Below are 109,581 nucleotides of genomic sequence, written 5' to 3'. Positions count from 1 at the left end.
TTTCAATATGAAGATAATAACCTGCATTTCCTGAATTCCGTCCACCTTTAACCAAAAAGCCACCGAAATTTTGCTTAAAAGGTGCTTTGTCTTTTGAAAACCGAACATCCCGATAAATCCGAAACATGCATTTTTTGGCATCCAGATTTTTAATATCCGGATCGAACGCCCCAACTTTCGGAATCAAATATTCAACCACTTTCAGCATGTCATCAAAAGCTGAATTGTACAATTGTTTATGCTGAGTAAACCATTCGCGATTATTATTTGCTTCAAGTTCGGCAAGAAATTCAAAAATATTTTGCTTAATCATCCATTTAATTTTTGATTCATTGTAAAAATAAAAAAATCCCGGCTAACAACACTCTGCTTCATTGAAATGCGAATAAAATATTTTAAATAAATGCGACAAAAACAGCCTTTTAGTATTAAATACCAAAGCCTATTAAATGAAATTGAAGATTTTCACCATCGTATTTGTTATTCTGTTTAATTGCCCTGTTAATATAATTCGTGCCGGAATATTTGATGAAGTTTCCTGTGCCCGCTCAACGGCCTTAGGTTTTACGAGTATTTGTATGACCGATTTTTGGTCGGCCATCAATAACCAGGCAGGGTTGGCATCGATAAACAGAATAAACACGGGCCTGTTTGTCGAAAACAAATTCATGATAAAATCATTGAGCACTAAATCCATTGCTCTCGCATTACCCTTCCCCAACGGAACCTTGGGCCTATCATTGTTCCAATTTGGCGAAACTGAATTTAACGAAACCCATATTGGAATTTCTTATGGAATGAAATTAAGTGAAAAATTATCTGCTGGACTACAACTTTTTCACTATGCGATTAATCAAAATTATGAACTTGGGCGGGCAGGAGTTTATAGTTTTCAGGGAGGTTTTATATATGAGCATGATAAAAACCTTCGAATCGCATTTCATTTCTTAAATCCTCAATTTATCTCAAACAACCTTGATAAGCTTGAGTTAGCAGGAATCACTAAACTTGGTTTGAGTTATCATCTCTCCGGCACGCTTGAAGGATTTTTGGAAGTTCAAAGTCATACAAAATTCGGGAATGGAATTAATTCCGGAATTGAATATCTCAATGCAGATAAGTTTGCTTTACGTATTGGTTATTCTTCATTCAATGAAAAAATTACATTCGGAATTGGGTTGAAATTAAAAAATCTAATGCTCGATTTTTCATCATCCATGCATAATGCACTCGGATACAGTCCGCAATTATCAATAACTTATGAGTTCTGAAGATGAAAACATGCTGGTTATTACTGGGGTTCACCATATTTTTAATTAACACGGTTCAACCACAAGATGAGAAGGTTAGGCAGATAATTGAGAAAAAATTGGAATCTATGCTCGAAAATGCAGAAGAAAGCATAGAAACGTCAGAACTATTTGAACAATTGCTTGACCTTAGCAATAACCCAATCAATATTAACAGTTCCGATATTCAGCGTCTGCTCCAACTCAATTTGTTGAACGATCAGCAATATTACAGCATTTTGAATTATCGAAAATTGGTTGGAGAAATTCAATCTGTTCAGGAAATCCAATTTCTCGATGGCTTCGACAAGGAGATTCTTACCTCAATTGAACCTTTTATTTATGCGGGAGAAGAAACTTCAGCAAAACTAAATATTGGCAAAATATTGTTAAATACACATCATCAAATGTTTATCCGCTACGATCGAATTGTCCAACCTAAGCAGGGTTACAAAAGTGTTGACGATATTGAATTTTCACTACATCCTAATAACAGTTATTTAGGGACCCCGTCAAAAATATATACAAAATATAAGATACATAGTGGTGATTTATTTAGTGCAGGATTTGTGATCGAAAAGGATCCCGGAGAAGTCCTTCTCAAAAACAATTATCCCATTTCCCATAATCTACTATTAAAAAAAATACCATTGATTGATTTTTGTAGCTTTCACATGAGTGCCTCCAATATTGGGTTGATCAAAAAAATCGTGGTAGGTGATTATCATTTGCAATTCGGGCAAGGCCTGACCTTGTGGTCGAATTTCGCCTTCAACAAATCCTCTGAAGTTGGTTCGGTAAAACGAAACGCAAGTGGTATTATCCCGAGTACTTCTACCATCGAGAATAATTTTTTCCGCGGAATAGCCCTTACCCTGGCGAAAGGGAAAACCAACTTTCACTTATTCTATTCAAATAAAAACAGGGATGCCAATGTCTATGACACGGATGATAGCGGTCAAATTTTATCTGTCACCTCCTTACAAAACACAGGATTACATCGTACTGTTAACGAATTAAATGACCGGAATATATTAAATGAACAAATAATGGGAATCCGGCTTTCTTACAATTTTAGCACCCTTCAACTAAGTTCAACTGCTTATTTTTCAACATGGGATGCAACTTTAATTGCTTCCGATCAACTTTATAAAAAGTATGATTTTTCGGGGAAAAATAATAATTGCATTGGTTTGGATTACAAATGGTTTATAAAAAACACTTCTTTTTATGGTGAATTTTCGATGAGCAAAAATAAAGGGATTGCTTATCTGACTGGCATGGACTTTCATCCGGATTCATATTCAAACATCAGCCTTTTATATAGAAACTATGAAGACAAGTATCAAAATTTATATTCCAATGCTTTTGCGGAAGGTACATTATCAAAAAATGAAAAAGGACTATATTTAGGGTTCGATAATTGGTTTCTCCCCAAATGGCAGATTCGGTTATATGCTGATGTTTTTCAATTTCCCTGGCTTAAAAGTGGAGTAAACGCGCCTTCCAAAGGAACGGATTATTTCATTCAACTAAACCATACTTTTTCCGAAAGCATGCAATTATACTTGAGATATAAACACAAAAACAAACAGGTAAATTCGTCGAACGAATACTGGTTCAATGAATTGGTTAATGAAATCAAAGAAAGTTTAAGGCTGGATTTCACTTACAAACTTAACGATGAATTTGGTTTAAAAAGCAGGTTTGAATGGGCTAATTACAAAAATACATCTAAGAAAAACGAAAATGGCTTGTTAATTTTCCAACAAGCTGAATATTCATCAACCCGCAGCCCGGTTGGATTGGTTTTCAGATATACAAATTTTAATACCGATGGGTTTGAGTCAAGAATTTACACTTATGAAAATGATGTTTTATATGCTTTCAGTATCCCTTCCTTTTACGACAAGGGCAATCATTTTTATCTTTTGCTGAGTTATAAAATGAGCAAGCATTTAAGTTGTTGGTTAAAGTTTGCACACACCTATTTTAACAAAAAAGAATGTATCGGTTCGGGAAGTGAAAAAATTGACGGGTCAACCAAATCAGAAGTAAAAATTCAATTCAGAATTCAACTATAAGTAAAAATGGGTTAATAAACCAAATTCCGGAGTCAGCATTCTGATCCGGTTTTAGTTTACATATTTTAGAATAACAAGGATTAAAGTAACGCTTCTAATTTGTTGGCGATAACTTGCTTTGGAACGGCTCCAACTTGTTTATCAACAATTTCTCCATTTTTAAAGAAAAGAATTGTTGGAATATTTCTGATCCCAAATTTGGCTGAAACGCCGGGATTATTATCAACATCAACTTTTCCAACAACGGCTTTGCCTTCATATTCTTTACTAATTTCTTCAACGATTGGGCCAACCATTCTACATGGTCCGCACCAAACTGCCCAAAAATCTATGATAACAGGTTTGTTAGATTTCAATACAATTTCTTCAAAATTCGCATCTGTAATTTCTAATGCCATAATTCAAATTTTTAATATAAATGATTCACAAAATTACAATTTATTTAAAAGGGGGGCTGATTTTTTTAATTTAATTTATAATTAAACCCATCATCAAGTTCCAATGCTTTTAAGAAACCGGAGGCATCAACCTTTGCACTTTTTGCCTTTAATTCTATCGTTTTATTCTCATCCCGATCAAACAGTTTAATCCGTATTGGAATATTTCCCTTATGCTTAACAATAAGAGATTTCAGTTTTGCTATAATATCTTTATCAACTTTGGCACTATCAAGTAAAACCGTAATCTCGCGCGTGTTATTTTGCATGGCTTCTGCCAGCAAACTAACACTTGTAATTTTTATTTCCAGATGATTCTCGAGGTTGTACCGGTTTTGAATTCTGGCTTTAATCAATAAATAATTTCCTTCAACCAAAAAATGCCTGTATTTCAAATAATCCTCCGAAAACAATGCCATTTGAAAGGTATCTTCAAAATCTTCTAATTGAAAAGTTCCAAAAGGTTGTCCACTCTTAGTAAATCGGGAAGTTGCAGAAGTAACCATTCCTGCAAGGGTAACATTTCGATTTTTAAACGATTTCAGATTTTCCAATAAGTCGCCAATCGTTACATCACAAAAATGTTTGATTTCATTTTTATAATCATCTAATGGATGACCCGACATATAAAAACCCGTTACTTCCCTTTCATGTTTCAACTGCTGAATTTTACTCCAAGGTTCACATTCGGGCAACTCTATAGCCGGAACTCTAATTTCATCCGCATCACCAAATAAAGAGGCTTGTGCAGAGTTTTGCCTCTCCTGAATAGCAGCGCAATGTTTAATAATTTTTTCAAGGAAAATACTGTCATCCGAATTTTGACGATAGAAAAATTGCGCCCGATGCGAACTATTAAAACAGTCAAAAGCACCTGACATCGCCAGTGCTTCAAAACTTCTTTTGTTCACGGCCCTTAAATTTACACGGGTAGCAAAATCCACAATATCTTTGAACGGGCCATTCAGCTTTCGCTCTTCGATGAGTGCAGTAACTGCAGCTTCACCAACTCCTTTAACGGCAGCCATTCCGAACCTTATTTCATTATTTTTATTAACGATGAACCTCAATTTACTTTCATTCACATCTGGTCCGGCAACCGGAATCCCCTGACGCTTGCATTCGTCAATAAAAAAGGTGATTTTTTTGATATCACTTAAATTGTGAGTGAGCACTGCTGCCATGTATTCGGCAGGATAATGGGCTTTGAGATAAGCAGTTTGATAAGCAATAATTGAATAGGCGGCTGAGTGGGACCTGTTAAAACCATATTCGGCGAAACGTGCCATCATTTTAAAAACTTCAGTGGCAGTTCCGGTATCAATCCCTTTATCTTCAGCACCTTTCACAAAATCAACTTCTTGCAATTCCATCACATCTGTCTGTTTCTTACCCATTGCCCTTCTGAGTATATCCGCTCTACCTAAGCTATATCCTCCCATGATTTGGGCAGTCTGCATGATTTGCTCCTGATAAACCATGATTCCATGAGTCGGTTTCAAAATTTCTTCGAGCCAGGGATGTGGGTATTCAACCACTTCTTTTCCGTGCTTTCGTTGAATATAAACAGGAATATAGCTCATCGGACCCGGACGATACAAGGCATTCATCGCAATCAAATCCTCAATGGTTGTGGGCTTAAGATCTTTCAGGTAAGTCCGCATACCTTCCGATTCAAACTGAAAGGTCCCAATTGTATCGCCACGCTGATAGAGTTCAAATGTTTTTGTATCCTCAAGGGGTATTTTATTGATATCGATGATAATGCCCTTGCCTTCTTCAATATTTCTTAACGCATCCTTGATGACAGATAAGGTTTTTAAACCCAGAAAGTCCATTTTGAGCATGCCAACAGTTTCGACCAATTTGCCTTCGTACTGGGTTACGTTGAGCGCTGAATCCTTGGCATTACTTAAAGGTACATGATTGATTAAGTCATCCGGTCCGATTATTACACCACAGGCATGAGTTCCGGTGTGTCTTGCCGATCCTTCAAGGGTTTGTGCAAAACTTAAGGTTTTCCGTGAGAGTTCATCTCCATTTAGTTTTATATCAGCTAACTCCTTTACCTCTTTGAAAGCCTGTTTTAGGGTAATCCCCGGTCTTTCCGGAACAAGTTTTGCAATCCTGTCGGCTTCAGCCAGAGGGAGTTTTAAAACCCTTGCTACATCACGTATCGCAAGCTTAGCTGCCATGGTACCAAAAGTGACAATTTGAGCTACTCGATTGGTGCCATATTTTTTGACTACATAATTTAATACCGCCTCACGACCTTCATCATCGAAATCAATATCAATATCAGGCATTGAAATCCGGTCAGGATTTAGAAATCGCTCAAAAAGCAAATTGTATTTTATAGGATCTATATTTGTAATTCCGGTACAATATGCTACTGCCGAACCTGCAGCGGAACCCCTACCCGGGCCTACAACAACCCCCATTTCCCTGGCTTTGGCAATAAAATCCTGCACAATCAGAAAATAGCCTGGAAATTTCATTTCCTTAATTACACTGAGTTCAAAATCAAGGCGCTTCGTAACTTCTTCATTTAAATCAGGGTACATTTCTTTTGCACCCTCATAAGTGAGATATCTTAAATAATCATCTTCTGTTTCAAATCCTTCGGGTAAAGGAAAATGAGGCAATAAAATATTTTTGGTTGTTATTTCGTAATCCTCAATTTTATCAACTATTTCACGGGTATTGGACAATGCCTCAGGAACATCTTTGAAGAGTTCAGCCATTTCATTGGGCGTTTTCAGGTACTCGTTTCCTGTATAATGCATACCTGTCACATCATCCAAATCTTTACCTGTATTTAAACAGATTAAAATTCGGTGGGCATCAAAATCATCCTTATCTACAAAATGAACATCGTTTGTGGCTATTACCTTTCTGTTAAATTTCTTGGCAAGTTCCAGAAGACGCTGATTTACTCTTTTTTGCTCTTCATGTCCATGATCTTGTAATTCCAAGTAAAAATCATCTCCAAAAATATCAATGAAATATTTCATTACAGCATCTACCTGTGCTTCATCATTATTCAATATTGCTTGAGGTAATTCACCTCCCAAACAGGCCGTTGAAGCAATGATCCCTTCAGAATAAAGTGCCAGAATCTCTTTATCAATTCGGGGAGTATAATAAAAGCCTTGAATATAACCCAACGAAACCAACCTAGTTAGGTTCTTATATCCTTGAAGGTTTTTTGCCAATAAAATCAGATGGTAGCCGGAGCGATCCGGTGTACCATGTTTATCGTATCGGCTTTCCTTGGCTACATATACTTCACAACCAATGATGGGTTTTATTTTATGCTGTCTGGCCTCTTTCATAAACTTTAACACGCCAAACATATTACCATGATCGGTAATTGCAATGGAATCCATCCCGGTTTCTTTCACTTTGGCAATCAAACTGCTTATTTTCGCAGCTCCATCTAAAATAGAATACTGGGTATGTACGTGTAAATGAGTGAAATCAGGCATAAAACAACAACAATTATTCGAATGAAAGATAGTCAATTAGGACTTGTAAAATTAGCCAAAAAGTTAGGTAAAAATCCCAATGTTAATAAAATGTGTAAAGTTTAAATGATTGAATCCGGAAGCTATTGAGGCTTAATGGAAAGGAAAAACTATTTTTGCTGTATGAAAACAACGAGCTTACTTCTGGCAGAGAAAATACACGATCAGCTTTATCCTGAAAACGAAATTAAGTACAAATCAAATGATTTTGCATTGATTTTGGACAATATCAGCCTTAAAAACCCAGATATTTCAAAGTTTTTGCGCAATTATCAAAGTACTGAACAACAAATTTCATTTTTTAAAAAAGATAAAGAAATGCTCATCAAATTTCCGGATATCTGGAAAATCCAACTCAATTTGGAAGAAAATAAGTTAAAAGAAATAAAACAAAGATTGATAGAATTTGGAACAGAAAACAAGCTTGAGATGGCTGCTATCTTCAATTCTATAGATAAAGAGACCAATAAGCTAACAGATCTGTTTAAGTAATAATAAACTAAAAACTATTAAAGCTTTTATTTTTCAAAAAATAATCGGATATTTGCAGCCATTTTTAAAAAACATTATATCTCATTTAAAATTAAAGATTTATGCCAGCAAAGATTAGATTACAACGATACGGAAAGAAAGGAATGCCTTTCTATCACATCGTTATCGCGGATGGTCGTGCACCACGGGACGGAAAATACATTGAAAGAATTGGCACCTACAATCCTATTAAACAACCAGCTGATATCAGTATTGATATCGATCAGGCAGTAGCTTGGTTAAATAAAGGCGCTCAGCCAACTGACACTGTCAGGGCTATTTTATCCTACACAGGGGTTCTTTACAAGAATCACTTGATGAAAGGTGTAACAAAAGGCGCATTGACCGAAGAACAAGCAGAAGCAAAATTTCAAATTTGGCTGAAAGAAAAAGAAGCTAAAGTTGAAGGGAAGCTAAAAGAAACCCAATCGTTAAGCAAAGACGAACTTAAAGTCCGTCACGAAGCTGAAGTGAAAATTAAAGAAGAAAGAGCTGCCGAGGTAGCAAAGAAAAGAGCTGCTGAAATAGCTGCATCCCGACCTGCTAAAATTGAAGAAGAAGCACCGGAGGTAATTGAAGAAGTAGTAGAAACAGTTGTTGAAGAACCTAAAGCTGAAGTAGTAAAAGAAACTCCTGCAGTTGCAGAAGTTGTTGAACCGATAGCGGAAGTTGTTGAACCTGCAACGGAAGCTGTTGTCGAAGAACCTTTAGCTGAAGAAGCAAAAGAAGAATCGGAAGAAACAAAAGCAGAATAAACACTGTTAAATTTCAGAATGGGCCGGATGTAAACATTCGGCCTTTTTTTTTGTACTTTTAAACCAAAAAAAATGGATATAAGTAATCATTATTATTTAGGATATATTGTAAAAACAATTGGGAATAAGGGCATACTTCGAATTCAACTCGACACAGACAATCCAAGCTATTATAAAAATTTAAAAGAAATAGGTGTTGCGATTAAAGATCAATTGGTTAATTATCCAATAGAAGAAATTGTAATTACAGACAATAAAGCCAATGTTGCATTTAAAAATATTGACAACACAGATGTTGCCAAATTGCTCCAAGGTTGTTCGCTTTATCTTCCGCTTAGCAGTTTGCCTAAACTTAAAGGCAATAAATTCTATTTTCATGAGGTTACAGGATATGAAGTTTACGATAAAGTACACGGTTTTGTAGGGATAGTAGAAACGGTGCTTGACCAGACATACCAAGCTATTCTGCAGATTACTTTTGACGATGAGGAGATACTGATCCCCATTACTGACGAGATTATCATAGATGTGGACCGAGAAAAAAAACGTATTGATATTGAAGCACCGGATGGGTTGATAGACATTTATTTGTAATTGTCAGTTTGTGTTGATTCAGTTGTAATACAATGGTTATACAATAGTAATACAATGGTAATATGATTGTAATACGATTGTAATACATTGAAATACAATGGAAATACAATTGTTGATTTACTGTAACTACTGAGCTTCTGAGCCTTTAAACATCTGAACACTTGAACACCTGAACACATAAACACATCGATAATGTCTTTCCAATTCAAACAATTCAGTATTGAAGATGATCAGTCGACCATGAAAGTGGGAACTGATGCCGTTTTATTGGGAGCTTGGACCGAAATTAAGGATGCAAATAATATTTTAGAAATTGGGACAGGCTCTGGGGTTATCTCGCTCATGCTTGCCCAACGATCAAAAGCCCAAATTCAAGCCATTGATATCGACAAAAATTCAGTCGATCAAGCCAATTATAATTTTCAGAAATCAAAGTGGGCAGATCAAATCATGGCAAAACATTATTCACTCAATGATTTTTGCAAATCAGAATCTAAGAAATACGATTTAATTGTGAGTAACCCCCCTTTTTTTATTGACTCATTAAAGTCTCCATACAAAAATAAAACACGTTCAAAACATACCGGCGAACTCAGTTATGAAGAACTGGCTCATGGCATTGCAAATTTATTGACACCAAAAGGAAAAGCGTGTATAATTCTACCTTATACAGAGAGTAAACACTTTAAAGACATAGCCTTAATTGAAAATATCTACCTAAACAAACAATTAAAGATAAGGCCAAAAGCTACAAAAGAGGTCAATCGTGTTTTGATGGAATTTAGTTTTTATAAATCCAAACTTGAAGAAATGGAAATTTATCTTCGAGAAGAAAACAATGAATTTTCAGAGGCTTATCATTATTTATGTAAGAATTATTATTTGAGCTGATGGTCCTATTTTTCGGTACAACTGTTTTTGTTAAAACAAATTTTTATAATTTGTCAAAAAATCCTAGCCATGAAAACACACATTAAATTTATTCCTTATTTATTCATTTTGGTTCTGCTAATCTCTTGTTCCGGTCCAAGCGAAAAAACATTGACCATCGCTCTTTCTAAAACCAACAAAAATTGTTACACTTGGATTGCTTCTGCTGATTCCACAGCCCAAGTCGTTGAATTGTACACTCGTTCATTGGATGAAGCATTAGCCAAACTGGATAGCTGTGATGCATTAATCATCACAGGAGGATCTGACATTTACCCGGGCCTGTATGGAAAGGAATCGGACACTGCCCGCTGTGGCCAAATTGATTTTAGACGAGATACCCTTGAGCTTGCATTAATTAAAAAAGCGTTGGAGATGGGAATGCCTATTTTGGGCATTTGTCGTGGCCAACAAATGATCAATGTGGCCATGGGTGGTAGTTTAATAATCGATATCCCGACCGATGTTGACACCATTGTCAACCACAGCCAAAGAAAAGGTCTTCATGGAGTTACTATTGAACCCGGCACTAAATTGGCATGGACTACGAACGTAACGAGTGGAAATGTTACTACCGCCCACCATCAAGCTATCGACCAACTGGGAGAATCATTAAGGGTCTCTGCAAGATCTACACTAGATGGAATCATTGAAGGTATTGAATGGGAAGAACCTGAAGGGAAATCTTTTTTAATGGGTGTTCAATGGCATCCTGAACGCGACATGCAAGGTGATCCACTTTCATGGAATTTATTAGAATTATTACTCTATGAAGCACACCGTTTTCAAGAGAAAGATCTGGATTAGCTATTCTTCAAGCTTTTGAACTATTAGCATAAAGAAGTGAATGATCAATCCTTTTCATTCGCATACCATAACATTAGGAGCAAATGGATTGAGAAAATCCACTATCTAAATCTGCATTGGAATATTTTATGATGCAGATAAAAGCTTTTAAATCAGATTTACGTTATTAATGAGTTTTGATTAAGTAAACAGCCAATCTAGTAAACCAACCTTATCATTTTGTGAACTCATACTTGTATCATTTGAAAGATAATACGATTCTTTACTGGTACAGCAAAAAAGTTGCAAGGTTTGTCCCTCGATTCTCTTAAAATAATATACAAGAAAACCTTTACTATAAATTTCATAATTCATCCCACGATTGTCTAAAGACTTCATTTCTAATTGCAAAATCTCGCTTTCGTTCACATAAGAATCAACCTCGAACTTAGGCCCAAACCTGTTTACGCTATTCATAATTTTTTAATTTATGAAGCCTGTCAATAAAATTGTAAAACCTTGCTAGAAATTTTACTTTCTATCGTGCATTTTGACTTCTATGATTAATAACTCCAGTTATCATCAAAAATATGGGAAGACTTTTAAAAAAATTTAGGCAAATCACCTAAATTAAAGTAGGTAACACACTTAAAGTAAAATTTTAAAATTGCCTGGGATAGTTTATTTGAGTTCATGGTTTACATACCCATTTAATATGGGGATATATATTCCTTATCTGTAAGGAAGTAATACGCAACATATATTAGCTTATATAAATTTGGGAAAACACTTGCATTATGAACGTATGTTCATTACTTTTGTATAATAATTCAATTCTCAACAACCATGACCAGACCAAAAAGCAATCGAATTGTGCATGAACCACCCCTCTTTTCTGCCTTTAAACCGGTTGGAATCAGAGGAATGTCTTCAGAACAAATTTCACTGAGCCTTGATGAATTTGAAGCACTAAGACTTGCTGACCAACTTGGTTTATCACATGCTGACGCATCAGATGAAATGGAAATTTCCAGATCAACGTTTACACGCTTAATTGAACAAGCCAGAAAAAAAGCAGCTGAATTTCTAGTCCAAGGAAGATTTTTGGTAATTGAAGGAGGAAATGTTCATTTTCGAAAGAACATTATCCATTGCCAAGATTGTGGCCATATGTTCAATATGGATTTCAGTGAAACAATCACTGAATGCCCTGCATGTCATTCGAAAAACTTATTAAACCTGGCCGGTGGGTTTGGACATGGTCGTTGTTGTTCTAACAAAAACTTTAAAAAAGGAGGTAATTATGCCACGAGGTGACAAAACAGGACCTGCAGGAACGGGTCCAATGACTGGGCGACAATTAGGTTATTGCCGCGGGAATGAAGCACCGGGATTTACAAACCAAGGATTTGGTTTTGGTGGAGGATTCAGGAGAAATAAGGGATTCGGCCGTAACTTCAGAGAAGGATACAGAGCAGGAAACCGGAGATATTATCAGGAAGACATTCCGAATATATCTAATAATACTTTGCTCGAAAATGAAATCAAAATTTTAAAAGAACAATTGTTGAATATTGAGGATCAGCTATCTCAATTAAATAAAAAAAGCTAAAGTCGAGGCAGGCCGAAAGAGGTCTACCTTAATAAATTTAAACACCAATTATTATGATTAATTCAGAAGAACATAAAAATAATGGCATTAGCTCAGGAAAAGGCCTGGGCAAAGGTGGAGGACGCGGACGTAACAAAGGAGGAGGCTTTGGAACCGGGGGCTTTTGTATCTGCGCCAAATGTGGAACAAAAATCCCACATCAGCAAGACATAAAATGCACAACCTTAAAATGCCCAAATTGCGATAAAACAATGATCAGAGAGGAATTACTAAATCCATAACAAATCACCTAAAAACAAAAAGAATGAAAAGAAAATTTGCAATTCCAACATTAAATGGCCAATTGACAGCACATTTTGGCCACTGCGAAAAATTTGCAATTGTTGAAGTAGAAAACAATACCATTATCGATGAGCATATATTGACTCCTCCTGTACATCAACCCGGTGTGTATCCAAAATTTCTAGCTGATCAGGGAGTAAACGTAATTATCGCAGGAGGAATGGGGCAGCAAGCCCAGACGCTTTTTGCACAAAATAATATTGAAGTTCACATGGGCGTTCTGGATGGTTCTCCAAAACAATTGGTTGAAAATCTTTTAAATAACCAACTTAAAACCGGTGATAATCTTTGTGATCATTAATTGATGAAAAAAATTGAGTTCAGTCAGATAGGGGTTATTAATACACCATTCAAGGAACAAAAAGACATCCCTATCCAGGCTTCTTTTGGAAAAACAATCGAGGCTTCATGTAAGATTTTTGAAGAATATTCCGCTGGTTTAAAAGACCTGGATGGTTTTAGTCATGCCATTTTGATTTATTATTTTCATCAATGCAAGGAAGTAAAAATGATCGCAAAACCCTATCTTGAAGACAAAGAACATGGCATATTTGCGATTAGAAGCCCCTATCGGCCCAACAAAATTGGATTCTCGATTGTTAAAATCAAAAAAACAGATAATGACATGATATTTTTCACCGGAGTTGATATACTCGATGGCACTCCCCTGCTCGACATTAAACCTTATGTAAAGTATTTTGACCATCAGGACAATACCAAATCGGGATGGATTGAAAAACATTTTAAAGAGGGTAACATCCCGGATCAAACCATACTCAAAAATAAATGAAAATAGCAATTGCCAGTGGGAAAGGAGGAACAGGTAAGACAACTTTATCTGTTAATTTGGCTCATTATCTGGCCAAAGAGGAGAAGATAGTCTTGGTTGATCTGGATGTTGAGGAACCCAATTCAGGTTTGTTCATTGATGCTAATTTAATCCATCAGGAACATAAATATAAAATGCATCCTGCTTGGGTCGAAGATAAATGCACCTTATGTGGGCTTTGTCAGCAAGTTTGCAATTTCCACGCGATTATACAGTTGGGACCTCAAATAATGGTATTCCCTGAATTATGTCATGCATGTTATGCCTGTTCTGAACTTTGCCCGGTAAATGCTTTACCCATGCAAAAACAGAAAATGGGTGAACTTAAACATTTTCAAAAAGAAGAATTGACTTTTATCGAAAGCAGGCTGGATATTGGGCAGGAACAAGCAGTTCCACTCATTTCGCAAACTCAGAAATATGTTGATCGGCATTTTGAAAAAGAGATCCTAAAAATATATGACTCACCTCCCGGAACTTCCTGCCCTGTGATTGAAGCAACTAAAGATGCCGATTTTATTATTCTTGTAACAGAACCAACCCCATTTGGCTTTCATGATTTAAAACTGGCAATTGATACGATGGAAGAACTTGAAAAAGATTTTGTGGTCGTCATCAACCGTGATGGAATAGGGAATAGTGAGGTAGTAAATTATTGCAAAACAGAATCTATTCCCGTAATAGCAAGAATCCCAAATGACAGGCGCATTGCAGAACTTTATTCTCGAGGAGAACTCATTTACGAAAAACATCCTGTATTTAAACAAGAACTTGAAAGCATTAAACAATTCATCCATAATTACAGAAATGGAGGTTTATCTTGAAAGAAATTGTAATTATTTCAGGAAAAGGGGGAACCGGCAAAACTTCCATTACTGCATCTTTTGCTTATCTAGGGGGTAAAGATGTTGTTGTTGCCGATTGCGATGTGGATGCCGCGGATCTGCATCTGCTGATGAATCCGGATTTTGCAAATAAAGAAGATTTTTATAGTGGTGAATTGGCAAAAATAAATCAGGCTAAGTGTACTTTCTGCGGAGCATGCGCGGAAATTTGTCGGTTCGAAGCCATTTCCTTAAAAAATGATCAATATTCTATTGATCAATTAAATTGTGAAGGGTGTGGCTATTGCGCCCGAATTTGCCCGGCTCAAGCTATTACAAATGAAACACTGAATGTAGGAAAATGTTATATCTCCACAACAAAAACCGGAAGTAAAATGGTCCACGCCCGACTTGGGATTGGAGCCGACAACTCAGGGAAATTGGTGGCCAAAGTAAAAAATGAAGCCAAGCGTATTGCCACCATGACAAACAAAGCTTTTGTAATAGTTGATGGCTCTCCTGGACTTGGTTGTCCGGTTGTTTCCTCTTTATCGGGGGCAAATTTTGTGGTAATGGTAACAGAGTCAAGCATCTCTGGCTTACATGATTTAAAACGGGTTTATGAATTAGTAAAAAAATTCAAGATCAAAGCAGGTTGCATCATTAATAAATCTGACATTAATCCGAAAATCAGTCTTGAAATCTCGGCTTTTTTAAACAAGGAAAATATTTTTCATCTGACCAATTTACCGTATAATGAAAACTTCACAAAAGCCATGACAATTGGACAAACCATTGTTGAATACGATCACGAGGAATTAAGTATCCAACTTACAAATTGTTGGAATAAAGTTAAAGAATTAGCAAATCAATAATAGATAAAAAACAACCATGAAAATAGCATTTACAACTAAAGGTACAGCATGGGATTCACAAATGGATCCTCGTTTTGGCCGAACAGAATTCATCTTTGTTTATGATGAAGAAACGAAAGAAATTACACACTTCGATAATCGATCGATAGAAAATGAGGCACATGGGGCCGGTCCAAAAACCTCACAAAAATTATTTGAACTGGGTGCCAACATCCTCATAACAGGCAATGGGCCTGGTGGAAACGCGGCCACAGTTCTAGAAAAAGCAGGCATCATAATTTATATTGGTGCAGGTGACATGACAATAAAAGAAGCATTTAACGCATATAATAATAATGTTTTAGCAAGATTATAGGCATGAAAGAATTTGATGTTATCATTATCGGTGCAGGACCTGCCGGGATTATAACCGGTGTTACGGCAAAAGGACAATACCCGGATAAATCCATGTTAATGTTTAAAGAAGAAGAGAAAGGGTTGGTTCCTTGTGGAATTCCTTATGTTTTTTACAGGCTTGATGATGTTGAAAAAAATGTAATGGGTCCAAAACCATTCATTGATTTGGGAGGAGAAGTTGTAAAAGGCACCGTTAACAATGTTGATTTGAATACAAAAACAGTCACTACAAAAACAGGAAATGAATATCGTTTTAAAAAACTGGTTTTTGCAACAGGATCGATAGCCGTAATCCCAAGCTTTATTGAAGGAAATAACCTTGAAAATGTTTTTTACATAAAAAAAAGTTATGAATACATTAAAGAAATCCTTGAAAAACTAAGATCAAAAAAAAATATCGTTGTAATTGGAGGGGGATTTATCGGGGCCGAAGTAACAGAGCAGCTTTCAATGCATCCTGAAAAACAAGTTACTATCATTGAAAGTGAAGCTAATTGTTTTTCTAAAGCCTTTTCAAAAGAGTTAAGTCAAATTGCTACAGATGCGCTTAAACAAACCAGGGCTAATGTTTTAACCTCAAGACAAGTCGATAAAATAATTGGCACGGATGGAATTGCCACATCCGTTATTTTGAATAACGGGGAAGAAATAAAATGCGACGCCGTAATTATGGCCATCGGCTATAAGCCAAATACCGATTTGGCAAAAAATGCAGGACTTGAAATAAATGAAGCAGGGGCAATTATTGTTGATCATTACGAACGCACCAAAATTAAAGATATATGTGCCGTTGGAGATTGTTCGCAAACCATTGGGTTTTTAACTGGTAGAATTGACAATATCATGCTGGCATCAACTGCAACTGCTGAAGCCCGCGTATTGGGCCATAACCTGTTCGGTATTAAAATCAGGAAATCCTTTACGGGAACCCTGGCTGTATTTTCAACCGAAATAAACGGGATTGCCATGGCCTCAGCGGGAGTTAATGACAGCAATGCAGAAGAAGGGAATATTCAATACATCAGCTCAAAATTCAGTGATTTTGACATGCACCCCGGAACCTTTGAAAACACTTCACCATTAACATTGAAACTCTATGCCTCGCCTCACGATGGTTCAATCATTGGTGGTGAGGTATGGGGAGGAAAATCTTCAGGTGAAATCATTAATACCATCAGTTTGGCAATTCAAAAAGGAGTAACAGTATATGAACTAATTTCGTTTCAAATTGGATCACATCCATTATTAACACCAGCCCCTACAAAAACGATCTTGATTAAAGCAGCAGAAAAAATCATCAACGAAATTGAAAAAAAAACGGTGAACAAATAAAATAGACAAAAATTATTTAAAGATGAAGCTAACAGTCTTAACTGAGAATACTGCATCTGGTAATTTTCTTGCAGAACATGGGTTATCCTATTTTATAGAACATTGTAATACCATAATATTATTTGATACCGGCCATTCAGATGTTTTTCTAAAGAATGCCGAAAAACTTGATATTGATTTGGATAATGTTGAAAATGTGGTATTAAGTCATGGGCACTGGGACCATGGAGATGGATTAAGTTACCTGAAAAATAAAAACCTGATTTGTCATCCTTATGCTTTTATCAAACGTTACAGAAAACTAGATCATCAATATATCGGTTTAAGTTTGTGCTATTCTGAATTAAACAAAAAGTTCAAATTGATCAATACCCGAAAGCCATACTATATTACAGACAATCTGATATTTTTGGGGGAAGTTCCACGAATTAATTCCTTTGAATCAGAGAAAACCCCTTTTATTGATGAGCATAAGATTGATGATTTTGTACCTGATGATTCGGCTTTGGTAGTTATTCAGGAGAACGAATTAATAGTTGTATCAGGTTGTGCGCATTCAGGCATATGCAACATCATCGATTATGCAAAAGAAGTAACCGGAATTGATAAGGTTGTTGCAGTGATCGGCGGATTTCACCTTAATGTGATTGATGAACAAACAAAGCAAACCATACAGTATTTCAAGAAACAAAAAATAAAACATATTTATCCTTCACACTGCACAGGGCTGCCTGCTTTAACAGCTTTTTACAATGTATTTAAGATAAAACAACTAAAGACGGGCATGGTAATTAATCTCTAACAAAAACGATGAAAACATATCTTGAGTGCATACCCTGTTTTATGTCGCAAGCAATGAGAGCAGGTAAATTTATTACTAAAGACGAAAGCCTGATCAAAGAGATACTCGATAAAGTTGGATGCGCAATAAAAGGATTTTCTTTAGATCAAACCCCACCTGAAATGGGTATGATTGTTTATCAGGAAATTAAAAACATAACGGGTATAAGCGATCCATATAAAAAAATTAAAAAAGCAAATATCAACGAAGCACTCGCTTTATACCCGGAATTAAAAAGGTTGGTTTGGGAATCAAAAAACCCATTATTGACCGCGATCAGAATTGCCATTGCAGGCAATGTGATTGATTTGGGCGTTAACAAAACTTTTAATATCAAGGAAGATCTAAAGCAAATATTACAACAGGATTTTGCCATTCTGGATTTTGACAAATTTGTCGCCAAACTCGACAGGGCCGATTCTGTTCTTTATCTTGGTGATAATGCAGGCGAATCCGTTTTCGATAAAATTTTAATTGAAGAATTGGGCAAGCCTGTCACATTTGTAGTTCGGGAAATCCCAATCATTAATGATGTTACCTATGAAGATGCAATTGCTTCAGGATTGCATGAAGTTGCTGAAATTATCTCATCGGGGAGTACAGCTCCGGTAACCCTACTCAAAATATGTAATGCCGATTTCTTAAACCGTTTCGACAAAGCTGAATTTATTATAAGCAAAGGTCAGGGAAATTTCGAAAGTTTATCAGATAGTAAGCGTCCGATTTTCTTTTTATTAAAAGCAAAATGCCCGGTCATTGCCAAAGAACTAAATATTAAAGAAAACGAAATAACATTAAAATCAATAAACTAATTAAAAACAATTTTTACATTATGAAAACAAAAAATATGGGATTCAATTCTAAATTGATCCATGCAGGAGATTATCAGGATGAATTTGGAAGTGCTGTTACTCCCATTTATCAAACTTCAACTTTTTCATTCAGAAATGCACAACATGGTGCCGATTTATTTGCAGGAAAAGAAAAAGGGTTCATCTATACCCGTATCGGAAATCCTACCATTGGTGTATTGGAAGATAAAATTGCAGAACTCGAAAACGGATACCGTGGAATTGCTTTATCATCAGGCATGGCGGCAGTTTCAACGGTGTACATGAGTATTTTGGCCCAAGGCGATCACATGATCAGCACAGGTGCTGTTTATGGCCCCAGCAGGGGCGTAATGGAAACTCACTTTTCAAAATTTGGGGTCGAGTATTCCTATATTGATACTTCCGACATAGAGCTTCTTAAGAAGACAATCAAACCAAAAACAAAATTAATCTATCTTGAAACCCCGGCCAACCCAACTATTCAGCTTACCGACATTAAAAAAGTTTCAGAAATTGCACATCAGCACAATATCCTTGTTTGCGTTGACAATACTTTTTGCAGCCCATATCTTCAAAAGCCTTTGAACTTAGGTGCTGACATCGTACTTCACTCACTTACTAAATTTATTAACGGTCACGCTGATATCGTAGGAGGTATCATTGTTGCCAAAGATGAAAAGCTTTATAACACTATCCGTAAAGCGATGATCTACATGGGCGGAAACATGGATCCGCATCAGGCATTTATGGTTATCAGGGGGGTGAAAACTTTATCCTTACGAATTGACCGAGCCCAGGCAAGTGCGATGAAAATAGCTGAATTTCTTGAAAATCATCCAAAAGTTGAATGGATTAAATACCCGGGATTAAAATCATTTCCCCAACATGAATTAGCCAAAGAACAAATGAGTGGCTTTGGGAGCATGATCAGTTTTGGGCTGAAAGGAGGATATAAAGCCGGCTCCACGTTAATGGACAATGTTCACCTTGCAACCTTGGCAGTTTCTCTGGGTGGAGTAGAAACATTGATTCAACATCCAGCTTCAATGACCCACGCAGGGGTATCAAAAGCTGATAAACTCGCGGCCCACATCACTGACGGTTTAGTCAGATACTCCGTTGGAATTGAAGATGTGGAAGATTTAATAGATGACTTGAAACATGCTTTGGATCAAATAAAATGATTAAGATTAACTGAGTATAAAATGAAATAGCAATAATTACATTGTCGAAACAAAATACCTATGATTATTTATGGACATGCTATCTGAACCAATTAAAGAAATCAAAAATAAACAGGTGAAAAAAGCAAAAGTAAATCTTGTAATCGATGCCGTTATGCTCGTTGCCATGATGGCCATTCTGGGTATCGGGTTCCTGGTAAAGTATATATTGCTTACCGGTCAGGAAAAATGGGATAAATTGGGTGAAAATTATGAACTTACCCTCTTTAGTCTGGATCGTCATGCATGGAGCCAGATTCATTTCATACTCGGAATTGTTTTGATCGGATTATTAATCCTACATATTATCCTTCATTGGAAAATTATGATCAAAATATATGAAACTTTAATTAAAAAAAAGGCATTAAGAATATTTTGTACATCAGCTTTATTAGTCATTTCAATTATACTGGCCATCTTCCCATTTTTTTTAAATGCCGATCTTGGAGCTCCGGTAACCAGATATCAGAATCGAGAAGTTAACATGGTCAAAGAAATAAATAATGAGATTAAGCTTGGCGACATTCACGAACCAACAGTGGATAAACCTCAAATCGCAACTCAACACAAACATGACATTCATGAGGAACTCCCTTCAAATATTCAGGTGACCGGAAGCATGACACTTATTGAAGTTTCAAGAAAATATCAGGTACCTGTTGATCACTTAAAAAACGCCCTTAGTATTCCGGTTTCCACATCAAACCAAGAAAAACTGGGTCAATTGCGTCGAGTAATTGGATTTAGAATGAGTATGGTTGAGGAAATTATTTATAACTATCAAAAAGAAAACACGAATGGAAAAAACAACTAAAATTGGAATTGTTATTTGCAACCGTTATAAGAGTTGTGCCGGCGGCAAATGCTTCAAATCATTGAAAAACCGTGAAGGTGCTTTCAGCATTTACGAAAAAAATGAGAATGTTGAAATTGTTGGATATACTTCTTGTGGAGGATGTCCGGGTGGAAACATTGAATACACTCCGGAAGAAATGGTAAAAAATGGCGTTGATGTTATCCATTTAGCAACCGGAATGGTTGTGGGATATCCTCCTTGCAATAATATTAACCACTTTAGAAAATTCATTACTGAGAAATATGGTGTGAAAGTAGTTGTGGGAACACATCCAATTCCACAAAAATATTACATAACCCATCAGGAACTCGGTACCTGGAATTCTGAAAAATGGAAGGAATTAATAGCCCCTACTTTAGCTGATGAAGAAACCAGAATAGCTTATAATTAAGAATACGAATTATGTACAAATATCTTTTTGGGCCGGTACCCTCCAGGCGACTTGGAATGTCGCTTGGAGTGGACCTAGTGCCACATAAAGTCTGTTCGCTGGATTGTGTTTATTGCGAATGCGGGGCCACAACAAAACTCACAACCGAACGTACAGAATATATCCTTTATGATAAAGTTGTGAAGGAATTTGATCACTATTTCCTAAACAACCCCGATCCTGATTATATCACTTTTTCAGGCTCGGGTGAACCTACGCTTAATTCGCGCATCGGTGATGTATTAAGATATATTAAAGGTAAAAAATCCGAAATTCCACTTGCAGTTTTAACGAATGGATCCTTTCTATACCAGAAACAGGTAAGACTGGAACTGTTGAAAGCTGACCTAGTGCTTCCTTCTCTTGATGCCGCCTCCTTAAATTCTTTCAAAAAGATTAACCGTCCAAACCAATTACTGGATATTAGTCAATATATTGATGGCCTTGAACAATTCAGAAATGAATTTAATGGACAGATCTGGCTTGAAACATTTATCATCCCAGGTTATAATGACAGTCAGGAAGATTTGAAACTTTTAAAAGATGCTTATATCAGGATCAGACCCGACCGTATCCAACTGAATACCCTGGATCGACCCGGTGCAATTTCAAATATCCGATCGGCAACCAAACAGGAATTGCAAAAAATAGTGGATTTTCTCAAACCGCTTCAAGTTGAGATCATTGCCGCATCCGTTCAAAGAAAAAATATTGCATCATATCGCGACGATATCGAATCAACCATACTTGAAACCATTTTCAGGCGGCCTTGTACTTTAGCAGATTTAAATAAAATCCTGGGCATTCACATAAACGAACTCAACAAATATCTTGATGTTTTAGAAGCAGATCATAAAGTTGAGGCCATTCGACAGGATCGGGGAATATTTTATCAAATTAAAAATAAAGAGGATTAGTCAATAATCATTGATAATTGAATTCGCTTGCGTGCAATGTCAACTTCCATTACTTTAACATCTACTTTTTGGTTGAGCTTTACAACTTCGTTTGGATCTTTCACAAATCGTTCAGCCAGTTTACTAATATGGACCAATCCATCCTGGTGAACCCCAATTTCGACAAATGCACCGAAAGCCGTAATGTTGGTAACGACGCCGGGCAATGTCATTCCAACATTTAAATCCTAAAATGATATTGATGAAGGAAGAAGGCCAGGAGCAACAATACTTGTCATCGTCAAAACAGGCCCAACAACGCTTTTTTTGAAGTTTTCATCATACTAAAAAAGTTTTATAAAACTAATTTCATAAAACTTTCAGCAATCACATATCAATATTACGTTACAGAAGGTTTTACCAACCATTTTTTAGTAATATGCCTCTTTGAACTATATCACGATTTTTAGTCCAAAGAAAAATGTTCGTGGTAACGCTGGTCCATAAATGTATCCTGAATCTCTAAATTCGCCTTTGTCGAAATCGCTTTGATAGCTGTTGATAATATTTTTGACACCTCCATTTAGTTGTAACTTGGCACTACTATTAAGTTCAAAATCATACGAAAATTTTAAATTTAAATCATAAAAATTAGGGGTTATATTTTCTATATCTTCTGTTACATATCCTTTAAAATGCTGAACTAACATACTTCCCGTATATGTACCCGACAAAGAAATATTTAATTTTTTGATAGCCTGATAAGTAACAGTTAAATAGCCATAATTATTGGGTGAGCGAAACATTTTTTTCTGAGGAGTTAAATTGTCGTTATTACTCCATTGCTGATTTTCTTTGTATTCACTTTTTTGAAAAGTAACTCCAAATTGAAGTTGAAGGTTTATTGATGGAACAACTTTGCCTTCTATGTTTATTCCTTGGACTATAGCTCCTGAACCATTTCTGCGCTCAAGCATCATGTTTCCCTCATCATCCGTTCCAATTTCCTCTAATACAAACACATTATCCAAATTGGTATAAAATCCTTCTATCAGGAAATTGGTTTGAAGTTGACCAAAAGTTTTGTATAAGTCCAGAGAAGCACTATAACTTTGCGACTTTTCAGTTTTTAAATTGGAAGCTAGACGAATGAGAGCAACATTGCCACCAACTGCCGTTACATGCAAATCTTCATCAAAAGCCTGTGGTGCCCTGAACCCATTTGAATAACTTACCCTTAGATTCATAAATTGAGTTGGGTTATAACGAAAATTTAAGCGGGGACTTATTATTGGGTCCTTAATTAAATTATGTTTATCAAATCTACTGCCTAGAAGAATACTGATTTTTTCATTTTTCCATTCATTTTGTAAAAAAGCGCTTTTTGTATTAACCGCCTGATCAATAATTCGATCATAGCCCAACATTTTATCAACCATTTCATTGGTGCTATATTCCGTCCCCATGGTTAGTTGGGCAGGCATAAAAAGTAGTGTATCTATTGAATAGGTATATTGCAGTCCTGCGACAAATGTTTTATCATTAGTATTTCCATAGGCATTTAAATCCTTTTGTGCTCCATAATAACTTTTACGGTCAATTTTTTGTGCAGATGAATAAATATTAATTCGGTGTTTATTATTTTTAGAAAAGACGTCATATTTTATGCCTCCTGTATTAATATTATGTTCAATTTGTTCGGCGATATCGGCTTCGTGTGGTGGCTGATCAAAATTATTACCACCTCTACGAAACTCTCCCAAATTATGATATTCAATAGTCAATATACTATAATTGCTAGTCCTGTAATAACCTCTAAATCCAACATTTTTTATATTGATTTTCCCAATTTCTGTAAAGCCATCGCCATCATAATCAAACGGGCTTCTCTGTCGTGTTGAGCCGAAAACCATTACACCGGTCCGAAAGTCATCCGAAACGACTGATGCGTTTAAGGATGTATTGATGTCGGCTTTTTTACCATAAATCAGCCTTGTGGTATTCGATAGTGTTATGGAATTACTTGTCGGTTCTTTCGTAATAATGTTTATTGTGCCTGCAATTGCATTTGAACCAAAAATAGCTGAACCACCACGAACAACTTCAACCCTTTCTATCATATTTGTTGGTATTTGTTCGATACCATAAACTCCTGCCAGAGAGCTAAAAATTGGACGACTATCAATTAATATTTGTGTATAAGGTCCGTCTAAGCCATTAATGCGAACTTGTTGAAAACCGCAATTCTGACAATTGGTTTCAACTCTTAATCCGGGTTGGAAATTTAATCCTTCAGCAAGGCCAACAGAATTTGTGATTTCAAAAATTTTAGGAGTTATAACATTCACAATGGATGAAGCTTCTTTACGGTTGATTTCGTTACGATTTGCTGAAACCACGACACTTTCCAGCAATATTTTGTCTTCCTCCATTTCGAAATTAACCTCTTGGCTTTTACCTTGTACAAGTATAAGTTCACGCTCATTTGTTTTATATCCGATCCCTGATACTATTAACGTAAAATTTCCAACAGGAAGGTTTTTAAAGTAATAATGTCCTGTTGCATCGGTGACTGTACCAATGGTGGTCCCTTTTATCACCAAATTAATAAAAGGGATATGTTCTTTACTTATTTTATCAATAACATGTCCATTTATATTTGCATCAGTATTTTTTTGGGTGAACCCTGCTATTGAATAAGATAGCAGAATTATGAAAACCCAGATATTTTTTTTCATTGATTTTTTCCTTTTTAATATTTCACAGTGTGATTACTTAGCAATTAGTTTTCTAACTGCATCAAAAAATGTTAATTGTAAATATTCAAAGGAGGTGCTCTTAACCCATTAGAGGAAATATAGAAGCATATGGATAAATTCTCCTCATTCTTTTGAAGAATGTATTTTTTTAATACAGCTATTAAAACTCCCATTGAAAAAGACAGGAATGAAACAAGAGTTATAAGAATCGATAAGACTTGAATAAGCAAAAACCCATTAGCTGTATGCTGATGTTTTACTGGATTTTTTTCAGTACCATTGCTGAAAGGGTGAGAGTGAACAATGGTTACACCATTTTGAATATGGGTGTGTGTAAATAATGTAATACTAGCGTAATAACCTATAAATAGGACAAAGAAGAAATATTTAAAAAATAGGATCGACTTTATTTTCATTTCTTTCATTATACCAATTGAGAATCATCATGATTAAGTCCAATTAATACCCAGAGATTTTCAGCATCCAAAATTACAATAATTTCAGTACTGATATTCCATATTAAAAAGAATCAGACAAAACAAAGGAATTTATCTTTATTATATTAAGAAATGTCGATAAGAATTTTGATTAATATCAATCAATCATGGATAAAGCGATCCTCTTTCGAGCAATGTCAACCTCCATTACCTTAACCTCTACTTTTTGGTTGAGTTTTACAATCTCGTTGGGATCTTTTACAAAGCGATCAGCCAGTTTACTGATGTGCACCAATCCATCCTGGTGAACCCCAATGTCGACAAATGCACCGAAAGCCGTAATGTTGGTAACGACGCCGGGCAATGTCATTCCTACATTCAAATCCTCGATTGAATGTACCCCTGAAGCAAATTCAAATAAGTCAAATTTTTGACGAGGATCGCGACCTGGTCTTCCTAACTCACTCATAATGTCCTCAAGGGTAGGAATCCCGACTTCATCGGTAACGAAATCCTGCAAATTAACTTTCTTTCGAATCTCTTCGTTCTCCATCAACTCTTCTAAAGTACAACCCAATTTCTTGCACATTAATTTAACGATCCCATAACTTTCAGGGTGCACGGCACTTTTATCCAATGGGTTTTCGGCATCACGAATTCTTAAAAAACCGGCAGCCTGAACAAATGCTTTCTGTCCGAATCGGGATACTTTTAATAATTCTTTTCTTGATTTGAAAGCTCCATTTTCTTTTCTGTATTCAATAATACTTTTCGCCAGTCCCGGCCCTAAACCGGAAACGTGTGAGAGCAATTCCTCACTGGCTGTATTCAGTTCTACCCCGACTGAGTTAACACAACTCTCCACTACGTCGGTTAACGATTTATTCAATTCGCTTTGATTGACATCATGCTGATATTGCCCCACTCCTATTGATTTAGGATCTATTTTCACCAATTCAGCCAACGGATCCTTGAGTCGACGGCCAATTGAAACAGCACCCCTCACGGTTACATCATATTCGGGGAACTCTTTTCTTGCAACAGCCGAAGCTGAATAAACGGATGCCCCGTTTTCATTAACCATCACAGAAACCAGTTTACGGTCGAAGTGAACCCTTCGTATCAGGTCCTCGGTTTCACGCCCTGCAGTTCCATTACCAATGGCAATAGCCTCAATTTTATAAGCATTTACCAGACTGGCAATTTTATGCATCGCCTGATTTTTTTCATTTTGAGGAGGATGTGGGTAAATCGTTTCATTATGGACCAAATTTCCGAGTTGATCGAGGCAAACTACTTTGCAGCCGGTTCGAAACCCCGGATCAATGGCCAACACGCTTTTTTGTCCCATTGGAGGGGCAAGCAATAATTGTCTTAAGTTCTCAGCAAAAACTTTAATGGCACCTATATCAGCCTGTTCTTTAACCTGATTCCTAATTTCAGTTTCCATCGAGGGTGCCAGCAAACGCTTATAACTATCTTGCATTGCCAAATTCACTTGTAAGGCTGATTCGCTATTATTTTTTATAAAAATGCGTTTCAATAATTCAAAAGCCACCTCCTCATCTGCAACTAATTTTAATTTTAAAAGTTTTTCATTTTCTCCACGAAACATTGCAAGTACCCTATGTGAAGGTGCTTCCATGATTTTTTCATTACTATCAAAATAATTTTGATATTTCGCGGCAGCTTCTTCTTTTCCTTTTGCAACTTTCGAACTGATGATGGCCGTTTTCTGAAATAAACCACGGATTCTCTTTCTGGCAGTCTGATCTTCATTGACCCATTCGGCAATAATATCCCTCGCCCCGGCCAAAGCATCTTCCAGTGAATTCACTTCTTTTTCTTCATCAATAAATGCTTCCGCTTTTAAAGTCAAGTCGATAAAATCTTGTTGCAATATCAATTGTGCCAGTGGCTCTAATCCCTTTTCTATGGCTATGCTCGCTCTCGTTTTGCGCTTTTGTTTGTAAGGTAAGTACAAGTCTTCAAGCTCAGCCATGGTTTCTGCCTGCTCAATTTGCAACCTTAACTCGTCACTGAGTTTGCCCTGTTCTTCAATTGAAACCAGAATGGCATCCCTTCGTTTATCCAATTCAAGCAATTGTTGTTCCCGATCACGAATGTTGGCAATTTGAACCTCATCAAGTGTTCCTGTTCTCTCTTTTCTATATCTCGCAATAAATGGGATGGTTGCTCCCTCTGCGAGTAAGGATAAAGTTGCTGAAACTTGCTTTTCTGTAATTCCAAGCTCTTTTGAAATTTTGGCCGTATATTTTTCAGTCATCATATTTTTGATTCAAGTGGCAAAAATATTGTTTTTTTGCAAGATAAATGCACTACAATAAAAAGCAATTCATTGCGTCTAAAAAGGAAAACCACTTTTTATAGGAGAGGTCGTTGATAAAAGAAGTTAATATTCGTAAGTTCAAAAAAGATTTTACTAAATTCGACGTTATTACTTTTTAAAGATAATTATGAGGCCGATTATAATAATTCTAATTTTGTTTTTATCAATTCCCTGTTTCTCACAAAAAAGTGCTTTCGAAAATATTGCCCCTATTATTAACAAAATACCAAAATCTAAATCAACAGCTACCGAATCTGTTGCCAACTATATCAGATCTGAATTTAAACATCCGGAGGATCAATTAAAAGGGGCCTTTTATTGGATAGCCACAAATATTGACTATGCTGTTGAAGATTTAAACAGGGATTTACTATATGAATCCAATCAAGCACTTATCAATGATGCCCTGCGAAAAAAGCGTGGTGTTTGCCAGGCGTTTGCAGAAATTTTTAGCGAGTTGGCAATAAAATTAGGTTTTGATTCTTATGTAATTTCCGGCTACTCCCGTCAAAATGAACAGGTGATTACCTCATCAGGACATGCCTGGAACGCAGTCAAAATAAAAGAGAATTGGTATCTTTTTGACCCAACATGGGCTGCGGGATACTTTCAAGTCAAGAGTTCTAATTCAAAACTTAACAAATCGAATTACGTTAAGAAATTTTCACCCGAATATTATAAAGTTAAGCCTTCTGAATTTATTAAAACACACATGCCTTTTGATCCTATCTGGCAATTATCGGAAAATTTAATCAGTTACCGAGATTTTGATCAAAGTCGTTTTGATAAAGTTACGGAGGAGCTATCCAACTATAAAGATTTAATTGGAAAATTACCCTATATAACAGAAATAAATAGATTGCAAAACTCTATTAAAAGAATCCAATTACTTGGCCGTGGAAACAATTTGATTCAGAATCAGCTTGAATTCCTATCCCGCAATCTTCAAATCCATCTTGATAATTTGGAAGGGGATAAATTTAACCAGGCCTTGGAAATTGAGCTCAGTGCAATAGAATTATACAATACCTATGTAAATGAATTTAATAAATCAACGAGGAAAAAGAATAAGGCAGAGCTTACCAAGATTTTAGATCGTTCATATAAATTAGCAACAGAAGCAAAGCATGAATTCGATGCGATTGACACAAAAAACAAGACACTGCAATTAAACCTTAAAATCAGAAAAAGCGAACTTGCAGAATTGTTTGAAAAGATAGCCCATGAAAAAGATTATTTAAAAAACATTTAGAATAATATTTTTGGATTCCCTCTTATAAAAAATGTCATCTTGAAGAAACATATCGAATGAAAAATCTTTCGAACTCCATTAAATTTTACAATATTTGTAATGACAATAATTTAAAAATATCATGAAAAAAATTACACTTTTCGTATTCATAATAATCCCCTTTTTTCTTTCAGCTAAAGAATATAAAATACAAGGAAACATCAAAAATTATAATTCTGCTCAGGTTTTTCTGAGCAGTGTTTATGGAGATAAACTTGATATTCTGGATTCGACCCTGACTGATCGCGACGGGAATTTTCAATTTTTATTTAGTCAGGATCAACCCAATGGAATGTACCGATTGTTTTTTGCAAACAATAAAAAACTGGACCTGCTTTTCAATTATGAAAATATAATTTTTGAAAGTAATGTGAGTGACCCGATTAACTCCATTGTTGTTAAAGAATCAGTTGAGAATAAAACTTATTATAAATACCTCCTGCGCAAAAATTACGATCAGTATCGACTGGAATTACTGCAACCGGTTCTGATGTATTATCCAAAAACCGATGTTTTTTTTAAAACAATTTCATCAGAATTCAATAGTATTCAGAAAGGATTGTCGGAGTTCACGCGTGATCTGCTTTACCTAAATAAAGATACTTATGCCGCCGCATTAATTGCCATGGAACAAAAGCCACTTCTACTCCCCGATCTCAATCCCGAACAGCAGCAAATGTATTTAAGGGAACATTATTTCGAATCTGTAAAATTTGATAATGAATCCTTACTTAGAAGCAACGTGATCACCTCCACGATTTTATCCTATCTTTCACTTTATCAGAACCAAAATTTAAGCAAAGATCAATTAGAGGATGAATTTATCAAAGCAGTCAATATTATACTTTCCCATTCCAAATCAAATATTGAAATTCATAATTTTGTGATTGATTACCTGATCAACGGATTTGAGAATTATGGCTTTAATAAAGTGATTAATCATATGGCTGATTGGTTATCAAATCCTGAAAATTGCGATATGCCAGAAGATTCAAATTCGCTGAAAGAAAGGCTGAATACCATTAAAAAATTAGCACCGGGGAATCAGGCACCGAATATAATTGAGACTGATTTGGCAGGAAATACCATTAATTTAAATGAAATAAAATCGAAATTCACCCTTGTTGTTTTTTGGGCAAGCTGGTGCCCTCATTGTAAAAATTTACTAACTGAATTAGATCGTTTTTATCATAGTCAAAAAGACAAGTTAGCCATGGTAAGCATTTCAATTGATACTTCAAAAACAGATATGAACACTTATCTGAAAACATTAAAGCCTGAATGGAAAACCATTGCTGATTTTAAAGGTTGGGATGGCAAAACAGCGATTGATTATGGAATACATTCTACTCCTTCTATGTTTTTATTAGATGAAAAGAAAAAGATTTTAGGGAAAGCCGAATCGATTTTCGAACTTCAACAGCTGATGAAATGAAATAAGTAGGAAATTATTTCACTAATATTTGAACAATTCGGATTTTACCAGCCGGAAGCCAAAACATCAATGATGTGAATCATTTTAATGGGCAAATTATTCTTTTTGGCATAACTCTCCTGATTCATCAAACATGACAAATCGGTAGAAACAATATACTCAGCTCCGGCATCAATGGCATTTAACACTTTTTGCTCCGCCATGGCAGAAGAGATGGCTTCATTTTTTAATGCTAACATGCCCCCTGCACCACAACAAACTTCACGATCTTTCATTTCGATCAGCTCCAACCCTTTTACATTTTGCAATAACTGACGGGCTTCATTATTTGCACCAAGCCCTCTTAAGGATGAACAGGATTCGTGATAGGTAACTTTTGCATTAAACTCTGCGCCCACATCGGTTACGTTTAAAACTTTTACCAAAAATTCGGTAAACTCATACACATTTTTTTGAATCTGTCGATATTCATTATGCAAAGCACTGTTATAAAACAGTTCGCCATAATTGTTGCGTACCATGCTAACACAAGAAGCAGTTGGGCTTACAATAGGCCTGTTATTTGGAAAATCAAGAATAAATTTATCCCCGATTTCTTTGGCTTCGTCCCAAAATCCGGCATTAAATGCGGTCTGCCCACAACAGGTTTGCTCTTGATTATAATGCACTGCAATATCTAATTTTTCAAGAATCTTGATCATGTTAAAACCTGTTTGAGGATAAAATTGATCAACAATACATGGAATAAAAATATCAACTATCATAATCTTTACAGCGCTAATTTTTACAAAAATATATAAAATAATGATCTAGAAACGATCAATTTTAAAGCCCACTGATTCTAAATCGTTCCAGAATCCGGGATAGGATTTTTTAACCACATCAGGATCTTCCATAATCATTTTATTAGTGAGTAGGCAAAGCGGCGCCAACGACATCGCCATGCGGTGATCATCATAGGTGTTAAAAACATGGTTTACCTGAAAACTAACATTTTCCGAACGTTTAACGAGGCTCCATAATGTCGGATTTTCCTCAACGATTGAGAAACCAAAAACACTTATTTCATTGTTAAGACTCGCAATTCGATCCGTTTCTTTAATTCTCAGGCTTTGTAAACCCTTTAAAGAACCTTCGATACCCAATCCCACGCAAGTTACTATAACGGCCTGCGCCAAATCAGGGCAATCAATAAAGTCGTATTCGAAGTAACTAACTTTTCTATTTTGTTTTTTCAGTTTCAAACCTTCTAACGTAAATTCCGAACTTACACCCAGCAGATCAAAAATTTCCGGTAATACACGATCACCTTGCATACTTTCTTTTTTTAAATCAGGTATAAGTATGTCAACCTTATCACATAAAGCCGCCATTTCGTACCAATATGATGCTGCGGACCAATCGGGGCCAACAGTAAATACATTTTTAACATAGGTTTGATGCTCAATTTTTATAAGTCGATCGGAATAATCAACCCTAACTCCGAAATGCTCCATAATTTTAATGGTCATTTGAACATAAGGCCGTGATATCAAATTCCCTACTAATCTTATTTCTAATCCATTATTCAATAAGGGGGCTATCAATAACAAAGCAGTGATATATTGGCTACTAATACCTGAATCAAGATTTAATTGACCGCCCGTTAATTTTTTTCCGTTAATTAATAAAGGTGGATAACCTTTGTTGTGAGTATAAGAAATATCAGCATCAATTTGATTTAAAGCCAGAACCAATTTTTCAATCGGTCGTTCCTGCATTCTTTCGCTTCCGGTAAGAAACCATTTTCCTGAGCGTATCGCGAGGTAAGCAGTTAGAAAACGATAGACCGTGCCGGCATTTTTGGCATCAACAACCATAGGGATGCCTGAAAACCCGCAAGTTTCAATATACCTCAAACATTTATTTAATATTTGTGTATCCTCGGCATCCGATAAATTCCGGATCAAAATCCCTTCCTGACACAATGCTTTAATCATTAAAGCACGGTTACTTTCACTTTTTGAGGCAGGTAATTCAATACACCCAATCAGTGATTTTTTGGCTTTGCTTAAAACAATCTGATTCATTAGTAAGTAGTATTGATGTAGTCGATATAGAACTCCAAGGCTTTTCTGATTTCCTTCGTATCAATAAACTGATCAGTTACGCCTTCCCCAATTTTTCGAATTAAAGTAAAATTTATTTGGTTGTCAGTATTTTTTTTATCCTGAATCATCAGTGAAATAATATCATCGATACTTTTAGGATCTATATCGTATGCATGATAATGGTTGAATAGATATTCGAGGATTTGATCAAATTCGGCCTGACTGAGTGAAAGTTTTTTAAGTGAAATATAGGATTCACATATCATTCCAAGTGCAATTGCCTCTCCATGCAAAAGAGGATCCTCATCGTATTTTAATGAAAATGTTTCGATGGCATGGCCAATGGTATGTCCAAAATTCAACAACTTTCTATCACCTTGTTCGAAAGGATCCCTTAAAACAATATCAGTTTTGACTTTAACTGATTCATTGAGGAAGTGATCCCAATTCATAATTTGTAATACATTCTTATCCAATAAAACCTGCCATAAGTCTTTATTTGCGATCAATGCACTTTTAATAATTTCTGCTAATCCTGAATAGACATGACGAATGGGTAATGTTTTAAAAAAATCAGCATTAATAATTACAGCTGTAGGTGTTGTGAAAATTCCAATTTGATTTTTGAACATTTTAAAATCAACTCCGGTTTTTCCGCCAATTGCGGCATCTGAGGCACCCAATACAGTGGTAGGAATATTTAGAAAATTAATTCCGCGCTTATAGGTTGCAGCTACAAATCCGCCAATATCAGTTAATACTCCTCCACCTAAATTAATAAGCAAAGAATTACGATTAGCCTGATAAATTAATAGCTTCTCCCAAATAAATTCGCAGGTTTTAATAGTTTTATTGGCTTCACCACTTTTAATTTCTATCAAAATAATTTTAAAATTATTTAATATAGGTTGTATTAAGGGTAAACAAAACTCCCTCGTATTTTCATCGATAAGTACGAAAATTTTCTGATTTTGAAAAGAACGAAGAATTTCCTTAAAATTTTGAAAATCCATATCATCAATATGGATCGGATGCATTTTTAATTGGCTCACTTTTGCTGATTTTATATTACAAAAGTATGAATAAAAAAACTAGGGATTAAGGTGCAACTGAATTTTTAACCAAATGCTGCCATAAGTAAATCGAGATCCTGATAAGGCAGGTTAAAGTTCTTGCCCACCTGTTTATTGGTCACGATTCCATTGAGCAAATATATTCCTTTACAAAAGCCATAATCTTGCATGAGATATTTTTCCAAACCTCCCGCCTCGCCAATTTTCAACAAAATCGGTGTAAAGAAATTACTGAAAGCAAAAGAAGCAGTGTGAGGTACGATCGAAGCGATATTTGGCACACAATAATGCGTAACTCCATGTTTTTTAAAAACAGGATTCAGATGATTTGTTATTTCCGATGTTTCAACACAACCACCTTGATCGATGCTCACATCGATAATGATTGATCCTGATTTCATTCTTTGTACCATTTCTTCGCTAATCACAAATGGAGCCCTGCCATTTGCAGAATGCATGGCAGCAATAACAACGTCGGCTGTTTGCAAAGCAGATTCTAATAATTTTGGTTGTAATACTGAAGTAAACAATCGTTGATTTAAATTTCGTTGAATACGTTCAAGTTTATAAATTGACCGATCAAAAACTTTCACAAATGCACCCATTCCTAAAGCAGTTCTCACTGCATTTTCGGCAACAGTTCCGGCACCAATTATAACAATTTCAGTCGGACGAATTCCAGGAAAACCTCCAAGCATTTCGCCCTTTCCATATTCAGGGTTGCTTAAATAATCAGCCGCTAATAAAATGGAGGCATTGCCAACTATTTCGCTCATAGAGCGGGTTACAGGATATGCTCCCGATTTATCTTTAATGTTTTCAAAAGCAATAGCCGTTACCTTTTTACTGATCAAGGATTTGAAATAAGGTTGGCTTTGATTGCTAAGATGAAGTGCTGAAAAGATAACTTGTCTGTCTTTTACAATGTCTGTTTCTTTTATGGTTAAAGGAGCAACTTTAAGGATTATATCTGCTGCGTATACTTCTCTGGCACGCTCAACAATGTCTGCTCCTGCCTCAGCGTAATTATGATTACTAAAACGTGCAGATACTGCAGCATCTTTTTCCACAATAACGCGATGACCATTTTCAACTAACATCTTCACCGCTTCCGGGGCCAAACAAATTCTACTTTCTGTTTTGGATATTTCCTTAGGCAACCCAATTATCAAACTTGCACTTTCACTTTGAATTTCAAGTTTTTCTTCTTGAGGCATCAGATTTTCGGAATGAGAAAATTTATAGAACCCACTTTGCTCAGCACTCATTTTACTTTTTCTTAACGTGAATACTTCTGGATCTATCGTCCAGATTTTGAATGGTAACATATACGATATTCTCCGGTAAAAGTTTTTCTATCTTTTCCGGCCATTCCATCAGGCAATAGTTACCGCTATACAAGTAGTCTTCGTAGCCGATATCCATTACCTCTTCAATATTGTTAATCCGATAAAAATCGAAATGATAGATGGGCCCGACTTTATTGGAATGATATTCGTTAATGATGGCAAAAGTCGGGCTTACAACTTCATTCAAAACTTCCAGATTCTTGCATAAAACTTTGATGAAAGTTGTTTTACCGGCACCCATGCTTCCTTCGAATGCAAAAATTCGATCCTTAGGAAATAACTCCAGCATTTTTTCGGCAATACCCTGAAGATCATCGAGTGTACGACATATAAACAATTGCTCCATCTTACTTTACAATTAAAGTTATAAACGGGATGAGCAACTCTTCAATTGAAATCCCACCATGCTGAAACGTATTTTTATAAAAATTTGCATAATAATTATACTTATTCGGATAAGCAAAAAAATCATTTTTCTTGCAAAAGGCAAAACTTGAACTCATATTTGATCTGGGTAAAAATCCTTTCTCCGGATCTTTCATTTCAAAAACATCCTTTGATTCAAAATTAAGATTTCTGCCATTTTTATACCTTAAATTTTTATTAGTTTCCCTATCTCCAACTATTTTAACCGCATTATTAACCTTTACTGAACCATGATCAGTGGTTATCACTAGTTTAACTTTTTGAGTTGATAGATATTTGATCACATCGAATAGTGTAGAATATTTAAACCACGTTACCATCAATGATCTGTAGGCAGGTTCATCATCGGCCAACTCTCTGATAATTTCCATATCAGTTCGGGCATGCGAAAGCATATCAACGAAATTATAAACGATGGTGTTCAATTTATTATTCATCAAATTTGGCAAATTATCAACTAATTTTCTTCCGGCAGTCAGGTTTAATATTTTATGATAGGAATATCTCACATTTTTCCGGTACCTCTTTAGTTGCTCACCTAATAATTCTCCTTCAAATTGATTTTTAGTTCCTTCATCCTCTTCTCTGGTCCAATATTTTGGGTACTTCTTCTCAATATCAATCGGCATCAGTCCGGCAAAAATTGCATTTCTGGCATATTGCGTTGTCGAAGGCAAAATACTGTAATAAATTTCGTCCTTTTCCACCCTGAAAAACTCTTCAATCAAGGGTTGAATGGCCTTCCATTGATCGTACCTTAAATTATCGATAAGTAATAAAAATACAGGATCTTCTTCATCTAACAATGGTAAAAGTTTTTCCTTAAACAAGGTGTGCGATAGTACTGGTCGACCAGGCGATTTTGCCTGAATCCAATCTAGATAATTCTGCTCAATAAAGCGCGTAAATCCCTGATTGGCTTCATCTTTTTGCATTTTTAACACTTCCATGATCCCGTCATCCTTTGATTTTTCAAGTTCCAATTCCCAACGGGTCAATTTTTTATAAACATCAACCCACTGATCAAAATCAAGATTATTATTAATTTCCACCCCAATATCACGGAACTCTTTTTGATATGAATGAGTTGATTTCTCGCTTATTAATTTTCGATGATCCAGATTTTTTTTAAGTGACAGTAAGATTTGATTTGGGTTTACGGGCTTGATAAGATAATCAGAAATTTGAGATCCGATGGCATCATCCATGATTGACTCTTCTTCACTTTTTGTAATCATGACCACTGGAAGGCCCGGGTAAATACCTTTTATCGCACTCAGGGTTTCAAGACCCGATAATCCGGGCATATTTTCATCTAAAAAAATGATGTCGAATACTTCTTCGTTGATCATGTCCAAAGCCTCATCTCCATTGTTCGAAACAGACACCACATATCCCTTCTGTTCTAAAAACAGGATCTGTGATCTCAACAAATCAATCTCATCATCAACCCAAAGTATCTTTACTTTATTCATAAACCAACGGCGTTTCAATTAATTCAGAACCCGAATAAATTTGATGGTTGCAAAATAAATTGTAATATTGAATAAGGAATACAACCAATGCACTGAATCACAAATGTAACCCAAATTTAAAGATAAAAGTGAATTTACACAGCCCGAACAAGAGAAAAATATTCAACGATCCGGTTTATGGATTTATCAGCATCCCTCATGATTTGATTTTTGACCTGATCGAACATCCTTATTTTCAGCGACTGAGAAGAATACGCCAATTAGGTCTCACTCATTTAATTTATCCGGGCGCATTGCATACCCGCTTTCATCATTCGATCGGGGCGATGCATTTGACCTGTCAGGCAATTGCTGTTTTAAAGGAGAAGGGTCATCAAATCAGCGCAGAAGAGGAAATTGGTGTTAAAATTGCCATATTATTGCATGATATTGGGCATGGCCCTTATTCTCATACTCTTGAGCATTCGCTTGTCGAGAAATTGCATCACGAAGAAATTTCAGAAATTTATATGAATCTTTTGAACAAGGAATTCAAAGGTCAGCTTGAGCTTGGGATTCGTATTTTTAAAAATACTTATCCAAAAAAATACCTGCATCAGCTTGTATCGAGCCAACTTGATATGGATCGTTTGGATTACCTTAAGCGAGATAGCTTTTTTACCGGAGTAGCCGAAGGCAACATCAATGCCGACCGCATCATAAAAATGCTTCAACTCGTTGATGATGAATTGGTAATTGAGGCTAAAGGTATTTATTCTGTCGAAAAATTTATCATCGCACGTCGATTGATGTATTGGCAGGTTTATTTGCATAAAACTGTGCTGGCTGCCGAACATATTTTGATGCGTATTTTGAAACGTGCAAAATTTTTAACAGAAGAAGGGGAAGTTCTTTTTGCTACTTCATCCTTAAGTACTTTTCTGAAAAATAATTTTGACAAGAATCGATTCAGTGAGGATTCAACAGCAATATCAGCCTATTCTCAACTTGATGATTTTGATATCATGGCATCAATTAAAGAATGGACAAAACACAAAGATCCGATTCTTTCGTACCTAAGTCATTGTATTGTGAACCGAAACTTATTTGGCATCGAAATTCAAGATAAGGAATTCAAGTATGAGAAAATTCAAAAAATAAAAGAGCTTGTTAAACATCAATTTCAACTAAATGATGAAGAATGCGAATACTTTGTAATAACAGATAGTACAAGTAACTCAGCCTATAATTTGAAAGCCGGGCAGATCAATATATTATTCAAAAACGGAGACATAAAGGATATTGTGACTGCCTCAGATTTATTAAATAAATCAATGCTTTCGCAACCGATAACCAAATATTTTCTGTGTTATCCAAAAAATTTGATGCCGAATAAAGACTGAAACCTTACTTTTGTAAATATTTTATATAAAATCAGATGGAATTTACCGCAAAGCAAATAGCTGAAATACTGAACGGCAAAGTTGAAGGAAACCCTGATGTGGTTGTTGAAAAGCTAGCTAAAATAGAAGAAGGTGAAGTTGGGGCCATTAGTTTTCTGGCAAATCCAAAATACACACATTTCATTTATCAAACCAAAGCATCAATCGTTATTGTTAATAACGATTTCAGGGCCGAAAAAGAAATTAAAACAACTCTGATTAGGGTAGAAGATGCATATATGGCATTTGCCAAATTACTGGAAGCCTATAATAAGATTAAATTGAATAAAACGGGAATTTCAACTTTGGCGTCCATATCAAAATCCGTTATTTATGGTGACAATTGTTATATTGGTGATTTCGTATGCTTAGGCGATAATGTTGAAATAGGTGATAATGTTAAAATATACCCTCATTCTTATATTGGCGATAATGTATCAATTGGGGATAATACGACCATTTTCCCAGGTGTTAAAATCTATTCCGACAATATCATAGGTGCTGATTGCACAATACATGGAGGAGTAGTAATTGGTGCGGATGGGTTTGGTTTTGCGCCCTCATCGGATAACAATTATAATAAAATAGCCCAGATTGGAAATGTAATTATTGAAAACAATGTTGAAATTGGGTCCAATACAACCATCGACCGTGCCACTTTGGGAAGTACGATTATCCGTAAAGGAGTAAAACTTGATAATCTTATTCAGATCGGGCACAATGTAGAAATTGGTGAAAATACAGTTATTGCAGCACAATCCGGCGTTTCCGGTTCGACAAAAATTGGAAAAAACTGCATGATTGGAGGACAAGTTGGTATCATTGGACATTTATTTATTGCTGATGGTGTAAAAATAGCCGCCCAATCAGGTGTTGCCGGAGATATCAAACAAGAAAATTCCATAGTCCAAGGCTCACCATCCTTTGATATCAGCACTTATAGAAAATCTTACATTCATTTCAGAAAACTATCTCAAATTGTGGAAAGAATAAATAATTTAGAAAAGAAAAATAACGTATCCTAAATTATCGCTAATTATTGCTTCTTCTATTGCGAATTTATAAAATTTGTTACTTTTGCGGTGGAATTCTATTTACACACATAAATCTTTTTATGCCTGATAAACAAAGAACTATAAAAAAGGCTACTACGGTATCTGGAACAGGCTTGCATACAGGGTTGAATGCTACCCTGACTTTCAAGCCTGCTCCTGCAAATTTTGGGTTCAAATTTCAACGAATTGATTTGCCCGGTTCACCAATTATACATGCAAATATCGATCAGGTTGTTGATACTGCTCGAGGAACAACTCTTGAAGAAAACAATGCAAAAATCTATACCATTGAGCATGTTTTAGCTGCCCTTACAGGATTAAGGATCGATAATGTACTTATTGAACTTGATAAAGATGAAATTCCAATTATGGATGGCAGTTCAAAATATTTTGTTGAAGCATTATTAGAAGCCGGAATTGTTGAGCAGGATGCAAACCGGGAATACATTGTCATTGAAAAAGAGATTATCTATAAAAATGAACCCAGTAAAATAGAAATGATTGCATTACCTGACGATCATTATAATATAGAGGTAGAAATTGATTATGAAACCGAAGTCCTTGGAAAACAATTCGCACAATTAAAAGATATTTCTGAGTTTCAAACAGAATTTTCGCCTTGCAGAACCTTTGTTTTTCTGCACGAATTAGAATTTTTATTAAATAACAATTTGATTAAAGGTGGCGATCTGAGCAATGCAATTGTTTATGTGAACCGTCAGGTATCGCAAGAAGAACTTGACAGACTAGCCGAGTTATTCAATAAACCCAAAGTAAAAGTGAAGCAAGAAGGTATTTTAAACAATCTTGACCTTCACTTTAAAAATGAATCTGCCCGACACAAACTATTAGATGTTATTGGCGACCTAAGTTTGTTAGGAAAACCAATTAAAGGAAAAATACTTGCTAAGCGACCCGGACATTACTCAAACGTCCAGTTTGCCAAACTAATCAAAGAACAATTAAGTAATCAGAAAAAAATGAATACAAAGCCTCCTTTTGATTTAACCAAAAAACCGGTTTATGATGTGGTTCAAATTCAACAGATTTTACCGCATCGTCCACCATTTTTATTCGTAGATAAAGTGATTGACATGAATGAATCACAGGTGGTAGGAGTTAAAAATATAACCATGAACGAATCATTTTTCGTTGGTCATTTTCCGGGCGAACCGGTTCTTCCCGGAGTTATTCAGGTTGAAGCCATGGCTCAAACAGGCGGCATTCTGGCATTAAGTCAGGTTAAAGATCCTGAGAACTACAAAACTTATTTTTTAAAAATTGACAATGTAAAATATCGGCACAAAGTAATCCCTGGCGATACCATGGTATTTTCCTTGGAACTTATTTCTCCTATCAGAAGAGGAATTTGTCACATGAGAGGCATTGCATATGTTGGTGAAACCATCGTTATGGAAGCGGAGATGATGGCTCTATTATCAAAAAACGAAGATCAAACTAAATCCTGATAAAATGAATCAACCCTTAGCATATGTTCATCCACAGGCCAGAATAGCCAAAAACGTTGTGATTGAACCTTTTGTTAATATTGAAAAAAATGTAGAAATTGACGAAGGTACCTGGATAGGCTCAAATGTAACAATTATGGAAGGTGCTCGCATTGGGAAAAATTGCAAAATTTTTCCCGGGGCCGTAATATCTGCCATTCCTCAAGATTTAAAATTCAGAGGAGAAGAAACCACTGTAAAAATTGGCGATAATTGCATTATTCGAGAATTCGTAACCATTAACCGTGGAACCAAAGCCAATTTCGAAACTGTAGTTGGTAACAATTGTTTGCTGATGGCATATGTTCATGTGGCGCATGATTGTATAATAGGGAATAACGTAATTCTTGCAAATGCCGCTACTCTTGCAGGGCATATCAGAATTGATGATTGGGCAATAGTTGGAGGGTTGGCAGCAGTTCATCAGTTTGTACAAATCGGGGCCCATTCTATGGTTTCAGGCGGAGGTATGGTTCGTAAAGATGTTCCTCCTTATACAAAAGGTGCCCGGGAACCTTTATCATATGTAGGCGTTAACTCGATCGGATTAAGACGAAGGGGATTTACAAATGATCAAATTAATGCTATTCAGGAAATCTATCGAATTATTTATTTAAGAGGAAGAAATGTATCTCAGGCAGTTTCAGTGATTGAAGCAGATGTGCCTGTTACACCTGAAAGAGACGAGATCCTTACTTTCATAGCCCGCTCAACAAGGGGAATTATGAAAGGATATACCAGACAACCTAAAAACGATCAATAAAATATAAATATGGCTTCAACAGCAGATTTTAAAAACGGCTTATGCATTGAATTCAACGGTGAACTTTTCACCATTGTTGAGTTCCAACATGTAAAACCTGGTAAAGGCCCTGCCTTTGTTCGCACCAAACTCAAGAACCTTAAAACAGGGAAAGTAATTCCCAACACTTTCACTGCCGGTGTTAAAATTAATACTCAACGAGTCGAAAGAAGGCCTCATCAATTTCTTTATAAAGAAGGGGAAACTTATCATTTTATGAATTCCGAAACTTTTGAACAAACTTTTTTCAATTCCGAAATTATTAGTGCTCCGCAATTTCTGAAAGAAGGCGATAGTGTAGAAATATTATATCATGCAGAAACGGAAACTCCACTTTCATGTGACATGCCAGCCTACGTAGATTTAAAAGTTACTTATACCGAACCCGGCGACCGTGGAAATACTGCTACAAATACTTTTAAAGATGCAACCGTTGAAACCGGTGCAATAGTTAAGGTTCCACTTTTTATTAATACCGGAGAAAGAATAAAAGTTGATACCCGGTCTGGTGAGTATTCTGAGCGCGTAAAATAAGCTGCCATGAAATTTGAAACCCTACTGACTTTAAAACAGCTAGCTGAATTAATTCATGCAGAATTTATTGGCAATCCTGATTTTAAGATAACCGGTATGAATGAAATTCATATGGTTGAACCCGGTGATTTGACGTTTGTTGATCATCCAAAATATTACGCAAAAGCTTTAAATTCTGCGGCTACCACAATTCTCATCAATAAAAGAGTTGATTGCCCTGAAGGAAAGGCACTTCTAATTTCAGATGATCCTTTCAGGGATTATGTTGGACTAGCTATTAAATTCAGGCCATTTATCGCATGTGATAAAAATATTAGTGACAGTGCTGAAATAGGAATAGGAACGCAAATCCAGCCCAATACTTTTATCGGTAATCATGTTAAGATTGGAAAAAATTGCATCATCCATTCAAATGTGAGTATTTATGATCATTCTGTTATTGGAGATGATGTAATTATCCATTCCAATACGGTTATAGGTGCCGATGCCTATTATTTCCAAAAGAGGAAAGATGGCTTTCATAAAATGGAATCCTGTGGAAGAGTCATTATCGGGAATAAAGTAGAAATTGGAGCTCTTTGTTCAATCGACAAAGGAGTTTCGGGCGATACCATTATTTCGGATGGGACCAAAATGGATAACCATTGCCAAGTTGGCCATGATACTTATATCGGCAAAAATTGTTTAATTGGCTCACAGGCAGCAATAGCAGGCGTTACCAGAATTGAAGACGATGTTATTTTATGGGGTAAAGTGGCGATTAACAAGGACCTTATTATTGGAAAAGGGGCTGTGGTATTAGCTACGTCGGCTGTCAGTAAATCACTGGAAGGTGGTAAAACTTATTTTGGAGTTCCGGCAATTGAAGCTCGTCAGGCATGGAGAGAATTAGCTGCAATAAGAAGATTACCGGATATTCTGGAGAATCTATAATATTCAGTTCAATTATTCTTAGCTTCATTTCGAATGAAAATTTAAATAAAGGGACGACATCCTTAAAAGGATGTCGTCCCTTTATTTTCAGGATCAATTGGGCATTTCTTTGTATGAAAAACATCCATAGCCACAATCATCGCCATAAAACCCCAAACAGGAATTGATGCTTTATCCGTATCTAAAAAATTATTAACCAACCCGTGGGTGAAATAGCTAATTAGAGCCAGTAATGATGCGAGGCTCAGCATTTTCATTTCTGAATTTTTTGCGTTTTTATATACCTTAAGCCCTGTAACCATTACCATTGCAACGATCGTAATCATCAGTAAAGCACCAAATAATCCCATTTCGGCTATAGGTCCCAGATATTCACTATGTGCATTTCCTTTATCTCCGGCATTCGTACTAATTATGGTTTTTTCATGATTATATTGCATCGGTGCATAAACAAATTGATAAGTCCCTGGGCCCCACCCCAGCAATGGCCGTTCTTTAAAAAGGCGAATTGCAGCCTGCCATCGGTTGATGCGTTCTAAGTTGGAAGCATCGGATGAAATATTATAGATTGACCGTACATGTTCAATATAATTTTCAGATGACTCGTTGGTATTCTTTTCTAAACGATGAATAATTTCATTTTGAAAAATATAGAGGCTAGCCATTGAAACTATTGCAATTAAAGCGATCCACTTAAATTTGATCTTTAAAACAATGGGCAAACCACATATAAGGGCAACCAATAAACTAAGCCATGCCGCCCTGCTAAATGATAAAAAAAGTGCTATGATGAAAATTACGCCAATTATCAGCGACACTATGCGAATCGCTTTTGAATATTCCTTAAATCTAAAAAAACTAAAAACAACGGGAACAAAAAATGCAAGCATGGCACCATACGCTGTATGATCGTTATAAAAGGGAGTCATCACCCAATGTCCCGCTTCCTCCGAAAATCCAAATTTTGAGTGTTTGATTATGGTATAAAAAACAACCATCAAAAATGAGATAACATAAAAAAAAGAAAATCGGCGAAGGTTCTTTTGATTTTGAAAAACCTGAATCAACACAAAATAAAAAGGGAGTATAAACCAGAGCTTTAAAATAAGAAATTTAAAAGAAACCAATGGAATTTCGCTGGTAATCGAAGTAATAAATATCCAAAAAAGATACAAAATGATAACAAGCGATAGTGGATGCTTTAAGATTCGCTTATCATAATCCACATTTAAGATTAATCGCAAAATAAAAAGCAAACTAACCCCTGCCAATAAAGGCTCCGTGGGAACAGCTAATCCAAAACTGCCTCCACCCATTGTTACACCAACCGACAACGGCGTTAACAAAGTAATCAGGAGTAAAATGGCATCGAGAGAAATAAAATACAAAACCACTACTATAATAGCCAGAGGCAGAAACAAGAACCAATAAATTTCTTCGATTATAAAAAAAAGATTGATCCCTATAAATGCAATACTGAGCAATAAAACCAGAAGGTTTTGATATTTTTTATTTACGATCATTTAACAATTTTCTCTCTGATTTTTGTCAGGTTTTCGAAAAAAAAGATCAAAAGAATGGAGAAGAATAAAGCAGAGGCAGTTATTGCAATTACAAGGACGGAACGCAGAGGATAGGATTTTCTTTCTGCTACAAAAGCCTCACTAATTACAAAGGATTGTGGCAATAATTTGGATGCATCCATTTTTGCCTCCTGATATTTTTCTTTGATTACACTCAATCGTTGTTGTTCGTAATTCAATTTATCGCGTAACGAAACATATGGACCACCATATTTTGCCAATACTTCTAATCGTCCTTCCAATCGTTTAACCGCCGCTTGATTTCCCTCCCCGAGTTCGATTGCCAGTTGCTGGTTAATCATTTCGGCTTGTGATTCATAATCATGAACTCCCATTTTCCTTAAAATGGTCATTGAATCTTCCATGAGTTGAAATTCCTGTTGTAAGTTGTTGTATTCCTCTTCAATAATCTTCAGGCCTTCAATCGCTCTTAGCCTTTGAATATTTGTTTTTACCGTATCAAGCAATTTAATGATATCATTTGCCATTTCTGCTGCCAGAACAGGATCACGATCCAGCACTTGAATTTGCACAGCCATGTATTCGGTTCTGCTAAACCTGAATTTCTTCTTAAATTCATTATACAGTTTTGTTTTTGCAAAACGCATGGTTGTATCAATTTTATAATGATTAAGGAGTTTGAATTTATTGACTACATGGTCTCTGATCAAACTTGAATTAAGCAATTGCATGAGTTGTTCCGATTCCACTTCATCACCAAATCTCAAATTATCCCGACCTTGCTTATCACCTAACAATGCTCCGGAAATAGAACCGGAATTAACCGGATAGATGATGGCCGAAGATTTAAACAAGGGGTTAATAAACAGAGGGGATGTAAAGAAAATGGAGCTTACGATCGCCAAAATAAAAATAATGATTAGGAGCTTTCTTTTTTGATACAAACGAATTAATATTTCGGTTGAATTAAGCAGTGGCTCGTTTGAATTTGTTTGATTCATCTTTTAGTTTTTTTTATTCTTCTCAAATTTATGAAAATTCAATCAGTATATTGTATGAAGTTTACAGGCTTATTCAAATCACATACCTGATGAGTTAAGTTAAACATTATTTCACTCGAGGGTCGGTTTTCAGAATGGCGATAAACGAACTAACATTTAGCAATCTAAGTAAATATGCAAACAACAAAGAAATCAGCATCACGCATGAATAGTTGATCAATGAATTCATAGGAGAAATTTTCGAAACAAAATTCAGCAGCCACACAAGTAAAATAAAGCTAAACAACTGACTTAGATAACGATAGTTAATTCTAAATGCAAACCGCTTTTGAACACCGATTATCATTGCAAAGGCGGTTATTGTTTGAGCACCCAAACTGGCGTAAGCTGCACCAACGGCTTCGAGCGAAGGGATAAGCAAGATATTTGTAGCAAGATTTATCAAGACTCCCACCAACGCAACTTTTATCATGAAACGTAAATCGCCCAAGGCGGTCAATAAAGTTCCAAAGATATAACTGGAACACACCGCCACAAAACTAAACATTAAGATTCCAAAAATGCTACCTGATTGTAAGATCCTTTGATTGAAATCGCCCAGCATTTCATCCCCATGCTGCGAATAAAGCAATTTCATGATTTCGTCGCGATAGAAGTAAGAACTCATCGCCAAAATTATTGCAAACGTAAAAATGATGGTAAAAGATAATTTGACCAACTTTTCGACCGACTCTTTTTTCTTGATCATGCGCGCAAAAATGGGAAGTAAAATCACACCAAAAAGCAGTGCGATATTATTTCCCGCATCAAATAAGCGATAGGCCTGGGCGAAAACTCCGGATTGAAATTCGCCTTTTGTACCTGATAAAATACGTTCCAACATCACCGAATCAACCCGGTTATAAATTCCCATCAGAAATAACATTAACGCAAATGGCAGGCTCTTTTTTATAACCATGATCAAAAACAATCCATTCCAGTTTGGTTTCTGAAACCCAGATTTCCGGATAACAATTATTAAGGCCACAACAAGCGTAATGAGATAAGCAATTGTCTGAGAATAGATCAGCCATTCAATTTGAAAAGGAGAATTGAGGATATTTCCCCAGATCAAAAGACTACAGATAAGAATCATTAAGAAACGATCAAGAACTGAAATAATACTGTCTGTTTTAAACAATAAAAGTCCTGAAATATTCGAACGGAGATACAAAATGAAAGACAATAAAGCCTGGTTAATCCCAACCCACAATAAAAAATAAAGCTGTTTTGAATCATAACCGATAAATATACCCGCCAATAAAACCACGATCCCATAAAGCGATATCAGTAATACCTTCAGAACAATAATTCCTGAAAAATGTTTCTTTAAAAGTTGTTTATTTTGGGCAATATTACGGTTATTAAAACTCGTAATCCCGAAATCTAGAATGATATTAAAAAGCAGCGAAAAATTAAAAACGGCGAAATAAAAACCATAGCTCTCCGAGCCAACAATATTCTGTATACTTCTATCAATTCCCAGTAACCAAAAAGGCTTAATCAGAAAATTAAGAGCTAATAAAAAAATAATATTTGTCACAAATTTACGCTGCATCTATGTTGATTATATTGGGTAAAAGACCTTTACGCCACTTTGATTTTTATTCAAATATTAATCTGAAAAAACCATATTTTTGTAATACAAACTAAGGTAGTAAAATATCACATTCAACCGATTTAAATATTACTAACAGCCAATAAAATCCAAATTGAAAATTGCGGTAAATACCAGATTATTAGTAAGAAATAAGCTTGACGGAATTGGATATTTTATTTTTGAGAGCTTGCAAATTATTACCCGCAATCATCCGGAACATGAATTCTATTTCTTTTTTGATCGCGATTTCGATGAAGATTTTATTTTTAGCGATAACGTAACCCCTATCATTATCGGGCCTCAGGCAAGGCACCCGTTTTTGTATTTCATTTGGTTTGAATTATCAATTCCTTCACTGCTAAATAGATTAAAAATTGATCTGTTTCTTTCGCCTGACGGTTATTTATCTTTACGATCAAAAATACCCTCAATTGCAATTTTTCATGATCTGAACTTTGAACATCACCCTCAGGATTATCCTTATCTGGAAAGAAAATACTACCGATTTTTCTTCCCGAGATTTGCTAAAAAAGCTAACAGGATTGCAACAGTTTCAGAATATTCAAAAAATGACATCATCGAAAAATATCATATCAAAAAAGAAAAAATTGATGTGGTTTATTGTGCTGCCCGACCTATTTTTCAACCAATTAAACCAGCCGAAAAAGAAGAAGTAAAACAAATTTTCAGTGAAGGGAATGATTTTTTTATTTATGTTGGGTCAATCCAGCCCAGAAAAAATTTATCGGTTTTAATAAAAGCATTCGATTTATATAAGGAAAAAACATCCTCCAAAGATAAATTGTTATTTGTCGGAGCCCTAAAATGGAATTCATCCGAACTCAGGGATGCCTATAAAAGCTCAGCATACAAGCAGGATATTCATTTTACGGGAAGACTGGACAGCAACGATTTAGCCAAAGTCACTGCTTCGGCAAAAGCATTAATGTTAATATCAAAATTAGAAGGTTTTGGAATTCCCATTCTGGAAGCCTATTTTTGCGATGTTCCTGTAATAACTTCAAATGTGACCTCAATGCCGGAGATTGCTGGTGATGGAGCTTTATTGGTAAATCCAGAATCCATTGAATCTGTTGCCAAGGCGATGATTGAAATGGATAGAGATATTTTACTGAGAGACAAATTGATTAAGAATGCCCAAATTCAACGTCGAAAATTCAGCTGGCAAAAAACAGCAGATTTAATGTGGGACGGCATTGAAAAAACAGTGAATACTTAAAATATAATTGTGCAAGATTAAAGTCAGACATAGTTAAATATCCAAGGCAAGCCGTTTAGGATTATTCTAATTTTCTTGTGTCTTGATAGTTGAGTCTTGGATCTAAACTCGAACAAATGAAAGTACTAATTTTAGGATCAGGAGGCCGTGAACATGCATTTGCATGGAAAATTAAGCAGAGTCCCAAACTCACAAAATTATTTATTGCCCCGGGAAATGCCGGAACAGCATCACTCGGTACCAATGTCCCAATAGATGTTAATGACTTTGATTCTTTAAAAAAATACGTTCTTGAACAACAAATAAGTATGGTAGTTGTAGGACCTGAGGTCCCTTTGGTTGCAGGCATTGCTGATTATTTTTCGAATGACCCTTTATTGAAAAACATAGCAGTGATAGGCCCCAAAAAAAGTGCTGCACTTCTTGAAGGAAGTAAAGATTTTGCCAAAAGCTTTATGTACAAACACAATATTCCAACTGCAGCTTACCAAACCTTCGGGCGATATGAATTAGCACAAGGAATAAAATTCCTGGAAACCCTGAAGCCTCCCTATGTTTTAAAAGCAGACGGACTTGCAGCCGGCAAAGGAGTAATTATTTCGAGCAATTTGGAAGAGGCTAAAACCGAACTTACAGCCATGTTGAATGATGCAAAATTTGGAGAAGCTTCGGCACAGGTTGTAATTGAAGAATTTTTAGATGGGATTGAACTTTCTGTTTTTGTTTTAACTGATGGGAAATCCTATAAAATTTTACCCGAAGCCAAAGATTATAAAAGAATTGGGGAAGGAGATACGGGATTAAATACAGGTGGAATGGGTTCTATTTCACCCGTACCGTTTGCTGATGATGCTTTCATGCGTAAAATTGAAGAACGAATTATTAAACCAACCGTAAACGGGTTAATCAGCGACGGGCTCAAATACTCTGGTTTTATTTTCTTTGGTTTGATCAAGGTTAATGAAGAACCTGTGGTTATCGAATACAATGTCAGGATGGGCGATCCTGAAGCAGAATCAGTAATTCCCAGGATCAAGAGTGATTTGTTGGAACTTTTTATTGGCATAGCTGATGAAAACCTGGAAGAAAAAACCTTTGAAATTGTAGAAAAACATGCGGCTGCCATCATGCAGGTAGCCGCAGGCTACCCCGAATCGTATCCCAAAGGTGATGAGATTACCGGACTTGAAACCGTTACAGATAGCCTCATTTTTCATGCGGGAACCAGATTTGATGATCACAAGGCTGTATTAACAAATGGAGGTCGCGTGTTGGCAATTACCTCTTTCGGGAAGTCGATGGAAGAAGCTTTAGCTTTATCTTATAAAAATGCTGAAAAAATTAAATTCAAAGGCAATTATTACAGGAAGGATTTAGGAAAAGATTTACTTAAATTTATTAAAAAATAATACGGCTATTTTATGCTTATCCGGTTTTTCAAAAATAATTCATTTATTCAGTTTCTGGGATTATTAATCCTAGGAACCGGACTATGGAAGGCTGTATTTATGAATCCTCCCCCCATTGCTGAAACTTCTTTCACGAGTCCATTTTATAATTTAGCAGTTACCATTACAGGAAATCATTTAATTCTAATTATAGTTTCCTTTCTCATCCTTTTTATCCAAGCTATTTATCTGAATCAGATATTGATTAAACATGAATTAATCAACAGAAATACTTTTCTCACGGCCTTTGTATATATCGTGTTGATGAGTCATTCGCTGGCATTGCAGCACCTTTACCCTTCACTGATCGCCAGTATTTTCATATTGATAGCTTTTGATGCCCTGTTAGATATTGAATTGAAGGCAGAATTTTATCGTTTAAGTTTTAAGGCCGGGTTCAATATTGGATTGGCATCTTTGTTTTATTTCCCTTCAGCAGTTCTTTTAGTATTTATTTGGACAGTTTTATTTATATACCGTATCCCAAATTGGAGGACTTGGTTTATCCCTATTATTGGAATACTAACTCCTTACCTCTTTCTATTCACTTACTATTTTTGGAATGATAATGCCTTAGAATACCTGCTTCATTATCAAAACTATTTTACTAATATGAAATTGAAATTTGAGAGTGCAGGAAGAGATGAAAGTATTGTCATAACCATACTTGCCTTTTTTATGGCCCTCTCATTATTAAGAATTATGGGTAGGATAAATGATAAGAAAATTGTGATTCGAAAAAAGATCAGTATCATGTTCAATCTGTTTTTTATGGGAATCATAATTTTGTTTGTTAACAATGGCATTATCAGTGATTCGGGAACAATTTATATACCGGTTGCTATTTTCTTATCCATCTTTTTTTCTGATCTCCGAAAATTATTCTGGACCGACCTTATTTTTTCTTTAACCGTATTCTTCATCATTTACATGCATTTTCAGGTTTAGTGATGCTAAAGCTTAGATATTCAGATAATAAACTGGAAGCCGGTTGCGATGAAGCCGGAAGAGGATGCCTGGCCGGACCTGTATTTGCGGCAGCGGTAATTCTACCTGAAACTTTTGTCAATGACCAGTTAAACGATTCCAAACAAATTAAAGAGAAAGATCGTTATTTGCTTCGAAAAATAATTGAAACTGAAGCAATAGCCTGGGCCGTTGGGATTGTTGATAATGAAGAAATAGATCGGATTAACATTTTGAATGCATCCTTTCTGGCGATGCATAGGGCCATAGATCAGTTGAATCAAATACCCGAACTTTTATTGATTGATGGAAATCGTTTTAAAACTTACAAAAGCATTGAACATGTCTGCATCATCAAGGGAGATGGGAAATACGCTTCAATAGCTGCAGCCTCAATTCTTGCCAAGACTTACCGTGATGATTATATGAAGGTATTGTCTTTAAAATTTCCTCAGTACCTTTGGGAACAGAACAAGGCATATCCAACAAAAGCTCATCGTGCAGCCATTCAGGAATATGGCATTTGTCAACATCACCGAAAAAGCTTTAAACTTTTTGATCCGCTTTCTTTGGATTTTTAATTAACATCCTTTTGTTGATTATAATAAATACGCTAAATGCAGAGTTATGTATTTAATATTAATTTTGAAATGAATCCGTGAAATTCATTATGTTAATTCAAAAAAAAAGTCTGGCGAACATCCTGATGATTGCTTTAATCATCACAATCACCGGACTTTTATTTTTCTTCTATGAAAAAATAAATGAAGAGAAATACGATGTATTGGATGCCGTTCCGGAATCCTCATCCATATTCATCCGATTCGGCACATTTGATCAATTATATCACAGCATTAACGAAAATAACATCTGGTGCAATATACTTACCCTTCCGGGTTTCAGTGAATTCAAAGAACAAATTATAAAATTTGATTCTCTATTGCACCTGAAAACAGAGAGCAAAAGCTCAACTGAGGTGCAAAATGCCATCATTTCCATTCATTCGAACAACAATAATATTGACCTTTTACTCGTGTCTAAATTAGATGGCACTTTAAGTAGAAAAACGCTCAGAACGATTTTTGAACGAATATATGGTGAAAATTACACCACGCTTATAAGTAATGTAAATGGGCACCAGCTTAATAAACTTGTTTTTAACCAATATACAGGATCGTTTACTTATGCAATTGAAGGTGGCTTGTTTATCGGAAGCCCGAATGCAAATCTGGTACTTGAATCATTAGAAAATTTACAATCTGATCAAAGTTTCGGGCATAATTCAACATTTTTGGAAGTAGAAAAAACGGCTGGTAAAAGGGTCGAAGCCAACATCTTCGTAAATTACAAACAACTTCCCTCCCTTCTTGGTCAAATAGCAAATGAACGATACGGCATAACTTCACCGACAGATACCATAAACCCAAATTCAACGGAAAGCAGTAACGCACCAAAGGATTTTGTCGGTTTAAATTTGCTTTCAAATATGGCCGGTTGGTCGGAGCTTGATTTGATGATAAAAAAGGATGAATTTTTCTTGAGTGGTTATACAAGCACTAACGACTCCTCATCGGATTATATTAATCTATACAAAAATCAAAACGAACAGCCATTTGAAATGGCAGAAATTATTCCAAGAACGGCAACTGTTTTTCAGCATTTTGGGATTGGGAATTTCGAAAAATATTTTACCGATTATCAGAATTTATTGGCCAAAAATGAACGTGTTGATCTTTTCAATCAAATGGTTTATCGGCTGAACATATCGTTGAAAACGAATCTTCAAAACGCATTTGTTCCACATGTGGGCCCAACTTTTGCATTTGTCTCTGTTGCAACCCGTAATTTAAATTATGAAGAAAATTGCTATGCAATTATCAAAATGAAGAATGCTGTGGCAGCTCAATTATACTTAGAACAGATCTCAAAAAACAAAGATGGTAGCGGTTTAGTAAAAAAATATCGTGATCACAATCTTTATCATCTCAATATAGAAGGATTCGTCCCACTGGTTTTTGGAGAACCGTTCAGCAGTATTCAGGCATTTCATTACACATTTATAGAAGATTATCTGATTATTGCAAATTCTACCTCAGCACTTGAAAAGTACATTAATTTATACATGAGCGGACATCCCCTTAGTTTAGATCCGGCTTATATTTCATTTGCGGATAATATGGCTGAAAAATCTAATTTTTATTTCTATTTCAATATTAAAAAAGGGTTAAACCTACTGGAGCGTTTCATAAATAAAAATCTATACGATTTCATCATTCAAAATATTTCAACATTTAAAAACTATCAGGCATTAGGATTGCAGTATTCGTCGCAGGAAAACGGACTTTTCACCAATTTATATCTTAATTATGATGCTAACGTACCGATACAAAATGATTGGGCATGGCAAACCAAACTCGACGACAATATTGTTGAAAGACCTTTTTTGCTCAGAAACCATCAGGATCAATATTTGTACACTTTAGTAGCAGATGCCGGTAATCAGATTTATCTGGTTGATCATGAAGGAAATATTTTATGGAAACATAAAATTGATGGTCAGATAATGGGCGAAGTACATGTAGTTGATTTTTTTAAAGACGGGAAACTTCAATATTTATTTAACACAAAAACCAGTATCCATTTGTTGGATATTTTAGGAAATAAAGTGGGTTCATACCCGATCAAATTAAAAGTCAGAGCAGAAAATGGAATTTCCGTTTTTGATTATTCCAATAATCGTGATTACCGGATCATTTATGCTGGTACGGATCAGAATATTTACAATTACACCCTTGATGGAAAGGAAGTAGATGGATGGAACCGTGCAGAAACAGACAGGGAGGTTCAGGGCAGGATTCAGCATTTGGTTGCCAATAATAGGGATTATATTTTATTGGCAGATTTGAACGGCAACACCCGGATACTTAACAGGCAGGGCAGTGATCGGATTATACTGAAGAGTCAGTTTAGTAAAGCTGAAAACTCGGAATACTATGTTAACTCAACAAATAACAAAGGCTTGTTTGTGACAACCGATAGAACCGGAAAGCTTATTTATATCAGTTCAAAAGGTAATATTTCATCTGTTGATTTTGGCAGTTTTTCCGAAAATCACTTTTTCCTTTACGAGGATTTTGATCAAGACGAAAACAATGACTTTATTTATATTGACAAAGATAAACTTAGCGTTTTTGATCGTCTGAAAAAAGAGATCTTCAGCTACGAATTTTCTGGCGAAATTTCTATACCACCAACCATTTATAAAGCTTCGGATGGAACCATTGTTCTGTGTGTATTTTCAAATACAGAAAATAAGGTTTACCTTTTCGATAAAGACGGGCTCATCGAATCAAACCAAAGAAACAATGATGGTCCTGTGTTTTCAATTGGCGACCTTTTGAATAATGTATCCATTAATTTGCTTGTCGGTGATGATCATATTTTATATAATTTCCTTATTAGATAGTTGTTAGCGTGTTTCATTGTTTTATTGTTTCATTGTTTTCATTGTTCGATTGTTTCATTGTTAAATGCTAAAAACTACAACCGTATTGCTATTGTATTACAATGTATTACCATTGTAAGTCCCAGTCCAGTGGATCATGGATAAAATATAAAAATAAGAAGCCAAGCGTCATTCCTGACTGCCGCATAGCGGGGGGAATAGTAAACTAAAAACTGTCAACATATTATACGCGCAACGCAAAAATTTATAGGAAAAGCTATGCCGTAAACCATTGTTCGATTAATGAAAATTTCTTAGCTTTACATGAAATCGCTCTTAAAGGAAAATCTTATGAAAAAATTAAATTTAATTTTGTTTGCATTAATTATTATTTCAATGCCTTTTTTAAGTTGTAAAAAGGTGTTGGAGGCAGCATTTTATGGCGAACCTGTTCCAAAAGAAACTCAAATAAAAATAGGTGAAAATTGGTGGATGCAATATAACTTAAGCCGAACAAGATTTCGAAATGGAGATCTAATAGGCGAAGCAAGAACAAACGAAGAATGGCTTAAAGCAGGTGAAGAAGGTAAACCTGCTTGGTGTTATTATCAAAATGAATCGGATAATGATCAAAAATACGGTAAGTTATATAATTGGTACGCGGTAAATGATTCAAGGGGTTTAGCTCCCGATGGATGGCATATACCAAGCGATGCTGAATGGACAGCGCTTGAAAATTTTCTTGGCGGTGCTCAGGTTGCAGGTACAAAAATGAAAAGCACAAGCGGTTGGAAAAGAAATGATATGAATACTAATGAAAGTGGTTTTACAGGTATGCCGGGAGGAAGGCGTTCATCCGACGGTTCTTTTGTAAATGAAGGAGAGGGCGGTTATTGGTGGAGCGCCACAGAAAACGGCAGCAACGCATGGTTCCGAATGTTGAGTTTTAGCAATACATTTGTTTACAGGAGTAGCACTGGTAAAAATCGTGGTTTATCGGTACGCTGTATAAGAGATTAATTATTTTAAGCGGCGTGAAAAATTTGTATACCGGTAATGTTTTGCGGCAAACGCCAAAGATAGAAGCGGTTTTTACGGAATTTACCCAACGAAAAGCAATCTTGCACAAAACAATAGACCGCGTTAAATTTTAAAATACAAAAATATTTTTGCTTTTTAACAGACCGCAAGTTATTTTGAAAGTGAATTTTTTTGGACTTTGAATAAATAACTGAAATTTATCAGACATAATACTGCCTGACATGTCTGTAAGCACTTTAATATTCAGTCAATTATTTTTTGCGCAACTATAGACCTGCCCGGCTTTTCAAAGACGCATAAAATTTTTTAAAGTTAACTTCCCCTGCTGGGCGGGAGTGTTAATACCTAAACACTTAAACACGCAAACACGCAAACACGTTAATACGTTAACACATTTAACTTTTCCCTAACTTGCTTTAACAATTTTTAACATCCAAACCAAATTCATGTTTAATATATTTGCAAGGTCATAAATAATTAACATAAAAATGATGGAAACCGATATCAGAGAATTAAACGAAAAGATACAGAAGGAAAGTGCTTTTGTTGATTTAATCAATCTTGAAATGCACAAAGTGATTGTTGGGCAAAAAAACATGGTAGAACGCCTGATGATTGGTCTTTTGGCCAATGGTCATATTTTACTTGAAGGAGTTCCCGGATTGGCAAAAACTTTGGCCATAAATTCATTGGCAAATGTGATCGATGCAAAATTCAGCAGGATTCAATTCACTCCTGATTTGCTGCCTGCCGACCTTTTAGGAACCATGATTTATAGTCAGAAAAAGGAAGAATTTGTAGTTCGAAAAGGGCCCATATTTGCAAACTTTATCCTTGCCGATGAAATCAACCGATCGCCCGCGAAAGTTCAAAGTGCACTTTTGGAAGCGATGCAGGAACGTCAGGTTACCATTGGTGATCACACGTTTAAACTCGAAGAACCCTTTTTGGTAATGGCCACTCAAAACCCGATTGAGCAGGAAGGAACCTATCCACTTCCCGAGGCACAGGTCGACCGTTTTATGCTCAAAGTGGTGATTAATTATCCTACAAAAGAAGAGGAGAAAACTATTCTGCGTCAAAACATTACAAATGTTTTTCGGACGACGAATAAAATCCTTAAATCAGTCGATATTAAAAATGCCAGAGATGTAGTGAGGCAAGTTTATTTGGATGATAAAATTGAAACATACATTACCGACATCGTGTTTGCAACCCGTTATCCTGCTGAACATAATTTAAAAAAGTTTGAGAATTTGATTTCATACGGCGCATCTCCACGTGCAAGTATAAACCTTGCCTTGGCATCAAAAGCATATGCTTTCCTTAAAAGACGAGGATATGTTTTACCTGAAGATGTCAGGGCGATAGCACATGATGTATTACGTCACCGAATCGGTTTGACCTACGAGGCCGAAGCAGAAAACATCACAACCGAAGAAATCATCAATGAGATTTTAAATACGATTGAAGTACCATAGAGAGTGATGAGTTATAAGTGATGAGTTATGAGTGAAAAGAAAGGCGCAATAATTAAACAAAGTTTCGAATTCGCAATCACCATTATTAATCTTTATAAATCATTGATTAATGATAAAAAAGAATTTGTGATGAGTAAGCAATTACTGAGAAGTGGAACTGCGGTTGGCGCCTTAGCCAGGGAAGCTCAAAATGCTGAAAGCAAAGCCGATTTTATTCATAAACTAGCCATAGCTCAAAAAGAATGTGACGAATCTATCTATTGGTTGGAATTACTTAAAGAAACAGGATTTATTGGCACAAACGAATTTGATGAAATAAACACAAATGCAAGCGCATTACTAAAAATGATTAGAAGTGCGATAATGACAACAAAAGCAAACCTATAACTTATAATTTATAACTAATAACTCATAATTCATAACTCATAACTAAATAAGACTTGGAGACGACTGAAATTTTTAAAAAAGTACGTAAGATAGAGATCAAGACACGTGGCTTGTCGAACCAGATATTTTCCGGACAGTACCACAGTGTTTTCAAGGGTCGGGGTATGGCTTTTAGTGAAGTCAGGGAGTACCAGTATGGGGATGATATCCGGAGCATCGACTGGAACGTAACCGCTCGTTTCGATCATCCTTATGTAAAAGTATTTGACGAGGAACGTGAGCTTACGGTAATGCTGCTTATTGATGTCAGCGGTTCGAATGAATTTGGCACCAATCAGAATTTAAAAGAAGATCAGATTACTGAAATTGCTGCTGTTTTGGCATTTTCGGCCATTCAGAATAACGACAAGGTTGGGGTTATATTTTTCAGTAATAAGATTGAAAAATTCATTCCACCAAAAAAAGGAACTTCACATATATTGCGCATTATTCGCGAATTAATTGATTTCAAACCTGAAAACCGTGAAACCGATATAGCAGTTGCTTTAGGTTATTTCACAAATGTGATTAAAAAACGATGTACCGCTTTTTTAATTTCCGATTTTATTGATACCGGATTTGAAGATGCATTGAAAATTGCCAATCGTAAACATGATTTAATCGCTTTAAAAATTTCCGACAGAAGAGAATATGATTTGCCCAACGTAGGGATGGTCAAGATTAAGAATGCCGAAACCGGAAGAATGACCTGGGTGGATACTTCGTTTGCAGCATTAAGAGACGCTTATAGCAAAACAGTAAGAAAGAATGAATTACTGCAGGATGAAATTTTTAAAAAGTGTGGGGTTGATGTCGCAAAAATTAAAACAGGTGAAGATTATGTAAGGCCCCTTACGGCTTTATTTAAAAAAAGAGGAGCAAGAAGATAAAGATGCAAAAAAGAATAGCACTATTTTTATTTTTATTCAGCCTTTCTGTTCTCAGATTAGGGGCTCAGGAATTGCGCCCGATCATTTCAACCGAAAGAGATTCTATCTTGATTGGAGATCAGATTAATTTAAAAATACAGGTTTCGATCGATCCTAATACTAAAGTCGCATGGCCACGGTTTGAAGAATTTTTAATGCCAAAGGTTGAAATTCTGAATCGTTCGAACATCGATAGTTTATGGAATAACGAAAATGAATTAAAACTCGAACAAAACCTTACGATTACTTCTTTTGATACCGGATATTATCAAATTCCGGGAATGGAGTTCACTTATCAAAATCCCGGTGATGAAGCCTTTTTGAAAAGTTTAAGCAACAGCTTGGATTTGTATGTTGTGACATTGGCTGTTGATACCACTAAAGCCATCATGCCTATTAAAGGGCCAATTGGCGCACCGATTACCTGGCGTGAAATTGCTCCCTGGTTGATTTTAGGCATTATAATTATCGGGATGGTCATATTTTTGATCTACTATTTCAAACGAAAAGGTAAAAAAGAACCTGTTTTTAAAATAAAGCCGAAGCCTAAAATTCCCGCTCACATTATTGCATTGAACGAGCTTGAACAACTGAAGACAAAAAAATTATGGCAGGAAGGAAAATTCAAACAATATTATACTGAACTGATCGATATTATTCGGGTCTATCTTGAAGACCAATTTGGGATCGAGGCTATGGAAATGACTTCAGAGGAAATTAATCAGATCGTTGCCAAAGAAAAACTGATTGATAAAGATCTTAAGAAAAAACTGGCTGATGCACTTAGCATTTCTGATTTGGTAAAGTTTGCGAAAGAAAAGCCTTACGCCGGGATCAACGATAGCAACCTTGAAAACTTAAAGGCTTTTGTCGATCAAACCTCAAAAATACAACCGATCACCGTTGAATTAAATGCTGAGAAAGAAAGGGAAGAAATTGTTTTATTGAAGGAGAAAAATAAAAACGAAAATAGCTTATAAAAATGTTGAGAAATATTGAATTTGCAAATCCTGAATACTTTTATCTGCTGCTGGTAGTTCCTTTACTAGTGGTTTGGTTCTGGTTCAATCAAAAAAAATCGCATGCCGATTTGCAATTTCCATCAACTTCAATATTTGAAACACACCGAAAGAGTCTTAAAAACTATTTGTTTTACAGCTTACCGGTTTTAAGGATATTGGCAATTGCATTTTTAATTATTGCATTGGCACGACCACAATCAAGCAGCAGCAGCCAAAATGTTTCAATAGAAGGTATTGACATGGTGATGGCATTGGACGTTTCAGGAAGTATGTTGGCACAAGATTTGAAACCCGATCGACTGGAAGCTGCAAAAAAGGTTGCTTCTGATTTTTTTGATGGGCGACCGGATGACCGAATCGGATTGGTAATTTTCAGCGGTGAAACTTTTACTCAATGTCCGCTTACAACAGATCATTCAGTAATTAAAAATCTTTTTAAAGACATTAAAAGCGGAATGATTGAAGACGGAACTGCCATAGGTGATGGCTTGGCAACCGCAGTAAATCGATTGAAGGAAAGTGAAGCAATCAGTAAAGTTATCATTTTGTTAACTGATGGAGTAAACAATGCCGGGTCTGTTGATCCACTCTCGGCTGCAGAGATTGCAAAACTATATGGGATCAGGATTTACACTATTGGCGTGGGAACGATTGGTATGGCTCCTTATCCGGTCCAAACTCCTTACGGGATACAATATCAGGATGTAGAAGTTAAGATTGACGAGGAGCTGTTACAAAAGGTTACTGCCTTGACTGATGGTAAGTATTTCAGGGCAACTAGTAACGAAAAACTTGTAGCGATTTATGCTGAAATAGATCAATTGGAAAAATCAAAAATTGATGTCACCGAGTTTAGAAGGAAAACGGAAGAGTTTTTTCCCTTGGCCCTAATTGCGTTTTTACTGTTCTCGCTTGAAATTTTATTAAAGAAAACTGTTTTTAGAACAATACCATAAGATAGAAAAATGATCAGGTTTGAAAATATAACATTTTTATATGCATTTTTGATGATTCCGATATTTATCATTTTATACATGATGATGAGTTATTGGAAAAGAAAAGCCATTGCCCGCATGGGTGATGTAAATCTTATTGCAAAGCTGATGCCCCAGCGGTCGGCAAGCCGACCACTCATTAAATTTTTATTCATTTTATTCGCTTTAGGATCATTGGTGATTGCCATAGCCAATCCGCAAATTGGTTCCAAGGTTGAAAAAGCCGAACGTAAAGGGATTGATATCATGATTGCGCTGGATGTTTCAAACAGTATGTTGGCACAAGATATCAAACCAAATCGTTTACAGGCATCAAAGCAGGCCATTTCAAATTTAATCGACAAACTAAAAGGCGACCGAATTGGTATTATTGTGTTTGCCGGTCATGCGTACACGCAACTTCCAATTACATCCGACTATGCAGCAGCTAAAATGTTCCTTTCGTCAATAAGTCCTGATATTATGCCCGTTCAAGGTACAGCAATCGGTGAAGCCGTGGCACTGGCAATCAAATCATTTTCAGAAAATAATCATAATAAAGCCATTGTGATTATCTCGGATGGAGAAAATCATGAAGGAGATGCTTTGGACGAAACGAAAAATGCGGTGGAGGCAGGAATTACTGTTTACACCATTGGTATGGGATTACCTGAAGGAGGCCCGATTCCGAATTATACCAATGGTGAAATCTCCGGATACAAAAAAGACAATGAGGATAATATAATTACCACAAGGCTTAATGAAACAATGTTGCAACAAATTGCTGCAGCCGGACATGGTTATTATGTTCGGGCAAATAATTCACAAGCCGGACTTGATAAAATATTTGAAGAAATTGACAAGCTTGAAAAATCGGAATTTGAAACACAATCATTTTCGGATTACGAAGATCGCTTTCAATATTTTATCGTAATAACATTATTCTTATTAGTTTTTGAATTCATCATTGTTGAAAGAAAAAGCAAATGGGCAGATCGAATTAAACTATTTGAGTAAAATTAAGACAAAAATGTAAAATGTAGATTTTCCAATGTAGAATGCAGAAAAAATAAAAGACTTTTAAATTTTAAATTGAACATACTACATTCAAAATTTTAAAATAATAAATGATGAAACAATTTACTATCATAATCTTTTTAATATGTTCGACACTAGCAGGCTTTTCTCAAAATGAAGTCAAGCTCATTCGAAAGGGAAACAGTCAATTTAAAAAAGGCGATTTTAAAGAGGCAGAAATCAATTACAGAAAATCTTTGGAAATAAATAATAATTCCTTCAAAGGAGAGTTTAATTTGGGTGATGCACTTTATTCACAAAAAAATTACGATGAATCGGCCCAGGTATTTGACCGTATCAGAGAGAAGATAACTGATAATGGCCAAAAATCTGAAGTTTACCATAACCTTGGGAATTCGTTATTAGAATCGGACAAATACAAAGAAAGTATTGAGGCCTATAAACATGCATTAAGAAATAACCCGAATGACATGGACACCAAATATAATTTGGAATATGCCAAACAAAAACTAAAGGAGGAAGAAGAGAAGAAACAAGATCAGCAAGATAACAAGGACCAGGACAAGAATAAAGATAAGGATCAACCGAAAGAAGATCAAAAACAGGATCAGGATCAAAAAGACAAGCAGGACCAACAAGATCAGAAACAAGATCAAAAAGATGAAAATAATCAGCAACCTCAATCAAAACAGATCTCAAAAAAAGATGCAGAGCGTATGTTGGAAGCTTTGAAAGATAAGGAAAAGAAAACCTTAGAAAAGCTTAAAAAAGAACAGGCAAAAAATTCTAAGGCGATAAAAATTGAAAAGGATTGGTAGTAATATAAATTCTTAATTTTGCAAAGATAAAAAGCACGATGAAAAGAAGACTGTCACTTATTTTATTTGTTTTAATGATGAATCTGGGAAGCTATTCTCAGGTTACTTTTGAGGCAAGTGGGCAAACCAATGTTGCCGTTGGTGAACAGTTTATGATTCGGTTTATCGCAAATCAGCAAGGGACAAATTTCATTGGACCCTATTTTAAAGGACTAAGCGTATTATCCGGACCCAATATCTCAACAAATTCATCATATTCAAACATTAATGGTAAGATGTCTCAATCGATGTCTATCATATATACTTACTACTTAAGGGCAGATAAGGAAGGGGATTTTACCATTCCGCCTGCAAAAATCACGATTGATGGCAAAGATTATGAGACCAAAGAATTAACGGTACACGTTAGTAAACAACCCGCACAAAACAATACAGGTGCTCCGAAAAATCAAGGTTCTGATGAGCAAGAAGGACTTTCTCAAATAAATGAAAATGATTTGTTTATTAGGGCTACGGTTGATAAGAAAAACCCTTACTTGGGTGAACAGGTCATCCTGACTTATAAAATTTATACGAAGGTTCCCATTGCCCAAATAGGAATTAATAAATTATCGAGTTTTCAAGGGTTCTGGTCGAAAAATCTTTTGAATCCACAAGAAGAATTCAGGCAAGCAAACGAAACCATAAATGGCGTTGAATATGTTACTGCCGAACTACGGAAGTTTGCTTTGTTTCCTCAAAAATCAGGAAACCTGACCATTGATGCAATGGAATTGGAATGCATTGCACAAATCAGGCAGGCAAATAAAAGAAGAAGTGCAAATTCATTATTGGACAGTTTTTTTGATGACCCATTCTTTGGAGGTACCCAAAATATTAAAAAGATTCTTTTATCAAATCCAATAAACATGGAAGTAAAACAACTTCCGGCTACTAATAAACCTATTGATTTCTCCGGTGCAGTTGGATCATTTTCTTTGAGTGGAAATATAAATAGCAATCAGGTTAAAACCAATGATGCAATTACATTTAAATTAACCATTTCAGGGAAAGGCAATATTGAATTAATCGACCGCTTAAACGTTAAATACCCTTCCGATTTTGAAGTATACGAACCCAAGATAACAAACAATCTAAACACAAGTTTAACCGATGGTGTTTCGGGTTCGCGTACTTTTGAATATCTGCTGATCCCCAGAAATCCGGGAGATTTTGTCATCGAACCGGTAACATTATCTTATTTTGATGTTCAAAAACAAGCTTATCAGGTTCTACAAACCCCTACCTTCAATATAAAGGTTGAAAAGGGAGCCGATTATAAATCGGGTGTGGTTGCCAGTGGGTTGAGTCAAGAGGCCATTAAATACATCGGAACAGATATCCTACATATCAAAACAGGAAAGTTTTTACTGAGCAAAATCAATTATTATTTTTTCAGCACTTTTGCTTTTGTACTTTGGCTCATTATTCCATTTGTTTTATTTTTGGCTTTTATCCTGATCTGGAAAAAGCAATCGAAAAAATTCAGTAACCAGTCGCTTATGCGGCATAAACGTGCAACAAAAGTTGCGCGCAGAAGCTTAAAAAATGCACAAGCCTACTTGGGTACAAATAATATAGGAGAATTCTACAATGAGATTTCGCAAGCATTATGGGGTTATATAAGTGATAAGTTCAGCATCCCAAAATCCGAACTTTCAAAAGATACGGTTGAAGAAAAATTTCAAACAAGAAAAGTGAAAGAAAAAACAACCAAACAATTTATTGAAACATTGGACAATTGCGATTTTGCTCGATTTGCGCCAGGTGATCCGGCTTCAACAATGGAAAAAATCTACAATGAAGCCTTAGAAATAATAAGTAAAATTGAAGGAGAATTAAAATAGACGAATATGAAACGATTGCTGGTCATATTATTTATTTTTGGATTTACCCTGATTGGGTTCTCCCAAACCGATAATGATGCTTTACTTATTAAGGCCGAACAACAATATAATGAAGGATTATATCACGAAGCCATCATCAGCTACAACTTAATTCTGGAAACCGGTTTTGAATCGGCTGAAATTTATTACAATAAAGGAAATTCGTACTTCAAATTAAATGATCTACCATCAGCCATTCTGTTCTACGAAAAGGCGAAAAAGCTCAAGCCCAACGATGAGGATATTCAATACAATTTAAATGTAGCAAATAGTAGAATTATAGATAATATTGAGAACGTTCCTGAGATTTTTCTAAAAACATGGTGGAATAATTTTTACAATATGTTTTCGGCAAATGGATGGGCCAGAATAAGTATTGGTTTATTCATAATCTTTTTATTTTTCAGCACCATTTATTTTCTTTCAGGTATCCGTTTTATTAAGAAATTATTTTTTACTATTGGCGCGATAAGCCTGTTTATAACACTATTTTCTTTTGCACTTTCTTATCAAAAATATCACTACTCTGTAGCTCAAAAAGAGGCGATCATATTTCAACAAACGGTAACTGTTAAAAGTTCGCCTAATAAAAACAGTGTTGATTTATTTGTGATACATGAAGGAACCAAAATTTATATTTCTGATGAACTGGACAGCTGGTACGAAATCAGAATTGCAAACGGAAGTGTAGGTTGGTTGCCAAAATCATCTACACAAATTATTTAGCAACCAACCTGTTTCAAATTTATTCGTGAAACTCAGATTTCAAAAACGTAGTGAATTGAAATCTGTAAGATGAACGAATCCCGATAGCGCAGCGTATCGGGATAAATGAGTTTAACCTGCCTGCGCAGGCAGGTACTCCGATGCTTGCATCGTCAATAAAAAGAATTTCCAAATTGATACCTCGACAGCTTGCTGCGAGGTAGTTCATTTTATTCCAAGTTTGGTTTTAATTGCTGTTGGAACTGCATCTTTATGCACCATAAAAGCAACTGTTCTAAGTCTTACGAAAGAATCAGACATGTATAAATATCCATCAAATCCACGAGCAGTACCATGCGAATTTTTTGTTAGAAAATATTTGGCACCATTTTGATCTTTAGCTACACCAGTCAAGTGCATTAAGTGATCATCCGTTGTTTGATACACATAAAATGCCTGATCTCTTTCTTTTTGATCTATTGGCCTTTGTTTGTGTAATTGCTTTAGAAAATCAAGAATGGGTCCATTTGCTTCGCTGTGTTCATCAGTTGGAACAATGGCAGCTCCGGCAGTAGTTGAACAATATTTATCGCTTACATCACCGTCCCATGCAACAGTATAGCCTTTTTCCAAAGAATTATACATGATATTCATAAAATCATCGAGTGGTACATTATAATATAACCCATTCGACCAGTTATCAGGAATTTCAACATTTACTTTTTCCCACATTGGATATACGCTATAGGAAGTAAATTCAATATAATCATCAGGATTAATCCCCAGCTCCGCTGCAAAAGATTTTGGAGTATATGTTTTCCCTTTGTAATCGAACGAAGTAGGATCATCGCCTAAATAAGCGTCTAATATTCCACCCAAAGCTTTTTCCCAAACAGGAGTAATGGTACCTGTTTTTCGAGCCATTACTACATCTGTAAAAGCTTTTACTAAAGCATCCAATTCGCCATGGTTATGTGTATTATATCCCAATTGGAAGCCGGGATAAACCTCATCGGGTACAATGCCAAATTCGCGCCAGGTATCTATAACATCATGTGCCTGTCCGCCTTGAGCCAGGTTATTCAAACCGTGGTATCTTAAGTAAGTTTTTGCTTTTCGGGGGTAAGTGTGGCGCACTATGTACATTTCTGAAAGATCAAAATCGCCTTTGCCCATTCTTAGTAATTCGGATTCAAGGAATGAGGTTGTAGCAAAATTCCAACAGGTACCTGTCCTGTCCTGACTCTTTACTTTTGTTGCTTTAAGCTGAATAAGGTTTTCGAACTTAATCAAATTTGTAGATTCTTTTTTCTGATCCTTACTTTGAGCACTAAGCGGAATGCTCATTACCAATGATAATGTAAGTAGGATAAATACTTTTTGGATTTTCATAGTTTTATGGTTGATTTAAAATTGAACTAAATATTCCTAACAAATATAAGAACTTTGAATAGAAAAATTTAAGCACATAAGGGATTTCTACGAATAGCTGATTATAAACGATGAAACACAAATATTAAGGGAAGATAACAAAACACTTTAGCGCTTAAGAGTCTTGTATTGAGAGTAATCGCCATAAGCAGGGCATTTTTGAGCAGTTTTACACGACGAAAAGCAAATAGAGGTAAAAACCAAGAGCAGGATTATTATTATATTTTTCTTCATGAGTCGGTGATTTTGGGTAAAAAAGCTCTTCAATGATCTCGAACAGTTCAATACGAATTTTTTTGAATAAAGTTTAGTTTGGTTTACTTTGTACAGAATTAATCATAAAATTAGAAACTAAATTTACAATTAATAACAAAGCATTCGTAAATTTATTGTTTAAATTTTACTAAGTTTATTGTTTAATGGAAAAAATCCAACCTCAAATAGAAAGTAGCTGGCAAATTAAGTTAAATGAAGAATTTAACGCTACATATTTTTATGACCTGAAGCAGTTCTTACTTGAGGAAAAAAAGCAATATGCTATTTACCCACCCGGAAATCAAATATTCACCGCTTTCAATTTGACTCCGTTCGATCAAGTTAAAGTGGTAATTATAGGTCAGGATCCTTACCATGGAAAAGGACAGGCACATGGCTTGTGTTTTTCGGTGGCGAGAGGAATAAAGAAGCCACCATCTCTTGTTAATATTTTTAAAGAAATTCGTGATGATTTGGGATTTGAAATTCCGGAACATGGAAATCTTGAAAGTTGGGCCACCCAAGGTGTTTTATTATTGAATGCCACTCTGACCGTAAGGGATGGTCAGGCAGGATCGCATCAAAATAAGGGCTGGGAAATATTCACAGATGCTGTGATCAAGAAACTTTCGGAAGATAAAGAAAACCTGATTTTTTTGCTTTGGGGAAATTTTGCCATTGCAAAAAAAGCACTGATCGATATTGGCAAACACCATATTTTAACTGCCCCGCATCCTTCACCATTTTCTGTCTATCGCGGGTTTTTCGGATGTAAACACTTTTCAGGGGCAAACGAGATACTTAAAAATTGTGGAAACAAACCAATTAATTGGCAAATAATTTAAGATTCACACTTAATAAAAAAAGGGATGTCGATATTCTCAATGCAAAATGAAGATGGCAAAGAAGCACAATTCTTTGATCTCCTGATCAAGAAAAGAGTTTATTATGGCCTTATTTATTCTATAATTTCTATTCCCATTGCTGCCCTGTATTTTGTTTTTGTAGTTGGTGGTTTGTTAGTTGGATTTGCCCTTCTTCCAATTTGGGTTGGAGTACCATTTTTGAATACACACTTTCGCATAATCTGGGTTTTATCAAAATTTGAAGAAAAGACATTTGAAAAGTATTCCGGAATTTTATTGCCAAAAATTTCTCCTTTCATACCAAGCAATAGATCTTCCTACCATAAGTTTATAGGTTACATGGGAAACAAAAGAACATGGATAAGGATCGGTTATTTTTCAATGAAGTTTTTTTGGCGAATTATTTTTGCGATACCCGGTCTTTTTCTCTTGACACTAAGCAGCCTTTTAATTTACACTCCGATTAATTCTGTATTTGGTCACATTGATATTTACTCATTTTACCAAACAGATTCATTTATTGAAGTAATTTTAATATTCTTTGTCTGCATTATAATTTGGGTGAGTATCCTTCATCTAATTAATTACCTATTTACAATTTCCGCACATATATTGAAGTTTTTTTTCTGTCGATAAAGAAATCTTACCACCTCGCAAATTTTATTTAAAATTGAATAAAAAATAAATTTTACTATATTGCACGCCTAAATTTAAAAAACCCAATTTATGAAGAAGCGTATATTGATGATTTCTTGCCTAATCTTAGCAACCTCATTTGCTTTCTCAGGCGGAATAGTAACAAACTACAATCAAAGTGCAGCATACATACGTATGTTTGCCAGAGATGCAACTACCGAAATCGATGCTGTATTTTACAATCCGGCAGGATTAACCAAACTACGCGATGGATGGCATTTTTCATTCTCCGGTCAGAATTTAACTCAAACACGTACCGTAAACAGTACATTCCCCTATCTGAATGGAGCAGATTTCGAAGGTGAAGCTAAAGTTCCTATTTTCCCTTCATTCTACACAGCTTACAAAAAAGGGAAATTCGCATTCTCTTTCGGATTTAACCCTGTTGGCGGTGGTGGAACAGCTACTTATAATAGCGGACTTCCAACCATGGAAATACCTTTTTCAACTTTGGTACCTAAATTAGGCACACTTGGTGTAACAGGATATTCGGCGAATATGATGTTCAAAGGTTATTCGGTTAATTTTGGCTTTCAAGCAGGGGTTAGTTATGAAATAAATGAAAATGTCTCTGTTTTCGGGGGTTTACGCTATGTGATGGCTTCAACTACCTATGAAGGCTTTGTAAGAGATGTTAAAGTGACCACTGCTGCAGGTTCAGTTCGAGCTGATGATTTCATGAACGGAGTAGCTGCTCAAGCAACAGCTGGTGCTGCACAAGCAACCGGCGCAGGAAATAATATGAATGGTATTTTCGCACTTGGAATTCCTAGTAGCTTGACTTTTGCACAGGCTGTAGCTGTTGGATTACCTGCATCAACAAGCCAACAATTGCAAGGTGCATTGTTAGCATTCGGATTTACAAGTCAGCAAATTGCTGCTATGACTTTGGCACAAGCACAAGGAAGTTTCTATAGTGCAGCTACAGCACTAACAGGACAAGCTGCTCAACTTACTGCCAGTGCAGTATTAATGGCCGATCAGGTTGCAGATGTAAAACAAACCGGAACCGGGGTTACACCAATTTTAGGAGCCAATCTGAGTTTTATGGAAAATGATTTAAATATTGGTATTAAATATGAATTTCAGACCAATATTGAAGTAACAAACGAAACCGCTGCAGGAAAAGGATTTACTATTGGCTTAACCGAAACCGGTACCAAAATAGAAATGTTCCCTGATGGGGGCGTAACAAATGCTGATATGCCAGCTTTATTGTCGATTGGGTTTGAATATAAGCTAAGCGATCCTTTGAAATTCGCTGCCGGATATCATACTTACTTTGATGGAAAAGCCGGATGGGCAGGAACAGGAAATTCTTCCAAAATAGATAAAAATTCTATTGAATTTGCTGCAGGTTTGGAGTATAAAATTTCCGACAAACTACTTATTAGCGGTGGTTATTTAAGAACTACAACCGGAGCTAACGCACTTTATATGTCTGATATCACTCACACAATGTCCAGTAATTCAGGTAGTATTGGTGGTGCTTACAATGTGAGCGAAGCCTTAAGAATTAATTTCGGCATTGCTTATACAAAATATGTTACAGCAACATACGATAAAACTTACAATTTGAGTGGTACAAATGTTTCTTATAAAGAAAGCTATAGCCGTGATAATTTAACTATCGCCCTTGGAATTGATTTCTCGGTTTTCAAATAAACACAACTAACATGATGAAAAGACCGCATTGTTTTACTTTGCGGTTTTTTTTTCTGATTCAATCAATGTTTGACTAAATTTGAATTGATTAATTTTACATCCTCCACACTAAACATTTAGATATGAGAAATTTCTTTTCCTTACTATTTTTTCTATCCTGCTCTCTTATTCAAGCTCAGGGAATAAGCAAACCCAATTTTGCTTTTGCCAGTCATCCGATGGTTGTGGATGAAATTAGTTTTACGCCAAATCAGATGATTATCAAACTGACCATTGAAAATCAGATAAGTGGCGGAAATTTCTGCGTTGATAAAAATATTTACATAAAGGATGCTTTAACAAATACAAAACTCCAATTATCGTATAGTGAAAATATTCCGGTTTGCCCGGAAGTCTATGATTTCAAATGGGTAGGCGAAAAATTAAGTTTTATACTGTTCTTTCCAAAGCCAACAGCGAATTTGAGATACATTGATATTGTAGAAGTTTGCAGTGAAAATTGCTTTACCATCAAGGGGATCATCCTTGATGCTGAAATGAATAAAAATATTGACCTCGCTTTCGAGCAGTTCGCAAAGAAAGATTATAAATCGAGTAAGATAACGATGTTAGAAATAATAAATGAGCATCCCGATTACAACTATGGCTTTTTACACCTAAATCTTATTCAGGTTTTATGGGTGTTGGAAGAATTTGATACGGCCCGCGAACACTATCAAATTATCCAAAATTCAAATTTTGCTGACAAGCCATTTGTTCTTGATCAATTGAATAAATTAAAAATATTTAACTAATAAATCAACCTAGATTTTAAACTAAAGATTTGCATGAGAAAACTCGTATTTGCAACCAATAATCTGCATAAACTGTCCGAAGTAAGGAACATTATTGGGTCACAATTTGAAATTATTTGTTTGCGAGATATAGGTTACAATGAAGATATTCCGGAAACAGCTTCAACACTCGAAGGCAATGCTTCATTAAAATCAAGGACGGTTTACGAAAAATTTGGGATCGATTGTTTTGCTGATGATACCGGCCTGGAGGTGGAGGTACTGAATGGTCGGCCCGGGGTTTATTCAGCGCGTTATGCCGGAATCGAGAATGATGCTAATAAAAATATTGCAAAGCTATTGCATGAATTAAGTTCCGCGACAAACAGAAAAGCAAAATTCAGAACGGTTATTTCACTTATATTGAATGGTAGTGAGTATTTTTTTGAAGGAATTGTCGAAGGTGAAATAATCAGCGAAAAAAGAGGCCACGAAGGTTTTGGATACGATCCGGTTTTTATTCCGCACGGATATAAAAAAAGTTTTGCTGAATTGTCTGCAAAAGAAAAAAACACCGTCAGCCATCGAGCGAGGGCTACTCAAAAACTTTCCGAATTCTTATTCAAAGTTTAATTTTATTAAACAATTGCTTGATTTAGTTCAATTCACCAATGCATCCTCAATCAACATTTCAAATAGGCGCTTCAATGAAATTCCCATTTCTTTGGCTTGCTGAGGAACGATACTTGCTTCCGACATCCCGGGAACTGTATTTACTTCTAGAAAAAAGATTGCCTCGTCGTTAAAAATATAATCAAATCTTACAACTCCTCTACAATTTAGTTTCTGGTATAATTCTGAAGACAAGGCCTTACATTCAATTTCAACCTCAACAGGAATCTGTGCAGGGGTAATTTCATCCGACATTCCTTTGGTATATTTGGCTTCGTAATCAAAAAACTCCTTCTTACTAATGATTTCTGTTAATGGGAAAATCATCATTTGACCCTTGTATTTAAATGCTCCGCAGCAAATTTCCCTTCCACGGATAAATTCCTCAATTAAAACTTCATCATCCGCGGTAAAAGCTAAATCAACGGCAGTTTCCAATCCTGAAACATCACTCACTTTTGAGGTGGCAACACTCGATCCTCCATTGGCCGGTTTTACAAATACGGGAAATGAAACTTCAGTGCTTACAGCTTTTAAATTGAAAGGTTGGCTCTTGATCAGGTGAATTGATTTGGCAACATTAGTGCCATATGAAGCAACAACCCGGTTGCAGTATGCCTTATTAAATGTAAGTGCCGATACTGCAAGTCCACATGAGGTATAAGGAATATTCAACAAATCGAAATAACCTTGAATGATCCCATTTTCTCCGGGAGTACCATGAATCATATTAAAAACCACATCAAAACTAATCTTGACCTCATCTAACAATAAACTAAAATCGGATTTATCAATATCAATTGATACACTTTCTTCATCCAGATAATACCAGTGCTGACCGGTAATAATGATCAAATACGGATTAAACTTTTGCTTACTGAGGTGTTTATACACCACATTGGCGCTGTTTATCGAAACTTCATACTCTCCTGAATCACCTCCTGCGATAATGGCTACATTTTTCTTTATCATCTGATATCTTGTTTTGCGATGTACGTTTGATTAGCGATTGTTTTTTTATCTTTGCATAAATGCAATATTCTTTTGTGCTAATGGATTAATAGTAATCTAAAAAGTGCATTGCAAAAATAATCACTTAGTGAATATTAAATATACGAAAAATGAAATTCTTTTATTTCTTGACGCAAAAGAAATTTTATGTACATCTGGGCATTGCAATAATCTCAACTTTTTTGCTCCTACTGCTTGTATTTCAGTTTCTGAAAAGCTATTCTTATTATGGGGAAGCTATTACAGTTCCTGACTTCACAGGTTATAGCATCGATAAGCTCGATGGTATTAACGACCTAAATAATTTTACATTTATTGTTACCGATTCTGTATTCGAACCCGATAGAGAAAGTGGAACGGTTATCGCACAAAATCCTTTGGCTCAATCCAAAGTAAAACGGAACCGTAAAATCTATGTTACGGTTGTTGCTAAAACAGCAGAAATGGTCCGCATGCCGAATTTGGTTGATTTATCTTTACGACAGGCTTTGGTAAGAATTGAAATGGCCGGACTTAATATTAATTATCTTCATTATATTCCTGATTTTGCTCAGGATGCTGTCCTAGCTCAAATGTATAATGGAGATACGATTTATGCTGACTCACTAATTCAAATAAATTCGAAAATTGATCTTGTGCTTGGAAAAGGATATTATCCGAGAAAGCTACTCGTTCCCTTTCTGATCGGATTAACAAAAGCTGAAGCCGAAAAGAAAATTTTTGAAGCTTCATTCAACTTAGGAGAAGAAACCTATCTGGAAGATGAGGATCCGGCTACGATGAGGGTCTATTCACAAGCGCCAACCTGGAACACGAATGAATTATTGAACCATGGTGATTTTATAAATCTTTGGTATCGATCCACTGTTAAATTTGATTTTAAAAATTATATCGAGTACTTAACTATTGATACTTTGGCTATCGATTCGGTTTTGATAGATCCCCTTGTTGATACTATTTATTAAAATTATTTTATGCTAGAAGATCAGGATTTACAAGAAGAATCAGGTGACCTTTATGAACACCATCATATAAAGGTTGACAAAGGGCAAACGCCAATACGCATCGACAAATTTCTGATGGACAGGCTCATGAATGCATCAAGGAATAAAATCCAGAATGCTGCAAGAGCCGGTAATATTCTTGTAAACGGGGTAGAGATCAAACCAAATTACAAAACAAAACCTGAAGATGAAATTTCAATTGTAATGGCCTTTCCGCCACGTGATGTTGAAATTATCCCTCAAAATATCCCGTTGGACATTATTTATGAAGATGATGACCTATTGCTGATTAACAAACAGGCAGGGATGGTTGTTCACCCGGGTCACGGAAATTATGACGGAACATTGGTCAATGCTTTAACCTATTATTTGCGCGAATTATCTCCAACAAAAAATCCTGAAGCCCACCCCTACCTTGTGCATAGGATAGATAAAAACACGAGTGGGATCTTACTTGTTGCCAAAAATGAAATAGCACAAACAAAGATTGCAAAAGGCTTTTTTGATCACACCATCCAACGAAAGTATCAGGCATTAATTTGGGGTACTCCAAAAGAAGAATCAGGAACCATCACGGGCCATATTGGAAGAAGCTTGAAAAACAGATTAGTCATGACTATTTTCCCTGATGGGGATTATGGGAAAGATGCAACTACTCATTATAAAACACTCAAGAGTTTTGGCTATGTAAGCTTGGTTGAGTGTCAGCTTGAAACAGGTCGTACGCACCAGATTAGGGCACATTTCAAATACATCGGCCATCCATTATTTAATGATGCAACCTATGGCGGCGACCTCATTTTGAAAGGAACAACGTTTACGAAATACAAACAGTTTATTCAAAATTGTTTCAAAATATTACCACGACAGGCATTACATGCCAAATACCTTGGTTTTATTCATCCAACAACTCATAAGTTCATTGAATTTGATTCAGAATTACCCGAAGATATGCAACTAGCAATATCAAAGTGGGAACAGTATGCTAATCAGGGAATGACTGAAATGGAATAAAAAATGGTAAATAAAGAAAATTCTTAAAGTTGACTATCCTCGCGGCAAGCCACGAGGAATTGTTTGATTAAATCCTGGAGCAAGTTCTGAATCCTAATTCTGGTTCAAGCCACGAGGAACTAAACTACACCCTTCTTGTCCGCCGAAGCGAATAGCATAGCCGGATTAAAAAATGGCAATCTTTTGCATCTTACTAAAATCCTTGGTCTGAATTTTTAAAAAGTAAAATCCTGCGCGAAACCGTGAGATGTCCAAAACTGTTCTTTTAATCGCATTTTCAGAATAATATGTTTCTACTTCCCTGCCTGATTCATCATAGAGCGTAAATTCAACTTGTGCAACCGGAGATGTTCCTAAATAAACATTAATTTGATAACTTGCAGGTACCGGCGATACAATGGGAACTACTTTTATAGCTTTTGTCAAACTATCGACCTGTGAATTATTTCTAATTACAAGTTTAACATCGTATGTGCCGATATTCGGATAAACTATATTTTGAGGATGTTGCTCATTCGAAGTCGATGGAACTGCCCCTTCAAATGACCAATTCCACTCACTGATATTCCCTATCGAAAGATCCGTGAAATTAAGAGATTGACCCACAGGAACGGCTATCGTATCGGCTCGAAATAAGGGAATAAAAAACTCCTGATTATAATCCAATCCACTAATACTGCTTATCCCGGTCTCATCCGGATCAAGCCATGATTTTAACTGATTGGTTGAATCGGTGGCAAAATGATCCCAACTATGAGCAAACTTTCCGAAATAATCAGGTGCAGTCAGATTTGAGCAACTTGCCCCTCCACCTGTCAATGCTCCGATAACCAAACCTTGGGCATTAAATAACGGAGCTCCGGACGATCCCCCTTCGGTAACACCATGTCCATTCGTTGTTTGAACCCATTTTACTTGCCAAAATGAACCGCTTAAATCTGCTGCATCTCCTTCATAAGTAGTCGATACCAACTGTTGGGTATAAGTAGATATTTTCTTAACGTCTCCCCATGGCTGATGGATAGATACTCCCGAAGGACTTGATTGATCGATATTGCTCCATCCATTAAAATATGGATTAAATGAAAGAGGTACTTCCTGATCTAATTTCAGTAATTTAAAATCCGAGCCTTGGCTTAAGGCAACTTTAGCTAGTAACCGTCCTCCATTGATGGTATTGGATTCGGGTTCCTGAGAGGAGTTTTCACAATTTGCCGCCTCATAATTAAAATAAAAAATCCAATTATGATAGTCAGCTTCGTTAGCACCCGGACCACAATGTTCTGCAGTATAAAAATAGGGTGTATAATCTCTTCTGACATTATTCAACAAAGTACCGGTGCACCAGCTCATTGAATTTCTAACTTTCACCATAACTCGTGCAACTCCTTGCTTTTGTTTTCGCCAATTATCACCTTCCACACAGTTTATATTTACTTCGCAAGGGTCGGAATCGCCAAAATCTTTTAGTTTATTATCGTTAAATCCTGAATATTGATAAACATGACCAATCTCACCAATCGTAAAACCGGCCTTTTCTTTTACCCTTTTTGATTGAATAAATTCAATTGTAATTTGATCTCCTTTTACTAATTCTGTTGAAAAAATACCTGTTTCAGAATTATTATCGGAAGTATAAGCACCTAATACCATCGATTTGTCTTCATTGTAAATATATAATTCACAACGATGAGGCAGATAAAAATTAGTAAAATAAACATTCAATGCTTCTGCACCTTTTGAATTCAAGCTGAGTCTCCATATTTTGTCACCATTAGGCAAGTCAGACCATACACCCGAATTGTCCATATTTATCTCAGTATTAATTGTATACCCGATTTCTAATGGAGTTGCATCTGCTTTATTATAATTGTTATCATTTGCAATTGCAGGTTTATCTGATTTTTTCAACTCAATTAATGGAACTTGAGTAGATAAATTATTATGGAAAAAGCTTGGTGGATTTCCTTTCCTGCTTATCTGGCCAAAAGAATTAAGCTGAATAAATATCAAGAAAATTATTGTGAGAAGAGAAAATCTTTGCATAATAGAAAAGAGCTTAAACAGATTTTTATTAGTAAACAAAGATAATATTCTTAAGCAATCAGTCATAAAAAAAGTATTGGAATAGTTTGTTCTGTGCATTCTAAATTCAGAGATAAAATCGTATATTTGAAGATCATCAAAGAAAAGTTATTGTTCATGAGTTAAACAAAAAATCCTAAGAAGTTCAGTTAAAGCCAAATGGATGAGTATAAGAAAAATTGGTTTATCAACTTTTTTGAATGATTGTTTTATGATAGCAATAAGTTTTTAAATTATTAACTATAAATCTATTTTACTCCCATGGCTTCAGCATACAAAACAATAAAATTCAATTCCGGTTTTCGTTGGACAGTTTACCTATCAATTTCAGTAATAATCCTAACATCATGTAGTTTTGAACCTCCTATTAAATCTCCAAAAAACATTATTTTGATGATTGGTGATGGCATGGGAACTACTCAACTTTATTCTGCATATATTGCAAATAAAGGGCATTTAAGTGTTGAACGATGTAATTATTCAGGATTCGCTCTCACCCATTGTGCTGATGCATTGATCACTGATTCGGGTGCTGCCGGAACTGCTATTGCAACAGGGTTCAAAACAAATCTTATGATGATTGGGATGACACCCGATAGTCTGCCTCGAACATCAATTTTAAAATATGCCGAACAAAATAACCTTGCCACCGGAATGGTAGTTGCCTGTGACGTGACCCATGCCACTCCAGCAGCATTTATTGCAAATAATCTACTCAGATATAATTATGAAGAAATTGCACTTGATTATCTTAAAACAGATATCGATGTATTTATTGGTGGTGGCTTAGATCGTTTTATTAATCGGAAAGACAGTTTAAATCTTGTTGACAGCCTTCTGGCTAGAAATTATCAGGTAATTTATTCACCGGATTCAATAAATTCTGCCTCCGGCGATAAGATTGCATGCCTTCTTTATGATAAGCATCCACCTAAATTTGATAACGGGCGGGGCGATTTATTAAGAATCGGCAGTTTGAAAGCGATAGAGGTTCTGAAAAAAAATAAGAACGGATTTTTTATGATGATAGAAGGTTCTCAAATTGATTGGGCTGCCCATGACAATCAAAATGATACGATGGTTAGCGAAGTATTGGATTTTGATCGAACGATTAATGCCATGCTCGATTTTGCCGATATTGACGGTGAAACTTTGGTAATAATTACTGCAGATCATGAAACCGGCGGTTATGCAATTATGGATGGGGATATCAAAGAAGGAATTGTAAAAGGCGCTTTTACTCATGATGATCATACAGGAGTAATGGTTCCTGTGTTTGCTTACGGCCCTGGAGCTGAGGCATTCACCGGAATTATGGATAATACCGATATTTTCAAAAAAATAGCCCGGGCATTTAAATTTGTACTTAATTAATAAACTCAAAAAGATGATTGTCGTTACTGGTGCAGCAGGTTTTATTGGAAGTTGTCTTGTCGGCAAAATGAACACAAAAGGATTTGGCAATATCACTATTGTCGATGATTTTTCTGATCCTCAGAAAAACCTAAACCTAAAATCAAAACCTTATCGCCAACAAGTTCACCGTGATAAATTTATTATGTGGTTAAAAGATAATCACAGTTCGGTTGATCATATTTTCCATATCGGTGCACGTACGGATACAACAGAATTCAATGTGGAAATTTTTAACAAATTAAACCTGAATTACAGTAAAGATATTTGGAATGCTTGCACTGAGTATCAGATTCCTTTAACCTATGCATCATCGGCTGCTACATACGGAATGGGTGAATTTGGCTATATTGATGATCATGAAATGATAAAAAAGCTGAAACCTTTAAATCCATACGGCAAATCAAAAAATGAATTCGACAAATGGGTTTTACAACAGGAGAACACCCCTCCTTTCTGGGCCGGGTTTAAATTTTTTAATGTTTACGGGCCAAACGAATATCATAAGGATCGCATGGCCTCGGTTATTCTTCATGCTTATCGTCAAATTAAGGAAAATAAAAAAGTAAAATTATTCAGGTCGCACAATCCTGGATATAAAGATGGGATGCAATTGCGTGATTTTGTTTACATAAAAGATGTGCTCAATGTCTTATGCTTTTCGATGAAAGAACAAAAAGGTTCAGGAATTTATAATTTAGGAACCGGTATGGCCCGGTCGTTTTTTGATTTGGCGACCGCAACTTTCAAAGCATTAAATCTCGAGCCCGACATTAGTTTTATTGATACACCAATAGACATCAGAGATAAATACCAATATTTTACACAAGCCAATATCAAAAAATTGCGTGCTTCCGGATTTAATCAATCTTTCTATACCTTAGAAGCCGGAATCACAGAATATGTTCAAGGTTATCTTGCGCGAAACAGCTATTACTAAATTGGTTTATCTGAATTAAGTTTTCCCTTCAAATCCAAGAGATACCCTTTTATTTTTTCTAAAGATTTAACCACTTCAACATTCTTTGCAGTATCTTCCGGATTTTCTTTCAATTTATCTTTAGCTCCCTGAAGCGTAAATCCTCTTTCCTTAACCAAATGATAAATTACATGAAAATTATCGACATCGGTTGGGGTAAATAAACGGTTTCCCTTTTTATTTTTCTTTGGCTTGATAATCTCGAATTCTTTTTCCCAGAATCTTATTAAAGAAACATTGACATTAAACATCTTGGCCACTTCGCCAATGGTATAGTAAAGCTTTTCAACTTTTTGATATTTAGCAGGCAACATTTCTAGTTTGAAAAATTAACAATCTATGTTTAAGATAATACTTGATTATCACGTGAGGCAAGTTCAAGTATTCTTTCAAATTCTTCAGGAGTAAAATCATTATAGAAGAAGTTAACCGGATTAATTTTTATTCCGTCTTTTATCACTTCATAATGCACATGGGGTGCTTGCGATAAACCGGTACTTCCCACATAACCTATAATTTGACCACGTTTTACTTTATCCTTGCGTTTAACCGCAAATTCATACATGTGGCCAAATAAGGTCTGATAACCATATCCATGATCAATAATTACAGTGTTACCATAACTTCCTTGTCTACCGGTAAAATTAACTTCACCATCAGCTGTTGCATAGATAGGAGTACCTCTGGGTGCCGAAATATCGATCCCGGTGTGCATTCTTCGAAATTTAAGGATTGGGTGAAACCTCATCCCAAATCCGGAAATAATCTGACCCTTATTCTTATTTATTGGTTGAATCGCCGGAATGTGCAACATCATTTCTTCTTTGTTTTTTGCAAGATCGAATAATTCATCGAATGATTTTGACTGCACATATATCTGACTTGTAAGACGATCTAATTTCTTTGTCGTTTCAATTATAGTGCTTGAATTCCGATATCCGTCAAGCTTTGCATATCTGTCAACACCGCCAAATCCCGCCTTTCGAACTGAATTCGGAATAGGTTCAGCCTCTAATATTACCCTATAAATATTATCATCTCGATCTTGCATATCTTCTATCACGTCTGTCATTTGTGCAATACGATCATCCAGAATTTTATACTGTAACTTAAATTGCTCTATTTCTCTACTCTGAGCTCTTTCTTTTGGGGATTCAAAGAAATTATATGCCAGAACAATTACAATTACTGCAAATAAACCACCTGTGGCCATATAAGATAACAACTTAGTCGCCATACCTTTAGGTGTAAGTTTTACCCTTTCGTACGACAAGGTTTTCGGATTGTATTTATATTTGGCTTTGAACATTTTTCTGTTTAACGAGCAATCTCTTATTTTGTTAGAATAAAACAGGCAACTGTGCAAAATTAATTAAATAAACTAAATTTGCAATCTGTTAAAAGATAATAGTTAACAAGCAAATGTTAAAAAATGTTATAATAGGATGAACTCAAATCAGGTTAGACAGGCATTTTTAGATTTTTTTGAGCAAAAAAGTCATCAGATCGTTGAATCAGCACCGATGGTGATTAAAAATGATCCTACATTAATGTTTACCAATGCAGGGATGAACCAATTCAAGGATATTTTTCTAGGACATTCAGCCATAATAAATAAACGTATTGCGGATACCCAAAAATGTCTGCGTGTTTCCGGAAAACACAATGATCTGGAAGAAGTTGGACGCGACACCTATCATCATACTATGTTTGAGATGTTGGGTAATTGGTCGTTTGGAGATTATTTCAAAAAAGAAGCTATTGCCTGGGCCTGGGAACTACTGACAGAAGTATATAAAATACCTGCTGAAAATCTTTATATTACGGTTTTTGGAGGAGACGATAAAGATAAACTTACGCAAGACGATGAAGCCCTAAATTTTTGGAAGGAAATTGTTCCTGAGAATCGCATATTATTTGGATCAAAAAAAGATAATTTCTGGGAAATGGGCGACTCCGGACCTTGCGGACCTTGCTCTGAAATCCATATTGACATACGCAACAAGTCAGAAAAAGAAAAAATATCCGGCGATCAATTAGTTAATAAAGACCATCCCTTGGTGATAGAAATTTGGAATTTGGTATTTATCGAATTCAACCGTAAAGCTAATGGAGAGCTGGTTTCATTACCTGCCAAACATGTTGATACAGGAATGGGATTTGAAAGATTGAGTATGGTTTTACAGGGAGTTCAATCAAATTATGACACGGATATATTTCAACCCATTATTCAAGAAATCGCCCATTTATCAAATAAAAAATATGGGGCAAATCAAGAAGTTGATATAGCTATGAGGGTTATAGCCGATCATTTAAGAGCGGTAAGTTTTGCTATTTCAGATGGACAATTGCCATCGAATACTGGCGCAGGATATGTAATTCGAAGAATTCTCAGAAGAGGAATCAGGTATGGATATACCTTTTTAGGATTTGATGAACCATTTATTAATGATCTGGTTCCAATCCTGGTAAAACAAATGGGACATGTATTTCCAAATCTTGAGGCTCAGCAGGAATTAGTAAGAAAAGTTATTGCAGAAGAAGAACTTTCATTTTTAAGAACACTGGCTCAGGGAGTGAAGAGATTTGAACAATATTTACTAAACCATGAGAATAAAACCATTGATGGCAATTTCGCTTTTGAACTCTTTGACACATTTGGATTCCCCATTGATTTAACCCAACTCATGGCCACCGAGGAAGGATGGAAAGTTGATATGATCGGATTTGAAGAAAGGCTTCTTGAACAGAAAGACCGTTCAAGAAAAGCTGCAGCCGTAAATACTGATGACTGGATAATATTAAATGAACAAGAGAACGAAACAGAATTTTTAGGTTATACCGAACTTACTGCCGATGCGAGAATCATAAAATATCGAAAGGTTGAGGCAAAGAATAAAAAATATTTTGAAGTAGTATTAAACAGAACTCCATTTTATGCTGAATCAGGAGGGCAGGTAGGTGATAAAGGGCAATTTTATTTTAATGACAAAAATGTTGAAGTCTTTGATACCAAAAAGGACAATAACCTCACCATACATCTAACAAATGAATTCTTAATTCCGGATGATACAATTGTAAAAGCGGCTGTTGTTAAAGCCGATCGTCAACTAACGGCAAACAATCATAGTGCCACTCATTTAATGCATGCAGCACTTCGTCATGTTTTGGGAACACATGTTGAACAAAAAGGATCTTTAGTTGAACCTCAAAGATTAAGATTTGACTTCTCCCATTTCTCAAAATTAAGCGAGGAAGAATTATCAGGGATAGAAGAGATTGTTAATGCAAAAATAAGAGAAAATATTCCGATTGAAATTTTTAATGACTTACCTATTGCCGAAGCAAAAACAATGGGTGCCATGGCATTATTTGGCGAAAAATATGGCGACAATGTCCGCGTAATCCGCTTTGATAAAAATTTCTCAACCGAATTATGTGGAGGAATTCACGTAGCCAATACCGGTCAAATTGGTTTGTTTAAAATAATATCAGAAGGGGCAATTGCCGCAGGTGTCAGAAGAATTGAAGCAATAACAGCAAATGTGGCCTTAGCCTACTATCAGGAAAAAGAAAAAACACTCGATAACATCAGTGCATTACTCAAGCATCCTAAGGATCTGTTCAAGGCCATCCAGAAACTAATTGAACAGAATCAACAATTATTGAAACAGGTTGAAAGTTTTAATAAAGGCAAAGCGGCTTTAATATTAGAAGAACTCAAAAAAGGGGCAATTGAAATATCCGGAATAAATCTTATCTCAAAGAAGGTTGATCTTGATATGGAAAGCATTCGGGATCTGTCTTTTTCATTGAATAAAGAAATCGACAGAATGGTATTATTATTAGCAAGTGAAAATAATGGGAAAGCAAACCTTAGTTTGATGATCTCGGAAAAACTTATCACAGAGAAAGGACTTGACGCCTCAAAAATGATTAGGGAAATTGCTAAGGAAATTAAAGGTGGTGGAGGTGGACAGTCTCATCTGGCTACTGCGGGGGGTTCTGATATAAATGGGATTGACAAAGCACTAGCTAAAATAACATCTCTCTTATAACCAATTATATAGGAAGTCATTTCTTGTATCAATTCTTTTAGTGTTCACTCTGTTAACTATTTATGTTGATAAAATTTGCATTATATTGCAATAAAGATATAGGTTTAGACTTTTTTTTTTATAAATTTACTTGTACATAACAATAATTTCTCTCATAGATTATTGTCATCTCATTAAACGTCAAAAACGAATCAAATGAAGAAAACACTGATCATTCTTTTCATCATCATATTTCCTTTTGCTTCGCTAATATCACAGCCTGCGGCTGGTACTGAAATTAATTTTTCCGTAATCAGCGGCGTTCAATCAATCCTTGATAACGTTATTGGATGGTCATTGCAAGACAATGGCAAATGGACCAGTTTAAAAAACAAAATCCCTTATGCTGATTTCAAAACCAATAAAAGACCTACACCAAGAGAAAAATTAGGAAGTGAAAACTTTGAGCAGATACAATTAAAAAAAGTATTGATCGACAAAAAACAATATAATGTACTCATACTGATATACGATGATGGAGATTATGAATTTCCGATCCTTCAAGAAGGATGGCGCTCATTCAAGTCAGTTGAGTTTTTCGTTTTTAAAGCTGAAAACCTGATTAAAGTATTACCACGAGATGTTCCATTTAATAATGCTTACGCTGTAGACATGGGAGTTTTTTGTGCAGATAGGATCCATGATTACGATCCTGACATTCTTGATAACAGAATTGTTGCCAGAATACAAGCTACTCAAAATCAAACAAGTTATAATGCGGCAAATCTTATTTTTGCCGTAAAACCTATCCAGGAAAAGGGAAAAGAAGTTGTGCATTTTAAAATAATCAGATCTTTCTCAAAACAATCACTTAATGCATGGTATCTTGATCCAAATAATGCTCCGAATTTGTTTGATGTATCCTATTATGAAGCGAAGTATTACCAGTTTAAGCAATTTATAAGAGATTCTGAAGTTTATAATATCGAAACAAAAACTACCAATGCTAAAGATTATAATAGTTTTTATAGTTGGGGGTTTTTAAAATATCAGGCAGGTAATTATGATGAAGCCATTGTAGATTTCGACAAAGCTATTGAATCAGAGTCTGACACTGCCTTTTCGATGATTTATTCGTATCGGGGAATAGCTAAAACAAAATTAGGTGATTTTGGAAGCGCGATTGAAGACTTTGATAAAGCCATCGATTTACAACCAACAAATATAATGCACTATTCAAATTGGGTTAAAAATTATTATAATCGAGGAGTAGCTCGGTTTTATATTAATGATTTAACCGGAGCATGTACTGATTGGGAAAAAGCTTTCGATTTAGGATTTGGAGCCGCTCTTGAAAGTCTTGGGAAATATTGTAAATAATTATTATGGAAAAAAGATTGATTAAAATATTATTTCTGAGTGGATTATTCATTAGTATCTTCCTTTGCCCTGTTTCTACAAAAGGACAGTCTTATATTGAAGACAATAATCATTTTTTTAATAATCTAAATCTGAATGTGAACGTCGGACCAACTCTATTCTATGGCGATGTTCATTCGAAGTCTCCTTTCCAAGAAGATTGGAAGATGGGATTTGGACTTGGTTTCAGGAAACAGTTTTCTCCAATTTTCAGTGTAGGGCTTCAATTTTTAAGCACAAAGATTCATGGAACAGTTATTAATTGGCCTAATGGAGATCCTGCAAATCTCAAATTTGATGCTGATCTTACAGAATTTAATCTATATACAACTTTTAATTTCAGTAATGCTTTATTCGGGTTTAGACCCGATCGTGCAATAAACGTCTATGCATTAGCTGGCTTTGGAATTACAAACTGGATGACTACTTTAAGAAATACTACAGACGATAGTGTGATTGAACAATATGGGGTATCTCCAGACGGAGGTAATGCATGGACACCTTCAACTGTATTTCCTGTTGGATTGGGCGTTAACATTACCTTAAGCCCTAATATTGGCCTAAATCTAGAATCGGTTTATCACATAACAAATTCAGATAACTTAGATGCCTATACTGAAGGTAATGGTGCAAATGATCCTTTTTTATATACTTCATTAGGATTGTCATTTAAACTTTTCGGATCAAATCGTAATTTTTCTTCAGGATCCTCATCTAATGCCAGCAATTTTGAAAAGGATTTAGAGAAACAACGTAAGTATCAACAAAGAGTTATTGATAAAGAACAAAATAGACAGCAAAGGGAAGAAGCAGATCAAGCTCGAAAAAAACAAATTGATTCTAATAAAAAAGGCTGGGGAAGAAGAAGTGTATCCGCCAACTTACCAAAAGTTGCTGAATATGACCCCCAAAATAGTTTTAGGGATCAAAAAACCACTAATGCTAAGGATATAAATTCAAACATTAGAGAAGAAGTTCCTCCTCCAAGCGAAATTATTACCATCGATGAAGGTAAACATTTTATAACAGGTGTTAAAAAACCGAATCTAATGGCGGGTGGCGTGAATCAAGGTATTGTAGCTGAAAATGTTAATTCAAATACGCTGAGTACTGAAATAATTCAAATTCCACAAACCGGTATTTTTTATACAGTGCAAATCATGGCTTCACAAAAGCCTGCTACCAATATTCCAGATTTACGCGTGAAGTATTATATAAGTAAACAAATTTTTGTTTCAACTCAAAATGGAGTTTATCGTTATTCGGCTGGTTATTTTGAACTATACGACGATGCTGTGGCTTATAGCAAGCAACTAAAGGGAAATGGACTCGCTGATGCATTCGTTGCCATTTATCAAAATGGAAACCGCATACTTTATCGTCCCAAATAAAGCTTATTTCAAAAAAAAATTATAAAACGCAATCATATTTAATAGCATGATTGAGTTTTATTTTTGGATAAATAATCCACATTTAATAGTTCATATTTAAAATATACTACCCTTAAACTGTTATTAAATTAGCTTATTTTTATTCAATATAGGGAAATAAAAACTTGAGTTATCAGATTATATAAGTCGATATTGTTGAGTTAAAAATTATTTATATCATAAATATTATAATTTCAGTAAATAAGAGTTCCTAGAATTGGTTTATTTAAATTTCAGTGGTTGGGCGATAAATAGTAATTTTGAACGTTTAAGATAAAACAGCTTTTATAGTGATCTGCACTGAAGGTTTTTTTCACATGAAATTGATAGGTGTAGTTTAATTTTAAAAATAAATGAATACAAGATATATATTTTATCTAATATGCTTTTTTATTTTTGTAATTAGCACCAAAGTTTCTTCCCAAGAAAGTTTGCCTGATTGGAAAAATCCTCAAATTTTTGAGTTAAATAAGCTTGAACCAAGGGCTCATTTTTTCCCATACGAATCACAAGAATTAGCAGTCGCCAATAATAAATCAGCTTCAAAATGGTTTAAATCGCTCAATGGAAATTGGAAATTTAAATGGTCGGAAAACCCAAGCCAAAGGCCATCTGAATTTTACAAGCCCTATTTTGATTTTAGTTCCTGGCAAAATATTGTGGTACCGGAAAGTTGGAAACTCCAAGGATTCAGATCCTTAAATGGTCCACCTGAGAATATAGCGAATCAAGATTCTACTTATATTCCTGAAGATCATTATCCGCTTGGCTCTTATCTAAAAACATTCGTTTTACCAAATGATTGGCTTAATAGGAGGATTTATATCTATTTTGGATCTGTCCGTTCGGCATTTTATATTTGGTTAAATGGCGAAAAAGTTGGATACAGTCAAGGGTCAAAGCTTCCTGCTGAATTTGAGATCACAAAGTATCTAAAAGCCGGAGAAAATATTATTGCTTTGGAGGTTTACCAATGGAGCGATGGGTCATTACTTGAGGATCGGGATTTATGGCAATATAGTGGGATTGATCGTGAAGTTTATATTTATGCCAGACCAAATCTTCAAATTCAGGATTTTTTTGCTACAGCTGATTTTACCGACAATTATAAAGATGGGGTTTTAAATATTGAAATTGACGCTAATAATTTGAATTATCGCAAGGAAACATTGAATTTGGAAATTTACTTGCAAAGAGGACGCAAATTTTATTCAAAAAAACACAAATTCATGCTTGAAGGTAAGCGGAAATTGGATTATCAATTTCTGGTTCCTGAAGCTACCCATTGGTCTGCCGAAAATCCTGCTCTTTTTTCATTAATTATTAATTTGAAAGATGCCCTCGGAAACATTCAGGAAAGTATTTCAACATATATCGGATTTAGAAAAATTGAAATTAAAAATGGTCAGCTTAACCTAAATGGAAAAGCTATTTACTTAAAAGGAATTAACCGCCATGAACACAATCCTGATTATAACAACAGCCGCGAATCCATGCTAAAAGATATTGAATTATTAAAGAAGGCAAATATCAATGCCGTTCGAAATAGTGATTATCCCAATGATCCGCTCTGGTATGAATTGTGCGATGAGTATGGTTTATATGTGATTGACGAGGCCAATATTGAATTGGATGAGTTGATCATCGATCCTTCGAATGCGACGAATCAAAAACTTAAGAAGGCACATTTAGACAGAACTATCCGAATGGTTGAACGTGATAAAAATTTTACAAGTATAATTATCTGGTCGCTTGTTAATAAAGCCGGAGGAGCAAACAATTTTTTAAATAATTTTTCATGGATTAAACTCAGGGATAAATCACGGCCTGTTCAAAATGAGCAACTTGGCAAGAATTCATTCGCTGATATTGCAGCACCTATCAATCCTTCCATTGATGAGATCATTAAACATGCAACAGAAAACCCAAGTCAACCACTGATCATTTCTGAATACATTAACTCAACTGAGAACAAAATTGAACAGATGAGAAATTACTGGACGGCTATTAATAAACACAAAACACTACAAGGAGGGTTTATTGAGAGTTGGGAAGATAATAATACAGGAATCGTATATGGTAATCGAAGTTTAAAACCGGCTTATGCAGAAGTTAAAAAAGGTTATCAGAATATAGAAATTCTGGGATTTGACCCAAGAACGGGCCAAATAAGGCTTAAGAACAATTATTCGTTTACTGATTTAAGTGATTTTCTAATTTCATGGAACATAAAATCGGAAGGTAAAATTATTTTATATGGAAATATAGCCAAAGAATCAATTCCGGCACAATCCAGTAAATTGATCAGATTAGAAATGTCATCGCTAAAGTTAAAACCAGGACAGGAATATATCCTGAACGTCACCCTTAGTACACGCGAAAAAAGTGGATTAATCCCATCAGGTTTTGAAATGGTTCAGGTACAATTAAATTTTCCGAATTAGATTTTCCACAAAATATAACGCTAATAAGTTTAGATTGATTTAAAAATAAGAGCACGATTCACTTTTCGAATCGTGCTCTTTTAATTAAGTTTACGGCTTTAATTAAGCCTTATTCGCATATTTAAAATCTTTTCCAAGATATCTTGCCTGATCACCAAGCAACTCTTCGATACGTAGCAATTGATTGTATTTCGCGATACGGTCGGAACGACTTGCTGATCCTGTTTTAATTTGTCCTGTATTTAAAGCCACAGCAAGGTCGGCAATCGTTGTATCTTCAGTTTCACCTGAACGATGACTTATAACGGCTGTATACCCATTTTTATGAGCCATATTCACCGCATCGATTGTTTCTGTAAGAGTCCCAATTTGATTGACTTTAATTAAAATTGAATTGGCCGTACCCGAATCAATCCCTTGTTTTAAACGATTTGTATTTGTAACAAACAAATCGTCGCCTACCAATTGGATTTTCTTTCCTAGTTTTTCGGTCATCAGTTTCCATCCGGCCCAATCATCTTCAGCCATCCCATCTTCAATCGAAATAATTGGATACTTTTCTACCCAACTACTCCAAAAATCAACCATTTGAGCTGGTGTTAATTTTTCACCGGTCGACCATTTTAAGTGATACACATTTTCTTCAGGAATAAAATATTCTGACGAAGCAGGGTCCAGTGCCAGGTAAATATCCTTTCCTGCTACATAACCAGCATTTTTTATTGCCTCTAAGATCACAGTAACCGCTTCTTCATTCGATTTAAGATTTGGTGCAAATCCACCCTCATCACCAACATTGGTTGAATATCCGGCCTTTTTCAAAACAGCTTTGAGGTTATGGAATACTTCGGTACCCATCCGCAAAGCATCACTAAATGAAGCAGCCCCAACCGGCATAATCATAAATTCCTGAAAATCGATGCTATTGTCGGCATGCGATCCGCCGTTCAGAATATTCATCATTGGAATTGGCAAAGTGTTGGCATTTACCCCCCCAACATATCTGTATAAATACTGACTGGTTTCCTGTGCGGCAGCATGAGCTACAGCGAGTGAAACGCCCAAAATGGCATTAGCTCCAAGGTGACTCTTGTTTGGAGTTCCATCAAGCTCTATCATGCGTTTATCAATCTCATTTTGATCGGTAACATAATAACCCTGAAGTTCGTCATTGATTGTTGTATTTACATTTTGGATGGCTTGTAAAACGCCTTTCCCCATATAAACACCTTTGTCGTTATCACGCAGCTCAACGGCCTCATGTATTCCTGTTGAAGCCCCAGATGGAACTGCAGCACGGCCAATAACACCTGAATCGGTATAAACATCAACTTCGACTGTTGGATTTCCTCTGGAATCCAAAATCTGTCTTGCGATAATCTTAATAATTTGACTCATAATTTTGATTAGAAATAAGATCAAAATTAGCCAATTAAATGGTATAAAAAAAGGATAAAGCAAGATACTTTATCCTTTTAATATTATCTAAAATCGTAATTATTTTTGCTCTTCTTCTGCTGATTCCTCAGCTTCTTCAGCCTTAGGTTCTTCAATGGTATCCTCGGCCGGTGTTTCTGCAATTTCTTGAGAAACTGAAACTTCTTCCTTAACCTCTTTAACAGTATCTACAACTTCTGCTTCAACAACATTAGCTGCCGCTAAACTTGGAGTTGCTGATTTCTTTCCACCTCTTCTTCTTGTTGAAGCTTTAGCTTTTGGAGCTTTTTCAACTAACAAGTTTTCATTATAGTCAACTAATTCGATGTAGCACATTTCTGCATTATCACCAAGTCGGTTGCCTGTTTTAAGAATTCGGGTATATCCGCCCGGTCGATCAGCAATTTTTACTGCAACTTCCCTGAACAATTCAGTTACCGCTTCTTTACTTTGTAAATAGCTAAATACAGTTCTTCTAGAATGAGTTGAATCGTCCTTTGATTTTGTGATTAAAGGTTCAACATAACCCCTAAGTGCCTTAGCCTTTGCCAGAGTTGTCCTGATTCGTTTGTGCATGATTAAAGAAGCAGCCATATTGGCCAACATTGCTTTTCTATGCGCACTCTTTCTGCTTAAGTGGTTGAATTTCTTTCCGTGTCTCATTTCTATTATTCCTTATCTAATTTATATTTTGCTGTATTCATCCCAAATTCGAGATTTTTAACTTTTACAAGTTCTTCAAGCTCAGTCAAAGATTTTTTGCCAAAATTCCTGAATTTTAAGAGGTCATTTTTGTTAAATGAAACCAAATCGCCCAAGGTATCAACGTCGGCAGCTTTCAAACAATTCAGTGCGCGAACTGATAGATCTAAATCAACAAGTTTGGTTTTTAATAACTGACGGATATGCAATGAATTTTCATCAAATTCTTCAGTTACTGTTTTCTCTTCTGTATCTAAAGTGATTTTCTCATCGGAGAATAACATGAAATGATGAATAAGTATTTTGGCAGCTTCTTTTAATGCTTCTTTAGGATGAATTGATCCATCTGTGGTAAGCTCCAAAATAAGCTTTTCATAGTCGGTTTTCTGTTCAACCCTAAAATCTTCAACTCTGTAATTTACGTTAACAATTGGTGTGTGAATCGAATCAATAAAAATAGTATCGATTGGTGTGTTCACCTTTTTGTTTTCGTCGGCAGGAATATAACCACGTCCTTTTTCAATTGTTAAATTAATTGAAACTTTAATAGAAGGATCCATATGGCAAATTTCTACTTCAGGGTTTAATACCTGAAAAACAGATAAAAATTTGTTAATGTCACCAGCTTTAAACGAGTCCTGATCACCGATAACAACATGAACCTCTTCGGAGGTTTCAGTTTCGATTTGGCGTTTAAAACGTATTTTTTTTAAATTGAGGATGATTTCAGAAACATCTTCCACAACACCTTTCACCGTTGAAAATTCCTGAACAACGCCTTCAATTTTGATAGAAGTGATTGCATAACCTTCAAGGGAAGACAGCAATATCCTTCTTAATGCATTACCAATTGTTATACCGAAGCCCGGTTCCAGAGGACGGAATTCAAAGATTCCTTTGAATTCATCAGCTTCGATCATGATTACCTTATCAGGTTTTTGAAATGCTAGAATCGACATATTTTTGTTTTATTTGTTGTCAAATAATTAATAAAATCAAGCTATTATTTAGAGTATAACTCCACGATTAGTTGTTCTTTGATATTCTCAGGAATATCTTCACGAGCCGGATAATTCATAAATTTCCCGGTCATTTTTGCATCGTCCCATTCTAACCATGAATAAGGATTAGAGCGGCCGGTTAATGAATTGGTAATTGCTTCAAGTGTTTTAGATCTCTCACGAACACCTATCAAATCACCTTCTTTCACCAAGTATGAAGGAATATTAACAATTGCCCCATTCACTGTGATATGACGATGAGATACCAATTGACGCGCACCACTCCTGGTTGGAGCAACGCCCAAGCGATATACAACATTGTCTAATCTTGATTCGATTAATTGAAGTAAAACTTCACCAGTAATACCTGCTTTGCTGCTGGCTTTTTCAAAAGTATTGCGGAATTGACGCTCCATAATACCGTATGTATATTTAGCTTTTTGTTTTTCCTGAAGCTGAATTCCATACTCGGATTGTTTTTTACGGCGTTTTGAGTTACCGTGTTGTCCAGGAGGATAGTTTTTCTTCTCGAATGCTCTATCTGGTCCGTATATTGGATCTTTGAATTTACGTGCAATTCTTGATTTTGGGCCTGTATATCTTGCCATGTTTTACAAATTTACTTTTGTGTTATAAAAATCTTCTGTTGAAATAAACCTAAAATTATACCCTACGTCTTTTAGGGGGTCGACAGCCATTATGTGGCAATGGGGTTACGTCCATAATTTCAGTTACTTCAATTCCCTGTCCATGTAATGTTCGGATTGCAGATTCACGACCTGCACCAGGACCTTTTACATACACTTTTACTTTTCTGAGGCCTTGGTCAAACGCAACTTTAGCGCAATCTTCAGCTGCCATTTGGGCTGCGTAAGGTGTATTTTTCTTCGAACCTCTAAACCCCATCTTGCCTGAAGAAGCCCAGGAAATTACTTGTCCTGAATTGTTGGTTAGAGAAATAATAATATTATTAAAAGATGCCTGAATGAAAGCTTTTCCGATTGGCTCAACTTTAACGACCCTTTTTTTAGTATTTCTGGTACTTTTTGCCATAATGTTATAATGTTTCGATCTTTCTTGTCAAAAAACTAGCTATTAACCTTTAACTGCCTTTTTCTTGTTTGCAACAGTTTTTTTCCTTCCTTTACGAGTTCGCGCATTGTTTTTGGTGCCTTGTCCACGCAATGGCAAACCTAAACGATGCCTGATTCCACGGTACGAACCAATGTCCCTGAGCCGCTTAATATTGGTTTGAATTTCAGAGCGAAGACCGCCTTCAACTTTATACCTTTCGCCTATGATGGTACGGATGCTGTTTTGTTCATCATCTGTCCAATCTTCAACTTTTTTACTCCAGTCAATTCCTGCTTCGGTAAGTATGTGTTGTGCAAGGCTTCTACCTATGCCAAAGATATAGGTTAAACCTATTTCGCCTCTTTTGTTTTTTGGTAAATCGATACCCGCTATTCTAGCCATATATCAAATAATTGTAATTAATTTAAATTTAATGTCTTTATTATCCTTGACGTTGTTTATACTTTGGATTTTTTTTGTTAATCACATATAATCTTCCTTTTCTACGAACGATTTTACATTCGGGAGATCTCTTCTTAATCGATGCTCGAACTTTCATTTTATTTCAATTAAATGTTTTATTAATCCAATATGCTTTATTTCTCTTGTTATATTATTTATATCTAAATGTAATTCTTCCTTTGGTTAAATCGTACGGTGACATTTCAAGCTTAACCTTATCGCCCGGTAATATTTTAATATAATGCATCCGCATTTTACCAGAGATATGAGCTGTGATGATGTGCCCGTTTTCGAGTTCAACCCTAAACATTGCATTGCCTAAGGACTCTATTACAGTACCATCTTGTTCAATAGATGTTTGTTTCGCCATAATTCTATTTAATATTTAAAACTTCTTCTATAAATTCAAATGTAGAAAGGATTTCAGCTTTTCCCTTTCTAATGGCAACATCATGCTCAAAATGAGCTGAAGGCATCCGATCTAACGTTCTGATCGTCCAACCATCTTTTTCCTGAACTACATCCTTTACGCCGAGATTAATCATGGGCTCGATTGCTAATACCATTCCTTCTTTAAGTTTTATCCCCACCCCTTTTTTCCCGTAATTGGGAACTTCAGGTTTTTCATGCAAATTTCGTCCTAAACCATGTCCAACCAGATCTCTTACCACTGAATATCCGAATTGTTCAGTATAATTTTGGATTTCAAATCCAATATCCCCAATTCGTTTACCAACTATTGCAACTTCAATTCCTTTATAAAGTGATTCTTTGGTTCGTTTAAGCAAAAGTTTGATTTCTTCTTTTACTTCTCCTACCTCGAAAGTGTAGGCCGAATCACCATAAAATCCATTTAAAATTGTTCCGCAGTCAATTGATACGATATCTCCATCCTTAAGTTTCCTTTTCCCCGGGATACCATGAACTACATTTTCATTCACTGATATACACAAGGTATTGGGAAATCCACCGTATCCTTTGAATCCTGGTAATGCACCATGATCGCGAATAAATTCTTCGGCAATTTTGTCCAGCTTTCGGGTTTCGATTCCGGGCTTGATGTGCCTGGCAACCTCTGCTAAAGTTTTTCCAACAAGTAAAGAACTTTCTCTTATTAATTCAATTTCTTCGTTATTCTTATATTGTATCATACAATATTTCTTAGCCCATAATGCCTGCGGTTCTGCCTTTAATCCTGCCTGATTTGGTCAAACCATCGTAATGACGCATTAATAAATGGCTTTCAACTTGCTGTAATGTATCCAATACAACACCTACTAAAATTAATAGTGAAGTACCACCATAAAACATTGCAAATGCCTGGCTTACTCCCATCAATCCTACCAAGGTAGGCAATAAAGTTACCATGGCTAAAAATATAGAACCGGGTAAGGTAATTCTCGACATCACATTATCAATAAACTCAGCAGTTTTTCTTCCTGGTTTTACTCCGGGGATAAATCCACCGTTTTTCTTCATATCCTCTGCCATTTGATTTGGATTAACAGTAATAGCAGTATAGAAATATGTAAAAAGCATGATCATTATAAACTGTACCAAATTATACCAGAACCCATTCACATTTGTAAAAGCCTGAGCAAAACCACTAAGCGAATCCGAATTTGCAAATCCGGCCAGTGTTAAAGGCAAAAACATAATAGCCTGTGCAAAAATGATAGGCATAACACCCGCAGCATTTACCTTTAAAGGGATATACTGACGAACTCCACCGTATTGTTTATTTCCAACTATCCGTTTTGCATATTGCACCGGAATTTTCCGGGTTCCCTGCACCAATAAAATGGTTAATAATATTACGAAAACAAGCACTGCTATTTCAACAACAAAGAATACAAGGCCTCCACCTTTTTCTTCCATTTTTGAAAAGAATTCACCAGCTAATGCAAATGGCAATCTGGCTATAATTCCGATCATAATAATTAATGAAATACCGTTTCCGATTCCTTTATCTGTAATTTTTTCACCAAGCCACATTACGAACATAGTACCTGATATCAGTATCACTACGGTCGAAATCCAGAAAAAGGTAGTGGGTGATGTGATGTTTGGATTGAATGGTGAAATCGCTTCAGGCGGCAAGTTTGATATCATGTTTGCGATATACGCAGGAGCCTGAAAACCAGTTATTAACACAGTTAAATATCGAGTAATCTGATTAATCTTTCTTCTTCCACTCTCACCTTCTTTTTGAAGTTTTTGAAAATAAGGAATTGCCATTCCCAACAATTGAATAACAATCGATGCGGAAATATAAGGCATGATTCCTAAAGCAAAGATTGACGCATTAGAAAAGGCACCCCCTGAAAACATATTCAGTAATCCTAAGATTCCACCTTCAGTTTGGTTTTGCAGATTCGCCAACATATCAGGATCGACACCGGGAATAACGACTTTAGAACCTAAACGGTATATCAATAATATTCCGAGGGTATATAAAATTCGTTTTCTAAGATCTTCAATCTTATAAATATTTCTAATTGTCTGGATTAATCTTTTCATTTAATCTTAAATTTTTGTTGCAACACCACCTTGAGCTTCGATCGCTTTAATAGCTGATTCCGAAAATGCATGAACTCTAACTTCTAATTTGGCTTTTAATTCGCCACGACCTAAAATCTTAATCAGCTCGTTTTTTGAAGCCAATCCATTTTCAATTAAAACATTTAAATCAATAATTTTAATATTTTTTGTCTCGGCTAATTGTTGTAAAGTATCGATATTGACACCGTGGTATTCCTTCCGGTTAACGTTCTTAAATCCAGATTTAGGAACTCGTCGATACAAAGGCATTTGACCGCCTTCAAAACCAAATTTACGGCTATAGCCAGATCTTGATTGGGCACCTTTATGACCTCTTGTAGCTGTTCCGCCTCTGCCTGATCCTTGCCCTCTTCCGATTCTTTTCCTGTTCTTGGTCGAACCTTCTGCCGGTTTTAAATTACTTAAATCCATCGTATATCAAATTATTTTTTCTAAAATTAAACTTCTTCCACTTTAACCAGATGATCAACTTTTGCAATCATTCCCAGAATTTGCGGGGTTCCAACTACTTCAATTGTATGATGCATTCTTTTCAAGCCTAATGCCTGGAGCGTAAGCTTTTGGCGTTCTGTCCGTCCAATGCCGCTTTTAACTTGTTCTATTCTTAATTTTTTCATCATTACAGGTTTTTATCCGTTGAAAACTGTACTTAAACTAACACCTCTCATTTGTGCAACTGTTTTAGGGTCCCTCAGTTTAACCAAAGCGTCAATGGTAGCCTTAACAACACTGTGTGGGTTTGACGATCCTTTTGATTTTGCTAAAACATCGGTTACTCCGACACTTTCCAGAACAGCACGCATAGCACCACCTGCGATAACACCGGCTCCGGGAGCAGCTGGTTTCAAGAATACATAAGCACCACTATATTTACCATATTGTTCGTGAGGTAAAGTACCTTTTAAAATCGGAACTTTAACTAAATTTTTCTTGGCATCATCTATTCCTTTTGCAATGGCAGCAGTTACCTCTTTTGCTTTTCCCAAACCATAGCCTACTACACCGTTTTCATTTCCAACAACAACAATTGCCGAGAAACTGAATGTACGACCACCTTTGGTAACTTTAGTAACCCTTTGAATACTAACCAGTCTGTCTTTGTATTCAATTTCGCTAGTCTTTACTCTATTTTCGTTTAAATTTGCCATAACTTTTAAAATTTAAGACCTCCTTCTCTAGCACCGTCAGCTAAAGATTTAACTCTACCATGATACAAATAACCGTTTCTGTCAAAAACAACTGACTCAACTCCAACTTCTTTTGCTTTTTCTGCAAGAAGGCTACCAACCAATTTGGCTTGTTCGATTTTGGTAATCTTTGCTTCTGCAATGCCTTTGCTGGTTGATGATGCAGCGGCTAAAGTAACTCCATCAGAATCGTTAATCAATTGGGCGTAAATTCCCTTATTACTTCTAAAAATAGTAAGTCTTGGTCTTTCAAGAGTTCCAACAATGGATCTTCTAACTCCAAGTTTTATCCTCAATCTTCTGAATTTTCTTTTATCTTTTATTGCCATTCTATTAAGAATTTAAAATTCTTGTTTTTAATTATGAAGTAGCTGCTTTACCAGCTTTACGTCTAATTTCCTCACCTTGGTAACGAATACCTTTTCCTTTATATGGTTCAGGTTTACGAAGTGAACGTATTTTAGCTGCAACCTGACCGATCAACTGTTTATCATGAGAGAATAAAATGATTTGTGGGCTTTTTCCTCTTTCAACTAGAGTTTCAACTTTCACTTCGGGAGGTAATTCCATCACAATATTGTGCGAATAACCTACTGATATTTCAAGTATTTGACCAGTTGCAGTAGCTTTATAACCAACTCCAACTAATTCTTGTACGATTTTATAACCTTCAGACACTCCATGAATCATATTTGAAATTAAAGATCGGTATAAACCGTGTTTTGAACGATCTGGGATACTATCAGAAGCCCTACCTACTTTAATTGAACCGTCCTCAATTTTTACATTGATGGCTGGGTTAACGGCCTGCTTGAGTTCTCCAAGCTTGCCTTTTACCGTAACCACATTTTCGTCGCTGACGGTAACCTGAACTCCTACAGGAATGTTGATGGGTAATTTTCCTATTCTTGACATTGATTAAATCTCCTTATTAACTAATGTAACATAATACTTCGCCACCGACATTTAATTTTCTTGCTTCTTTGTCGGTAATTACGCCCATTGATGTTGACAAAATAGCGATACCCAATCCGTTTAATACACGTGGGAGGCTATTAGCGTCAGAATACTTTCTTAAGCCTGGACGACTTACTCTTTGAAGTTTGGAAATAGCAGGCAACTTGGTGACCGGATGAAATTTCAGGGCGATCTTGATGATTCCCTGTTTGTCATCATCTTCGAATTTATAATTCAAGATATAACCTTTTTCAAACAGTATTTTTGTTATCGCTTTTTTCAAATTTGAAGCAGGAATTTCAACCACTCTATGGCTAGCTTTCACTGCATTTCGAATTCTTGTTAAATAATCTGCAATTGGATCAGTAAGCATCTCTATCTTATTGTTTATTGTTTATTTTTTATTGATTATTTTTTATCGATTATTTTTACATTTTTCAATAATCAATAATCATTTTTAATTACCAACTGGCTTTTCTGATACCGGGAATCAAGCCGTTCAGAGCCATTTCCCTAAAGTTGATACGTGAAACACCAAATTGACGCATATAACCTTTTGGGCGACCCGTTAATTTACACCTGTTGTGCAAACGTATCGGTGAGGCGTTTTTTGGAAGTTTTTGCAAACCTTCATAATCACCTGCTGCTTTTAATCCAGCCCTTTTGGCAGCGTATTTGTCAACGAGTTTTTGTCGTTTAACTTCTCTCGCTTTCATTGATTCTTTAGCCATATGCTTATCTTATTTTTGATTTTTAAATGGAATACCAAATTCTTTTAATAGAGACATTGCTTCTTTATCAGTATTGGCCGAAGTAACAAATGTGATATCCATTCCATTAATGCTATTAATTTTATCAATATCTATTTCAGGAAAAATGATTTGCTCGGTAACACCAAAGGTGTAATTTCCTCTTCCGTCGAAACCTTTATCATTTACTCCCTTAAAATCTCTAACTCGAGGCATTGCAACTGAAACAAGTCTATCCAAAAATTCGTACATTTTGTCGCCACGAAGAGTAACTCGAACACCTACAGGCATTCCTTTACGAAGTTTAAAGTTAGAAATATCGCGTTTTGATTTGGTAATTACAGCTTTCTGTCCTGTAATTTTGGTCATTTCATCAACACCGGTGTCGATAATTTTTTTATCAGTGATGGCTTTTCCCAAGCCCTGATTTACTGATATTTTTTTCAGCCTTGGAACCTGCATGATGGTTTTGTAGCTAAATTCTTTGGTGAGTGCGGGAATTATTTCTGCGAAATATTTTTCCCTTAATCTAGGTGTATATTCCATTACTTAATTACCTCCCCTGTTTTTTTTGAATATCGAACACTCTTATTATCTTTCTCATCCATTCTTTTACCAACGCGAGTAGGATTACCGGCACCATCAACAACTTTCAAGTTTGATAGGTGAATTGGTGATTCTTGCTTGATAATCCCACCTTTAGGATTTTTAGCATTGGGTTTGGCATTTTTTGAAACCATGTTCACACCTTCTACGATACCGCGATTTGCCTCAGGCATAAGCTTAAGTACACGACCCTGCTGACCTTTCGATTCACCACTGATAACCATGACGGTATCACCCTTTTTTATATGTAATTTTTTTTGCATAATCTATTTCTTATTTTAAAGCACTTCGGGTGCTAATGAAACGATTTTCATAAATTGCTTGTCGCGAAGTTCTCTGGCTACTGGGCCAAAAATACGGGTACCCGACATTTCTCCAGCTGCGTTCAAAATCACCACGGCATTATCGTCGAAGCGAATATAAGAACCATCATTTCTTCGTGTTTCTTTTTTGGTGCGCACTACGACTGCTGTGGCAACGGTACCTTTTTTAATGTTCCCTGAAGGAATGGCACTTTTTACCGAGACAATAATTTTATCACCAATTCGGGCGTATCTTTTTCCGGTACCGCCCAACACCCTGATACAAAGCACTTCCTTTGCACCACTATTGTCAGCTACAGCTAATCTTGATTCTTGTTGTATCATAACTATTTAGCTCTTTCAATAATTTCAATTAATCTCCAGCATTTACTTTTGCTCAACGGACGGGTTTCCATAATCTTTACTGTATCACCAATGTTACAATCGTTGTTTTCGTCGTGAGCAGTTAATTTGGAAGTTTTGATCCCAAACTTTCCATATATAGGATGTTTAACTTTACGTTCGATCAAGACAACAATGGATTTTTCCATTTTGTTACTTACAACCAATCCTACTCTTTCTTTTCTTAAATTTCTTTCCATAGCAATTCTTACTTATCAGTTTCCTGGTCATTAGTACCAGCCAAGGCTTTTTCAATTCCACGTTTCCTTAATTCGGTCTGAATCCGGGCTATGGTTTTCCTATAGGCCTTGATTTTATTTGGATTTTCAAGAGGAGAAACCGCATGATTCAGTTTCAATTTTGTCAATTGTTTTGTTTCTTCCTCTAATCGATCTACCAAATCATCTGTAGAAAGTTCTTTGATAACTGCTTGTTCCATTTTCTAAATATTGATTATTCTACGTAATCTCTTCTTACTACAAATTTCATTTTAATTGGAAGCTTTTGGGATGCCAAGCGCAATGCTTCCTTGGCAATTTCCAATGGCACACCTTCTGCCTCGAAAAGGATTCTGCCTGGAGTTACCCTTGCTACGAAATATTCTGGAGCTCCTTTACCTTTACCCATACGTACCTCAGCAGGTTTTTTGGTTATTGGCTTATCGGGGAAAATTCTAATCCAAATCTGTCCTTCACGCTTCATATAACGAGTAACTGCTTGACGAGCAGCTTCTATTTGTCTTCCGGTGATCCAGGTTTCTTCTAGAGCTTTTATTCCAAAAGATCCAAATGCAATTTGGTTGCCACGAAAGGAATTTCCTTTCATTTTCCCTTTTTGCATTTTCCTGAATTTTGTCTTTTTCGGCTGTAACATCTGATATAATATTATAAATTATAAGTCCTGTTTATCTTCTCTTATTTCGTGGGCCTCTTCCGCGTGGTCCGCCTGGTGCCGGTGCGCCTCCTCCCCCTTGTTGGGTTTTGGCTCCAATTCCTGTTGTAGGAACTAATTCAGGTTTCCCGTAAATTTCACCTTTACAAATCCAAACTTTAATTCCGATACGTCCATAAGTGGTATGAGCTTCACTGAGCGCATAATCAATATCTGCACGTAAAGTATGCAATGGAACACGTCCTTCTTTGTACGATTCACTTCTTGCCATTTCAGCACCACCGATTCTACCAGAAATCTGAACTTTAATTCCTTCGGCACCAATTCGCATTGTTGAAGCAATAGCAGTTTTAATGGCTCTTCTGAATGAGATTCTACCTTCGATTTGACGAGCGATTGAACTGGAAACGATTACCGCATCTAATTCCGGCCTTTTAATTTCCGAGATATTGATTTGGATTTCCTTACCGGTAACTTTTTTCAACTCTTCTTTTAGTTTGTCAACTTCAGAACCACCTTTTCCGATAATAATACCCGGACGAGCAGTAAATATGGTTACAGTTACGAGTTTTAAGGTACGCTCAATAATTATCTTTGATATTCCAGCTTTTGCCAGCCGGGCATTCAGATATTTTCTGATTTTATCGTCTTCTATCAGTTTATCGGCAAATTTATTTCCACCGTACCAATTTGAATCCCATCCCTTAATGATTCCTAATCTAAGACCTATTGGATTTGTTTTTTGTCCCATTAAATGTATCTTATAGATTATTGATTTTGATTTTTAACTTCTTCTACTACTGTTCTGCTATCAAGTATAACAGTGACATGATTTGAACGTTTTTTTATTCGGTGTGCACGGCCTTGAGGTGCAGGTTGAATACGTTTTAATACTCTGCCACTATCCACTAAAACTTCTTTAACATAAAGGTGGCTGTCTTCAATACGCTGACCTTCATTTTTAGCTTCCCAGTTTGCGATAGCTGAACGCAATAGTTTGTGCATTCGGATTGAAGCTTCTTTTGGAGAATGTTGTAAAATATGCAATGCATTTTCAATATTTCCTCCTCTGATCAAGCCAGCTACTAATCTCATTTTTCTGGGCGAAGTAGGACAATTATTCAATTTGGCAAAGTATGTTGTTTTCTTTGCTTCCTTTAATTGTTCTGCCGAATTATGTTTTCTTGCTCCCATTGTATGTACTTATTTATTGCCTTTTATCGTTTGCCTTTATCTTTATTTCCTGCGTGTCCTCTGAAAATTCGGGTTGGGGCAAATTCACCTAATTTATGTCCAACCATGTTTTCAGTAACATAAACCGGAATGAATTTATTTCCATTATGAACAGCAATGGTTTGTCCAACAAAGTCTGGGGAAATCATTGATGCCCTTGACCAGGTTTTAATAACCGTTTTTTTGCTGGATTCAATATTCGCAAAAACCTTTTTCTCCAGTTTGAAATGAATATAAGGACCTTTTTTAAGAGAACGACTCATTATTCTTATGATTTAATTATCTATTTTATTTCTTTCTTCTTTCAATGATATACTTGCTCGATGCTTTTTTCTTTGAACGAGTAATGTAACCTTTTGCAGGAGTGCCTTTACGTGATCGTGGGTGACCACCGGTAGCTCTTCCTTCTCCACCACCCATCGGGTGATCAACCGGATTCATTACAACCGGACGAACTCTTGGACGACGACCCAACCAACGGGTACGTCCTGCTTTTCCGGATCTTTCCAAACTATGATCGCTATTTGATACTGTACCAACTGTAGCTTTACATGTTTGTAAAATCATTCGGGTTTCACCTGAAGGCAATTTCAGAATTGCGAATTTACCATCTCGGGTCATTAATTGGGCGTGAGATCCTGCACTTCGTGCCATCTTTCCACCTTGACCCGGACGCAATTCAATATTATGAACTACTGTTCCGAAAGGTACTTCGCTCAGGAATAATGTATTTCCAACATCAGGGCTTACACCTTTTCCTGAATTAATTTGCTGCCCAACTTTTAATCCGTTAGGAGCAATAATATACCTCTTTTCACCATCGGCATAAAAAAGTAAAGCTATACGTGCAGTCCTGTTTGGATCATATTCAATAGAATTAACCGTTGCAGGAATACCATCTTTATCTCTTTTGAAATCAATGATTCTATACTGTTTCTTATGACCACCACCCATATATCTCATGGTCATCTTTCCATCACCGTTCCTTCCTCCTGAGCGCTTTTGTGTTACAAGCAAGCTCTTTTCTGGTTTATCTGCCGTGATGTCGTCAAATGCGCTTATTATCTTAAAGCGTTGACCTGGTGTTGTGGGTTTAAATTTTTTTAAAGCCATCCTAATTAAATATTGCTATAAAAATCAATTGTTTCGCCTTCGGCTAATGTAATAATAGCCTTCTTAAATGAACTTGTTTTGCCGCTAATAAATCCGGCTTTTGTAAATCTGGATTTGGATTTACCGGAGTAACTCATGGTATTTACTGCTGTAACCTCAACTCCGTAAATTTCCTTTATCGCTTCCTTAATTTGAAGCTTATTGGCCCGTTTATCCACTATAAAACCATAACGGTTGAGTTTTTCTCCCATCGCGGTCATTTTTTCTGTAATTACAGGCTTTTTAATGATATCCATTTTTATGAATTTTAATATTTTTTATTTAAACAAACATTTTCTCAATCTCAGCAAGAGAATTCTCAGAAATCAATAAATTATTTGCATTTAAAATATCGTAAGTATTGAGTGCAGAAGCATGAACAACTTTAATTTTTTTCAGGTTTCTGGCCGCGAGATAAATATTCTCTTTGCTTTCGCCCAATATAAATAATGTTTTCTTCTCGCTTAAGCTGAAATTATTAAGCATTTCAATAAAACTCTTGGTTTTTGGTTCCATTTCGAAATCTTCAACAACCATAATGTTTTTATCTATTGCTTTATATGAAAGTGCTGACTTACGTGCTAAACGTTTAAGTTTTTTGTTCAACTTAAAACGATAGTCTCTTGGTTGTGGGCCAAACATACGGGCTCCACCTCTAAAGAGACCGGATTTAATACTACCTGCACGGGCAGTACCGGTTCCTTTTTGACGTTTAATCTTGCGAGTACTTCCAGATAATTCACTTTTGCCTTTTGAGCTGTGGGTTCCTTGTCGTTGATTTGCCAAATATTGTTTGGTATCAAGATAGATCGCATGATCGTTAGGTTCAATCCCGAATATTTCATCATTCAGGTTGACTTTCTTCGATGTCTCTTTTCCGCTAATATTATGTACTACTAACTCCATCTTTCAATAATTAAATATGAATTTTTTGCACCAGGAACTGCACCTTTAACAATAAGAAGGTTTTTCTCAGGAATAATTTTTAAGATTTGGAGATTGATCAATTTAACGCGATCACCACCGGTTCTTCCAGCCATTCTCATACCTTTAAATACTCTTGAGGGCCAAGAAGATGCACCAATAGAACCCGGAGCTCTTAATCGATTGTGCTGTCCGTGAGTTGCATCATTAACACCTCTAAAGTTATGACGTTTAACTACCCCTTGAAATCCTTTTCCTTTGGATGTTCCAACAACATCGATAAATTCACCCTCGACAAAAATTTCAACGCCTATTACATCACCAAATTTTTTCTGATGGCCCTTTTCGAAACGGGTCAACTCGCGAACTATTCGTTTTGGAGAAATACCTGCTTTCGCAAAATGACCTTTCATTGCATTTGAGGTATGTTTTTCTTTTTTATCGTCAAACGCAAGTTGTATTGCTTCATATCCGTCAATTTCCATTGAACGGACCTGGGTTACAGTACAAGGGCCAGCTTCAATAACGGTGCATGGCACATTTTTGCCGTTTGCATCGTATATGCTGGTCATACCTATTTTTTTTCCTATTAATCCTGACATTTTTCTTTCTTTTAAGCTCTTAAATCCTGCTAACTAAACTTCAACTCTTAAACTTAAACTTTGATTTCTACTTCAACGCCACTTGGCAGCTCGAGCTTCATTAATGCATCTATTGTTTTAGATGTGGTACTGTATATATCAAGAAGCCTCTTGTATGAGCAAAGCTGAAACTGTTCCCTTGCTTTCTTGTTCACAAAGGTCGCTTTGTTAACTGTAAAAATCTTTTTGTTTGTTGGCAAGGGAATTGGTCCGTTAACAACTGCTCCAGTTGATTTAACAGTTTTAACAATCTTTTCCGCTGATTTATCAACCAGGTTATGATCGTATGATTTCAATTTGATTCTAATCCTTTGACTCACGTTCGTTAATTTTTATTACTCAATTAAGAATTTAATACGTATCCTCTTATTTTATATAATACTTCTTCTTGTATGTCCTTTGGCGTAACCTGATAATGTGAAAATTCAAGATTTGAAATTGCACGACCGGATGAAATTGTTCTCAATGTTGTTACATATCCGAACATTTCGGCCATTGGCACTACTGCTTTAATAACCTGTACACCTAATTTTGATTCAACATTTGAAAGGTGACCACGGCGTTTGTTAATATCACTGCTCAAGTCGCCAACATAATCGTCGGGAGTGCTAATTTCGAGCTTCATCATCGGCTCTAAAATAGCCGGATTTGCAAGTTTGGTCGCATTTCTGAACGCTTGTGCTGCGGCAACTTCAAACGACAAAGCATCCGAATCAACACTGTGGTATGATCCATCAATTAAACGAACCTTGAGGTTATTCATCGGAAAACCAATCAACGATCCATTTTGCATTGCCATTCTGAATCCCTTTTCAATTGCAGGGATATATTGTTTTGGGATGCTACCATCCCTGGTTTCATTTATAAATTCCAACCCTTTTACCTCATCCGAAGCAGGACCGATTTCAATATAAATTTCGGCAAATCTACCCCTGCCACCAGTCTGTTTTTTATAAACTTCACGATGTAAAATGGTCTTGGTAATCGCTTCTTTGTATGCAACCTGAGGAGTTCCACGATTAACAGCGATATTGAATTCTCGTTTCAATCGATCAATCAAAATATCAAGATGCAATTCGCCCATTCCATTAATTAAAGTTTGGCCTGAATCTCCATCTACCCGAACGGTAAAAGTTGGATCTTCTTCTGCAAGCTTTTGTAAGGAAATAGCCAATTTATCAACATCTTCCTGAACTTTTGGTTCAACAGCCATGCTGATAACCGGTTCTGGAAATTCGATACTTTCTAAAACTAAGGGGTGTTTAATATCTGTTAAAGTATCGCCGGTACGGATTTCTTTAAAGCCAACCGCAGCACCAATATCTCCCGCTTCGATCCTTTTCAATGGATTTTGCTTGTTGGCATGCATTTGTAAAATCCGGCCTATTCGATCTTTCTTATTTGTATTTGAATTCAAAACAGTTTCACCTGCTTCCAAAGCACCTGAATAAACCCTAAAAAAAGCAATCCGCCCTACAAAAGGATCGGTCGCGATTTTAAAAGCTAATGCTGTAAAAGGCTCATCAACGCTGGCACTTCTGCTTTCTTCTTTATTTGTGAATGGATTAATTCCCTTCACGGCGGTGATATCAATTGGAGAAGGTAAAAATGAAGTAATGGCATTTAACAGAAACTGGACACCTTTATTTTTGAAAGAAGATCCGCAAAGTACAGGAGTAATTCTCAACTCTATGGTAGCTTTACGAATGGCTGCATAGATTTCCTCCTGGGTAATCGATTCAGGATTTTCAAGAAATTTAGTAAACAGTTCATCGCTTTCTTCTGCAACACCCTCAATAAGTTTTGAACGATAAAGTTCAACTTCTTCTTTTAATTCTTCAGGAATTGGAACTTCAAAATACTTGGCACCAAGTGTATCATTATCCCACTCATAGGCTTTGTTGGTAATTAAATCAACAATACCTGTAAAATCGTCTTCGGCACCAATCGGGATTTGCAATGGAATTGCTTGTGCTCCTAGTTTTTCATTAATTTCAGTAATAACCTTAAAAAAGTCAGCACCGGCACGATCCATTTTGTTTACAAAACTGATGCGCGGTACATGATATTTATTGGCTTGTCTCCAAACAGTTTCCGATTGCGGTTCAACACCACCAACAGCACAGAATAAAGCAACTGCTCCATCCAAAACCCTGAGTGATCGTTCAACCTCAACAGTAAAGTCGACATGGCCGGGGGTATCAATGATATTAATTTTGTATTGATTATTGTTGAAGTCCCAAAATACAGTTGTAGCAGCAGAGGTAATGGTAATACCACGCTCCTGTTCCTGAATCATCCAATCCATGGTAGCAGTACCATCATGAACTTCACCAATTTTATGATTAATACCGGTATAATACAAGATACGCTCAGTCGTTGTGGTTTTACCCGCATCGATATGAGCCATAATGCCTATGTTTCTTGTATATGTTAGTCTTTCCGACATTTCTGTATTATACCTTATTATATGCTGATTAAAATCTAAAATGCGAGAAAGCTTTATTAGCTTCTGCCATTCTATGTGTGTCTTCTTTTTTCTTAAAAGCAGAACCTTCTTCTTTATACCCTGCCATGATTTCACCGGCCAATTTCTGACCCATTGATTTTTCATGACGTTTACGAGAATAGCCAATCAGGTTTTTCATACCAATCGACATTTTTCTGCCTGCCCTGATTTCAGAAGGAATCTGAAAAGTTGCCCCTCCGATTCTCCTACTTCTAACCTCTACCGCTGGAGTTACATTAGCCAAAGCTTTTTTCCAAACTTCCAATCCGTCTTCCTGCATTTTTTCAGTTACAATTTCTATTGCTTCGTAAAAAACTTTAAAAGCCAGGTTTTTCTTTCCTTGGTACATCAAATTGTTAACAAATTTTGTCACCAAAACCTCATTGAATTTTGGATCAGGAAGAATAACTCGTTTTTTTGGTCTAGATTTCCTCATTGTTTTATCCTTGAGTTAAATATTTTTATTTCTGTTTTGGTCGTTTTGTACCGTATTTTGATCTTCTTTGAGTACGTCCCTCAACACCTGAAGTATCCAATGCACCTCTGATGATATGGTATCTTACACCCGGAAGATCTTTCACCCTGCCCCCACGTATCATTACAATTGAGTGCTCCTGCAAATTATGTCCTTCACCCGGAATATAGGCATTCACCTCTTTTCCGTTAGTTAGTCGAACTCTTGCAACCTTTCTCATAGCTGAGTTAGGTTTTTTAGGTGTTGTGGTATAAACCCTAACACAAACTCCCCTACGTTGCGGACACGAATCCAGAGCAGGAGATTTACTCTTATCGGTTAATTTTTGACGTCCCTTGCGAACTAACTGTTGTATTGTTGGCATACTACGCTATTTTGTTTATTATTTGTTCCACCTTATTTTTTTGGGTGTGCAAAGGTAAAAATAATTCCTTATAATGAACCACATTACTGATTTAATTTTTACGCTTTTATACAATAACTTTTTTCTGAAAAATCGAAAGGTGAGATTTTACGACCTAGACTTTTGCCAGTGGTTATTATATGTTAGAACAGGTAATTTTGTTTTAACCACTGCCGAAAACCTATAGTTGTCTTAATTGTCAGGTTTCCTTACTCTTTTTCAGTATTTTACTATTAACATCCCCTAATTTGGGGCTGCAAAGGTAACAAAACATTTTTAAAAAACAATAGCGATTTTAAAAAAATATGCAATAAATAATATGTTGTCAACAATTGTTTGTTAATATTATGAATTTCAACAAAAGAGGTTAGGGAGTTAACGTGTTTAAGTGTTAATGTGTTTTGGCTTAGGAGTTATTAGTAAATTGGATAAACTGTAAATTAGTATTGCTGGGATAACTTTCATTTCTGACTCTTACCTTTCCGACTAAAGCAAAAAGAGATAAACGGATTTCGAGGACAGTCGAACGTTCTCAGTATGTCACTGGATTATCATAAGAACTAATGTATTCTACAAAAATGTTTGGTAAAAGTATTTTCGTGTAGGCAAAAATTATTAAAAAATAGTACCTTCGAAGTGGTTTAAGGTGCTTTTTTTTCAGGGGCATCTTTACAGCTTATATACTAATCATAATGCTTTAAACATGTTAAAAACTGCATTTTTCTACTTCACATTCTGGCTGATCCTGATTTTCAGCATCCTCTTTTTTATACCCTATTACGCTCTTAAACTTACAGGAAGCAAAAGTGCATTAAAACGTTTTATTTACATATTAAGCAGCGCTTGGGCACGTTTTATTTTGGTTGTGAATGGGGTAAGTTATACCGCTTATGGTAAAGAAAACATTCCCAAAACCCGCTCGGGTTTGGTTGTAATTTCAAATCATCAGGGAAGTTTCGACATTCCAATTTATATTTCATGCCTTCCGTTTTCGGTTGGGTTTATCGCCAAGCACGAATTGAAAAAATTGCCTATCATCAATGTACGGATGATCGCGCTAGATTGTATTTTCATTAACCGGAAAAAATTGAAGGAATCTTCCATGAAAATCAATGAACGGATTCGCCAAAAAGATAAGAACCCCATTTTTATTTTTCCTGAAGGTACCCGAAGCAAAGGACCGCAAATGGGACCATTCAAACCCGGCAGCCTCAAACTTCTGTTTAACGAAAAAGCCGATGTATTGCCCGTTACCATCAGTGGCAGTTTTAAGTGTATGGAGTTACATCAAAATGTAAAAAGCGGTCATGTTGAACTCTTTTATCACCCTGTTATACATTGCTCCGATTATCCTGAGAATGATTTTGATCAGTTTAATAAAGACCTGCAGCGAATCATTGCCGGGCCTTTGACGGCGAAAAATAAAGAATAAAAACCAGCTGGCACTATTGTATTTTTAGCGAGTTCTCTATATGCCTCGAAAGGCCCAGCACAATTGCCTAAACCAACAATAAAATTCAAAACACATCCAGAGAGTAACCATAATTTTCTTACATTTGAGTTTTACTCCCCAAACTTTGAATCGAATTTTTAAATAAAAGAAATACAAATGAATGATAGGTTAATCCTTCTTAAGGATTAATGCTTCGAATGGGGAAAGCTTTATTTGATCAATAAACCTCAAATCTGATCTATCATGAGTTGAAAACAGTAGGACCCAATGCTCGTTCGGCAATAGATTAGCAGAAATCTTATGATTTCTAAAATTCATGATAATATAAACTTGTTCTTCTTCTTTAATCCGGTAATAGCTTAACAGACCTTGTTTACCCTCAATTCCGAACTGCAATTGTCCTGTAAATAAAGCCGGTATTGAACTTCGCAACAAGATCAATTTTTGATAGATACTGAACAAT

At 35.8% G+C, this 109,581-nt stretch carries 117 protein-coding genes; 59 read left to right on the top strand and 58 right to left on the bottom strand.

Going from position 1 to position 109,581, the window contains the following annotated elements; genetic code table 11:
- A partial coding sequence (locus KKG99_04735) for a DUF2461 domain-containing protein (protein ID MBU1012289.1) occupies nt 1-313 on the bottom strand: 313 nt, incomplete at its 3' end.
- A 136-nt stretch (nt 314-449) separates the two neighbouring features.
- On the opposite strand from KKG99_04735, the gene KKG99_04730 reads away from it, so the two are divergent.
- Nucleotides 450-1,271: a hypothetical protein gene (locus KKG99_04730; GenBank protein MBU1012288.1), complete on the top strand. Its 822-nt coding sequence runs from the start codon at nt 450-452 to the stop codon at nt 1,269-1,271.
- A gap of 2 nt (nt 1,272-1,273) precedes the next feature.
- Nucleotides 1,274-3,373, top strand: coding sequence for a helix-hairpin-helix domain-containing protein (locus KKG99_04725; protein MBU1012287.1), 2,100 nt, complete (start codon nt 1,274-1,276; stop codon nt 3,371-3,373).
- 80 nt (nt 3,374-3,453) lie between these two features.
- Here KKG99_04725 and trxA read toward each other — a convergent pair whose 3' ends face one another.
- Nucleotides 3,454-3,771 carry a thioredoxin gene (gene trxA, locus KKG99_04720; protein MBU1012286.1) on the bottom strand — a complete coding sequence of 106 codons (318 nt, stop codon included), beginning with the start codon at nt 3,769-3,771 and terminating at the stop codon, nt 3,454-3,456.
- 65 nt (nt 3,772-3,836) lie between these two features.
- The gene (gene dnaE, locus KKG99_04715; protein ID MBU1012285.1) at nt 3,837-7,298 is read right to left on the bottom strand and encodes a DNA polymerase III subunit alpha; all 3,462 of its coding nucleotides are present in this window, start codon (nt 7,296-7,298) and stop codon (nt 3,837-3,839) included.
- A 162-nt stretch (nt 7,299-7,460) separates the two neighbouring features.
- Here dnaE and KKG99_04710 point away from each other — a divergent pair, with 162 nt between their 5' ends.
- The 5 genes from KKG99_04710 to KKG99_04690 all read left to right on the top strand — a co-directional run bounded on the left by KKG99_04710 (nt 7,461) and on the right by KKG99_04690 (nt 10,954).
- Nucleotides 7,461-7,829, top strand: coding sequence for a hypothetical protein (locus tag KKG99_04710; protein MBU1012284.1), 369 nt, complete (start codon nt 7,461-7,463; stop codon nt 7,827-7,829).
- A gap of 101 nt (nt 7,830-7,930) precedes the next feature.
- Nucleotides 7,931-8,623 carry a 30S ribosomal protein S16 gene (locus KKG99_04705; GenBank protein ID MBU1012283.1) on the top strand — a complete coding sequence of 231 codons (693 nt, stop codon included), beginning with the start codon at nt 7,931-7,933 and terminating at the stop codon, nt 8,621-8,623.
- Nucleotides 8,624-8,695: 72 nt separating this feature from the next.
- On the top strand, nt 8,696-9,217 hold the full coding sequence (gene rimM / locus KKG99_04700) for a ribosome maturation factor RimM (protein MBU1012282.1): 522 nt from the start codon (nt 8,696-8,698) through the stop codon (nt 9,215-9,217).
- Nucleotides 9,218-9,409: 192 nt separating this feature from the next.
- Nucleotides 9,410-10,108: a methyltransferase gene (locus KKG99_04695; GenBank protein ID MBU1012281.1), complete on the top strand. Its 699-nt coding sequence runs from the start codon at nt 9,410-9,412 to the stop codon at nt 10,106-10,108.
- Between the two features lie 69 nt (nt 10,109-10,177).
- On the top strand, nt 10,178-10,954 hold the full coding sequence (locus KKG99_04690; GenBank protein ID MBU1012280.1) for a gamma-glutamyl-gamma-aminobutyrate hydrolase family protein: 777 nt from the start codon (nt 10,178-10,180) through the stop codon (nt 10,952-10,954).
- Between the two features lie 180 nt (nt 10,955-11,134).
- On the opposite strand, the gene KKG99_04685 is transcribed toward KKG99_04690, so the two are convergent.
- Nucleotides 11,135-11,410 carry a hypothetical protein gene (locus KKG99_04685; protein MBU1012279.1) on the bottom strand — a complete coding sequence of 92 codons (276 nt, stop codon included), beginning with the start codon at nt 11,408-11,410 and terminating at the stop codon, nt 11,135-11,137.
- A 369-nt stretch (nt 11,411-11,779) separates the two neighbouring features.
- Between KKG99_04685 and KKG99_04680 the strand changes: the two genes are divergently transcribed.
- The 15 genes from KKG99_04680 to KKG99_04610 all read left to right on the top strand — a co-directional run bounded on the left by KKG99_04680 (nt 11,780) and on the right by KKG99_04610 (nt 22,243).
- Nucleotides 11,780-12,250, top strand: a complete 471-nt coding sequence (locus tag KKG99_04680) for a DUF134 domain-containing protein (GenBank protein ID MBU1012278.1) — start codon at nt 11,780-11,782, stop codon at nt 12,248-12,250.
- The gene (locus KKG99_04675) at nt 12,237-12,545 is read left to right on the top strand and encodes a DUF5320 domain-containing protein (protein ID MBU1012277.1); all 309 of its coding nucleotides are present in this window, start codon (nt 12,237-12,239) and stop codon (nt 12,543-12,545) included. The genes KKG99_04680 and KKG99_04675 overlap by 14 nt, the downstream gene beginning before the upstream one ends.
- 53 nt (nt 12,546-12,598) lie before the next feature.
- A complete protein-coding gene (locus KKG99_04670) occupies nt 12,599-12,826 on the top strand; it encodes a hypothetical protein (GenBank protein MBU1012276.1) in 228 nt (75 codons plus the stop codon).
- A 23-nt stretch (nt 12,827-12,849) separates the two neighbouring features.
- Nucleotides 12,850-13,188 (top strand): NifB/NifX family molybdenum-iron cluster-binding protein, encoded by a 339-nt coding sequence (locus KKG99_04665; GenBank protein ID MBU1012275.1) that lies wholly within the window; start codon nt 12,850-12,852, stop codon nt 13,186-13,188.
- A gap of 3 nt (nt 13,189-13,191) precedes the next feature.
- Nucleotides 13,192-13,677, top strand: a complete 486-nt coding sequence (tsaA, locus tag KKG99_04660) for a tRNA (N6-threonylcarbamoyladenosine(37)-N6)-methyltransferase TrmO (protein ID MBU1012274.1) — start codon at nt 13,192-13,194, stop codon at nt 13,675-13,677.
- Nucleotides 13,674-14,540, top strand: coding sequence for an ATP-binding protein (locus KKG99_04655; GenBank protein MBU1012273.1), 867 nt, complete (start codon nt 13,674-13,676; stop codon nt 14,538-14,540). Before tsaA ends, KKG99_04655 begins: the two co-directional genes overlap by 4 nt.
- Entirely contained in the window at nt 14,537-15,415 is an 879-nt protein-coding gene (locus tag KKG99_04650) for an ATP-binding protein (GenBank protein MBU1012272.1), read from the top strand. The genes KKG99_04655 and KKG99_04650 overlap by 4 nt, the downstream gene beginning before the upstream one ends.
- A gap of 16 nt (nt 15,416-15,431) precedes the next feature.
- The gene (locus tag KKG99_04645) at nt 15,432-15,770 is read left to right on the top strand and encodes a NifB/NifX family molybdenum-iron cluster-binding protein (protein MBU1012271.1); all 339 of its coding nucleotides are present in this window, start codon (nt 15,432-15,434) and stop codon (nt 15,768-15,770) included.
- 2 nt (nt 15,771-15,772) lie between these two features.
- Nucleotides 15,773-17,143, top strand: coding sequence for an FAD-dependent oxidoreductase (locus KKG99_04640; protein MBU1012270.1), 1,371 nt, complete (start codon nt 15,773-15,775; stop codon nt 17,141-17,143).
- 22 nt (nt 17,144-17,165) lie between these two features.
- Nucleotides 17,166-17,945, top strand: a complete 780-nt coding sequence (locus KKG99_04635) for an MBL fold metallo-hydrolase (GenBank protein ID MBU1012269.1) — start codon at nt 17,166-17,168, stop codon at nt 17,943-17,945.
- Nucleotides 17,946-17,953: 8 nt separating this feature from the next.
- Complete coding sequence (locus KKG99_04630; protein ID MBU1012268.1) at nt 17,954-18,796, top strand: DUF89 family protein; 843 nt, start codon at nt 17,954-17,956, stop codon at nt 18,794-18,796.
- A 20-nt stretch (nt 18,797-18,816) separates the two neighbouring features.
- Complete coding sequence (locus tag KKG99_04625; GenBank protein ID MBU1012267.1) at nt 18,817-20,001, top strand: aminotransferase class I/II-fold pyridoxal phosphate-dependent enzyme; 1,185 nt, start codon at nt 18,817-18,819, stop codon at nt 19,999-20,001.
- 115 nt (nt 20,002-20,116) lie between these two features.
- Nucleotides 20,117-20,854 carry a DUF4405 domain-containing protein gene (locus KKG99_04620; protein MBU1012266.1) on the top strand — a complete coding sequence of 246 codons (738 nt, stop codon included), beginning with the start codon at nt 20,117-20,119 and terminating at the stop codon, nt 20,852-20,854.
- Nucleotides 20,838-21,287: a CGGC domain-containing protein gene (locus tag KKG99_04615; protein ID MBU1012265.1), complete on the top strand. Its 450-nt coding sequence runs from the start codon at nt 20,838-20,840 to the stop codon at nt 21,285-21,287. Before KKG99_04620 ends, KKG99_04615 begins: the two co-directional genes overlap by 17 nt.
- Nucleotides 21,288-21,298: 11 nt before the next feature.
- Nucleotides 21,299-22,243: a radical SAM protein gene (locus tag KKG99_04610; protein MBU1012264.1), complete on the top strand. Its 945-nt coding sequence runs from the start codon at nt 21,299-21,301 to the stop codon at nt 22,241-22,243.
- Here the strand turns inward: KKG99_04610 and KKG99_04605 are convergent.
- From KKG99_04605 to KKG99_04590, 4 genes are all read right to left on the bottom strand, one after another.
- A complete protein-coding gene (locus KKG99_04605) occupies nt 22,240-22,455 on the bottom strand; it encodes a S1 RNA-binding domain-containing protein (GenBank protein ID MBU1012263.1) in 216 nt (71 codons plus the stop codon). The genes KKG99_04610 and KKG99_04605 overlap by 4 nt on opposite strands.
- A gap of 219 nt (nt 22,456-22,674) precedes the next feature.
- Nucleotides 22,675-24,960 (bottom strand): TonB-dependent receptor, encoded by a 2,286-nt coding sequence (locus KKG99_04600; GenBank protein MBU1012262.1) that lies wholly within the window; start codon nt 24,958-24,960, stop codon nt 22,675-22,677.
- 71 nt (nt 24,961-25,031) lie between these two features.
- On the bottom strand, nt 25,032-25,397 hold the full coding sequence (locus KKG99_04595) for a hypothetical protein (protein ID MBU1012261.1): 366 nt from the start codon (nt 25,395-25,397) through the stop codon (nt 25,032-25,034).
- Nucleotides 25,398-25,575: 178 nt separating this feature from the next.
- Nucleotides 25,576-27,705, bottom strand: a complete 2,130-nt coding sequence (locus KKG99_04590) for an RNA-binding transcriptional accessory protein (protein ID MBU1012260.1) — start codon at nt 27,703-27,705, stop codon at nt 25,576-25,578.
- A gap of 190 nt (nt 27,706-27,895) precedes the next feature.
- Here KKG99_04590 and KKG99_04585 point away from each other — a divergent pair, with 190 nt between their 5' ends.
- On the top strand, nt 27,896-29,020 hold the full coding sequence (locus KKG99_04585; GenBank protein MBU1012259.1) for a hypothetical protein: 1,125 nt from the start codon (nt 27,896-27,898) through the stop codon (nt 29,018-29,020).
- A 121-nt stretch (nt 29,021-29,141) separates the two neighbouring features.
- Nucleotides 29,142-30,494 (top strand): AhpC/TSA family protein, encoded by a 1,353-nt coding sequence (locus KKG99_04580; GenBank protein MBU1012258.1) that lies wholly within the window; start codon nt 29,142-29,144, stop codon nt 30,492-30,494.
- A gap of 44 nt (nt 30,495-30,538) precedes the next feature.
- Here the strand turns inward: KKG99_04580 and KKG99_04575 are convergent, their stop codons facing one another.
- The 6 genes from KKG99_04575 to KKG99_04550 form a co-directional block, all read right to left on the bottom strand.
- Entirely contained in the window at nt 30,539-31,258 is a 720-nt protein-coding gene (locus KKG99_04575; protein MBU1012257.1) for a (Fe-S)-binding protein, read from the bottom strand.
- 45 nt (nt 31,259-31,303) lie between these two features.
- Nucleotides 31,304-32,563 (bottom strand): 3-phosphoshikimate 1-carboxyvinyltransferase, encoded by a 1,260-nt coding sequence (locus KKG99_04570; protein ID MBU1012256.1) that lies wholly within the window; start codon nt 32,561-32,563, stop codon nt 31,304-31,306.
- On the bottom strand, nt 32,563-33,636 hold the full coding sequence (gene aroB, locus KKG99_04565) for a 3-dehydroquinate synthase (protein ID MBU1012255.1): 1,074 nt from the start codon (nt 33,634-33,636) through the stop codon (nt 32,563-32,565). The genes KKG99_04570 and aroB overlap by 1 nt, the downstream gene beginning before the upstream one ends.
- 65 nt (nt 33,637-33,701) lie before the next feature.
- Nucleotides 33,702-34,925, bottom strand: a complete 1,224-nt coding sequence (locus tag KKG99_04560; protein MBU1012254.1) for an alanine dehydrogenase — start codon at nt 34,923-34,925, stop codon at nt 33,702-33,704.
- A 1-nt stretch (nt 34,926) separates the two neighbouring features.
- The gene (gene tsaE / locus KKG99_04555; protein ID MBU1012253.1) at nt 34,927-35,352 is read right to left on the bottom strand and encodes a tRNA (adenosine(37)-N6)-threonylcarbamoyltransferase complex ATPase subunit type 1 TsaE; all 426 of its coding nucleotides are present in this window, start codon (nt 35,350-35,352) and stop codon (nt 34,927-34,929) included.
- 1 nt (nt 35,353) lies between these two features.
- Nucleotides 35,354-36,907, bottom strand: coding sequence for a PglZ domain-containing protein (locus KKG99_04550; protein MBU1012252.1), 1,554 nt, complete (start codon nt 36,905-36,907; stop codon nt 35,354-35,356).
- 122 nt (nt 36,908-37,029) lie between these two features.
- On the opposite strand from KKG99_04550, the gene KKG99_04545 reads away from it, so the two are divergent.
- From KKG99_04545 to KKG99_04520, 6 genes are all read left to right on the top strand, one after another.
- Nucleotides 37,030-38,289: an HD domain-containing protein gene (locus tag KKG99_04545; protein MBU1012251.1), complete on the top strand. Its 1,260-nt coding sequence runs from the start codon at nt 37,030-37,032 to the stop codon at nt 38,287-38,289.
- A gap of 35 nt (nt 38,290-38,324) precedes the next feature.
- Nucleotides 38,325-39,353, top strand: a complete 1,029-nt coding sequence (lpxD, locus tag KKG99_04540) for a UDP-3-O-(3-hydroxymyristoyl)glucosamine N-acyltransferase (protein ID MBU1012250.1) — start codon at nt 38,325-38,327, stop codon at nt 39,351-39,353.
- An 89-nt stretch (nt 39,354-39,442) separates the two neighbouring features.
- Entirely contained in the window at nt 39,443-40,852 is a 1,410-nt protein-coding gene (locus KKG99_04535; GenBank protein MBU1012249.1) for a bifunctional UDP-3-O-[3-hydroxymyristoyl] N-acetylglucosamine deacetylase/3-hydroxyacyl-ACP dehydratase, read from the top strand.
- 4 nt (nt 40,853-40,856) lie between these two features.
- Nucleotides 40,857-41,654: an acyl-ACP--UDP-N-acetylglucosamine O-acyltransferase gene (gene lpxA, locus KKG99_04530; protein MBU1012248.1), complete on the top strand. Its 798-nt coding sequence runs from the start codon at nt 40,857-40,859 to the stop codon at nt 41,652-41,654.
- Nucleotides 41,655-41,663: 9 nt separating this feature from the next.
- On the top strand, nt 41,664-42,227 hold the full coding sequence (gene efp / locus KKG99_04525; protein MBU1012247.1) for an elongation factor P: 564 nt from the start codon (nt 41,664-41,666) through the stop codon (nt 42,225-42,227).
- Between the two features lie 6 nt (nt 42,228-42,233).
- Nucleotides 42,234-43,160 (top strand): UDP-3-O-(3-hydroxymyristoyl)glucosamine N-acyltransferase, encoded by a 927-nt coding sequence (locus KKG99_04520; GenBank protein ID MBU1012246.1) that lies wholly within the window; start codon nt 42,234-42,236, stop codon nt 43,158-43,160.
- 62 nt (nt 43,161-43,222) lie between these two features.
- Here the strand turns inward: KKG99_04520 and KKG99_04515 are convergent, their stop codons facing one another.
- The 3 genes from KKG99_04515 to KKG99_04505 all read right to left on the bottom strand — a co-directional run bounded on the left by KKG99_04515 (nt 43,223) and on the right by KKG99_04505 (nt 47,302).
- Nucleotides 43,223-44,683: an O-antigen ligase family protein gene (locus KKG99_04515; GenBank protein ID MBU1012245.1), complete on the bottom strand. Its 1,461-nt coding sequence runs from the start codon at nt 44,681-44,683 to the stop codon at nt 43,223-43,225.
- On the bottom strand, nt 44,680-45,705 hold the full coding sequence (locus tag KKG99_04510) for a hypothetical protein (GenBank protein ID MBU1012244.1): 1,026 nt from the start codon (nt 45,703-45,705) through the stop codon (nt 44,680-44,682). Before KKG99_04510 ends, KKG99_04515 begins: the two co-directional genes overlap by 4 nt.
- Nucleotides 45,706-45,811: 106 nt before the next feature.
- The gene (locus KKG99_04505; GenBank protein ID MBU1012243.1) at nt 45,812-47,302 is read right to left on the bottom strand and encodes a polysaccharide biosynthesis C-terminal domain-containing protein; all 1,491 of its coding nucleotides are present in this window, start codon (nt 47,300-47,302) and stop codon (nt 45,812-45,814) included.
- Nucleotides 47,303-47,456: 154 nt separating this feature from the next.
- On the opposite strand from KKG99_04505, the gene KKG99_04500 reads away from it, so the two are divergent.
- From KKG99_04500 to KKG99_04430, 15 genes are all read left to right on the top strand, one after another.
- On the top strand, nt 47,457-48,584 hold the full coding sequence (locus KKG99_04500; protein ID MBU1012242.1) for a glycosyltransferase family 4 protein: 1,128 nt from the start codon (nt 47,457-47,459) through the stop codon (nt 48,582-48,584).
- Nucleotides 48,585-48,700: 116 nt separating this feature from the next.
- The gene (gene purD / locus KKG99_04495; protein MBU1012241.1) at nt 48,701-49,993 is read left to right on the top strand and encodes a phosphoribosylamine--glycine ligase; all 1,293 of its coding nucleotides are present in this window, start codon (nt 48,701-48,703) and stop codon (nt 49,991-49,993) included.
- A 12-nt stretch (nt 49,994-50,005) separates the two neighbouring features.
- Nucleotides 50,006-50,980: a hypothetical protein gene (locus KKG99_04490; protein MBU1012240.1), complete on the top strand. Its 975-nt coding sequence runs from the start codon at nt 50,006-50,008 to the stop codon at nt 50,978-50,980.
- 2 nt (nt 50,981-50,982) lie between these two features.
- Nucleotides 50,983-51,579 (top strand): ribonuclease HII, encoded by a 597-nt coding sequence (locus KKG99_04485; protein MBU1012239.1) that lies wholly within the window; start codon nt 50,983-50,985, stop codon nt 51,577-51,579.
- 89 nt (nt 51,580-51,668) lie between these two features.
- Nucleotides 51,669-54,464: a WD40 repeat domain-containing protein gene (locus tag KKG99_04480; protein MBU1012238.1), complete on the top strand. Its 2,796-nt coding sequence runs from the start codon at nt 51,669-51,671 to the stop codon at nt 54,462-54,464.
- A 330-nt stretch (nt 54,465-54,794) separates the two neighbouring features.
- Nucleotides 54,795-55,463: a fibrobacter succinogenes major paralogous domain-containing protein gene (locus KKG99_04475; protein ID MBU1012237.1), complete on the top strand. Its 669-nt coding sequence runs from the start codon at nt 54,795-54,797 to the stop codon at nt 55,461-55,463.
- 509 nt (nt 55,464-55,972) lie between these two features.
- A complete protein-coding gene (locus KKG99_04470) occupies nt 55,973-56,965 on the top strand; it encodes an AAA family ATPase (protein MBU1012236.1) in 993 nt (330 codons plus the stop codon).
- 27 nt (nt 56,966-56,992) lie between these two features.
- Nucleotides 56,993-57,352 (top strand): four helix bundle protein, encoded by a 360-nt coding sequence (locus KKG99_04465; protein ID MBU1012235.1) that lies wholly within the window; start codon nt 56,993-56,995, stop codon nt 57,350-57,352.
- Nucleotides 57,353-57,405: 53 nt separating this feature from the next.
- Nucleotides 57,406-58,281 (top strand): DUF58 domain-containing protein, encoded by an 876-nt coding sequence (locus KKG99_04460; GenBank protein MBU1012234.1) that lies wholly within the window; start codon nt 57,406-57,408, stop codon nt 58,279-58,281.
- A gap of 2 nt (nt 58,282-58,283) precedes the next feature.
- A complete protein-coding gene (locus tag KKG99_04455; protein MBU1012233.1) occupies nt 58,284-59,300 on the top strand; it encodes a hypothetical protein in 1,017 nt (338 codons plus the stop codon).
- A gap of 14 nt (nt 59,301-59,314) precedes the next feature.
- Complete coding sequence (locus KKG99_04450; GenBank protein MBU1012232.1) at nt 59,315-60,298, top strand: VWA domain-containing protein; 984 nt, start codon at nt 59,315-59,317, stop codon at nt 60,296-60,298.
- Between the two features lie 9 nt (nt 60,299-60,307).
- Nucleotides 60,308-61,333, top strand: coding sequence for a VWA domain-containing protein (locus KKG99_04445; protein ID MBU1012231.1), 1,026 nt, complete (start codon nt 60,308-60,310; stop codon nt 61,331-61,333).
- Between the two features lie 113 nt (nt 61,334-61,446).
- The gene (locus tag KKG99_04440; GenBank protein MBU1012230.1) at nt 61,447-62,172 is read left to right on the top strand and encodes a tetratricopeptide repeat protein; all 726 of its coding nucleotides are present in this window, start codon (nt 61,447-61,449) and stop codon (nt 62,170-62,172) included.
- A 38-nt stretch (nt 62,173-62,210) separates the two neighbouring features.
- Nucleotides 62,211-64,058, top strand: coding sequence for a BatD family protein (locus KKG99_04435; GenBank protein MBU1012229.1), 1,848 nt, complete (start codon nt 62,211-62,213; stop codon nt 64,056-64,058).
- Between the two features lie 6 nt (nt 64,059-64,064).
- On the top strand, nt 64,065-64,823 hold the full coding sequence (locus KKG99_04430; GenBank protein MBU1012228.1) for a tetratricopeptide repeat protein: 759 nt from the start codon (nt 64,065-64,067) through the stop codon (nt 64,821-64,823).
- A 19-nt stretch (nt 64,824-64,842) separates the two neighbouring features.
- Here KKG99_04430 and KKG99_04425 read toward each other — a convergent pair whose 3' ends face one another.
- Both KKG99_04425 and KKG99_04420 read right to left on the bottom strand, forming a co-directional pair.
- Complete coding sequence (locus KKG99_04425; protein ID MBU1012227.1) at nt 64,843-65,031, bottom strand: hypothetical protein; 189 nt, start codon at nt 65,029-65,031, stop codon at nt 64,843-64,845.
- Nucleotides 65,028-66,149 carry a C1 family peptidase gene (locus KKG99_04420; protein MBU1012226.1) on the bottom strand — a complete coding sequence of 374 codons (1,122 nt, stop codon included), beginning with the start codon at nt 66,147-66,149 and terminating at the stop codon, nt 65,028-65,030. Before KKG99_04420 ends, KKG99_04425 begins: the two co-directional genes overlap by 4 nt.
- 512 nt (nt 66,150-66,661) lie before the next feature.
- Here KKG99_04420 and ung point away from each other — a divergent pair.
- From ung to KKG99_04395, 5 genes are all read left to right on the top strand, one after another.
- Complete coding sequence (gene ung, locus KKG99_04415) at nt 66,662-67,333, top strand: uracil-DNA glycosylase (GenBank protein MBU1012225.1); 672 nt, start codon at nt 66,662-66,664, stop codon at nt 67,331-67,333.
- A gap of 24 nt (nt 67,334-67,357) precedes the next feature.
- Nucleotides 67,358-67,990 (top strand): sensor domain-containing protein, encoded by a 633-nt coding sequence (locus tag KKG99_04410; protein ID MBU1012224.1) that lies wholly within the window; start codon nt 67,358-67,360, stop codon nt 67,988-67,990.
- A 90-nt stretch (nt 67,991-68,080) separates the two neighbouring features.
- Nucleotides 68,081-69,715, top strand: coding sequence for a hypothetical protein (locus tag KKG99_04405; GenBank protein ID MBU1012223.1), 1,635 nt, complete (start codon nt 68,081-68,083; stop codon nt 69,713-69,715).
- 122 nt (nt 69,716-69,837) lie between these two features.
- Nucleotides 69,838-70,509, top strand: a complete 672-nt coding sequence (locus tag KKG99_04400) for a hypothetical protein (protein MBU1012222.1) — start codon at nt 69,838-69,840, stop codon at nt 70,507-70,509.
- 33 nt (nt 70,510-70,542) lie between these two features.
- Complete coding sequence (locus KKG99_04395; protein ID MBU1012221.1) at nt 70,543-71,121, top strand: non-canonical purine NTP diphosphatase; 579 nt, start codon at nt 70,543-70,545, stop codon at nt 71,119-71,121.
- Nucleotides 71,122-71,148: 27 nt separating this feature from the next.
- On the opposite strand, the gene KKG99_04390 is transcribed toward KKG99_04395, so the two are convergent.
- Complete coding sequence (locus KKG99_04390; GenBank protein ID MBU1012220.1) at nt 71,149-72,129, bottom strand: D-alanine--D-alanine ligase; 981 nt, start codon at nt 72,127-72,129, stop codon at nt 71,149-71,151.
- A 152-nt stretch (nt 72,130-72,281) separates the two neighbouring features.
- On the opposite strand from KKG99_04390, the gene KKG99_04385 reads away from it, so the two are divergent.
- A complete protein-coding gene (locus tag KKG99_04385; protein MBU1012219.1) occupies nt 72,282-73,136 on the top strand; it encodes a PASTA domain-containing protein in 855 nt (284 codons plus the stop codon).
- 9 nt (nt 73,137-73,145) lie between these two features.
- Entirely contained in the window at nt 73,146-74,189 is a 1,044-nt protein-coding gene (locus tag KKG99_04380) for an RluA family pseudouridine synthase (protein MBU1012218.1), read from the top strand.
- A gap of 165 nt (nt 74,190-74,354) precedes the next feature.
- Here KKG99_04380 and KKG99_04375 read toward each other — a convergent pair whose 3' ends face one another.
- Nucleotides 74,355-76,235, bottom strand: coding sequence for a T9SS type A sorting domain-containing protein (locus KKG99_04375; protein MBU1012217.1), 1,881 nt, complete (start codon nt 76,233-76,235; stop codon nt 74,355-74,357).
- Nucleotides 76,236-76,535: 300 nt separating this feature from the next.
- Here KKG99_04375 and KKG99_04370 point away from each other — a divergent pair, with 300 nt between their 5' ends.
- Together KKG99_04370 and rfaD are read left to right on the top strand one after the other, a co-directional pair.
- Nucleotides 76,536-77,648 (top strand): alkaline phosphatase, encoded by a 1,113-nt coding sequence (locus KKG99_04370; protein ID MBU1012216.1) that lies wholly within the window; start codon nt 76,536-76,538, stop codon nt 77,646-77,648.
- 13 nt (nt 77,649-77,661) lie between these two features.
- The gene (gene rfaD, locus KKG99_04365; protein MBU1012215.1) at nt 77,662-78,627 is read left to right on the top strand and encodes an ADP-glyceromanno-heptose 6-epimerase; all 966 of its coding nucleotides are present in this window, start codon (nt 77,662-77,664) and stop codon (nt 78,625-78,627) included.
- Here rfaD and KKG99_04360 read toward each other — a convergent pair.
- Both KKG99_04360 and KKG99_04355 read right to left on the bottom strand, forming a co-directional pair.
- Entirely contained in the window at nt 78,624-78,980 is a 357-nt protein-coding gene (locus KKG99_04360) for a MerR family transcriptional regulator (protein ID MBU1012214.1), read from the bottom strand. The two genes, rfaD and KKG99_04360, sit on opposite strands and share 4 nt — an antisense overlap.
- 29 nt (nt 78,981-79,009) lie before the next feature.
- Entirely contained in the window at nt 79,010-79,975 is a 966-nt protein-coding gene (locus KKG99_04355) for a M23 family metallopeptidase (GenBank protein MBU1012213.1), read from the bottom strand.
- A 136-nt stretch (nt 79,976-80,111) separates the two neighbouring features.
- On the opposite strand from KKG99_04355, the gene alaS reads away from it, so the two are divergent.
- From alaS to KKG99_04335, 4 genes are all read left to right on the top strand, one after another.
- Nucleotides 80,112-82,724: an alanine--tRNA ligase gene (gene alaS / locus KKG99_04350; protein ID MBU1012212.1), complete on the top strand. Its 2,613-nt coding sequence runs from the start codon at nt 80,112-80,114 to the stop codon at nt 82,722-82,724.
- Between the two features lie 195 nt (nt 82,725-82,919).
- Nucleotides 82,920-84,083, top strand: a complete 1,164-nt coding sequence (locus tag KKG99_04345; GenBank protein MBU1012211.1) for a hypothetical protein — start codon at nt 82,920-82,922, stop codon at nt 84,081-84,083.
- 5 nt (nt 84,084-84,088) lie between these two features.
- Complete coding sequence (locus KKG99_04340) at nt 84,089-85,513, top strand: hypothetical protein (GenBank protein MBU1012210.1); 1,425 nt, start codon at nt 84,089-84,091, stop codon at nt 85,511-85,513.
- 392 nt (nt 85,514-85,905) lie between these two features.
- Nucleotides 85,906-87,996 (top strand): DUF4981 domain-containing protein, encoded by a 2,091-nt coding sequence (locus tag KKG99_04335; GenBank protein ID MBU1012209.1) that lies wholly within the window; start codon nt 85,906-85,908, stop codon nt 87,994-87,996.
- Between the two features lie 102 nt (nt 87,997-88,098).
- Here KKG99_04335 and eno read toward each other — a convergent pair whose 3' ends face one another.
- From eno to rpsL, 34 genes are all read right to left on the bottom strand, one after another.
- Entirely contained in the window at nt 88,099-89,394 is a 1,296-nt protein-coding gene (gene eno, locus KKG99_04330) for a phosphopyruvate hydratase (protein ID MBU1012208.1), read from the bottom strand.
- A gap of 99 nt (nt 89,395-89,493) precedes the next feature.
- Nucleotides 89,494-90,096, bottom strand: coding sequence for a 50S ribosomal protein L17 (rplQ, locus tag KKG99_04325; protein MBU1012207.1), 603 nt, complete (start codon nt 90,094-90,096; stop codon nt 89,494-89,496).
- 5 nt (nt 90,097-90,101) lie between these two features.
- Nucleotides 90,102-91,094, bottom strand: coding sequence for a DNA-directed RNA polymerase subunit alpha (locus tag KKG99_04320; GenBank protein MBU1012206.1), 993 nt, complete (start codon nt 91,092-91,094; stop codon nt 90,102-90,104).
- A 44-nt stretch (nt 91,095-91,138) separates the two neighbouring features.
- On the bottom strand, nt 91,139-91,744 hold the full coding sequence (rpsD, locus tag KKG99_04315) for a 30S ribosomal protein S4 (protein ID MBU1012205.1): 606 nt from the start codon (nt 91,742-91,744) through the stop codon (nt 91,139-91,141).
- Between the two features lie 55 nt (nt 91,745-91,799).
- Nucleotides 91,800-92,189, bottom strand: a complete 390-nt coding sequence (gene rpsK, locus KKG99_04310; protein ID MBU1012204.1) for a 30S ribosomal protein S11 — start codon at nt 92,187-92,189, stop codon at nt 91,800-91,802.
- A gap of 42 nt (nt 92,190-92,231) precedes the next feature.
- Complete coding sequence (gene rpsM / locus KKG99_04305) at nt 92,232-92,612, bottom strand: 30S ribosomal protein S13 (protein ID MBU1012203.1); 381 nt, start codon at nt 92,610-92,612, stop codon at nt 92,232-92,234.
- 40 nt (nt 92,613-92,652) lie between these two features.
- Nucleotides 92,653-92,769, bottom strand: coding sequence for a type B 50S ribosomal protein L36 (gene ykgO, locus KKG99_04300; GenBank protein ID MBU1012202.1), 117 nt, complete (start codon nt 92,767-92,769; stop codon nt 92,653-92,655).
- A 54-nt stretch (nt 92,770-92,823) separates the two neighbouring features.
- Complete coding sequence (infA, locus tag KKG99_04295) at nt 92,824-93,042, bottom strand: translation initiation factor IF-1 (GenBank protein MBU1012201.1); 219 nt, start codon at nt 93,040-93,042, stop codon at nt 92,824-92,826.
- A 4-nt stretch (nt 93,043-93,046) separates the two neighbouring features.
- Complete coding sequence (gene map, locus KKG99_04290; GenBank protein MBU1012200.1) at nt 93,047-93,823, bottom strand: type I methionyl aminopeptidase; 777 nt, start codon at nt 93,821-93,823, stop codon at nt 93,047-93,049.
- A 10-nt stretch (nt 93,824-93,833) separates the two neighbouring features.
- The gene (gene secY, locus KKG99_04285; protein ID MBU1012199.1) at nt 93,834-95,192 is read right to left on the bottom strand and encodes a preprotein translocase subunit SecY; all 1,359 of its coding nucleotides are present in this window, start codon (nt 95,190-95,192) and stop codon (nt 93,834-93,836) included.
- A 6-nt stretch (nt 95,193-95,198) separates the two neighbouring features.
- Complete coding sequence (rplO, locus tag KKG99_04280; protein ID MBU1012198.1) at nt 95,199-95,645, bottom strand: 50S ribosomal protein L15; 447 nt, start codon at nt 95,643-95,645, stop codon at nt 95,199-95,201.
- A 26-nt stretch (nt 95,646-95,671) separates the two neighbouring features.
- Nucleotides 95,672-95,854 carry a 50S ribosomal protein L30 gene (gene rpmD / locus KKG99_04275; protein MBU1012197.1) on the bottom strand — a complete coding sequence of 61 codons (183 nt, stop codon included), beginning with the start codon at nt 95,852-95,854 and terminating at the stop codon, nt 95,672-95,674.
- A 9-nt stretch (nt 95,855-95,863) separates the two neighbouring features.
- Nucleotides 95,864-96,382, bottom strand: a complete 519-nt coding sequence (gene rpsE, locus KKG99_04270; GenBank protein ID MBU1012196.1) for a 30S ribosomal protein S5 — start codon at nt 96,380-96,382, stop codon at nt 95,864-95,866.
- 5 nt (nt 96,383-96,387) lie between these two features.
- On the bottom strand, nt 96,388-96,750 hold the full coding sequence (rplR, locus tag KKG99_04265) for a 50S ribosomal protein L18 (protein ID MBU1012195.1): 363 nt from the start codon (nt 96,748-96,750) through the stop codon (nt 96,388-96,390).
- A 31-nt stretch (nt 96,751-96,781) separates the two neighbouring features.
- On the bottom strand, nt 96,782-97,336 hold the full coding sequence (gene rplF, locus KKG99_04260) for a 50S ribosomal protein L6 (protein MBU1012194.1): 555 nt from the start codon (nt 97,334-97,336) through the stop codon (nt 96,782-96,784).
- 16 nt (nt 97,337-97,352) lie between these two features.
- The gene (gene rpsH / locus KKG99_04255; GenBank protein MBU1012193.1) at nt 97,353-97,751 is read right to left on the bottom strand and encodes a 30S ribosomal protein S8; all 399 of its coding nucleotides are present in this window, start codon (nt 97,749-97,751) and stop codon (nt 97,353-97,355) included.
- Between the two features lie 88 nt (nt 97,752-97,839).
- Nucleotides 97,840-98,109, bottom strand: a complete 270-nt coding sequence (gene rpsN / locus KKG99_04250) for a 30S ribosomal protein S14 (protein ID MBU1012192.1) — start codon at nt 98,107-98,109, stop codon at nt 97,840-97,842.
- Between the two features lie 9 nt (nt 98,110-98,118).
- The gene (gene rplE, locus KKG99_04245) at nt 98,119-98,673 is read right to left on the bottom strand and encodes a 50S ribosomal protein L5 (protein ID MBU1012191.1); all 555 of its coding nucleotides are present in this window, start codon (nt 98,671-98,673) and stop codon (nt 98,119-98,121) included.
- Nucleotides 98,673-98,996 (bottom strand): 50S ribosomal protein L24, encoded by a 324-nt coding sequence (rplX, locus tag KKG99_04240; GenBank protein MBU1012190.1) that lies wholly within the window; start codon nt 98,994-98,996, stop codon nt 98,673-98,675. Before rplX ends, rplE begins: the two co-directional genes overlap by 1 nt.
- Before the next feature lie 15 nt (nt 98,997-99,011).
- The gene (gene rplN, locus KKG99_04235; GenBank protein MBU1012189.1) at nt 99,012-99,380 is read right to left on the bottom strand and encodes a 50S ribosomal protein L14; all 369 of its coding nucleotides are present in this window, start codon (nt 99,378-99,380) and stop codon (nt 99,012-99,014) included.
- Between the two features lie 2 nt (nt 99,381-99,382).
- The gene (gene rpsQ, locus KKG99_04230) at nt 99,383-99,637 is read right to left on the bottom strand and encodes a 30S ribosomal protein S17 (GenBank protein MBU1012188.1); all 255 of its coding nucleotides are present in this window, start codon (nt 99,635-99,637) and stop codon (nt 99,383-99,385) included.
- An 8-nt stretch (nt 99,638-99,645) separates the two neighbouring features.
- Nucleotides 99,646-99,876, bottom strand: coding sequence for a 50S ribosomal protein L29 (gene rpmC, locus KKG99_04225; protein MBU1012187.1), 231 nt, complete (start codon nt 99,874-99,876; stop codon nt 99,646-99,648).
- A 14-nt stretch (nt 99,877-99,890) separates the two neighbouring features.
- Nucleotides 99,891-100,310 carry a 50S ribosomal protein L16 gene (gene rplP / locus KKG99_04220; protein ID MBU1012186.1) on the bottom strand — a complete coding sequence of 140 codons (420 nt, stop codon included), beginning with the start codon at nt 100,308-100,310 and terminating at the stop codon, nt 99,891-99,893.
- Nucleotides 100,311-100,341: 31 nt separating this feature from the next.
- Nucleotides 100,342-101,079: a 30S ribosomal protein S3 gene (gene rpsC / locus KKG99_04215; GenBank protein ID MBU1012185.1), complete on the bottom strand. Its 738-nt coding sequence runs from the start codon at nt 101,077-101,079 to the stop codon at nt 100,342-100,344.
- 17 nt (nt 101,080-101,096) lie between these two features.
- The gene (rplV, locus tag KKG99_04210) at nt 101,097-101,522 is read right to left on the bottom strand and encodes a 50S ribosomal protein L22 (GenBank protein ID MBU1012184.1); all 426 of its coding nucleotides are present in this window, start codon (nt 101,520-101,522) and stop codon (nt 101,097-101,099) included.
- Between the two features lie 23 nt (nt 101,523-101,545).
- The gene (gene rpsS / locus KKG99_04205; GenBank protein MBU1012183.1) at nt 101,546-101,824 is read right to left on the bottom strand and encodes a 30S ribosomal protein S19; all 279 of its coding nucleotides are present in this window, start codon (nt 101,822-101,824) and stop codon (nt 101,546-101,548) included.
- A 25-nt stretch (nt 101,825-101,849) separates the two neighbouring features.
- Entirely contained in the window at nt 101,850-102,674 is an 825-nt protein-coding gene (rplB, locus tag KKG99_04200; protein MBU1012182.1) for a 50S ribosomal protein L2, read from the bottom strand.
- 5 nt (nt 102,675-102,679) lie between these two features.
- Nucleotides 102,680-102,970, bottom strand: a complete 291-nt coding sequence (gene rplW / locus KKG99_04195; GenBank protein MBU1012181.1) for a 50S ribosomal protein L23 — start codon at nt 102,968-102,970, stop codon at nt 102,680-102,682.
- Nucleotides 102,971-102,995: 25 nt separating this feature from the next.
- Nucleotides 102,996-103,619 (bottom strand): 50S ribosomal protein L4, encoded by a 624-nt coding sequence (rplD, locus tag KKG99_04190; protein MBU1012180.1) that lies wholly within the window; start codon nt 103,617-103,619, stop codon nt 102,996-102,998.
- Nucleotides 103,610-104,239, bottom strand: a complete 630-nt coding sequence (gene rplC, locus KKG99_04185; protein ID MBU1012179.1) for a 50S ribosomal protein L3 — start codon at nt 104,237-104,239, stop codon at nt 103,610-103,612. Before rplC ends, rplD begins: the two co-directional genes overlap by 10 nt.
- A gap of 53 nt (nt 104,240-104,292) precedes the next feature.
- A complete protein-coding gene (gene rpsJ / locus KKG99_04180) occupies nt 104,293-104,598 on the bottom strand; it encodes a 30S ribosomal protein S10 (GenBank protein MBU1012178.1) in 306 nt (101 codons plus the stop codon).
- A gap of 23 nt (nt 104,599-104,621) precedes the next feature.
- A complete protein-coding gene (gene fusA, locus KKG99_04175; GenBank protein ID MBU1012177.1) occupies nt 104,622-106,727 on the bottom strand; it encodes an elongation factor G in 2,106 nt (701 codons plus the stop codon).
- A 28-nt stretch (nt 106,728-106,755) separates the two neighbouring features.
- The gene (rpsG, locus tag KKG99_04170; protein ID MBU1012176.1) at nt 106,756-107,223 is read right to left on the bottom strand and encodes a 30S ribosomal protein S7; all 468 of its coding nucleotides are present in this window, start codon (nt 107,221-107,223) and stop codon (nt 106,756-106,758) included.
- Between the two features lie 25 nt (nt 107,224-107,248).
- Complete coding sequence (gene rpsL, locus KKG99_04165; GenBank protein ID MBU1012175.1) at nt 107,249-107,626, bottom strand: 30S ribosomal protein S12; 378 nt, start codon at nt 107,624-107,626, stop codon at nt 107,249-107,251.
- Between the two features lie 742 nt (nt 107,627-108,368).
- Here rpsL and KKG99_04160 point away from each other — a divergent pair.
- Entirely contained in the window at nt 108,369-109,097 is a 729-nt protein-coding gene (locus KKG99_04160) for a 1-acyl-sn-glycerol-3-phosphate acyltransferase (GenBank protein ID MBU1012174.1), read from the top strand.
- A gap of 189 nt (nt 109,098-109,286) precedes the next feature.
- On the opposite strand, the gene KKG99_04155 is transcribed toward KKG99_04160, so the two are convergent.
- Nucleotides 109,287-109,581, bottom strand: a 295-nt coding sequence (locus KKG99_04155) for a DUF3459 domain-containing protein (GenBank protein MBU1012173.1), incomplete at its 5' end; no start/stop codon positions are given.

This window comes from Bacteroidota bacterium, from assembly GCA_018816945.1.
Lineage (GTDB): Bacteria > Bacteroidota > Bacteroidia > Bacteroidales.
The sequence above is the reverse complement of the archived record's forward strand: the minus strand, read 5'-3'. Positions and strand labels throughout refer to the sequence as shown.

Excerpts from the sequence above, each read along its gene's own strand:
- KKG99_04355 (MBU1012213.1), bottom strand. The coding sequence starts at position 79,975 with ATGTTCAAAGCCAAATATAAATACAATCCGAAAACCTTGTCGTACGAA.
- KKG99_04535 (MBU1012249.1), top strand. The coding sequence starts at position 39,443 with ATGCCTGATAAACAAAGAACTATAAAAAAGGCTACTACGGTATCTGGA.
- KKG99_04510 (MBU1012244.1), bottom strand. The coding sequence starts at position 45,705 with ATGAATCAAACAAATTCAAACGAGCCACTGCTTAATTCAACCGAAATA.
- KKG99_04425 (MBU1012227.1), bottom strand. The coding sequence starts at position 65,031 with ATGAACTACCTCGCAGCAAGCTGTCGAGGTATCAATTTGGAAATTCTT.
- KKG99_04505 (MBU1012243.1), bottom strand. The coding sequence starts at position 47,302 with ATGCAGCGTAAATTTGTGACAAATATTATTTTTTTATTAGCTCTTAAT.
- KKG99_04665 (MBU1012275.1), top strand. The coding sequence starts at position 12,850 with ATGAAAAGAAAATTTGCAATTCCAACATTAAATGGCCAATTGACAGCA.
- rpmC (MBU1012187.1), bottom strand. The coding sequence starts at position 99,876 with ATGGAACAAGCAGTTATCAAAGAACTTTCTACAGATGATTTGGTAGAT.
- KKG99_04400 (MBU1012222.1), top strand. The coding sequence starts at position 69,838 with ATGAGAAATTTCTTTTCCTTACTATTTTTTCTATCCTGCTCTCTTATT.
- rplF (MBU1012194.1), bottom strand. The coding sequence starts at position 97,336 with ATGTCAAGAATAGGAAAATTACCCATCAACATTCCTGTAGGAGTTCAG.
- rplV (MBU1012184.1), bottom strand. The coding sequence starts at position 101,522 with ATGGGAGCAAGAAAACATAATTCGGCAGAACAATTAAAGGAAGCAAAG.
- rpmD (MBU1012197.1), bottom strand. The coding sequence starts at position 95,854 with ATGATGAAAAAATTAAGAATAGAACAAGTTAAAAGCGGCATTGGACGG.
- KKG99_04635 (MBU1012269.1), top strand. The coding sequence starts at position 17,166 with ATGAAGCTAACAGTCTTAACTGAGAATACTGCATCTGGTAATTTTCTT.
- KKG99_04340 (MBU1012210.1), top strand. The coding sequence starts at position 84,089 with ATGGAAAAAAGATTGATTAAAATATTATTTCTGAGTGGATTATTCATT.
- KKG99_04160 (MBU1012174.1), top strand. The coding sequence starts at position 108,369 with ATGTTAAAAACTGCATTTTTCTACTTCACATTCTGGCTGATCCTGATT.
- KKG99_04640 (MBU1012270.1), top strand. The coding sequence starts at position 15,773 with ATGAAAGAATTTGATGTTATCATTATCGGTGCAGGACCTGCCGGGATT.
- lpxA (MBU1012248.1), top strand. The coding sequence starts at position 40,857 with ATGAATCAACCCTTAGCATATGTTCATCCACAGGCCAGAATAGCCAAA.
- rpsH (MBU1012193.1), bottom strand. The coding sequence starts at position 97,751 with ATGCTTACTGATCCAATTGCAGATTATTTAACAAGAATTCGAAATGCA.
- rplX (MBU1012190.1), bottom strand. The coding sequence starts at position 98,996 with ATGCAAAAAAAATTACATATAAAAAAGGGTGATACCGTCATGGTTATC.
- KKG99_04490 (MBU1012240.1), top strand. The coding sequence starts at position 50,006 with ATGCTTATCCGGTTTTTCAAAAATAATTCATTTATTCAGTTTCTGGGA.
- dnaE (MBU1012285.1), bottom strand. The coding sequence starts at position 7,298 with ATGCCTGATTTCACTCATTTACACGTACATACCCAGTATTCTATTTTA.
- KKG99_04480 (MBU1012238.1), top strand. The coding sequence starts at position 51,669 with ATGTTAATTCAAAAAAAAAGTCTGGCGAACATCCTGATGATTGCTTTA.
- rpsG (MBU1012176.1), bottom strand. The coding sequence starts at position 107,223 with ATGAGGAAATCTAGACCAAAAAAACGAGTTATTCTTCCTGATCCAAAA.
- KKG99_04625 (MBU1012267.1), top strand. The coding sequence starts at position 18,817 with ATGAAAACAAAAAATATGGGATTCAATTCTAAATTGATCCATGCAGGA.
- rpsM (MBU1012203.1), bottom strand. The coding sequence starts at position 92,612 with ATGGCTAGAATAGCGGGTATCGATTTACCAAAAAACAAAAGAGGCGAA.
- KKG99_04725 (MBU1012287.1), top strand. The coding sequence starts at position 1,274 with ATGAAAACATGCTGGTTATTACTGGGGTTCACCATATTTTTAATTAAC.
- KKG99_04435 (MBU1012229.1), top strand. The coding sequence starts at position 62,211 with ATGAAAAGAAGACTGTCACTTATTTTATTTGTTTTAATGATGAATCTG.
- purD (MBU1012241.1), top strand. The coding sequence starts at position 48,701 with ATGAAAGTACTAATTTTAGGATCAGGAGGCCGTGAACATGCATTTGCA.
- KKG99_04585 (MBU1012259.1), top strand. The coding sequence starts at position 27,896 with ATGAGGCCGATTATAATAATTCTAATTTTGTTTTTATCAATTCCCTGT.
- tsaA (MBU1012274.1), top strand. The coding sequence starts at position 13,192 with ATGAAAAAAATTGAGTTCAGTCAGATAGGGGTTATTAATACACCATTC.
- rplN (MBU1012189.1), bottom strand. The coding sequence starts at position 99,380 with ATGATACAACAAGAATCAAGATTAGCTGTAGCTGACAATAGTGGTGCA.
- KKG99_04470 (MBU1012236.1), top strand. The coding sequence starts at position 55,973 with ATGATGGAAACCGATATCAGAGAATTAAACGAAAAGATACAGAAGGAA.
- rplP (MBU1012186.1), bottom strand. The coding sequence starts at position 100,310 with ATGTTACAGCCGAAAAAGACAAAATTCAGGAAAATGCAAAAAGGGAAA.
- KKG99_04420 (MBU1012226.1), bottom strand. The coding sequence starts at position 66,149 with ATGAGCATTCCGCTTAGTGCTCAAAGTAAGGATCAGAAAAAAGAATCT.
- rimM (MBU1012282.1), top strand. The coding sequence starts at position 8,696 with ATGGATATAAGTAATCATTATTATTTAGGATATATTGTAAAAACAATT.
- eno (MBU1012208.1), bottom strand. The coding sequence starts at position 89,394 with ATGAGTCAAATTATTAAGATTATCGCAAGACAGATTTTGGATTCCAGA.
- KKG99_04630 (MBU1012268.1), top strand. The coding sequence starts at position 17,954 with ATGAAAACATATCTTGAGTGCATACCCTGTTTTATGTCGCAAGCAATG.
- secY (MBU1012199.1), bottom strand. The coding sequence starts at position 95,192 with ATGAAAAGATTAATCCAGACAATTAGAAATATTTATAAGATTGAAGAT.
- KKG99_04695 (MBU1012281.1), top strand. The coding sequence starts at position 9,410 with ATGTCTTTCCAATTCAAACAATTCAGTATTGAAGATGATCAGTCGACC.
- rpsD (MBU1012205.1), bottom strand. The coding sequence starts at position 91,744 with ATGGCAAGATATACAGGCCCAAAATCAAGAATTGCACGTAAATTCAAA.
- rpsK (MBU1012204.1), bottom strand. The coding sequence starts at position 92,189 with ATGGCAAAAAGTACCAGAAATACTAAAAAAAGGGTCGTTAAAGTTGAG.
- efp (MBU1012247.1), top strand. The coding sequence starts at position 41,664 with ATGGCTTCAACAGCAGATTTTAAAAACGGCTTATGCATTGAATTCAAC.
- rpsC (MBU1012185.1), bottom strand. The coding sequence starts at position 101,079 with ATGGGACAAAAAACAAATCCAATAGGTCTTAGATTAGGAATCATTAAG.
- KKG99_04430 (MBU1012228.1), top strand. The coding sequence starts at position 64,065 with ATGAAACGATTGCTGGTCATATTATTTATTTTTGGATTTACCCTGATT.
- KKG99_04405 (MBU1012223.1), top strand. The coding sequence starts at position 68,081 with ATGAAGAAGCGTATATTGATGATTTCTTGCCTAATCTTAGCAACCTCA.
- KKG99_04615 (MBU1012265.1), top strand. The coding sequence starts at position 20,838 with ATGGAAAAAACAACTAAAATTGGAATTGTTATTTGCAACCGTTATAAG.
- KKG99_04685 (MBU1012279.1), bottom strand. The coding sequence starts at position 11,410 with ATGAATAGCGTAAACAGGTTTGGGCCTAAGTTCGAGGTTGATTCTTAT.
- tsaE (MBU1012253.1), bottom strand. The coding sequence starts at position 35,352 with ATGGAGCAATTGTTTATATGTCGTACACTCGATGATCTTCAGGGTATT.
- KKG99_04730 (MBU1012288.1), top strand. The coding sequence starts at position 450 with ATGAAATTGAAGATTTTCACCATCGTATTTGTTATTCTGTTTAATTGC.
- KKG99_04445 (MBU1012231.1), top strand. The coding sequence starts at position 60,308 with ATGATCAGGTTTGAAAATATAACATTTTTATATGCATTTTTGATGATT.
- rpsL (MBU1012175.1), bottom strand. The coding sequence starts at position 107,626 with ATGCCAACAATACAACAGTTAGTTCGCAAGGGACGTCAAAAATTAACC.
- KKG99_04570 (MBU1012256.1), bottom strand. The coding sequence starts at position 32,563 with ATGAATCAGATTGTTTTAAGCAAAGCCAAAAAATCACTGATTGGGTGT.
- KKG99_04655 (MBU1012273.1), top strand. The coding sequence starts at position 13,674 with ATGAAAATAGCAATTGCCAGTGGGAAAGGAGGAACAGGTAAGACAACT.
- KKG99_04575 (MBU1012257.1), bottom strand. The coding sequence starts at position 31,258 with ATGATAGTTGATATTTTTATTCCATGTATTGTTGATCAATTTTATCCT.
- KKG99_04590 (MBU1012260.1), bottom strand. The coding sequence starts at position 27,705 with ATGACTGAAAAATATACGGCCAAAATTTCAAAAGAGCTTGGAATTACA.
- KKG99_04410 (MBU1012224.1), top strand. The coding sequence starts at position 67,358 with ATGTCGATATTCTCAATGCAAAATGAAGATGGCAAAGAAGCACAATTC.
- rplW (MBU1012181.1), bottom strand. The coding sequence starts at position 102,970 with ATGGATATCATTAAAAAGCCTGTAATTACAGAAAAAATGACCGCGATG.
- KKG99_04465 (MBU1012235.1), top strand. The coding sequence starts at position 56,993 with ATGAGTGAAAAGAAAGGCGCAATAATTAAACAAAGTTTCGAATTCGCA.
- KKG99_04385 (MBU1012219.1), top strand. The coding sequence starts at position 72,282 with ATGAAATTCTTTTATTTCTTGACGCAAAAGAAATTTTATGTACATCTG.
- KKG99_04320 (MBU1012206.1), bottom strand. The coding sequence starts at position 91,094 with ATGTCGATTCTAGCATTTCAAAAACCTGATAAGGTAATCATGATCGAA.
- KKG99_04455 (MBU1012233.1), top strand. The coding sequence starts at position 58,284 with ATGCAAAAAAGAATAGCACTATTTTTATTTTTATTCAGCCTTTCTGTT.
- KKG99_04605 (MBU1012263.1), bottom strand. The coding sequence starts at position 22,455 with ATGACATTGCCCGGCGTCGTTACCAACATTACGGCTTTCGGTGCATTT.
- infA (MBU1012201.1), bottom strand. The coding sequence starts at position 93,042 with ATGGCGAAACAAACATCTATTGAACAAGATGGTACTGTAATAGAGTCC.
- KKG99_04610 (MBU1012264.1), top strand. The coding sequence starts at position 21,299 with ATGTACAAATATCTTTTTGGGCCGGTACCCTCCAGGCGACTTGGAATG.
- KKG99_04345 (MBU1012211.1), top strand. The coding sequence starts at position 82,920 with ATGAAGAAAACACTGATCATTCTTTTCATCATCATATTTCCTTTTGCT.
- KKG99_04670 (MBU1012276.1), top strand. The coding sequence starts at position 12,599 with ATGATTAATTCAGAAGAACATAAAAATAATGGCATTAGCTCAGGAAAA.
- rpsE (MBU1012196.1), bottom strand. The coding sequence starts at position 96,382 with ATGGCAAATTTAAACGAAAATAGAGTAAAGACTAGCGAAATTGAATAC.
- KKG99_04335 (MBU1012209.1), top strand. The coding sequence starts at position 85,906 with ATGAATACAAGATATATATTTTATCTAATATGCTTTTTTATTTTTGTA.
- map (MBU1012200.1), bottom strand. The coding sequence starts at position 93,823 with ATGATACAATATAAGAATAACGAAGAAATTGAATTAATAAGAGAAAGT.
- KKG99_04680 (MBU1012278.1), top strand. The coding sequence starts at position 11,780 with ATGACCAGACCAAAAAGCAATCGAATTGTGCATGAACCACCCCTCTTT.
- KKG99_04485 (MBU1012239.1), top strand. The coding sequence starts at position 50,983 with ATGCTAAAGCTTAGATATTCAGATAATAAACTGGAAGCCGGTTGCGAT.
- rplD (MBU1012180.1), bottom strand. The coding sequence starts at position 103,619 with ATGGAGTTAGTAGTACATAATATTAGCGGAAAAGAGACATCGAAGAAA.
- trxA (MBU1012286.1), bottom strand. The coding sequence starts at position 3,771 with ATGGCATTAGAAATTACAGATGCGAATTTTGAAGAAATTGTATTGAAA.
- KKG99_04560 (MBU1012254.1), bottom strand. The coding sequence starts at position 34,925 with ATGAGTGCTGAGCAAAGTGGGTTCTATAAATTTTCTCATTCCGAAAAT.
- KKG99_04600 (MBU1012262.1), bottom strand. The coding sequence starts at position 24,960 with ATGAAAAAAAATATCTGGGTTTTCATAATTCTGCTATCTTATTCAATA.
- KKG99_04595 (MBU1012261.1), bottom strand. The coding sequence starts at position 25,397 with ATGAAAATAAAGTCGATCCTATTTTTTAAATATTTCTTCTTTGTCCTA.
- rplQ (MBU1012207.1), bottom strand. The coding sequence starts at position 90,096 with ATGAGACACGGAAAGAAATTCAACCACTTAAGCAGAAAGAGTGCGCAT.
- KKG99_04645 (MBU1012271.1), top strand. The coding sequence starts at position 15,432 with ATGAAAATAGCATTTACAACTAAAGGTACAGCATGGGATTCACAAATG.
- KKG99_04375 (MBU1012217.1), bottom strand. The coding sequence starts at position 76,235 with ATGCAAAGATTTTCTCTTCTCACAATAATTTTCTTGATATTTATTCAG.
- rplO (MBU1012198.1), bottom strand. The coding sequence starts at position 95,645 with ATGGATTTAAGTAATTTAAAACCGGCAGAAGGTTCGACCAAGAACAGG.
- KKG99_04520 (MBU1012246.1), top strand. The coding sequence starts at position 42,234 with ATGAAATTTGAAACCCTACTGACTTTAAAACAGCTAGCTGAATTAATT.
- rfaD (MBU1012215.1), top strand. The coding sequence starts at position 77,662 with ATGATTGTCGTTACTGGTGCAGCAGGTTTTATTGGAAGTTGTCTTGTC.
- rplC (MBU1012179.1), bottom strand. The coding sequence starts at position 104,239 with ATGTCAGGATTAATAGGAAAAAAAATAGGTATGACCAGCATATACGAT.
- rpsS (MBU1012183.1), bottom strand. The coding sequence starts at position 101,824 with ATGAGTCGTTCTCTTAAAAAAGGTCCTTATATTCATTTCAAACTGGAG.
- KKG99_04515 (MBU1012245.1), bottom strand. The coding sequence starts at position 44,683 with ATGATCGTAAATAAAAAATATCAAAACCTTCTGGTTTTATTGCTCAGT.
- KKG99_04360 (MBU1012214.1), bottom strand. The coding sequence starts at position 78,980 with ATGTTGCCTGCTAAATATCAAAAAGTTGAAAAGCTTTACTATACCATT.
- KKG99_04370 (MBU1012216.1), top strand. The coding sequence starts at position 76,536 with ATGGCTTCAGCATACAAAACAATAAAATTCAATTCCGGTTTTCGTTGG.
- fusA (MBU1012177.1), bottom strand. The coding sequence starts at position 106,727 with ATGTCGGAAAGACTAACATATACAAGAAACATAGGCATTATGGCTCAT.
- KKG99_04705 (MBU1012283.1), top strand. The coding sequence starts at position 7,931 with ATGCCAGCAAAGATTAGATTACAACGATACGGAAAGAAAGGAATGCCT.
- ykgO (MBU1012202.1), bottom strand. The coding sequence starts at position 92,769 with ATGAAAGTTCGAGCATCGATTAAGAAGAGATCTCCCGAATGTAAAATC.
- KKG99_04380 (MBU1012218.1), top strand. The coding sequence starts at position 73,146 with ATGCTAGAAGATCAGGATTTACAAGAAGAATCAGGTGACCTTTATGAA.
- KKG99_04550 (MBU1012252.1), bottom strand. The coding sequence starts at position 36,907 with ATGAATAAAGTAAAGATACTTTGGGTTGATGATGAGATTGATTTGTTG.
- rpsQ (MBU1012188.1), bottom strand. The coding sequence starts at position 99,637 with ATGGAAAGAAATTTAAGAAAAGAAAGAGTAGGATTGGTTGTAAGTAAC.
- lpxD (MBU1012250.1), top strand. The coding sequence starts at position 38,325 with ATGGAATTTACCGCAAAGCAAATAGCTGAAATACTGAACGGCAAAGTT.
- KKG99_04580 (MBU1012258.1), top strand. The coding sequence starts at position 29,142 with ATGAAAAAAATTACACTTTTCGTATTCATAATAATCCCCTTTTTTCTT.
- rplB (MBU1012182.1), bottom strand. The coding sequence starts at position 102,674 with ATGGCTTTAAAAAAATTTAAACCCACAACACCAGGTCAACGCTTTAAG.
- KKG99_04475 (MBU1012237.1), top strand. The coding sequence starts at position 54,795 with ATGAAAAAATTAAATTTAATTTTGTTTGCATTAATTATTATTTCAATG.
- rplR (MBU1012195.1), bottom strand. The coding sequence starts at position 96,750 with ATGGCAATAAAAGATAAAAGAAAATTCAGAAGATTGAGGATAAAACTT.
- rpsN (MBU1012192.1), bottom strand. The coding sequence starts at position 98,109 with ATGGCTAAAGAATCAATGAAAGCGAGAGAAGTTAAACGACAAAAACTC.
- KKG99_04440 (MBU1012230.1), top strand. The coding sequence starts at position 61,447 with ATGAAACAATTTACTATCATAATCTTTTTAATATGTTCGACACTAGCA.
- KKG99_04395 (MBU1012221.1), top strand. The coding sequence starts at position 70,543 with ATGAGAAAACTCGTATTTGCAACCAATAATCTGCATAAACTGTCCGAA.
- KKG99_04690 (MBU1012280.1), top strand. The coding sequence starts at position 10,178 with ATGAAAACACACATTAAATTTATTCCTTATTTATTCATTTTGGTTCTG.
- KKG99_04675 (MBU1012277.1), top strand. The coding sequence starts at position 12,237 with ATGCCACGAGGTGACAAAACAGGACCTGCAGGAACGGGTCCAATGACT.
- rplE (MBU1012191.1), bottom strand. The coding sequence starts at position 98,673 with ATGGAATATACACCTAGATTAAGGGAAAAATATTTCGCAGAAATAATT.
- KKG99_04710 (MBU1012284.1), top strand. The coding sequence starts at position 7,461 with ATGAAAACAACGAGCTTACTTCTGGCAGAGAAAATACACGATCAGCTT.
- alaS (MBU1012212.1), top strand. The coding sequence starts at position 80,112 with ATGAACTCAAATCAGGTTAGACAGGCATTTTTAGATTTTTTTGAGCAA.